This is a genomic window from Vreelandella hamiltonii, from assembly GCF_014651775.1.
In the GTDB taxonomy this organism is placed as follows: Bacteria; Pseudomonadota; Gammaproteobacteria; order Pseudomonadales; family Halomonadaceae; genus Vreelandella; species Vreelandella hamiltonii.
In genome coordinates this window covers 1-92931 of sequence record NZ_BMXN01000014.1, presented here as the reverse complement: position 1 = coordinate 92931, position 92931 = coordinate 1, and the positions used below count along the sequence as shown (strand labels likewise).

The following is a 92931-nucleotide window of genomic DNA, read 5'->3' as shown; positions in this document are numbered from 1 at the left end:
TCATCGTCAGGCACTTATATCGTAGAAAGCCCCGAGCACACCGTGTTCGGGGCTTTTTGCTGTGCGTTGCATATCTCAGGTGCTGAATACGCCGTATCGCTGATCAATGTATCGCTGATCAATGTATCGCTGATCAATGTATCGCAGATCAATGCACGATATTTGCTCAAAGCTGGCTGGCTTAACATAATTTATAACAACTCCTTACCCTTCTCATCTGGTGTACAACCCTGTGCTCTTTTAGGATATGACTGAACGATCTGGAGTTATGGCTCAGGAGGAGAACTACATGAATACGACGATCATCAAGAGGCTGGTGACTGCGCTTTTCATTGCGCTGATGGTAGGTGGTCTGGCGGCCTGTGATAATCAGGGCCCCGCCGAGGAGGCTGGCGAAAGCATTGATAACAGCATCGAAAGCGCCGGTGAAAGCCTGGAAGAGATGGGCGAGAGCATCGAAGAGTCTGCCGAAAACTAAATTTGAAAAACCAAATCTGAAAAACTAAGCAATGCATTACCCGCTATCCGAACATGACGGGTCAAGCATAAAAAAACAGCCGCTGAATCAGCGGCTGTTTTGCGTTGCAGCGGTCAATGACCAGCGTATCAGGCCCCCGGATTCTGCTCGATGCCTTGCAGGTACCAGGGAGCCTGGTCACGCATGGCGCGTGTGAGGTGCCAGGTTTCGTTGAACTCGGTCTGTTCGCCGTTCTCTTCCAGTAGGCCATGGAAGATGACCGTGGCTTCGGCAACGCCGTCGTACTCATTGATATCGCCAAGCTCGGCGAACAGGCGCACGACCTCCGTGCGGTTGTTGGCAGGCTCCTGCGCGCGCTCTTCGCGCAGCAGGTTGTAGAGCTCGGGGGTCACGTACTCCTGAATCTGGCTGAAGTCGTTATTGTCCCAGGCGCGCTGCAGCGTCATGAAGTGCTCCTTGGCGCCGCCGAGAAAGCGCTCTTTGTCGAACCAGTCAGGCGTGCTTTGCAGGCCGCTGGCTAAACTGCCGGGAGCCGCAGACGAAGAGAAGCTGGTGGGAGCGGGGGCAGCGTTATCATGCTGCTCGCGCTGGTAACCCGCTTGCGTGGCAGGACGACGTTGGCGCATGAAGGCGCGGAACGCAAAGATGGCGAGCGCCGCAACACCTACCATGACCAGCAGGTCCATCATGCGCAGCTCATCGAAGGCACCGCCAAAGAACAGCGCTGCCAGCAAGCCACCGGCCAGCAAGCCGCCCATCATGCCTCCCATACCGCCACGGCGTGCTGCGGCAGCGCCTGCCTGGCCCTGCTGGGCAGGCTGTGCCTGTTGCTGTGCGGGCGTGCTGGCAGGGCGGTCCGCCGAGCGAGACATGCTGCCCACGTTACCACCGCCGCCCATGCGTCGTGCTTCGGCATGCTCGATGGCAGCACTCATACCCATCACGCTGACCAGCAGCATGACAAAAAACTGTCGTAACATTGAGGTTTCTCCCTTCAGGATGCAGAAAACGGAAGGCGCTGGGAACCCAGCTCCCAATCCATAAGCGATGGCCAGTGTACCGTGTAACGTCCTGTCTGGGTTATGCTGACACTCACTATAAAGACAAAAGTAGGGTGAAAAAGTGCGTATTCAAAAGACAGATAGTCTGCTGCTGCTGATCGATTTCCAGGCCGGATTGCTGCCCGTCATCGAGGGTGGCGAGCTGGCCATTCGCGAAGCGGCCTGGCTGGCTGGAGTAGCCGAGATGCTGCAGGTGCCACGCTGGCTGACCGAACAGTACCCGGAGCGTTTAGGCGGCACGGAGGCGGGGCTGGTAAAGGCCGTGGGCACACATGAACGATGGCAAAAAACGCATTTCAGCGCCATGGAAGAGCCAGATTTTGCACAGGCCCTCAAAGCGCTGGGGCGACATCAAATCGTCGTGTGTGGCACGGAAGCCCATATTTGCGTACTGCAAAGTGTGTTGGGCCTGCGAGAGGCGGGCTACGAGGTGTTCTGGCTGAGCGAAGCAACGGCTAGCCGTCGCCGCGAAGAGGCGCAACTGGCCAAAGCGCGTGCCTGTGCGGCAGGCGCGGTGGCCGTCAGCGCCGACATGGTGGCGTATGAATGGCTGCACCGCTGTGATACCCCGCTTTTCAAGGAGGTGCACCAGCGATTCCTCAAACCGCGCTCACCTCAGCCGGTGACCTTTTTCTAGCGGTCCCGGTCGGCTTCCTTGCGTGTAAAGACCAGCGTATCGCCTTCCGATGCAGCCGAGTCGAAGCGATAACCTGCCACATCGAACGATGCCAGGGCATCGGGGTCGTTGATCTTTTGCTGGATGATCCACGCGCTCATCAAGCCACGGGCTTTCTTGGCATAGAAGCTGATGATCTTGAACGTACCGTTCTTTTCATCCTTGAACACTGGCGTAATGATGCGTGCATCCAGCTTCCGAGTGTCGATGGCCTTGAAGTATTCGTTCGAGGCCAGGTTGACCAGTACCCTGGAACCACTGTCTTCCATTGCCTGGTCGAGCGCGGGAGTCACTACAGGCTTCCAGTAGGCATAAAGGTCCTTGCCAGCATCGTTGGGCAGTTTGGTGCCCATTTCCAGACGGTAGGCCTGAATGAGATCCAGCGGGCGCAGCAAGCCGTAGAGACCTGAGAGGATACGCAGGTGCTGCTGCGCAAAGCGGTTGTCTGCCTCGCTGAAGGTCTCGGCCTGCAGGCCGGTATACACGTCCCCTTGAAATGCCTGAACGGCGGGCTTGGCGTTGTCGAGGGAGAAGGGGGGCTGCCATTCGGCAAAGCGCGCGGCATTGAGCCCGGCCAGCTTGTCGCTGATGCCCATCAAATCGCTCAGCTGTTGCGGTGAATAACCACGCAAGATATCGATCAGCGGCTGGCCATGCTCCAAGAAATCAGGCTGTGTCACCTGGTCGGTAGTGGATGGCGTTTCGAAATCCAGCGTTTTGGCCGGGGAAATGACGCTCAGCATGGCGGGCTCCTTTTGCCGTGACCAAGGTTAGGCCACTGCCCCACGTTAACGTGCGGGCAGTGACGAGAAATCGTGCAGCTATTATATCAAGCCTTGGGGTGTGCCAAGGCTATCGGGGTGATAGCGGCAGGGCTATCGGGCAGGGGCATCAGGGGCAGGGGTTTGGCATGCGGCGATGAATGTCATCGATGGCCGTGAGCACGTCCTCGTCCAGTTTGAGCCCTTCGCTGGCGAGGTTGCTTTCCAGCTGGTCCATGGTCGTCGCGCCGATGATGTTGCTGGTCAAGAAGCTGCGCGAGTTGACGAAGGCCAGCGCCATCTGCGCGGGGTCCAGGTCGTGCTCTCGGGCCAGGTCCACGTAAGCCTGTGTCGCCGCTTCCGCTTCGGGCGAGGTGTAGCGCTTGAAACGCTCATACAGCGTCAGGCGGCCCTTGGGAGGCTGGGCGCCGTTGAGGTATTTGCCTGACAGAACGCCAAAACCCAGCGGAGAATAGGCCAGCAGCCCGACATCTTCACGATGGGCGATTTCTGCCAGTCCGACCTCGAAGGAGCGGTTCAACAGGTTGTAGGGGTTCTGAATGGAGGCGACCCGGGGCAGGCCCAACTGCTCCGACAGATGCAGCATGCGCATGACGCCCCAGGGGGTCTCGTTGGAGAGACCTACGGCGCGAATTTTGCCTGCATCGACGAGTTCCTTCAGTGCCGACAGTGTTTCTTCGAGCGATGTGGTCTCTTCTTGGGCATCGTGCACATAGCCGAGCTTGCCAAAAAAGTTGGTGCTGCGCTCGGGCCAGTGCAGTTGATAAAGATCCACGTAGTCGGTCTGGAGCCGCTCGAGACTGGTGTCGATGGCCTGATGAAGGTGCTCCCGGCTCATCTTGGGCCCGCCGCGAATATGATCCAGGCCCGGGCCGGCTGCCTTGGTGGCGATGATCACGTCATCACGGGCGCCGCGCGCCTGCAGCCAGGTGCCAATGTAGCGTTCGGTGAGCCCCTGCGTCTCTGCCTTGGGGGGAACCGGATACATTTCCGCCGTGTCGATGAAGTTGATGCCAAACGCAACGGCGCGATCCAACTGTTCGTGAGCTTCGGCTTCGCTGTTTTGCTCGCCAAAGGTCATGGTGCCTAAACACAGACGACTGACGTCGATGCCCGTTCTACCCAAGGGGCGCGTTTGCATTGACTCTCTCCTTAATTGAGACGTGATGTGCTCGGGTGGCAAGGCGCTGAGAAGCGCCATATTCGACCACTGGCAGCCATGTTAACGAGGCGCTACAAAAGCAGCAAATCAATAGGGTTGAGTCGGCGCCAAGGCAAGCGTATGCTTGCCAGCCCATTGATCGGCCCAGCGCTGATTTATCGCGTGGTTAGCGGCTCCTGAACGGCGCTAGCCGAAGTTTTCCAAGCAAAAGAGGCAGGGTGGTTTGCCATGCCGCAAGTATCATCGCTGTTGACTCGGCTGGAGTTTCGCCTGGCCGAGCAGCTGTTTCACACGCGTTGGCTGTTGCCGCGCTCGCCGCGTACCCAACGGCTGACGATGCGTCTTTTCAAGCGTTGTGCGGAAGCGGGGCACCCCGATGCGCAGTCGCTGTACGGACACATGCTGTTTCACCGTAGCGTGTCGCCTCAGGATAAAGCGCGCGGGGCTCGCTATGTATTGGAAGCTGCCCAGGCGGGTGATGTAAAGTCGCAGTATCAGGTTGCGCATATCTACGAGCATGGCTGCGTGCAGTATCCGCGGCGCGAGGATTACGCGGTGACCTGGTATGCACGAGCGGCTCAAGCGGGCCATTATCTGGCGGCACAGCGTTTGGCACGTGCTTACAGCCGAGGTGAGCTAGGGCTGGTGGTGGACCAGGCTCAGGCAGCCTACTGGCTGCGCCTGGCTGAACAGCCTTTACTGGCAGGGCGCAGGGCTGCGGCGTGAGTGCGCTTGCAGCAGGTCGTTTGCCCGACGATAGACTGATGAGGAATGCAGTGTCCGAGACGCTACCAACAGTGCTGGATATTGAAGCGTCCGGATTTGGACGTGGCAGCTACCCGATCGAGGTTGGCATCGCGCGTGCCGACGGCAGCTGCTGCGCGTTTCTGATTCAGCCCCTCGAAGAGTGGACCCACTGGGATCCGAAGGCCGAACTGCTGCATGGTATTTCCCGTGATCGCTTGATCAAGGAGGGCTACCCGGTGCGCCAGGTGGCCCACTGGCTCAACGACGAGCTGCGCGGGCTTGGCAAGGCATACAGTGATAGCTGGGGCTACGACAATACCTGGCTGTCGCTGCTGTTCCATCATGCGGGCATGCTGCCTCGGTTTCGTCTGGAGGCGCTACGCATTCTGATGAGCGAAGAGCAGCAGGCAATCTGGAGTGCCACCAAGGAAGCCATCGTGGCCGAACGCAGTATCCATCGCCATCGGGCAGGCGAGGATGCGCGCCTGTTGCAACTGACGTATCAGCGCACCCTCGCCCAGCTGGTTCGCGCGTCCTGATTAGCGGAGCTGCGCTTCCAGCATGTCCAGCAAGTGAGCAGGCGTGGGCGCGTCCAGCAGCATGTCCCGCGTTGCCTGGGCCATGAATCCGTGGCCAACGGTGCCATCCAGGAAGGTCAGTAGCGGGGCATAGAAACCGTCGGTGTCCAGCAGGCCCATGGGCTTGTCATGGAGACCCAGATAGCCCCACGTCCATATCTCGAACAGCTCTTCAAACGTGCCAATGCCGCCGGGCAGGGCGATGAATGCATCGGCGTTGGCCGCCATGGTCGCCTTGCGTTCGTGCATGTTGGGTACGCGAATCAATTCGGTCAGCCCGAAGTGCGCCTGTTCGCGCTCCACCAGGTGGTCCGGCATGACGCCGATGACGTCACCGCCCGCAGCCAGGGCTGCATTGGCCAGCTCCCCCATCAGACCAACCCGTGCGCCACCATATACCAGGGTGTGGCCGCGCTGTGCCAGTGCGCTTCCCAGCGTATTCGCAGCGTGACGAAAGGCGGGGCTGCTGCCCTCGCGTGAACCGAGGTAGACACATATCCGTGACATGGTGACGAGTCCTTATCGTAAACGGGTAGGGGCGATATTTTGCTGCCGTATCAAGCCAGGCAGCGTTGCACGTCGTAATGCTCATCCATCCATTGGCCGATCACATTGTGGCCGCACAAGTGGTGTGCATACTGCGTGTGCAGGCAGCGTACCTGCTGCCAGTTGCTGATGCCGCCAACGCCACGCTCGGTGAGCACATCGGTATAGCCAAGCCGCGCGACTGCTTCCCGCTGGGCCTCGCTCATGAAATGCCAGCGTGCCGCCACGTAATCCTCATGGCTTTGTCGATAGGCGGCGAGAAACTCGGGTTCCTCCTGCAGGCGCTGCTCCAGCGACTTGATGACGCCCACGGCCTCGATACGCGAGATCTCGATCTTGAGCAGGTCCGAGCAGAGCCAGTACAGGGTAGGAAACGGTTTGTCGTCAACGATGGGGGCCATGCGCAACACGAGAGGGGTGCCATGCGCATCGGTGGCTGCAACGGCTTCGATACCGCGTGGGGCACGCCCGAGCTGCTGGGTGATAATCGCCAGTTGGCGTTCGTCGGGTGCTTGGTCGGTACGAATAACCATTGCTGAGGGGTCTCACTGTTGGTCGTCTTGGACGAATTTGGTCGAACGGCCTACGGCTCTGAAAAAGCAGCGGTTCAGCTGTTCCGGTGACGCCACGTAGCGCCATTTCTCTTCACAGTATTCCGCCGCACGGGCCATCAGGGCGTCGTAGAGCCGATTGAACGGGGCATCATAATCGTAGGGGTCTGCGCCAAACAAGCGGATGTGCGGGTAATCGGCAAAACGCTCCATGAAATAGCGCTCCAGGTCGGCCTCGACGGCGCGGTGCTGCGCCGTATTGTCGGGATCGATCCAGAGATTGTAGCGGATAGCCATAAGGACTCCTGATGCCCTGCCCTGGGTGGCCCAAGCGGATCAGGCTGTTGCGGGCTCGGCGACTAAATGGGTGGAAAGTGCCCGACGCAGCTCTCCTTCGAGGGGGACGGCACGCTTGGCATGATGGTCATAATGCACCATGACCGTGTGTCCCAGGTTCGTCAACGTTTCGCGCTGGCGTGCTTCCTGTGTCACGGTGAAGGAGCTGTTGCCCAGCCGAGTCAGGTAGGTACGTATTTCGATATCGTGGCCATAAAACAGTTCAGCACGATAATCGATTTCCATTCGGGCCATGATCAGCCGCCACTGGCGTGGGTTCAGGTCGGGGGTGAAAAGCTTGAACAGATCGTTGCGTGCCAGCTCGAACCAGGCGGGCAGGCGGGTATTGTTGATATGGCCCAGAGCGTCGGTGTCGTAAAAGGCAGGCTCGATGATACGTGTAAACATCGTTTTATCCTTGTTATGGAGGCGTCAAAACACCTTGTCAGCATTCACCCTAGCGAGCGCTTGGTCAAGCGCGACGTCGATGATACCAGGCAGTGAGCTGCATCCAGCCCAGCAGCCAGAGCGTCGCCACGGCAAACCCGGCCAGTGTGCCCCAGAAAAGCCCCAGCGTGTCATAGGTATAGGAAACGCACAGCGCATAGCACAGCAGTGAGCCCAAGCCCATGGGGTAGTGTTTGATGACCGTGGCCACCGGCGCATGGCCGTGATTCAAGTGCAGGATGAGCAAAAAAGGCAGCATGGTGACGGGGAAAGCCGCCAAGGTTCCCGCCCACTGAGGGGGCACCCAATGGGCAATCCGAGTGATGGTGAAGATGATGACGGTGGCCAGCGTGGCGCGTGCCAATAACGCTGACCAGGAAAACGCTCTGCCTGCCGAGCTTTTGACATCGGGCACCGTGCGAAATAGCCAGCTGAACAGCACGATGGCACACAGCGTGACCAGCGTACCAGTGACCCGCGTGAAGCTGAATTGTGCCAGCAGCGTACTGACGGCCAGCCAGGCAGCGAAACCGCCGAGTACGCCGCCGAGTACGCCCGGCATGCCGGGTCGGCGCCCCGCCACGATATAACCAGCCCCAAGGGCCATGGTGGCGGTAAAGCCCGCCAAGGTGTGAACGGCACTTTCGCTGGCAAAGGCGGGTGAGATTTCCAAACCGATGAAAAACAGCGCCAGTGCCGTGCCCAGCGGATAGCCCGAGAGCAGTCCAGCCACGCGTGGGCTGGCGCGAACGGCGACCGCCCCCAGCCCCAATACCATGCTGACTGACAACCCCAGTTTGGCCAGTTGCCAGGTGAGCGGAACTTCTATCATGCGGCGTTTTCCTTGCTTTATTATGTGATTTATTAGTGGTGTGACAAACGTACGAGGCTCCAGACCGTGACGCGGACGACCCCCTCAAAACAGCATGCGCTTTCACCGCCCCCCAAGCCGCCGTGCTGTGAGCTATGTCAGCGCGACACCGCATTGACCAAGCATCACCTGATCCCCCGCACGCTGCATGACAAGCCGCGTTACCAGAAGCGGCATAGCCGTGAAGAGCGGCTGACGGCGATCGTCTGGATCTGCCACCCCTGCCATAAGCATATCCATCGTCTCTATAGCGAGCGTGAATTGGCCGACCGCTTTGCCAGCCTGGAAGCGCTGCAGGCAGACCCGGAGATTCACGCCTTCGTGACGTGGCTGGCTACCAAACCTGCTGGTTTCAAGCCCAAATCGCCGGTGCGCAAGCGCCGCTGAGCCCGTTTTCAGCCAGAGCCTAAACCAGGCGCAGCCCCTGCTGGTCTTGCCAGGCCGCCTCCAGCGCTTGCTCGAGCGGCGCCTTGAGATGCTCGGGCAGTGCGGCATGGGCATCGTTCAGCGACAAGAAGTCACGGTTGCGCAGCCAGCAGTAGGCCCAGGCGCACGCCTCTTCTTCGCTTTGCGGCGCAGGGCGGGCAGGCATCTGGTTGAGCAGAAACACCGCCGTACGAGGCGCCCAGAGCGGTATTTCAGCGCTCTTCTCTAGGCTCCACTGCCGGAGTGTAGCGCCATTGGGGGTCGATTCCGGCGTGCCCAACTTCGCGACGCGAGCCGTTTCCGCCAGAATCAGCGCCAACTGGTCTCCATCGGCTCTGCCTAGCGACAGCCACTGATGCAGCAGCGCCGGGAGCCCCCTGCGCACCTTGGTATAAAAGTCATCTTGCGGCATGCTGCGTGACTACCTCGTAAACATAAGTGAGACCGATCATGGCATTCGATTTTGCCACGCCTGTTGAGCGACGCGCCCCTGCTGGAGGTTATGCATCCCAAAAATGGCACCGCTTTGGTGCCGACGTGTTGCCGCTGTGGGTGGCCGACATGGACTTTCGCTCGCCCCCTGCCGTGATAGACGCGCTGCGGGAACGGGTCGATCATGGCGTCTACGGGTACGGCGAAGTGCCCGCCAGTTTGCCCGATACTCTCTGCCAATGGAGCGCCCAGCACTATGGCTGGACGATTGAGCCGAGCTGGCAGCAGTGGCTGCCAGGCGTGGTGCCGGCGCTGCACTTTGCCGCCATGGCGCTGACCCAGCCAGGCGAAGGCATCTTGACGGTCGCCCCGATCTATCCCCCCTTCATGGCGGTGGCTGCCCGTACAGGGCGCGTGGCGCAGCAGGCGATGTTAGCCGAGCCCGCCGCCCCTGGCGAGCCCTGGACGCTGGATATTGCCGCGCTGGAAGCGGCCATTACCCCACAAACGCGGCTGCTGCTATGGTGCCATCCCCACAACCCAACGGGGCGCGTCTGGTCCACAGAGGAACTGACGGCCCTGGCAGCGTTGGTGGAGCGCCATGACCTGTGGGTGGTCTCGGATGAACTGCACTGTGACCTGCTATTGGGAGAGGGCGACAAGCATCGCCCGTTGGCGGCCAGGTTTCCCACCCTGGCCAAGCGCACCATCACGCTGTGGGCACCGTCCAAAACCTTCAACCTGGCCGGGTTGACCAGCGCCTGTGCCGTCATCGCCGATGCCGAACTGAGAGAGCGCTTTGCCACGGCCACCAAAGGGTTCTTGCCCGATGGCAATGTGCTGGGACTGGTGGCTGCCGAGGCTGCCTACCGTGACGGGGAGCCGTGGCGGCAGGCGTTGCTGGAGGTGCTACGCAGCCATCGGGCAACGCTGGAAGCACGCGTGGCCACGTGGCCCGGTGTCTCGCTGAGCGCGCCAGAGTCCACCTATCTGGCGTGGCTGGATATGCGTGAGGCGGGTCTGGAGGCGTCTCCCTCTCAGGTGCTGTTGGAGCAGGCAAGCGTCGCGTTGTCGGACGGTGCCGCGTTTGGCTGCCCGGGGTTCGTGCGGCTCAATTTTGGAACCACCGCTTCCCAGCTGGAAGCGGCGTTATCGCGGATGGATACGCTATTAAAAGCGTGATGCGCTGTGCCGACTGTGCAGCATCAATAAAGCAGGGCAAACAGCTTGCGGCGGTAGGTGACCGTCAACGGGTGGTCGGCTCCCAGCGCATCGAACACCTGCAGTAGCGTTTTGCGGGCCGCGTCGTCGTTATAGGCGCGGTCCTGCTTCATCAGCGCCAGCAGGGCTTCCAGGCCTGCGTCGTACTGGCCATCGGCCACCTGGCGCAGCGCCCGCTGGTATTGAGCTTCGCTATCCGTGCGCTCGCCCAGTGCAGCGATCTCTTCGGCAGGTAGCGCCTGTTCGCTGAACTCGATGCTGGCGCGCACGCCGCGCGCGGGCGCGGCATCGCGCTCTTCGGGGGGCAGATTGTCCAACACACTGCGCGCTTCTTCACCACGGCCTTCGGCGACCAGCGCTTTGGCCAAACCCACCTGATACGCGTAGTGCTCGGGATATTGGCCCATCAGCGTTTGGTAGATCTCCCGTGCGCCAGCGGCGTCGCCAGCCCCCAAGGCTTCCTCTGCCTGCTCTTCGGGGCTGAGCGGTGCGTCACCGGGAGCAGGGAAGTAGCGATTGAGCCACTCGCGGACTTCTTTCTCTGGCAACGCCCCCTGGAAGCTATCCACCAGGCCACCCTGGCTCACCAGTTTGACGTCTGGCACCGAACGCACGCCAAGCTGGCTGGCAATTTCCGGGTTGGCTTCCACGTCCAGCGTGGCCAGCAGAAACGCCCCGGCATACTCGACGGCCAGCTTCTCGAGCACCGGCATCAGGTTTTTGCACGGCTCGCACCAGGGAGCCCAGCAATCCAGGAGTACCGGTACCTGCATGGACGCTTCCAGCACCTGCTGAATATTGCCTGCGTTCAGTTCGATGATGACCTCTTCGCGAGTAACGGAGGGGCGCTCGCCCTGTGCAGCAGCACTCTGGCTGGTCGCGGGGTCGGCCGTCAAAGGGTTGCCGGTGCGTGGATCGATAATCGACATGGGTAAACTCTGCATCGCGTGAAAAAGGGATTACCCTTGGATATGCAGGCGTGAGGCGGAGGATTCAAGCAATGTGTTGGAAATAAAACGTTGGCTGCATAAGTGATGCGCACAAAAAAGCCGATCCTCTAAAGAATCGGCTTTTTCTATGTTTGGTAGCGGGGACCGGATTTGAACCGATGACCTTCGGGTTATGAGCCCGACGAGCTACCAGACTGCTCCACCCCGCATCAACGTGTGGCGTATTCTACGCATTTTTATCGCTAAGTCAACCCCTTCGATAAAACGCTTTTATGCTGGCGGTCATGGTCATCGTGCTGCAACATGGCCAGAGTATAGCTATGCTTTCAATAGGCATAATAAAAAGCATGCTGTCAGCAGGCCGTCTCTACATTCACGCGGCGTGCTGTAAGTGAAAAAAGCGTGAAGGCGCTTATTCAAAGTGGCTTGCGACGCCATAACAGTGCTTACAGTCCAAGCCATTTGTCATATCAGGGAGGTAGTCAATGGCCAATCAAGCCCCCGTCGCCTGGGTAACTGGTGGAACTGGTGGAATCGGAACGGCAATCTGCCGCGCGTTGGCAGATGCGGGTTATTTGGTAGTGGCGGGGTATCACAACCCTGACAAGGCCAAGACGTGGCTGGAAGCGCAGCAGGCCGATGGCTATGACAATATTGCATTGTCCGGTGTGGATTTGTCCGACCACAATGCCTGTGTCGAAGGTGCCCGCGAGATCCACGAAAAGCATGGGCCCATCAGTGTGCTGGTCAATTGTGCCGGTATCACTCGCGATGGCACCATGAAAAAGATGTCCTACGAACAGTGGTATCAAGTCATTGATACCAACCTCAATACGGTATTCAACACGTGTCGCAGCGTGATCGAGATGATGCTGGAGAATGGCTACGGCCGGATCATCAACATCTCTTCCATCAACGGACGTAAAGGCCAGTTTGGCCAGGTGAACTATGCGGCGGCCAAGGCCGGTATGCATGGTTTGACCATGTCGCTGGCGCAGGAAACGGCCACCAAGGGGATTACGGTCAATACCGTGTCGCCGGGCTATATCGCCACCGATATGATCATGAAGATCCCCGAGTCGGTGCGCGAGGCGATCCGCGAAACCATTCCGGTGAAGCGCTACGGCACACCTGAAGAGATTGGTCGCCTGGTGACGTTCCTGGCGGACAAGGAGTCAGGGTTCATTACCGGTGCCAATATCGACATCAACGGCGGTCAGTTCATGGGTTAAGCCCTGCTGCCAAGCGCGGCGCTTCACAAGAGCGACGTGGAAAACGGGAGGCCATGCGCCTCCCGTTTGCATGCGTGCCGAACGACGTGTTCGGTTAGCTCAAGGCTGAGGCGGTCTGGCCAGCCGCTGCAGCATGCGGTCGATTTCAGACGCTTCTTTTTGCCACAACGGGCTGGGTAACGGCCCCAGGGCGAGCAGTTCGGCCAAGACGTCATTCAGCTCATCGACGGGGCTGCGCGTTTGATGGATACCGCTGTTGAGCCGCTCGACCTGAATGGCCAGGCGCAGCGGCTCGTCACGTTGATTGACGGTTCCCAGCGCCAGCAACGAAAGATGCACCCTCAGGCGGGCCAGTGGCTCTTCCAGAGCGTTATCCTGCGCGGGCGTGCCGGCGGCAAGCAGTGCTTGTCGCGCCTGATTGCGCTGTTGATGAGCGTGTGCAAAGGTCTCGGGTAGCGGCCTGTCCTGCACGTCGGGCACCTCGACGTCAGCAGCAGGCCCGCCTTGCAACGCTTGCTGGTCGGCCTGCAGGTGTGCATGGACGAGTGGCATCAGCGCTTGCCATTGATGCACGGCCTCGGTCATGGCCAGCCGGTTCAGACGCTCGCGTTTGGCGCGCACGATGCCACCCAAACGGCGCTGCATGCCCTCGCTGCGCCGATGCCTGGGCAGGGGTTCCCACTGTTCGATACGAGAGAGATACTCCTCGAGGGTGCGGGTATCGCTGGCGCGGGTGGGCTGCCAGCTTTCCATTTCATCGATGATCTCCTGCAACTGGTCCAGGGACTGCTGTTGTCGCGTGGCTTGGGCCTGCTTGCGTGCTTCCCGCTGTGCAAACAGCTGGTCGCAGGCGCTGCGGAAGGCTTTCCAGAGGGCCTGTTCCTCACCTTTTGGCGCACGTCCCAGGGTTCGCCACTGCTGTTGCAGCTGTTTGGTGCGCGCAATGCGCGCTTCCAGCGGCTGGGCGTCATCGCTTTGCAGAGCATTGACCTGTTCGATCAGATCGCGCTTTTGGTTGGCAATCTGCTCCGCACGCTGATCGATCAAGGCCTGGAGGCGATGGCGAATGGCGCCAAATCGTCGGCCAATCGCTTCGCCATGCTCGCGTGGCACGGGGGAGTAGTGGCGCCACTGAAGACGTGCCTTGTCACGAATTTCTCGTAGCGCGTCCGGGTCGGCATCCTCGGCCGGCTGGGCCAACAGGGTTTCGAGCTGTTCGCAGAGCGCTTCACGGCCACGCAGATTGGCGTCGCGCTCGGCGTCGAGCTGAGCGCGCCAAGGGGCTAGGCGCTCGTGAATCCGGTCGGAGGCGTGGCGAAAGCGTGAGGATTGCTCGCGATTGGCGGCGGCATCTCCCAGCGCTTTCCACTCCTTGACCAGTTGACGGTGATGGCGGTCCAGTGCCGCTTCGGCCATGTGCTGGTCATCGGCCAGGGCCTCGATGCTGGCGCACAGCTGTTCACGTTTGGGGCCTGCCACGAAGCCGCGCCAGTCCCGCAGTTCGGCCAGTCGGGCGCCTAGCTGCTTGAGTCGGCGCTTGAGGGGCTGGGCCTCGTCGCCGGACAGCGCTTCTATCAGAGGCTTGAGACGCTGGTGCTGGCGGCTAGCGCTTTTGAACGAGCCGCGCTCCAGCAGATGCTCGAAGCTGTCCAGGTCGGCTGCCAGGGCCTCGAGCGAGGGCCCCGCGGGTGGTGAGGCGCTGGTCTTGGGCGTATGTGCCAGCTGTTTTTGCGCCTGGATCAGCAGGGCGGGAGGCGTCAAGGTGGCAGGCCAGTCGCACTGGGTCATCAGTGCGCGGAGCGCCGTGGTGTCATGCTGGACCACCGCTTGTTCCAGTGCACTGCGTACCGACAGCCAGCGCTGCCAGGCCTCCAGGCAGTGTTCGTATTGTTGCAGCACATGGAAATAGCGCTGCTGGGCAGTCTCGTGAGGGGCGTGTTGATCGGAGAGCGCTTGCCAACGCTGGTCCAGCAGCTGTCGCTGGGCGCGCAGGCTATCGATATCCTGAGCCGTCAGGTCGGTGCCGTGGGTCAGGCCTTCCAGCGTTTCTTCGAGCCCGCTCAACAGCTGATCGCGGGTGTTCTCTACTTCGGCTCTTCTTGCCAGGCTTTGCTGGCGTGCCTGCTCCTGTGCTTCATGGTCTTGCAGCGTTTTGCGGCAACCCAGTACGGCCTGCTGGAAGCGTTGCTCCTGTTCGGCAGTGGCCGGGTGATCCAACTGACGCCATTCCCGCTCGAGGTGGCGAAAGCGACCGCCATAGAGTGGTTCCCAGGGCGCGTGAGCGTGCTTTTCCATTTGCGTCAGGAGGTGTTCGCGTTGAGCCAACTGATCGGCCAGCCATTCGGCATCGTCGCGACGCTGGGTGAGCTTTTCCTTGGCCAGCCGCACCACTTGTCGGTCGCGCCGGGCTTCTTTCAACAAGCGCTTGAGGTTGTCTTCTCCGGTGATGCGCTCGGCTGCCTGCTGGCGAACGACCGCCACGCTGTTATGACAGGCGTGCTCCACCAGGGCCTGCTCATCGGTAATCCGCTCCAGGGCGGCCAGGCGCAGGCTCAGGTTGTCGCCTTGGCCAGCCAACGAGTTCAACACTCGTGGGTCGCTCAGCTCGGCCACCAGGGTTTGGCGCGTGGCGAGGTCGGTGCGGCCCTCGGCCCCGGCAAGTCGCTGGCAAAGCGCATTGAACCACGCCTCATTAGCGGCTTGCCCGGAGTAGCCTGCCATCAAGCCTTTCAGGTCATCCAGCGCCAGCAAAGCGGCCAGTGCGACGTCGGCGTTGTCGTCCCGGGCGAGCGTGACAAGCGCGGTGCGCTGCTCAGGATGCTGCGGGTCCAGCGTGTGAAGTGCCTTGAGACGCACCTCGGGATCGGGGTGTTGCCACCGAGGAGCGAACAGGCGTCGTAACAGTCCGTGCATGGATCATCCTGCCAAGAGGTGCGTAACATGAAAAAAATCAGCCATCGATGAGTAGGCGGTTGCAGTCATCGTCGCTGTCGCTTAGCTTTGCCCTATGGTTGTGAGTTTTCCAGTCAATCACAACCCAAGGCGCGAGATTGCGCTACCCTTATTTTACCTGAACAAGACATGGAGTTCGGCCATGAGCCTCAACGCCAACAGTGCCGACATAGCCTTCACCTTCAAAGGCGGCATGCTGCCGATGACCGTCATGGAGTTGACCAGTGCTGATCCGGAGCGCATCCGGCGTCAGTTGGCAGGCAAGTTGTCGCAATCACCCGCGTTCTTTCAGCATACACCGGTTGTGTTGAGTGTGGAAAAGCTCGATGAGCCGCACCTGGCGCTGGAGCGTATCTGTGCCGTATGTCGCGATCACAAGCTGTTGCCCGTGGCCGTACGCGGAGGCGCCGAGCCGATCCGCCAGTCTGCCTGGGCGCTGGGGCTGGGCTGGTTTGCCCCGGTAGAAGAGGGGCGTGCAAGGGCGTTGGAAAGCGTCGCGCCGCTGGCTGAACCAACCCAGGAAGATGAGGAAGAAGCGCTTCAGCCCACGCAAGTGCCGGGGGTTACGCGCCTCTACAGAGGGACGGTGCGCTCCGGGCAGCAGGTAAGCTCTGCCGCAGGCGACCTGATCGTGATTGGCGCGGTGAACGCAGGCGCCGAAGTATTGGCGGCAGGCAGTATTCATATTTACGGTGCCTTGCGAGGGCGTGCCCTGGCAGGTATTCATGGCAATACCGATGCCGGCATCTACTGCCGGGAACTGGAAGCCGAGCTGCTGTCTGTGGCGGGCAACTACAAGCGTCTGGAAGATATCGACTCTCAACTGCTGGGGCGGGCAGCTGAGGTGCATTTCATCGCGGAACAGCTGGATATCAAACCTTTGGACTGAGCCGAGTGGCTGAACCGCCGGGCAGAGGCTGATGTTTTCTGCCTAGCGACGCCGCCCTCGCGATCCGTTACAGTACCGCTTTTGACGACATTGATGTTCCCGTTAGGTGAATAGCGCCACGGCGCTCGCCATAAACGACTTCAAGAAGGAAGTGACTCTTGGCCAAAATTATTGTGGTGACCTCTGGTAAAGGGGGGGTCGGTAAAACTACCAGCGCTGCGGCGATTTCGACGGGCCTGGCACTGCGCGGAAAGAAAACCGTAGTGATCGATTTCGATGTGGGGCTGCGTAACCTGGACCTGATCATGGGGTGCGAGCGTCGCGTGGTCTACGATCTGGTCAACGTGATCCAGGGAGAGGCTGGTCTGAATCAGGCGTTGATTCGTGACAAGCGGGTAGAGAACCTGTTTATCCTCCCCGCGTCGCAAACCCGCGACAAGGATGCGCTGACTCAGGAAGGCGTGGAAAAGATCCTGGAGCAGTTGAAGGAAGACTTCGACTTCATCCTGTGTGATTCCCCGGCAGGTATCGAGCGTGGCGCCCAGTTGGCCATGTACTTTGCTGACGAAGCCATCGTGGTGACCAATCCCGAAGTGTCGTCGGTACGTGATTCGGATCGTATTCTGGGCCTGTTGGGCTCGAAAACCCAGCGTGCCGAGCAGGGGCTGGAGCCGGTCAAGGAGCACCTGTTGATCACCCGCTACAACCCGTCGCGTGTGACCTCGGGCGACATGCTCACGCTGGAAGACATTCGCGAGATTCTGGCCATCGACCTGTTGGGGTTGATTCCGGAATCCGAAGCGGTGCTGCGCGCTTCCAACCAGGGGGTGCCGGTGACCCACGATGCGGCCAGTGATGCTGGGCAAGCCTACACCGACACTGTGTCTCGGCTGCTGGGTGAAGAGATGCCGCTGCGTTTTCATGAGCTTCAGCGCAAGGGATTGCTGAGCCGGATGTTTGGGGGTAGTCGTCGATGAAACTGCTGGAATTCTTGAAGCGTGAGCGCAAGAAATCCGCCTCGGTGGCCAAGGAACGATTGCAAATCATCGTGGCGCATCAGCGTAGCCAGCGTGGTCAGCCAGACTACATGCCGCTGCTTGAGCGCGAACTGCTGGAAGTCATCCGCCGCTATGTGCACGTGGATGACGATGCCATTCAAATCTCCCTGGACAGTGAAGACAACTGTTCGGTACTGGAGCTGAACGTGACGTTGCCCAAGAGCTAGAGGCTGGGCGATGTAGCGGCGATAGGCGTCGTGGGTGTGCTAGTCTTGAGCTTTTGTTCCCACCCGACCCGCATGGGCGTTGCCTGTGGGTGGGGGATTTCGCTCAAGGGAGTATGCATTCATGGCGCCATCCCATGCCGCCCCGGCCAGTTTTCTATGGCACGACTACGAGACCTTCGGTGCTGACCCACGCCGTGATCGGCCTGCCCAGTTTGCGGCACTGCGCACCGACGCCGAGCTCAACGAAATCGGCGATCCCATCGAGCTCTACTGCAAGCCCGCCGACGACTACCTGCCGCATCCGGCAGCCTGTCTGATTACCGGCATCACGCCTCAGAAAGCCCGTCGCAAAGGGCTGCCGGAAGCCCAGTTTGCCCAGCAGGTACAGCGCGCCATGAGCGAGCCGGGCACCTGTGTCGCGGGTTACAACAGCCTGCGCTTCGACGATGAAGTCTCCCGCCACCTGTTTTATCGTAACCTGCTCGACCCCTATGCCCGTGAGTGGCAGAACGGCAATTCTCGCTGGGACCTGATCGACGTCGTACGGGCTTTTTACGCGCTGCGCCCGGAGGGTATCGAGTGGCCGCTACGTGACGATGGCGCACCCAGCTTCAAACTGGAGCATCTGACGGCGGCCAACGGCATTGCCCATGAAGGGGCCCACGATGCGGTGGCCGATGTGCGTGCCACCATTGCCCTGGCCAGATTGCTCAAGACGCGTAATCCCAAGCTGTTCGACTACTTGCTGGGCCTGCGCGGCAAACGGGCGGTGGCCCAGCAGCTGGATTTGCCGAATGCCAAGCCGCTGCTGCATATCTCGCGCCGCTACCCGGCCAGTCGTGGCTGTAGCGCCCTGGTCATGCCCTTGGCCGAGCATCCCACCAACCCCAACGGGGTGATCGTCTATGACCTGAGCGTGGCACCGGACGACCTGCTCTCATTGAGTGCCGAGCAGATTCGTGAGCGGGTGTTCGTCAGCCAGCAGGATCTTTCTGAAGGCGAGGCGCGTATTCCCCTCAAGGTGATTCACATCAACCGCTGCCCGGTGGTCTTTCCAGCCACGGTGCTCAAGGATATCGAGGGTGAGCACAAGGGAGAGTACGGGGCGATTGCTGCTCGGCTGGGCGTCGATATTGCGGCCTGCCGAGGGCACTGGAAAACCCTGCGCGCTGCCACCGGGGTGGCCCAGAAGGTCAGAGAGGTGTTTGATGCCAAGCATGACGCATCGCCCCAGGACCCTGACCTGATGCTGTACGCCGGCAGCTTTTTCTCGGCGGCAGACCGCCAGCAGATGGAAAGCGTGCTGGCCATGGAGCCGTGGGATCTGGTGGGCCAGCGCTTTGCCTTTCAGGACCCGCGTCTGGAAGAGATGCTGTTCCGTTTCCGCGCCCGTAGCTATCCGGAAACGCTGGAAGGCGATGAGCGTGAGCAGTGGGAAGCTTTTCGCTGGATGCGCATGAACGATCCGGCGTTATCCGGGTTTACCTTGAAAGCGTTTGCCCGAGAAATCGAACGGTACAATCAGCAGTCGCTGAGTGACCATGAGCGGCAGATACTGGAAGAGCTGGTGATGTACGTGGAGGCCATGATGCCCGCCCAGGCGTTCGACGCCTGAGCGGGGTGGAAGGCTAGCGCTCGTTGAAGGAGGCGCGTGCGTTTCGGTAGGCCGTGATGTCGCTGGGCGCGTCACCTGGGTCGAAGCGGATGTCCAGACGATGGCCGAGCAGCTCGGGCCACAGTGTCTGCAGCGCTTCCGGGGTAACGTCCAGAGCCAGCTCGGCCAGCCGCTCGCGGCGGTCAAAACGAATCTCTTCCAGCGCCGTGGCCTGCCAGTAGCGGTTGGCCATGCCCTGCAGGCTGGTGTCCCGCTGGCGCAGCCGGTCGTGCACGGCCTGACGGTGCGCGGCCAGCTCCTCATCGCTCAGCGCCTCGAGGCGCGCTTGCGCCTGGTGCAAGAAGTCATCCATACGCTCGGCGATCGTGGCGCTATCCACATCGGGCGACTGCACGATCAGCGCAACCCCCGGTGCTTCCAGTAGCGGCGAGTAGCCCGCATTGACGATATAGCCCAGCTGCTCTTCGGTACGCAGCTGCTGGTAGAACGGCGTATCCAGCCACTGTGCCAGGACGCTGAGTCGTGCCTGCTCTTCGAGGCTCTGATCTCGCCCTTGCAGGTAGCGGAGTACCAGCGACTCTTCACGGGTGCTGTGAGGCTGTAGCGTGGTGGATTCATCGGCCACCCGCAGCGGCTGCAGGGTGGGAATGTCGTCACGGCTCAGACGTGGCGTCAGGGCGCCGCGGATCAGACTGGCCTGCTCCCGTGCCTGGTCGGCGGTCAGGTTACCCACGGCCATGGCGTCGATGTACAGATTGCCCAGGAAGCGGCGCCGGAAGTTGTCTAGGTGCTGTTTCTCCAGGCGCTGGCTTGCTTCCAGCAGCTCGGCACTGGACCACTGCGGGGTCAGCAGGGCTTCGCCCAGCGCGCGGCTGGCCTGTCCGGTGAGCGATGCCTGCGGTGCATTACGCCACTCGCGTTGCAGCTGGTAGCGCACGCGCTCGAAGGCACTTGCCGAAATGTCGGCCTGCTGGAGCTGCGCAATGGCCTGCTCGATCAGCGGCGTTTGCCCATCCCGCCAACCCGAGAACGACAGCGTGATGCCGCGTGCATGGGGGTAGGCGCTGAAGGCTTGCCCTGCCAGCCAGGCGGGGTAGAGCGATTCGTTGAGGCTGTCGTTCAGCCAGCTGGCCAGCAGACGTGTCAGCACCGCTTCTTCGGCTGAGTAGCTGGCGCTGGGGTGCTGCAGGCTGACCCGCCATTCGACGCTGGGCGTGTTGAATCGGCTGTCCTGCATGTGCCAGGCGGCAAAGGTCTCCGTGTCGATGAGCGAGGAGGGGCGCTCGTCCTGGCCGGGTTGCAGCGTCAGGTCTTCGGCAATGAAGGGGTTGGGTTCTGCCAGCGCCAGGCCCTCCAGGGCCCGGCCCGGCTGGGCGGGCGTCTGCTCGCGCCACTGGGTGTTGAACCAGGGCGAGACCTGTTCGCTTTCGATATCCGGGGCGGAGTAGAAACGCAGCATGTTCTGAGGCGTCAGCGCATCCAGGTACTCCTGCTGGCGCTCGCTATCCATGCCATCCATACGATACGGCGCGTACTGCACGTCTTCCACGGGGTAGCGCGAAAGGCTCATGGCCAGGCGCGTGGCTTCCTGTTGGGGCGCGCCGTGCTGCTGGAAGCGGAAGGCTTGCTCGCTCAACCGCTGCTGTTCCTCATAGCGCCATTCGGCCAGGCCCTCTTCGCGGATCTGTTCGATGGCGGCAAAGAGGGTAGCCTCGATATCGTCCAGCCGCTCGGCCCCGGCGGGGGTCAGGCTGATGGAGACGGTGAACAGAGCGTCGTTGCCGTCACCGCGGCCCACGCCGGCCGACAGCCCATCGGCCAATCCTGCCTGGCGGAGCACGGCCAGTAAGCTGCCGTCGCTCTCGTCACCCAGAAGGTGAGACATGAGCTGGGTAGGCTTGGTGCGGTATTCGTCCGTGGGGTCTGGGATCGGAAAATAAAAGCGCAGCTGGCGGCGGTCCTGCAGTGACTGACGCTCGATATAGCGGGGGAGCGTGTCCGAATCCACCAGCGGTGCATCGATCACCGGCACGCTGAGACCGTGATCCGGGATCTCGGCAAAGCGCTCGACCACCAGGCTTTCCAGCTCGTCCAGCGGCTGGGGAGCGACCACGGCCAGGTTCATCACATTGGCATCGTAGTAGCGATGATAGAAGTCGATCACCCTTTCGCGCAGCGTGGCCTCGCCCTCTGGCGGGCTGGCCAGGGTGTCACGGCTGCCCACGGCAAAGCCGGTGGTGGCGTTCGCCGGGTTGAGCAACTGGTTCAGGACGTCGTTCTCGCGCCGCGATTCGTCACGTATGCGCGCCATGTACTCGGAGTGGACGATATTGCGTTCGCTCTCCAGCTGGTCGGCATTGAACAGCGGTGAGAGGAAGAATTCGCTGAAGCGGTCCAGGGCGCCGGGCAGTGCCGAGGGCGCGACATCGAAGAAGTAGTTGGTGTCCTGCTGGGCAGTGAAGGCGTTGTGGGAGCCCGCATTATCGGAAATGAAACGCTGGTAGGCATCCGACTGGGGGTAGGGTTCGGTGCCCAGAAACAGCATGTGTTCCAGGAAGTGCGCCAGCCCCTGCAGGTCTTCCGGGTCTTGTGCACTGCCGACCCGCACGTTCATGGAGGCCGCCGCCTTGTCGGCATTGGGATCGCTGACCAGCAGCGCCTGCAGGCCATTTTCCAGCGTCAGTACCCGGTAGTCACGCTCGTCGAAGGGGCTGACGGTGGGGGTCACGACGTCGGTAATAGGGCTCTCTTCGGCCCAGGCGCCGGGCAGAGCCCCCCAAAGTAGCCCTGTAGACAGGCCAAGGACGATGTGCCGCGCAGCAAGGCGCGGCGGGTAAGCAGGGATGAGTCGCAGCATTACAGCTCCTGTGGCACGGTCCAGCGCAGCATGGGCCCAACGGGATGCGCGCAGGAGGGTGACTGAAAGGCAGGGTTGTTCACATGCCTTGATACCGGAAAAGCGCCCAACAGTTCCAGAGGGGCCGGCATCAATAGCGGTGTCAGTTGGTCGGGGTCGGTGTTCGGGTCCAGCCATGTCGATACGTCTTCGGGGGCGATCACCACCGGCAGGCGATCGGTCAGCGGTGACAGGCAGGCATTGGCCGGCACGCTGATCAAGGCCGTCGAGTCGGTAAAGGTCGTCAAGGTGGTGTGGTAGCGGCACCAGAGGGCGCCCAGCAGAAGGGGCGCGCGCTGCACGTGGGTCACCAGATAAGGCTGCTTGTTGCGCGCCTGGGGCTTCCAGACATAAAAGCCGCTCACCGGGATCACGCAGCGCCGGGCGTTGAACGCCTCCTGAAACATGGCGCGTTTGCTCAGGGTTTCGGCCCTGGCACAGTGGGGGGCGTGGTCGAGCACTTTCAGCCAAGGGGGGGTAAGGCCCCAGAACAGCGGTGCCAGCGTCATGCGGCCCTGCGCCATGCGAATGGCAGAGACGGGCTGGCGCGGGGCCATGTTCGGCGACTCGATCAGCGGCGCCGCCGAGGCCAGCGCTGGCAATAGACGAGCGAGCGGTAAGCGCTGTACGTGTAGGCGTCCCGTCATGCGGTCTCCTCGAGTGCAACGCGGTCGCTTGACTGCCACTGGGCAAGGTCAAAACGGTGTAAGCGGTGTGAATACGTTAAATGTCGTGTTTTAGTGTCGAAAACAGTGTTCGATGTAAGGTATCCTATCGTAGTCCTTGCTCTCGCTAAAGCGCGATGAGGCAATCTTTCCTGTTTGCCGTTGACCCTAAGAGATCGCCATGGCCCGTCCCAGACAGCATGCGCCCGACGCCCTCCATACGCAGGTCATGCACGCTTGTGATGAGTGGTTGGCTCAGCAGCCAGTTCATGGCCTATCACTGCGTGCCCTGGCCCGAGAAGTGGGCTGTGCGCCCAGTACCCTGCTCAAGTTATATGGCAGCTTCAATAACCTGTTGCAGCATGTCAACGTTGAGACCCTGGCCCGGTTGCAGCAGACCATTACCGGCTTGGCGGCCGATGACCCTGAACCCTGGCTGCGTGCTCTGGCGCATGCCTATTGGCGCTTTGCCGAGCAGGATTGTTACCGCTGGCAGCTGTTGTTCGACTATCCGCTGGCCCAGGAGGGTGAGCTGGATCAGCGCCAAAGCGATCTCATCGAGGCGCTGTTTACCCAAGTGGAAACCTCACTGAAACAGTACCAACCCGCGCTGGACGACCTCGAAGCGCGCCGCCTGGGGCGCACGCTGTGGGGAAGTGTGCATGGCCTGGTGCAGTTGGGGTTGAATGAACGGCTTGGCTACTGGCAGGGGCAGCAGCTGAAGGTCGATGAGTTGCTGGACCAGTTGATGAGCACGGTTCTGGCCGGATTGCGGCACCGGGAGGCGGTGACGTGACAGGAGGGGTGAAGGCGCTTCGCCGCCTGCTACGTCGATTGATCTATCTCGCCATGCGTGGCTGCTATCGGCTGACGGTGCATGGGCAAGGGCATGTGCCGAAACAAGGCGCTGCGCTGGTGGTGTGCAACCATGTCAGTTTCATGGACGCTCTGGTGCTGGGAGGCGCCAGCCCCCGACCGCTGCGGTTCGTGATGGACCAGCCCATCTTCGAGTCCCGCTGGCTCAAGTGGTGGTTTCAACTGGTAGGTGCCATTCCCATCGAGTCGGAGCGCCATAGCCCCGGCGCGCTGCGGCGCACGCTGGACGAGGTCAGCAAGGCGCTGCGCGACGGCGACGTGGTCATGGTGTTTCCAGAAGGGCGCTTGACCCCCGATGGCGAGATTCACACCTTTCGCCGTGGGCTGGAGACCATTCTGGCTCGTGACAACGTGCCGGTGATCCCTGCCGGGCTGGCCGGGCTGTGGGGTTCGTGGACGTCACATCACGGCGGAAAAGCCTTGAAGAAGTGGCCGTCGCGGTTCAGGGCGCCGGTCAGCCTGCACTTTGGCCCGCCCATTGCCGTGCAAGAGGTGGAGGGAGTTGCCCTGCGGCGCTACCTGGAGACTCGGGTAAGAGCGCTCAAGGCAGCGGCCGATAGCGACATCGCGCACCGTTAGCCGCGTCAACGACGCGGCAGGCGGAGCTTCTGCCAACAGCGGGCGGAAGTGATCAGGTTGTCGCGAATCTCGAGAATTTCCATCCGCGTATTGCCTATCTGCAGGCAGGCCGGGCCGTCCGGGAAAGATTCCAGATGTTCGAGAATCAGCCCGTTGAGGGTTTTCGGACCGTCAGTGGGCAGTTGCCAGCCCAGCATCTTGTTGATCTCGCGGATATTGGCCGTGCCTTCTATGACGTGGCTGCCATCGTCCTGCTGATGAATCTCTTCGTCTTCGGACACGTCGGTGGTGAACTCGCCGACGATCTCTTCCAGAATGTCTTCCAGAGTGACCAGTCCTTCCACATCGCCATACTCGTCGACGACGATGCCGATGCGCCGTTTCTGTTTCTGGAAATTCAGCAGTTGGGTATGCAGCGGTGTCGACTCGGGAATGAAATAGGGCTCGCGTGCTTCCTGAACGATGGCGGCCTTGGTGACTTCATCGCGGGATAAAAAGCGCGCTGCGTTACGCAGGTGCAGCATGCCGATGATGTTGTTGATATCACCTTTATAGACTGGCAAGCGAGTATGCTGGCTGGTGCGGATCTGGGTCAGGATCTCTTCCAGGGAATCATCCAGATCGATACCCAGCACTTCATGCCGCGGCACCATGATGTCGTTCACCGTGACGTTTTCGAGATCCAGAATCGACAGCAGCATGGCCCGGTGGCGGTAAGGAATCAGGGTGCCTGCTTCATGCACCACGGTACGCAGCTCGTCGCGGGTCAGGCTGTCACCGCCGTTGTCGACGCTTTTCACGCCAACGAGCCTCAGCAGTCCATTGGAGACTACATTGACCAGCCATACCAGCGGGTAGAGCAGCTTGAGCAACGGCTCCAGGGCCATCGAAGTGGGGTAGGCGATGCGTTCGGGCTTGATGGCCGCGTAGGTCTTGGGCGTGACCTCGGCAAAGACCAGGATGGTGATGGTCAGCAATGCTGTCGAGATGGCCGGGCCCGTGACATCGCCAAAAAAGTGAATGGCGATGATGGTCGCGATGGATGCGGCTAGGTTGTTGACGAAGTTGTTGCCAATCAGGATGACGCCAATCAGGCGGTCGGGACGTGTCAGCAGGCGCATGACCCGTTTGGCACGGCGGTCGCCGCTGTTTGCCTGGTGGCTGAGTCGATAGCGGTTGATCGACATCATGCCCGTTTCGGAGCTGGAGAAGAAGGCAGACAGTAAAATCAGCAAGGCTAGCAGGCCGAACAGTAACCCCAGGGGGAAGTCGTCGCTCAAGTCGAATGTTCCTTTATGGCGTGTCAGGCTCGATTTGTAGAGTCATGCGGGTAGCGTGTCAAGGAGCGCTTAGCGATTCAGCAGGATTTCCAGCACGAACTTGCTGCCGAAATACGCCAGCAGCAGCAGGGCGCAGCCCCCGAGGGTCCAGCGCACCGCGCGCATGCCACGCCAGCCGAAACGGTAGCGGCCCACCAGCAGCGTCGTGAAGATGATCCAGGCCCCCAGCGACAGCACGGTCTTGTGGGCCAGGTGCTGGGCAAACAGGTTGTCCAGGAAGATCAGGCCGCTGGCGATGGATACCGTGAGCAGCAGAATGCCCGCCCACACCAGCTCGAACAGCACCCGCTCCATGGTGGTCAGCGGTGGCAGTGACTGCACGATGCCGCGAATGTGGTGATGGCGCAGGGCCTGATTTTGCAGCCCCACCAGTACCGCCTGCACGGCAGCGATGGCCAGCACGGCGAAGGCCAGGGCAGAGCTGACCGCGTGCAGCAGAATGCCGGGGGTCAAGCCGCTGTGGCTCCCCTGGCTGGGTAGCCAGGTGGCGACGATGAGCGCGATGCCCGCCAGCGGAAACAGCACGATACCGGCGTTCAAGACGGGCTTGAACAGGCTGGCCACCAGCACCACGTTGACCGCCACGGCCATCAATAGCGTGGCGCTGGTGGTGAAGCCCGGCAGCAGGCCAGGGGCGGCGCCCACCAGCTTGACCACCACGGGGATATGCAGCAGCAGGCCAAGGGTGCCCAGCAGGCGCACCATGCCCTGGCGTGGCGGCACGCGGCGAAACAGCGTCATGCCCTGCCAGATGGCAGCAGCAACATAGAGTACAAAGGCAATCGTGGCGAAAGGTAGCGCCTGCATGATGCTATCCGTGCGCCTGGCAGCGCGTCATGGGGTAAACGTGGCGACCGGCCAAACGTTTCTGCAAAACGCCGCAGGGCCCGGTCACTGCCGCTCCTTCCAGAGCGGTACTGCTACTATAACGAATCATGGCAGCGTCGCACAGTCATGGCTAGCCAACGCTCGCGGCCATGGAGACTCGCGGCGTGAGCGCGTATAATCGGCGCCACATTCGTCCGGTGAGGACTCCCGGCGACAGCGACGGAGGCAGAGGCCCCATGTTTCAGAATTTGAGCGAGCGTCTATCCCAGACGCTGAAGTCTATCAAGGGTCAGGCGCGCCTGACCGACGACAACATCAAAGACACGCTGCGAGAAGTGCGCAAGGCATTGCTCGAAGCCGACGTGGCGCTACCCGTGGTCAAGGCGTTCATCGAGCGGGTGCGTGAACGTGCGGTAGGCCAGGAAGTCTCCAAGAGCCTGTCGCCGGGTCAGCAGTTCGTCAAGATCGTCCAGCAGGAGCTGGAAGCCATCATGGGCGAGGCCAATGAAGGTCTCTCCCTGAAAGGCTCTCCTGCCGTGGTGCTGATGGCCGGTTTGCAGGGCGCGGGCAAGACCACCTCGGTGGCCAAGCTGGCCCGTTACCTGCGCGAGCGCGAAAAGAAGAAAGTGCTGGTGGTTTCGGCAGACGTCTATCGCCCTGCGGCCATCGACCAGCTGGAAACCCTGGCCAAAGAGGTGCAGGTCGACTTCTATCCATCGCGCTCCGACGAGAAGCCGGTCGATATCGCCACGGCAGCCATCAGGCATGCCAAGATCCAGTTCCATGACGTCGTACTGGTAGATACCGCTGGCCGCCTGGCCATCGACGACGCCATGATGGCCGAAATTCAGGCGCTGCATAAAGCCATTGCTCCCCAGGAAACGCTGTTCGTCGTCGACGCCATGACCGGCCAGGATGCGGTGAATACCGCCAAAGCCTTCCATGAAGCGCTGCCGCTGACAGGTGTCATTCTGACCAAGGCCGACGGTGACGCCCGTGGCGGTGCCGCGCTGTCGGTGCGCCACGTGACCGGCAAGCCGATCAAGTTCATGGGGGTGGGTGAAAAGGTCGATGCCCTGGAACCCTTCCATCCCGATCGAGTAGCCTCGCGCATTCTGGGCATGGGCGACATGCTGTCGCTGATCGAAGAAGCCGAGCGCACCGTCGACAAGGACAAGGCCGCGAAGCTGGCCAGCAAGGTCAAGAAAGGCGATGGCTTCGACCTGGAAGACTTCCGCGACCAGCTCCAGCAGCTCAAGAAAATGGGTGGCATGGGCGGCCTGTTGGGCAAGCTGCCGGGCATGGGTCAGATGGCAGAGATGGCCCAAGGCCCCGGGCCAGAAAAGGAGCTGGGCAAGCTGGAGGCGCTGATCAACTCCATGACGCCCAAAGAGCGCCGCAAGCCCGATATCATCAACGGTTCGCGCAAGCGCCGCATCGCGGCAGGTGCCGGACTTCAGGTGCCGGACCTGAACCGGCTGCTGAAGCAGCACAAGCAGATGCAGAAAATGATGAAGAAAGCCGGGCAGAAGGGCGGCATGCAGAAGATGATGCGTGGCATGTCTGGCCTGATGGGCGGTAAAGGCCCCGGCGGCCCAGGTGGCCCCGGCGGTATGGGAGGCATGGGCGGAATGGGTGGCCCGGGTGGTTTGCCCTGGCGCTGAGCCCGCCTGATGCTCCTTTGCAAGGTTGACGGCCTGTGAGTTTTCTGGCTGTCAGGCTTTCCAAGCAGGTCGCATTTGCGTAGAATGCGGCCTCTTCATGTTTGGGTGTTGCTGAAAAGTGCTCTGGCACTGGGCGATATTCCATGGATGAAGGTCCTGAAGGTGCCCTCTGCTGGGCCAGGCAAGCGCTTCGCAAGCCCTGGTGAGGCAGGAGCACCAAGAAAACAGTATGACGAGTGTTCTGATAGCGCATTGGCGCTATGCCCCACTCGCGTAACCTCAACCGAAGGATAGTTATCGTATGGTTACCATTCGTTTGGCACGTGGTGGCGCCAAGAAGCGTCCCTTTTATCACCTGACCGTGACCGACTCTCGCAACGCCCGTGACGGCCGTTTCATCGAGCGTATCGGTTTCTTCAACCCGGTTGCCCGTGGTCAGGAAGAGCGTCTGCGCGTTGATCTGGACCGTGTGACTCACTGGCAGAGCCAAGGCGCCCAGCTGTCTGGTCGTGTTGCCGAGCTGGTCAAGGAAGCACGCAAGCAGGCGTAAGCCTGAGCGTTGTGTGAGATATCGCCGTTCATCAATGCTGTTGTGGAGTGGTCGTCAATGACGCGTTTTGAAACCAGCCCGACTGACGACACGCACGTTGTGCTTGGTAAGCTGACCAGCCCTCACGGGATCAAAGGTTGGCTGAAGGTCTACTCCTATACCAATCCCATGGACAGCATTCTGGAATACCCTGAGTGGTGGGTGCGTCAAGGTAATACGTTGACCCCCATGCGCGTCGTTCAGGGCAGTCGGCAAGGCAAGGGACTGGTTGTGCAACTGAAAGGGGTCGATGACCGTACGGCGGCCGAAGCGCTGGCCCAGGCGGACATTCTGATGCCCAAGGACGCACTGCCCGAGCTTTCCGACGATGAGTATTACTGGCATGAGCTCGAGGGCCTCGCGGTCTTTACTCAGTCAGGCGAGCGGCTGGGACGGGTCAGCTACCTGTTCGAGACCGGCGCAAACGATGTCATGGTGGTACGTGGAGACGACGACGCAATCGACAAGCGAGAGCGATTGTTGCCTTTCCTGCCCGATGACGTGATCGTTGAGATCCACCTGGAAGAGGGCCGTATGGTCGTCGACTGGGACCCCGAGTTTTGATGAGCCAGAACGCTTTGACGGAACGAACGGAAACGGATGCGACGATGACTTCACCGGCACCCGTGGAAAGTGCGACAGACGCGCCCGCCATGTGGATTGGCGTGGTATCGCTGTTCCCTGACATGTTCGATGCGATTACCCAGCAGGGTGTGATCGGTCGAGCCGTCGAGAAGCAGCAGATTGCCCTGGAGTTCTGGAATCCACGCGACTACGCCACCGACCGCCATCGCAGTGTCGATGATCGCCCTTACGGGGGTGGCCCCGGCATGCTGATGAAGGTCGATACCCTCAGGGCTGCGATTGCCGATGCCCGCCAGCGCGCGGAGCAGGCAACCGGTTTGACGCCCACCGTGATCTACTTGTCGCCCCAGGGGCGCAAGCTCGATCAGCAGGGAGTTCAGGCGCTGGCCGCCGCAGGACCCCTGGTGGTGGTTGCCGGACGCTATGAAGGTATCGACGAGCGTGTGGTGGAGAGTGACATCGATGAAGAGTGGTCGATCGGTGATTATGTGCTCAGTGGCGGCGAACTGCCGGCCATGGTGCTGATCGACGCAGCGGCAAGGCTGATACCCGGTGTACTGGGTCATCAGGACTCCGCTATCGAGGACTCGTTTAACGACGGCCTGCTGGACTGCCCGCACTATACTCGCCCGGAAGTGATCGACGGGCGCAAAGTGCCGGACGTGCTGTTGAGCGGTAACCATGCCGCCATCAAGCGCTGGCGGTTGAAGCAGTCTCTGGGGCGTACCTGGCAGCGTCGACCCGACCTGCTGAGCGGACGTACCCTGGATGCCGAGCAGCAACGGCTGCTGGATGAGTTCATCGAGGAACACGCCTCGTCTGTCGTGTCGACAACGACACCTTAGAGGATGGCGGCGGTGCAGGGCGAAGGCGTTGGCCAACGCACCTGTGTCACCCATAACGACTCCCGCGTGGCTCGCTTCGAGCGCCGGGATCACGGTTTGCCCCTTCCACAACTGCGCGGCAAGCCACTACGTTATTTAGGAGCATGAAGATGAGCAGCAAGAACAAGGTGATCCAGGCGATCGAAGCCGAGCAAATGAGCAAAGAGATTCCTGCTTTTGCACCGGGCGACACCATCGTCGTTCAGGTTAAAGTAAAAGAAGGTACTCGCGAGCGTCTGCAGGCGTTTGAAGGTGTGGTCATCGGCAAGCGTAACCGTGGCCTGAACTCCGCTTTCACCGTGCGCAAGATTTCTCACGGTGTTGGCGTTGAGCGTACTTTCCAGACCTACAGCCCGCTGGTTGACTCCATCGAAGTCAAGCGTCGCGGTGACGTTCGTCAAGCCAAGCTTTACTACCTGCGTGAGCGTAGCGGTAAATCTGCACGTATCAAGGAAAAGCTGGTTTAATCGCCACGCTTTCACGGGCGCCTGGCGCTCGGATACGGAAAACCCCGTTACCGCTTTGCGGAGCGGGGTTTTTGTTTATCGTTCTACCGTGAGACCGTTTGCGTATGAGCATTATCGATGCCTATCTGGACGCCCTTTGGCTGGAACAGGGCGCCAGTGACCATACGCTAGCGGCCTACCGTCGAGACTTGACGGCCTGGCAGCAGTGGCTGGCGGAGGAGGGCGAGACGCTGTTGACGGCCTCGCCGGACCGCCTGGGCGTGTGGCTCGACCAGCGCCGTGAGCAGGGGTATCAGCTGCGCAGCAATGCGCGCCTGGTGTCGTCGCTGCGCAGCTTCTATCGCTGGGCGCGGCTGTACGGGCATATCGATGCCGACCCGTTGGCCCGCGTGGCGCTGCCACGGGTGCGCCCCAGCCTGCCCAACACGCTGGAAGAAGACGAAGTGGAGCGGCTGCTGCTGGCGCCGGACATCGAAACGCCGCTGGGCGTGCGTGACCGCGCCATGCTGGAGTTGCTGTACGCCTGTGGGTTGCGGGTTTCCGAGCTGGTGGGTTTGACCGGCGATGCGGTGAACCTGCGCCAAGGGGTGGTGCGGGTGCGAGGCAAGGGCGACAAGGATCGCCTGGTGCCCATGGGAGAAGAGGCTGCCGAGTGGCTGGAGCGCTACCTGCGCACGGCGCGACCTGCCTTGATGCAGGACCCGACGCGGCCTGCACTGTTTCCCGGTCGGGGTGACCGTGCCATGACCCGCCAGACCTTTTGGCACCGTATCAAGGCCCACTCCATCACGGCCGGTATCTCGAGGCCACTGTCGCCGCATACGCTGCGTCATGCGTTTGCCACCCACTTATTGAATCATGGTGCCAATTTACGTGTCGTACAGCTGCTGCTGGGTCATAGCGATCTATCGACCACGCAAATTTATACGCACGTCGCCCAGGCGCGCCTGGAGCAGCTGCATGCCGACCACCATCCAAGAGGTTGAGAAAAGAATGCGTCAACGTATGCCTGAATGTGTAGCGTCCCGTGCCCCCTGGTGGGTGCTGGCAATCAGCCTGCTGCCCTCGCTGGCCCTGGCGGACGCCACGGCCGACCGCCTGGCCGAAAGCCTGAGTGTCAATGGCCAGCCGATGCCGGTGGAGCAGGTCAGCGTCACGCCGATGGAGGGCATCTACCATGTGCGCCTGGAGAGCGGTGAGTCGTTCTACTCCAATGCTGATGGCAGCCACTTTCTGGTGGGGGATCTGTTTGAAAACGCCGATAATGGGCTGGTCAACCTGACCGAGCAGTCGCGCAATCAGCAGCGGGCGGAGGCGCTGGCCGCCATCCCCGAAGACGAACGTGTCATCTTTCGCGGCGTCGGTGAGCCCAAGGCAACGGTCATCGTGTTTACCGACCCTACCTGCCCCTACTGCGAGCGTCTTCACGAGACGATTCCAGAGCTCAACGAGCGCGGGATTGCGGTACACTATCTGGCCTTCCCGCGCGCGGGCATGAGCAGTGCCGCTGCGGAAACGCTTCAGCAGGTATGGTGCTCCGACAATCGCAGCGAAGCGATGAATCAGGCCAAGGAGCGGCTGGCCATTGGCGCCAGTGCGCGGTGCGACAACCCGGTGGCCGAGCAGTATGCGCTGGGCCAGGCGCTCGGGGTTCAAGGCACCCCTGCCATCGTGCTGCCCAGCGGCCAGATGGTGCCGGGTTTTGTGCCTGCCGAGCGGCTGGTGGCCATGTTAGGCTTGGAAGATGAATAACGTCACCCGAGTGACGAACATAGCGCTGAGACACTGAATCACGAGGCGGTGCCCAAGGGCACCCAACACGAAAGGGGAAGTATTTTGAAACCGGTAAGAGTAGGCATTTGTGGGCTAGGTACGGTCGGTGGTGGCACGTTCAACGTGCTGACGCGTAATGCGGACGATATCAGTCGCCGTGCGGGCCGTCCCATCGTCATCGAACAGGTCGCTCACCGCAGTATTCATGCTGACTGCGATATTACCGGCATCAACGCCACCACCGACGTGTTCGAAGTGGCCAACAACCCCAACGTGGACGTGCTCGTCGAGCTGATCGGTGGCTACGACATCGCCCGTGAGCTGGTGCTGACGGCCATTGCCAATGGCAAGCACGTAGTGACGGCCAACAAGGCGCTGATCGCGGTGCACGGCAACGAGATCTTCCGCGCGGCCCACGAAAAGGGCGTGATCGTGGCGTTCGAGGCGGCGGTGGCTGGCGGCATTCCCGTTATCAAGTCCCTGCGTGAGGGGCTGGGTGCCAACCGTATCGAGTGGGTGGCCGGTATCATCAACGGCACCGGCAACTTCATCCTGACCCACATGCGGGACGAGGGCCGTGCCTTTGAAGACGTGCTGGCCGAAGCCCAGGCGCTGGGCTACGCGGAAGCCGACCCCACCTTCGACGTGGAAGGCATCGATGCGGCGCACAAGCTGACCATTCTGGCCTCCATCGCCTATGGCGTGCCGCTGCAGTTTGAAAAAGCCTTTACCGAAGGCATCTCGCGGATCACCGCCGAAGACGTGGAGCAAGCCGACAACCTCGGTTATGTGATCAAGCACCTGGGCATCTCCAAGCGTACCGATCAAGGGCTGGAGCTGCGGGTGCATCCCACGCTGATTCCAAAAGAGCGTTTGCTGGCCAATGTCCACGGGGTGAAAAACGCCATCGCGGTCATGGGCGATGCCGTGGGCCCGACGCTCTATTACGGCGCCGGTGCCGGTGCCGAGCCGACGGCTTCGGCCGTGGTGGCCGACCTGCTGGACGTGGCGCGTGATATCGCCACCGACCATCACTATCGAGTGCCTTACCTGGCGTTCAGCGGCATCGACGAAGACGTCAGCCAGCTGCCGATCATGCCCATGGAAGAGATCACCACGGCCTACTACCTGCGCTTGCTGGCAGTGGACCGTCCTGGTGTGCTGGCGCGGGTGGCGACGATTCTCGCCGAGCAGGGCATCTCCATCGAAGCGCTGATCCAGAAAGAAGCCACCGAAGGCGAGCTGGTGCCGATCATTCTGCTGACCCACCGCACCAAAGAGCGCCAGATGAACGCAGCGATCCGCGAAATCGAGGCCATGGCCGATATCGCAGGCCCCGTCACCCGCATTCGTGTGGAAGCCCTGGACGAAGGAGAGTGAGCATGCGCTACGTCAGTACTCGCGGTCAGGCCCCCGCGCTCTCGTTCGAGGAAGTCGTGCTCACCGGCATGGCCAGCGACGGCGGCCTCTACGTGCCGGAAACCGTTCCGACCTTCAGCCGTGAAGAGCTGGCCAGCATGGCCGGGCTCTCTTATGCCGAGATCGCCTTCCGGGTCATGAAGCCCTTCGTCAACGGCGAGATCGACGACGAGACGTTCCATGGCCTGGTCACCGATGCCTACGCCACGTTCAACCACGACGCGGTGCTGCCGCTGAAGCAGCTCGACGCCAACCACTTCCTGCTGGAGCAGTTCCACGGCCCCACGCTGGCGTTCAAGGACGTGGCACTGCAACTGCTGGGGCGGCTGCTGGATCATTTTCTGAAAAAGCGTGACGAGCGTGCGGTGATCATGGGCGCCACGTCCGGGGATACCGGCTCGGCGGCCATCGAGGGCTGTCGCCACTGCGACAACCTGGATATCTTCATTCTGCACCCTCACAACCGCGTGTCGGAAGTGCAGCGTCGCCAGATGACCACGGTACTGGCAGACAACGTGTTCAACGTGGCCATCGAGGGCAACTTCGACGATGCCCAGGCCATGGTCAAGGCCAGCTTTGCCAACCAGGGCTTCCTGAACGGCACTCGGCTGGTGGCGGTGAATTCGATCAACTGGGCGCGCATCATGGCCCAGATCGTCTACTACGTGGCCGCCGGGGTAGCGCTGGGCGCACCGCAGCGGGAAGTGAGCTTCTGTGTGCCGTCGGCCAACTTCGGCAACGTCTTTGCGGGCTACATGGCCTACAAGATGGGGCTCCCGGTGAAGCAGTTCATCATTGCCACCAATGCCAACGACATTCTGCATCGTACCCTGGCGGCCAACGACTTCTCCAAAAAGGAGCTGGCTGCCACGCTGGCGCCTTCCATGGACATCGTCGTGTCGTCCAACTTCGAGCGCCTGTTGTTCGATGCCTACGAGCGTGATGGCGACGCCGTGGCCGCCCTGCTGGAGCGCTTCCAGCAGGAGCCCACGGCGCTGGCCGATGCGCCGCTGGCCAAGCTGCGGGAGAAATTCGCCAGCTACAGCGTGGATGACGCCACGATTCTGGAAGTCATTCGCGAAGCCCATCACCGCACGGGTGAGATTCTCGACCCCCACACCGCCACCGGTTATCGCGCGGCGGAGCGGGCGCGCCTGGATACCACCACGCCAATGATCACCCTGGCCACGGCCCACCCGGCGAAATTTGCCGAAGCCGTGGTCAAGGCGGGCTTCCAGGGCGTGCCGCTACCCACGCACATGAACGACCTGCTGGAGCGTGAAGAGCGCTACACCGTGTTGCCGGCGGAGCTGGGTGCGGTGCAGCAGTTCGTTGCCGACAACCGTCGCTGAGGTGGCATGACGACAGTGTCACCCCTCTCAGCCAGTCACCCTCGCCTCGAGCCTCGTCCCTTGGACGAGGCTGTTTACATGCGCGCCCAGGCGCAAGGGCTAAGCGAGCTGCAGGCACGCCTGTTGGCGTCGCGGCTGCCCGGCTACACCGGCGAGCTGACGCCGCTGGTGTCGCCCAGCCTGCGCTATCTGGTGCATCCTGAGAAGCTGGCCGATGGTCGGCGCGCCGCGGAACGTATCGCCCAGGCCGTCGCCGAAGGCGAATCCATCGGCATCCTGACCGATTACGATGTCGATGGCATCACCTCTCATGTGGTTATCCGGCGTACTCTGGTCGAGCTGTTTGGCGTGCCCGAGCATAAGCTGCACAGCCTGATTGGCCACCGTATTCACGATGGCTATGGCATCAGCCTGCCGCTGGTGGAGCGTACGCTCGGCTTGAAGCCGCTGCCCACGCTGGTGATCACCGCCGACTGTGGCAGCTCCGATGAGCCGCGTATCGCGCGCTTGAAAGCGGCGGGGATCGACGTGGTGGTCAGCGACCACCATGCGCTGCCCTTGGAAGGCCCGCCGCCCTCGGCCTACGCCTGCGTCAACCCCACCCGCAGCGACTGTCGCTATCCGGATAAAACCATCGCGGGCTGCATGGTGGCGTGGTTACTGATGTCACTGGCCCGTAGCGTGCTGGTGGAGTGGGGCGCGCTGCCGGATGCTACCCCCAAGCTTTCGCCCTGGCTCTCCTACGTGGCCCTGGGCACGGTGGCCGACTGCGTCTCGTTGGGGGGCAGCCCTGCCAACCGAGCGGTGGTCAGCCATGGGCTGACCCTGATCAACCGCATGGATGCGGCCTGCTGGCGCGCCATGGCCGCTCGGCTGGGAGCCGACAGCGTCCCGTTCAACGCCGAAACCCTGGCGTTTCAGATGGGCCCGCGCATCAATGCCCGCTCGCGGCTGGACGACCCTTATGCGGCGCTGCACTTCATGCTGGCCGAGAGCGACGGCGTCGCCAATCGGCAGTTGGAGGTGCTGGATCAGGATAATCAATCGCGCAAGGCCATCGAAGCCGACATGACCGAGGAAGCCAAGGCGCTGGCGGTCGCGGCTCTGGAGGCCAACGAGCCCGCTATCGTGGTGCTGCTGGAAGACGGCCACCCCGGCGTGCAAGGGATCGTCGCTTCTCGCCTGGTACAGGCCTATGGCCGTCCGGCGCTGATACTGACGCGGGCCGCTGCACCCAACATGCTGACCGGTTCTGGCCGCTCCATCGATGGCCTGCACCTGCGCGACGCGCTGCAAAGAACCTTCGAGCTGGCACCAGAGGCGCTGCCGCGCTTTGGTGGGCACAGCGGTGCCGCAGGGGTCGGTGTGCCCAGGGAGCAGTTGGCGGCCTTCAAAGCGGCCTTTCTGCAGGCCGTCGGCGAGCAACTGGGCAACATGCCGCTCTATCCTCGCCTATGGACCGATGGCGAGCTGTCGACGGCCCAGCTTAGCCTGGCCACGCTGGAAGAGATCGAGACCCTGGGCCCCTATGGCCGGGAGTTCGAGCCTCCGCTGTTCGAAGGGCGCTTCATCGTTGAGGCGCTGCGCCCGGTGGGAGCCGAAGGCTCGCATCTGATGATGGAGCTTTCCATGGGAGCGGTGACCAGCAAGGCGATCTGGTTTCGCGCCCTGACGCCAGGCGAGCTGCCTTCGTTTGGGGTGGGCGACACCTTGCACTGTGCCTACAAGCTCAACCGCAACCGCTGGCGCGGTCGCGAGGCACTGCAGTTGATGGTGGAGCACGCTAGCCCCGTTTGACGCGCTCCGCTATCCTCGCGTCCTTGGCCGATGATGCGGCCGCTCCAACAATCCTAAAAAGGACGCACCGATGCGCATGGAAGATCTTCCCAAGGACCCCCACAAGCCTTACGAGGACGTGATGGCGATGCTGCTGGGCACGCTGTTCGTGGCGCTGGGGGTCACCCTCTATACCCACGCGGTGCTGCTGACAGGCAGCACCGCCGGGATGGCGCTGCTGCTGAATTACCTGACCGGATGGGGGTTCGGCGTGTGGTTCTTTGCCATCAACCTGCCGTTTTACTATCTGGCAATCAAGCGCATGGGCTGGAGCTTTACGCTGCGTACCTTTGCCGCCATTGGCCTGGTCTCGCTATTTTCCGAGTTGACCCAGCGCTGGGTCAGCTTTGAAAGCGTCCCTTCGCTGTACGCCGCCGTGATGGGCGGCGCGCTGATGGGCATTGGCATGCTGATGCTGTTTCGCCACCGTACCAGCCTCGGCGGCATCAACATTCTGGCGCTCTACCTGCAAGACAAGCATGGCCTGCGGGCAGGCTTTGTGCAGCTGGGAATCGACGCCGTCATTTTGCTCATCGCCCTGACCCAGCTCCCGCTGGACCGAGTGGGTTACTCGGTGCTCGGCGCGCTGACGCTCAACCTGATCATTGCATTGAACCATAAGCCAGGACGTTACATCGGCGTGAGCTGATGTCTTGCTCAGCGTGGCGTGCTGCCCCAGAACCACCAGACGATGGCCGCGATCAGCGCAAGGCCTATCAGGTTCACCAGCAGGTTCATGATCGTGGCTCCTGTGGCGACAGGGCAGTGGGCGGGCGCCAGCGTCTCAAGCGGTTGGCGTTGCTCACCACGGTGATGGAGGAGAGCGACATGGCGGCTCCGGCAATCATGGGCGAGAGCAGCATGCCGGTGAACGGGTATAGCACTCCGGCGGCGACAGGAATGCACAGCACGTTGTAACCGAACGCGCCCACCAGGTTCTGCTTGATGTTGGTGAGCGTTGCTCGGCTGATGGCGATGGCGTCCGCGACCCCGTGCAGCGAGCCGCGCATCAAGGTGATTCCCGCACTTTCGATGGCGACATCGGTGCCTTGGCCGATGGCAAAGCCCACGTTGGCGCGCGCCAGAGCCGGGGCGTCGTTGATGCCATCGCCCACCATGCCAACGATCTCTCCCGCTTGCTGCAAGCGCTCGATTTCGGCGTGTTTGTCTTCCGGTAATAGCCCCGCACGGTACTCCTCGAGGCCCACTTCCCGGGCAACGGCAGCAGCCGCGTGGGAGTGGTCTCCTGTCAGCATGATGACGTTGACGCCTTCTTGCTGCAGTCGCGCGATGGCCGCTTTGGCATCGCTGCGCAGCGGGTCGCTGATGCCGAAGAGGGCGGTCAATTGGCCGTCCACCGCCAGATACACCAGCGTGCGTGCTTTGTGTTCCAGTGGGCCGGCAATGGCCTGTCCAGCCGTCAGATCGACGCCTTCGTTGACGAGCAGCAGTGCGTTACCCAGCAGCAGCGTTCGGCCATCCTCGGTATGCGCCTTGACTCCGCCCCCGGTCACGCTATCGAAGCCGCGAATCTCAGCAGCCTTGGCACCCGCTGCTTCGCCATAGGTGGTCAATGCTGCGGCGAGCGGGTGCTCCGAGCGGCGCTCTAGTGCCAGGACATAGCCGAGTGCGGTATTGGCATCGCCGTGCAGTATCTCGGCGTCTGTCACGCTGGGCTTGCCCTCGGTCAGCGTGCCGGTCTTGTCCACCACCAGGGTGGTGAGTTTGCTGGCGGTTTGCAGGGCCTCACCGTTTCTGACCAGCACTCCCTGTTCAGCGGCCTTGCCCACGCCGATCATGGTGGATATCGGTGTGGCCAGGCCCAGCGCGCAGGGGCAGGCGATGATCAGCACGGTAGTGGCGGTGACCAGCATGTGGATCACCCGAGGCTCGGCGCCCAGGTTGAACCAGGCCAGCGCAGTGAGCACGGCAATGATCATCACCGAGGGCACGAAGATACTCGAAATTCTGTCGGCCAGTTCGCCAATCGGCGGGCGCGAGTTCTGTGCGATGGCCACCTGCTCGGTGATCTGCCCCAGGCGTGTATCGGCCCCGACGCGGGTGGCCTGGTAGACCAGGCTGCCTTTGCCGTTCACGGTGCCGGCGCTGACGTCGTCTCCCATGCGCTTTTTGATGGGCAGCGGCTCACCGGTGAGCATGGACTCATCAATATGGCTCTCGCCTTCCAGCACCTTGCCATCCACCGGCAGGCGCTCGCCCGGGCGCACGCGGATATGCTCGCCTTGACGAACCGCGTCGATGTCGACTTCTTGCTCTTCACCATCGCGCACCACCCGCGCCGTGCGGCTTTGCAGATCCAGCAGGCGTTTCAAGGCGTTGCTGGTGCGACCGCGGGCTTTGAGCTCCAGCGCATTGCCCAACAGAATCAGGCCGATCACCATGGCAGAGGCTTCAAAATAGATGCCGTGCGCCACCTCAGGCAACCAGGGGGCAAAGACCACCACCACCATGGAGTAGAGCCAGGCGGTGCCGGTACCCATGGCCACCAAGGTGTCCATGTTGGCTTGATGATGCTTGAGGTTCTTCCATGCATTCAAAAAGAAGTGGCGGCCAGGAAAGACCAGGATGGCCAGGGTGAGCAGGCCAATCACCAGCCAGAACAAGCGCCCCATCCCCACCGGGTGCGGGTGATAGAAAAACATGCCGAGCATGAGCGGTAGAGCCAAGGCGAGCGAGTAGACGCTTCCCTTCAGGCGCGTTCGATAGAGCCGCGCTTCTTGTTCTGCGCGTGTCTCTTCGGCGGCGCGCATATCGACAATCGGTTCGGCGCTGTAGCCTGCGGCATCGACGGCGGCCATCAGCGTCGCTGCATCGACATGGCCAAATACTTGGGCGGTATGGGTCGCGAAATTGACGCTGGCCGTATCCACGCCTTGTACGCGTTCCAAGGCTTTCTGGACGCTTTTGACGCAGCTGGCGCAGGTCATGCCGGTGATGGCCAGGCGTATTCGCTGGCTGCCTTGATGGGAGCGTGGCGTGTCAGCCGTGTGGGCCGCTGCCGTCGAGTCGTTACCTTCGGCCTCGGTTTTGGTGTCGTCAACGGCAGGTGGGGCCAGCTCGCTGGGGGGGTAGCCTGCCTGAGCCAGGGCGTCATCCAGAGCCGTCATGCTCAGGGTGGTGGTGACCTCCAGGCGTTTGTCGGCTGGGAAGCCGGTTACCTCGGCAGTGGTGTCCTCGGCGAGAATCGCTTCCCGCATGCGCTTGACGCAGCCCTGGCAGTTCATGCCGGGTACGGTGCGGGTCAGCGTTGTTGGCGGTGCGGGGCGTTGGGGCATGCTGCCTCCTCGGGAAAACTTTCGATCAAGCGGCACAGGCTGTGGCCATCGGGGGTGCCGTCGGGCATGGCCTGCCAGCTCTCCAGCGCCTGCTCCATGCGGTGCGCCAGCGCTTCCAGCTCGGCAATGCGCGCCCTGATTTGCGGCAGGCGATGGGCCAGCAGGTCGCGTACCAGCGGGCAGGGCGAGTCGCCCTGGTCGGCATGGGCCAGAATGTCGCGTATTTCGGCCACGCTAAAGCCCAGTTTGCGGGCGCGCTGAATGAAGTGCAGGCGCTCCAGGTCCCCAGCCGTGTAGAGCTGATAGCCATTGTCTGGATGCCTGCTCGGCGTCAAGAGGCCTTCACGGGTGTAGTGACGCACCGTTTCCGCCGTGACGCCACCGCGTTTGGCCAGTTCACCGACTTTGATGGCGCTCACGAAGCCTCCTTTTTGACACCGCTTTCGAAAAAGATAGTGTAAAACCCTTGGGTAACCCATAGGTCAAGGGCCGCCCTTATCTCCATCGAAATGACTAAAACACTGATTTCAAACGGCCGTGCGACTAATGTATAAGTAAAAAACAAAATAAAACGCTCGTTTGCCCTTGAACCAAACCCTACATTGGGCGAAAACTTAGGTGTCAGAACAATGCGGATGGAACGCACCGTCCGACGGATCATCGGGAGAGAGGCCCACCATGAATAATAACTTCAACAAGCTGACCCTTGCGGCTGCCATCGCAGCGGTAGCCTTCACCGGCCAAGCGCAGGCGGGCGGATACCAGATCAATGAACAGAGCGTCAGTGGCCAGGGCTATGGCCATGCTGGGCGTAGCTCGAACGTCAATGACGCCACCATCGTGTTCGGTAACCCTGCGGGTATGTCGTTCCTGGACCGTGCCCAGGTGACGGCAGGCGGCACTTACCTGAACGTGAATACAGACATTCGTAACGTGGAAGCCAGCCGCACGCTGGACGCTGGCGTTGCGCTGGGCGGTGCACCTGCCGGGGTGCAGGTGCCGATTGGTGGCGTACCCGGTACCAACGACGGCGACATGGTGCCAGGCACCCTCATACCGTTTGCTTTCTATGCCCAGCCGGTCAATGACCGCCTGGCCTTCGGTTTTGGTGTGTATGCTCCCTTTGGCTCCAAAACCGACTATGAAGACAGCTTTCAGGGTCGCTACTTTGGCGACTACACCGAAGTCCGCGTAGTTAGTGCCCAGCCTACGGTCTCCTATCGCTTCAACGACCAGTGGTCGGTGGGGGCCGGCGTGACCTACAACCGCGTCGACGGTGAGCTGCGTCGTCAGCTTCCGTCTGGAGTAGGCTTCAATGCCGCCACCGATATCGACCCCCGCGTGGAAGGGGATGACGATGCCTGGGGTTACAACCTGGGGGTGATCTATCAACCCGTTCCCGAAACCACGTTCGGCCTCACCTACCGTTCCAAGGTGGATTACACGCTGGAAGGCAGCTTTGTGGCGCGGGATCCTGCGGGTAACGTAGTGCGCGCAGATGACAGTGCGACGCTGGATCTGACCACGCCTGAAACCATCAACTTCTCGCTGACTCAGCAGATGAGCGACCGCCTGAAGCTGATGTTTGGCACCTCGTGGGTACGCTGGAGCCGCTTCGATCAGATTCTGGTCCAGGGTGGGCAGGGCGACACCATTACTCGAGAGCAGCAGGATTACTCCAACGCCTGGGCGTTCGCGACCGGCGGCGAGTACCAGTTGACACCGCAGCTTGCCCTGCGTGCAGGCGTCACGCTCGACTTCACGCCCACCAGCGATGAGTTCCGCAGCGTACGTATCCCGTCAGATGACCGGCGCATTTTCTCGATTGGCGCAGGCTGGAGCCCCACGCCAGACCTGACGCTTGACTTCGCCTACTCCTACCTGACCGAGCGCGGCACCTTCGTCGAGCAAGAGCGGCGCGACCTGCTGGCCAGCGCACAAACCGGTGGCCAGCCCATTGGCGGGTTGAACTACTCGGCTGATTACAAGAACGAAGCCCATGGCTTTGGTGCTCAGCTGACCTATCGGTTCTGATGTGACGGCTCGCGCTTACTGATCGACTGACCCGGCTTCGGCCGGGTTTTTTTGCTTTCTCAGGATGGGTGCGATTGGCAGCGGGTTTGGTTACAATGCCTGCCAGAATGTCGCCGTTGGGGTGGCTGGCACCGTCTCGGGTGGCCAGGCCACCCCAACGGCGACTGTCTCTTTTGCGGCGCGAGGCGACCCCCGCGTCAGCGAGCTTTATTTACCGACCAAGATTAGGGCGATCCATGCTGGAAACCAACCCGATTCACAACCAGATCAAGGACCTGTCTGAGCGGACAGACGTTCTTAGGGGGTATCTTTGACTATGCCGAGCGTAAAGATCGGCTAGAAGAAGTTTCCCGCGAGCTCGAAGACCCCAACGTCTGGAACGATCCGGAATACGCCCAGAAACTGGGCAAGGAACGGGCCTCCCTGGAAGCCATCGTGGCCACCATCGACGAGCTGGAGCAGGGCCTGGCGGATAGCCGCGACCTGTTGGAGCTGGCCGAGATGGAAGAGGACGAGGCCACGGTCGAGGAAGTCCGCAAGGAGCTGTCCGGACTGCAAGATGCGTTGGAAAAACTCGAGTTTCGCCGCATGTTCTCGGGAGAAATGGACGAGAACAACGCTTATCTGGATATTCAGTCAGGATCGGGCGGCACCGAAGCTCAGGATTGGGCCAACATTCTGCTGCGCATGTACCTGCGTTGGGCCGAAAGCCACGGCTTCAAGACCGAGATCATCGAAATCTCTGCCGGGGAAGTCGCGGGCATCAAGTCGGCGTCGCTGCATATTCAGGGTGACCATGCCTTTGGCTGGCTGCGTACCGAAACCGGCGTCCATCGTCTGGTGCGCAAGAGCCCCTTCGACTCGGGTGGCCGTCGCCACACCTCGTTTGCCTCCGTCTTTCTGTCGCCAGAAATCGACGACAGCTTCGAGGTCGAGATCAACCCGTCGGACCTGCGCGTGGATACCTACCGCTCCAGCGGTGCGGGTGGCCAGCACGTCAACACCACCGACTCGGCGGTGCGGATCACCCACGAGCCCACCGGCATCGTGGTGGCCTGTCAAAACCAGCGTAGCCAGCATGCCAACCGCGACTTCGCCATGAAGCAGTTGAAAGCGAAGCTGTGGGAATTCGAAATGCAAAAGCGCAACGCTGCCAAGCAGGAAGCGGAAGACTCCAAGGCCGACATCGGCTGGGGTAGCCAGATTCGCTCTTACGTACTGGACGATCAGCGCATCAAGGATTTGCGCACCGGCGTTCAATCCAGCAACTGTGACAAGGTACTCGACGGCGATCTGGACCAGTTCATCGTCGCCAGCCTGAAGCAGGGTCTGTAATCTTTTTAGCGTGTGAATTTGAATAGGGTGCCCGATGGCCAACCAAGACGCGTCTTCTTTCGACAATGAAAATCACCTGATCGCCGAGCGCCGTGCCAAGCTCGCCGCCCGCCGTGAGCGGGCGGCAGAGCAGGGCAAGAGTGCCTTTCCAAACGACTTTCGCCGCGACAGCCTGACCGTAGAGCTACAGCAACTGCTGGGTGACAAGGACAAGGCCGAGCTGGAAGCGCTTGACCATCAGGCGTCGGTAGCGGGTCGTGTCATGCGCCAGCGTGGCCCCTTCATCGTGATTCAGGATGTGGCTGGCCAGATTCAGCTCTACGTGGACAAGAAAGGGCTGCCGGAAGACGTGCTGGAGGACATCAAGGGCTGGGACATCGGCGATATCGTCGCGGCCCGCGGCCCGGTGCACAAATCCGGCAAGGGCGACCTCTACGTCATGATGGTGGAAGCGCAGCTGCTCACCAAGAGCCTGCGCCCCCTGCCGGACAAGTTCCATGGCCTGACCGACCAGGAAGCGCGCTATCGTCAGCGTTACGTAGACCTGATCATGAACCCGCAGTCGCGCAAGGTATTCGAAACCCGTGCGGCGGTGATCAGCTCCATGCGGCGCTTCTTCGAAGCGCGCGGCTTCATGGAAGTGGAAACGCCCATGCTGCAGCCGATCCCCGGTGGAGCTGCGGCGCGCCCTTTCATTACTCACCACAATGCGCTGGACATCGACATGTACCTGCGCATCGCGCCCGAGCTGTACCTCAAGCGTCTGGTGGTCGGCGGTTTCGAGAAGGTCTTCGAAATCAACCGTAACTTCCGCAACGAAGGGCTCTCCACGCGCCACAACCCCGAGTTCACCATGGTGGAGTTCTACTGGGCCTACGCGGATTACCGCGACCTGCTGGACATGACCGAAGCCATGCTGCGCACGGCAGCCCAGGAAGTGCTGGGCACCACCACCCTTACCTACCAGGGGGCCAGCTACGACTTCGGCCAGCCCTTCAAGCGCCTGACCCTGCGCCAGGCGATTCTGGATCACGGCGACGGTATCACCGAGGCCGACCTGGCGACGCTGGACGCTGCTCGCGCGGCTGCCGAGAAGCTTGGTATCAAGGTGAAAGAGAGCTGGGGCCTGGGTAAGCTGCAGACCGAGATCTTCGAGGAAGTGGCCGAGCACAGGCTCGACCAGCCCACGTTCATTACCGAATACCCCGCCGAGGTGAGCCCCTTGGCGCGTCGCAACGACGCCGACCCGTTCGTCACCGACCGCTTCGAGTTCTTTGTCGGTGGGCGTGAAATCGCCAATGGTTTCTCGGAGCTGAACGACGCCGAAGACCAGGCGGAGCGTTTCCGTGAGCAGGCAGCCGAAAAAGACGCCGGGGACCTGGAAGCCATGTACTACGATGCCGACTACGTTCGCGCCCTGGAGTACGGTATGCCGCCCACGGCAGGCGAAGGCATCGGGATCGACCGGCTGGTGATGCTGTTTACCGACAGTCCCTCCATTCGAGACGTGTTGTTGTTCCCGGCGATGCGCCCCGAGGTTGATTAACGTTAAACGTCGCACGGGCGGACGAAAAGTTGGTAAGGGCGCGTTTTAGCGCCCATAATGGTCAACGTTTCGACGGCGAGGAGAATCCCATGAAACTGCTAAATCGCTCTGCCTTGAGCGTCAGGCCGACCCAGACCTTCGTGGACTGGATCAATGCGCTCGAACCCACCATGGGAGACGACGACCTGACCCTGGCCGACGTCGAGCGTGAAAGCACGGTGTATCTGATTCCCGAAATGGATACCCCGGAGGCGCTGGAGACGTTTGTCCGCGACCGGCACGTGGAGATTCTGGAAACCGAGCTGCGCGCCTGGGAAGAGGATGAGCGCCAGTGGCCCGAAAAACTCGACTGGGCACTGTTCGAGGATTTCCTGCGCGTCGAGCACAGCTATCTGGCCATCGACCTGGATGACGAGACGGCCCTCGAGATCTCTGACGTTGACGATGCCCTGCTGCTCGACAACGAACAAGATTAGCGTGCTATTATTTTTAGCGTGAGCGCACTGTGAAACCGGCTTCGGCCGGTTTCGCCGTTTCAGAGGGGGTTGTTCAGGAAGTGATGACCATGCGACTGTTCGAAACTCGCCCCGGTGACGACGGCCTGCCCGGGCCGGAGCGACGGCTGGCCGTGCTGGCCTTGGTGACCGGTACCTTGATGGCGGTCATGGATACCACCATGATCAACCTGGCGTTACCGACGATTGCCGCCGATCTGGATATCCCGGCGTCTCGGGCCGTCTGGATCACCAACCTGTTTCAAGTGGTATGCGCCGCCTTTTTGCTGGTGTTTGCCGGTATCAGCGAGCTGGTCACACGGCGGCGGCTGTACCTGTTCGGCATCGGCCTGTTCATGGCCGCCTCGCTGGGGGCGGCGTTATCCCGACAGTGGGAGTCATTGCTGGTGTTTCGCGCCTTGCAAGGGCTGGGCGCTGCCGCCACCCTCTCCATAGGGCCATCGCTCTATCGTGCCATCTTCCCGTCGCGGCTGTTGGGCAGCGCGCTCGGCTTGAGTGCGCTGGTGGTGGCCGGGGGCTACGCGGCTGGCCCGACCTTGAGTGGCGTCATCCTGTCGTTCGCCGATTGGCCGTGGCTGTTTGCGCTGAACGTGCCCCTGGGGCTCTGCTCGCTCTGGCTGGCGGGCCGGGCCTTGCCACGCGACATTCCCCGGCAGGGCGCCTTCGATACCCTGGGTGCGCTCTACTCCATGCTGATGCTGGCCAGCTTCTTCGTGGCCATGGACGCCGTCGGGCACGCTGCGCCCCTGTGGCAAAGCGGGGGCTGGGCACTGCTGGCCGTGCTGGCTTGCGGGCTGTTTATCCGCCGTCAGCGGCACGCCCCTTATCCGCTGCTGCCGCTGAGCGTCTTTGCCGAAAAGCGTTTTACCCTGGCCGTGTCGGCTTCTGGACTGGCGTTTATCGGCCAAGGGCTGACCTTCGTGGCGCTGTCGTTTTTCTATCAGGAGCAGATGGGCTTTTCACCGCTGGAAACGGCCTGGCTGTTCACCCCGTGGCCGCTGGCCATCATGCTGGTGGGGCCGCTGGCGGGCAGGTTGGCAGACCGTATCAACCCTAGCCTGCTGTCGAGCACGGGCCTGGTGCTGCTGATCATCGGGCTGGTGGCGCTGGCGCAGGTCGATGAAGGCACTGGCGTGGCGGGAAGTCTGTGGCGCACGGCGCTGTGCGGCATCGGTTTTGGCCTGTTTCAGCCGCCCAACAACCGCGAAATGATGGGCAGCCTGCCGCCGGAGCGTAGCGCCAATGTGTCAGGGGTCATGAGCACCATGCGCACGGTCGGGCAGTCTTTCGGGGTGGCCCTGGTGGGGGCTGCCCTGGCGCTAGGAGCGCCCGTTCAGCTGACCCTTTGGCTGGGGGCGGCCACCACGCTTCTGGCGCTGCTGGCCAGCCTGTCGCGTATTCGCGTGGCGCAGCAGGCGTTATTGGCGCGGCGGGCATCGTCGGCTGGCAAGTAAGGGCGTACAATGGTGGCGTTGCGGACAGAAGGAGAACGCCCCATGGCGATACAGACACAGATCGAGCAGAAGTTGGCGGCGCTGACCCCTGAGCTGCTCCAGGTCGAAAACGAAAGCCACATGCACAACGTGCCGGCCAACTCTGAAACGCATTTCAAGGTCACGCTAGTCAGCGACAGCTTCGAAGCCATGATGCCGGTGAAACGCCACCAGCAGATCTATGCGCTGCTGGCCGACGAGCTGTCGGGGCCGGTGCACGCCCTGGCGCTGCACCTCTACACGCCCACCGAGTGGCAGGCACGGGGCGGTGCGCGCCCCGATTCGCCCAACTGTCGTGGCGGCGAAAAGTGACACCGGAAGCCGCGCGAAGGCACTATCTGGAGGCCATGGGCATTACCGCCTGGGCCTCCCGCTATCAACTGCCCAACGCACTCCCCACGCAAGCCTGTGAATGGGAAGACGCCCCTGCCAAGGCGCCGCCGCGCGAGCGCCTGCACGCCCTGCTGGACGATGCTCCGCCCCCGCGCCCACGGCCCGCTGCGGCAGAGGCCAGCGCCCCCGCGCCTGCCAGTTCCCATGCCGCCCCCCAGGCGGTGCGCGCGCTGCTGGGCGGCCAACCTGTCGAAACGCCTGCGCCGCAAGCGTCAGACGATGCCGTATCCGAGACCCCCAAGGCAGTGGCCAAACCGCTGGAGTTCAGCCTGTCCTGCGTCTGTCTCGGTGGCCGCTGGCTCAGCCTGTGCGAAGGCGACATGTCGCCTTCCGAGCAGCAGCTGTTGGCCAATATGCTGCGTGCGGCGGGCCTTTTGAAAGGCGAGCTGCCTACGCTGGTCACTTTCAAATGGCCGCCGATGGCCACCGCATTTACCCCAGAGGACCCGTTGGAAGAAGCCCAGGAGGGTCTGGCTGCCTTCGTCTCCGGCGCGGCCAGCCGTCAGGGCTGGGCGTTGGAAAACGTGCTCTGGTGGGGTGCGAGCGATGCCGTCGAGGCATCGGCCATGGCGCAGGTGATGGCCCTGACCGATGGGCGTAGCCGCAGCTTGTCCTTGCCGGTATGGGAGGCGCCAGGGTTATCGACACTAATGCAGCAGGCCGGGACCAAACGTGCCCTGTGGCCACGGTTGGTGGCATTGGGGCAGCAGTGGAGCCGGCATGATCACTCGGCTTGACGGCCAGCACGCCGAAGGAGTGTGCTCGCTCGAAGCGCAGGCGCGCAGCGGAGCAAGTCGCGCTCAGTTGCTGGCAGCGCTGCAGGACGAGCAAGCCTGGGTGGCAGGGTATTGGCAAGAGAGCGTTCTGCTGGGCTATGCGCTGCTGGTCAGGCTGCCCTTCGATGCCGAGTTGCAGGCCATTGGCGTAAGCCCTGAGGCACAGGGGCAAGGAGTGGGGAGGCAGTTGCTGGACGCCTGCGTGGCCGTGGCCAGGCAGTGGTCATCCGAGCGGCTATTGCTGGAAGTGCGCGCTGGCAACCAGCGGGCCATAGCGCTTTATCGTCGGGCGGAGTTCGCACAGGATGGGTGCCGTAAAGGCTACTACCCGGCCGCTGAAGGGACGACCGGGCGAGAAGATGCGCTGCTGATGTCGCGGTCGTTGCCTTAAGAGGCGCTGCCCCCTTCGATACCGTCGAACTTGCTCAGGACACCTTGCAGGCGACGCTCCCACTCTTCGCGCTCCTGCTTCAGCTGGCTGTTTTCATTACGAAGCTCTTCGTTTTCCAACTTCATCATCTCCAACGCCTCGACGGTGTCGGTGACTTTCTGCTCCAACTGATTGAAAAGCTCCAGGCTCATGCCTACCTCCGGTGACGATCGGCAGGCAGCGGCCTGCCGACATGGGAATGAAGAACGATGTCGATGCGCCGAGCGTAACGCTGCGGCGAGTCGTCGGCAAGCGCTTTACGCAGGCCCGCGACGATAGAGTCGGGCAACGCTTTCACCCGCTCGGGTTTCTCTATGCAACTGCCAGTTGGCCGGGACTTCTGGGGTCAGCGTGTGCTCGGTTTCGAGATAGATCATGGCGTCGTCGGCCAGCCAGCCGCCTGCCTCCAGTTGGGCGCAGCAAGGTGCTGCCAGCCCTTGGTGGAAGGGGGGGTCGAGAAACACCAGCGCCATGGGGTCGCCGGGCTGGGCGAGAAATGCCTGCGCCTCCTGGGTCACCACGTGGCCCTTGAGGGTGCCCAGAGTGGCCAGATTGTCGCCGATGAGTGACGCCACCGCCGGGGTGCGCTCGACGAAGGTTACGGCAGCCGCCCCCCTGGAGAGCGCTTCGATACCCAGCGCACCGGTGCCTGCGAACAGGTCGAGGACGCGCTGGCCGTAAAGCGCCTGGCCCAGCCAGTTGAACAGGGTTTCACGCACTCGGTCCGGCGTGGGGCGCAGCCCAGGCTGGTCGAGTACTGGCAGCAAACGGCGGCGGTAGTCACCACCAATGATGCGCAATTTTCCCGGTGGCCGAGTCGTGCCACGGGATGCAGAAGCGCCGCGAGGCGTTGAGCGAGAGGAGCGTTGTCGTTTCATGACGCGGATTGTAGCGGGCAACTTATCCAAAGTCTTGGCCTGCGGTGGTAGGATAATCGCAATGTTCACCTATTCAGTCGGATGACCCTTATGTTCGGTTTTTTCAAACGCAAGAAAAAGCACGACTCCCAGCCGGAGCCGCAGGAAAGTCAGGATCCGTCGCTAGGCGCTGAGCCCCCCGTCAGCGAGCGTGACACACCGGCTCCCGCGGCGGAAGAGGCCGCGCCAGAGGTGCCGCGCGAAGACGAGCCCGCCAGCGCCAAGGCGCTGGATGAGCCGCTATCTCCGCCAGCCACCGAGGAAGAGGCGCCGCTGCCCCAAAACGAAGAGCAGGTGCACAGTGAGCTTGTGGAACATACTCTGCCAGAGCCAGANAGCCAGAGCCAGAGCCAGAGCCAGAGCCAGAGCCAGAGCCAGAGCCAGAGCCAGAGCCAGAGCCAGAGCCAGAGCCAGAGCCAGAGCCAGAGCCAGAGCCAGAGCCAGCGCCAGAGCCAGTCAAGCCTGCGTTGCAAGAGAAGCCGGTGGCCGAGCAGGGCGAGAAGAAGGGCTGGTTTGCACGCATCAAGTCGGGGCTGGGCAAGACCCGCGCCAACCTGACCGATGGCTTGGCCGATCTGTTTCTGGGCAAGAAGCATATCGATGACGAGCTGCTGGAAGACCTGGAAACCCAGCTGTTGATGGCCGATGTGGGCATCGAAGCCACCAGCGAGATCATCGAGCGCCTGGAAGCGAGGGTGTCCCGCAAGGAACTGAACAACCCGGAGGCGCTGTATCGCGGCTTGCAGGAAGAGCTGGCCGCGCTGCTGGGGCCGGTCTCCACGCCGCTGGATGTCCAGAGCGCCAATGGCGGGCCCTTCGTCATTCTGGTGGTGGGGGTCAATGGGGTGGGAAAAACCACCACCATCGGCAAGCTCACCCAGCGTTTTCAGCGCGAAGGCAAGAGCGTCATGCTGGCGGCGGGGGATACCTTCCGGGCGGCCGCTGTGGAGCAGTTGAAGGTCTGGGGCGAGCGCAACAGCGTTCCGGTGATTGCTCAGCACACCGGCGCGGACAGCGCATCGGTGATTTACGATGCGGTGGCGGCGGCCAAGGCCCGTGGGGTGGACGTGCTGATTGCCGATACGGCCGGGCGGCTGCATAACAAGAGCCACCTGATGGAAGAGCTCAAGAAGGTGCACCGTGTCATGCAGAAGCTGGATGACACCGCACCCCACGAGGTCATGCTGGTGCTGGATGCGGGCACGGGCCAGAACGCTATCTCCCAGGCCAGCACGTTCAATGAAGCGGTGCCGATCAGTGGCATCACGCTGACCAAGCTGGACGGTACCGCCAAGGGCGGCATCATCTTCGCGCTGGCCAAACAGCTGGAGACGCCCATCCGGTTCATTGGCGTGGGTGAAGGTCTGGACGACCTGCGCCCCTTCGATGCCCACGATTTCGTCAACGCACTGTTTGACCGCCAGGGAGACGATGGCCGCGCATGATTGCCTTCGAGCATGTGGGTAAGCGCTATGGAGGGCGCTTTGATGCGCTGGCGCACCTGAACTTCCGCGTGGCCAGAGGTGAAATGGTCTTTTTGACCGGCCACTCGGGGGCGGGCAAAAGTTCGCTGCTGCGGCTCATCATGCGTCTTGAAACTCCTAGCCGGGGCCGGGTGGTGGTGGCGGGGCACGATATTGCCCAGCTGCACCCCAGTCAGGTGCCGTTCTACCGCCGCCAGATTGGCGTGGTGTTTCAGGACCACCAGCTGCTGTTCGACCGCAGCGTGTTCCACAACGTGTCGCTGCCGCTGGAAATCCAGGGCGTCGAGCCACGAGAGGCCGCCCGGCGGGTGCGTGCCGCCCTCGACAAGGTAGGCCTCTTGCATCGCGAAAAAGCGCTGCCCATCGAACTTTCTGGTGGTGAGCAGCAGCGGGTGGGCATTGCGCGGGCTGTGGTCAACAAGCCAGCCTTGCTGCTGGCGGATGAGCCCACCGGTAACCTCGACCCACAGCTGTCGGCGGATATCATGGGGCTCTTCGAGGATTTCAATCGGATTGGCACGACCATCATGATCGCCAGCCACGACCTGGCATTGATTGCCCGGTTGCGTCACCGCATTCTGCGTTTGCAGGATGGTCGCCTGGTGGGTGACGAGGGAGCCTTATGAAGCGTTCGACACCTCGCCACCCTGCCACGCCGCGCCAAGGTGGCGCTGCCCCGCGAGCCAAACGCGCTGCACCCACCCCGCCTTCACCGAGCGAAGCGCCAGCACGCAAGGGGGCGCGTTCGCAGCAGACGCGTTTCAGCAGTCGCCTGCGTGCCTGGGGCAGGCACCATCGTGCCATGGCCATCGACAGCCTGTACCGCCTGGTGCGCCAGCCGCTGGGCAACCTGCTGACCATGCTGGCCATTGCGATTGCGCTGGTACTCCCGGCCGCGCTCTGGCTGACGCTGGACAGCGCTCGCCTGCTGAATACCGAGCTGGATGAAAGCGCGACGCTGACGGTCTACCTCGACGTTGCCGTGGACGAAGCGCAGGCGGCGCGCATAGAAGAGGCGGTCGTGGCAGATGAAGGCGTGGCGCAGACGCGCATGATCAGCCCGGAAGAGGGCATGGCCGAATTCCAGCAGTCGCTGGGTATCGATGACACTTTGGCGGGGCTGGATGACAACCCGTTGCCCACCAGCATCGTGATCGCACCGCAAAGCGTCGACCCCGATGCCATGGCGGAGCTGGCCCATCGGCTCGAAACCCTCACGGGAGTAGACGAAGTTCGTGTCGATCTGGCCTGGGTGGAGCGGCTGCGCCATTTGGCCGAGCTGGGGCGCCGGGTGGCGCTGGCGCTGGGCGTTCTGTTCGGCTTTGGCGTCTTGCTGGTGGTGGGCAACACCATACGCCTAGCGGTGGAAAGTCGTCGCCGCGAGATCGAGGTGGTGATGCTCATGGGGGCCACCCATGCCTTTGTCAGGCGGCCATTTCTCTACAGTGGTGCCTGGTACGGCATAGGGGGAGGCGTGATTGCGCTCGGATTGCTGGGGTTGGGAAATCACTGGCTATCGCTGCCAGTGGCGGCCCTGGCAGCCAGCTATGGCGCCAGCTTCACTTTGCCGCAGCTGGATGTGACGGGCTCTACAATTCTGCTATCTTGCAGTACACTATTGGGCTGGTTAGGAGCATGGCTGGCAGTGACCCGCCACCTTTCCAGTATCCGCCCGCGCTAGGTTCACAGCGCAGGACATCGGGCAGTCACGGTCATGTCATCTCAGGTTAATGGACCAGTGACAAGCTTGAAAGAGGTACTACCGCTGATGAACTGGCCTAGTGAACCTTGACGGTTGGCCAGGGTCTTATCAGTCAATTCCAGATGCGCTGGCCGAGTATTGCCTGCGCGTCGACCACGAAAGGTTTTAAGGGAGACCGTTTGCACATGAGCACTAGTCTTCTACCGGTGGGGCAGCTGTCACCAGGCAACGACCTGGGCGGCTACATTCAGGCGGTCAACGGCATTGCCGTATTGAGCGTCGAAGAAGAGCGTGAGCTGGCGTTTCGTCTTTATGACGAAGGCGACCTGGAAGCGGCGCGTCGTCTGGTGTTGTCGCATCTGCGCTTCGTTGTCCACATCGCTCGCAGTTATTCGGGGTACGGCCTGCCCCAGGCCGACCTGATCCAGGAAGGCAATGTTGGCCTGATGAAGGCCGTCAAGCGCTTCGATCCTAACCAGGGCGTGCGCCTCGTATCCTTTGCGGTGCATTGGATCAAGGCAGAAATCCACGAGTTCGTGCTGCGCAACTGGCGTATCGTCAAGATTGCCACCACCAAGGCACAGCGCAAACTGTTCTTCAATCTGCGCAGCGCCAAGAAGCGTCTGGCCTGGTTGAACAACGACGAAGTCAACGCCATCGCCAAGGACCTGGACGTCAAGCCGGAAATCGTGCGTGACATGGAAGGCCGTTTGTCGGCGTTCGACGCTGGCTACGACGCAGCGCCCGGCGATGACGACGAGAGCGCTTATCAGGCACCTGCCTACTTCCTCGACGACGCTTCGGCAGACCCGGCGACGCAGCTGGAAGATAGCGACTTCGAAGAGGATTCGACGCGCCGCCTTCAGCTGGCCTTGCAGGCACTGGATGACCGCTCTCGGGATATCCTCCAGCGCCGCTGGCTGACCGATGACAAAGCCACGTTACATGACCTGGCCGATGTCTACGGGGTGAGCGCCGAGCGTATTCGCCAGCTCGAAAAGAACGCCATGAAAAAGCTTCGTCAGAAAATGGGTGATACCGCTATCGCCGCATGATGAAGGTGGTCGGGTGGCGCTGCTGCCTGATGTCACTGTCCTGTGCTGAAAAGCCCATGCTGAAAAGCCCGAGCCCGAAAGGGGTCGGGCTTTTTGCTTGGTGCAGGTTGCCTGATACGGCAACGCCCGCGACTATTTCTGCACCTTTGCTGTTTTCCTGTCGGGTTTTCCTGCTAGATTCCCCTTTGGGCATCGGGCCCCGACGGCGGAGAGACAAGGATGGGCAAGGTTCATTTCATTGGTGGTGAAAAGGGTGGTGTAGGCAAGTCAATGACGGCGCGGGTATTGGCGCAATACTACATCGATCATCAGTGGCCCTTTCTGGGCTTTGACTGTGATGCCTCCCACGGGACGTTTTCACGCTTTTATCAGGACTACGCCTCTGCCGTCGTGGTGGGTGACGATGACAGCCTGGACGGCATGCTCTCTGCCGTGGAAGAGCACCCCGAGCGTGACCTGATCATCGACCTGGCGGCTCAGTCGGCGCAGCCGATCAACCGCTGGGTCGAGGAGACCGATGTCTTTGGTCTGCTCAGTGAGCTGGGCATGCAAGTGGTCTGGTGGCATGTGATGGACGATGGGGCAGATTCGGTGACACTGCTGGAGCAGGTGCTGAACCGCTATCAGGAGCAGCCGGTCAGTATCGTCGTGGTGCAGAACCTGGGACGCGGCGACAGCTTCGAGCGTTTCCAGCAGTCCAAGGTGTATCAGCAGGCCGTTGCACAAGAAGCCGCGTTGATCGAATTGCCACGGCTGCATACCAAGCTGACCCAAAAGATCGACTTCAACAACAGCAGCTTTTGGGCGGTGGCCAATGACCGCAGCCTGATGAACATCGCTGAACGCCAGCGCATGAAGGTGTGGTTGCGCAAGTCCTACGAGCAACTCGAGAAGCTGAAGTCGCAGCTTGAAACCATTGACAACGGCTAGCAAGCACGCTTGACGCGTGATAGACTACGCCATCCTCTCAGACAAGACCCGTGAACGGGCAGCGAAATGACTGCTCGTTACACTATTTGGCAGAATTGAAAGTGCTGCCAAATCAATCGGTTGTTGTGGAAAGATCCGTACGGAAATGTCGTGCCAAGGCAATTGCCAGCCGACAGACACATAGTTAATCCGTTGCCGTTGATGGGCAACCTTTATTCTCCAAGGAGATACCTGTGGCGAACAGCAAGCAAGCACGCAAGCGCGCCCGCCAGGCCGAGACTCGTCGCGTCCTGAAATCCAGCCAGCGCAGCATGGTCCGCACTTACATCAAGCGCGTGATCAAGGCGATCAACACTGGCGATCATGGCAAGGCCATGGAAGAGTTCAAGGTCATGCAGCCGGTCGTCGACCGCATTGCTGACAAGGACGTGCTTTCCAAGAAGAAAGCAGCGCGCCTGAAAAGCCGCTTGAACAAGCGCATCAAGGCTCTGGCGGCGTAAGCCGGCAGTCGCCCTAAAAAACCGGCTGCGGCCGGTTTTTTTGTGTCCAAACGTTGCCCGTGCTGCTTGAGTCCCCCCTTTTCTCAGTATGGAACCAGTGATGACTGCGAAGACACCGCCGCAAGCCAATATGTCGCCGCCGCGCCGAGGACTGATGCGCTCTGGACTGGTGGTGAGCGCCATGACCATGATCTCGCGGGTCATGGGGCTGGTGCGCGATGTGGTGGTTGCCACCTTCCTGGGGGCGGGCAACGGGTCCGACGCCTTCTTCGTGGCGTTCAAGATTCCCAATTTCATGCGCCGACTGTTCGCCGAAGGGGCCTTCAATCAGGCCTTCGTGCCGGTGTTGTCGGAGTACTCGACCCAGCGCAGCAAGCAGGAAATTCGTGAGCTGCTCAATGCGGTGGCGGGCAGCCTGACCGCCATCCTGGCGTTGATCACGGCGTTTGCCATGCTCGGTGCGCCCTGGCTGGTATGGCTGTTTGCGCCAGGCTTTGGGCGTGACCCCGACAAGCTGGCCATGACCGCCGACATGCTGCGCTTGACCTTTCCCTACCTGCTGCTGATTTCCTTGACGGCCTTTTCCGGCAGTGTTCTGAACACCTGGAACCGCTTTGCCGTTCCTGCGTTTACGCCAGTGTTGCTCAATCTTTCGTTGATCGGGGCGGCGCTGTTTTTAATGCCCCTGATGGAAGAGCCTGCCATGGCGCTGGCCTGGGGGGTGCTGATTGCCGGTGCTGCCCAGCTCGCCTTTCAGGTGCCGTTTTTGCTGCGCCTGGGGCTATTGCCAACGCCATGGCCCAACTTCGCCCATGATGGGGTCAAGCGTATTCTCAAGCTGATGGCCCCGGCGCTGTTTGGTGTATCGGTGTCGCAGATCAACCTGTTGCTGGACACGGTGTTGGCGTCGCTGCTGGTGGCCGGTAGCGTCTCCTGGCTCTATTACTCGGACCGTTTGGTGGAGCTGCCGCTGGGCGTGTTTGGGGTGGCGATTGGTACCATCATCCTGCCCGCACTTTCCAAGCGCCACGCAGAGCAGTCCAGCGAGCATTTCGCTGCCATGCTGGACTGGGCCATTCGCGTGGTGCTGTTGCTGGGCGTGCCGGCTGCGCTGGCGCTGGCGGTGCTGGCCGAGCCTTTCCTGATCACGCTGTTCCACTATGGGGCGATGACCGAGGTAGATATTCAGATGGCGGCCATGAGTCTGCGCGCCTATGCGTTCGGTCTGGTAGCCTTCATGCTGATCAAGGTGCTGGCCCCGGGCTTCTTTGCCCGCCAGGACACTAAAACCCCCGTGAAGGTCGGGATTGTCGCCATGGTCGCCAACATGCTGCTCAATTTGCTGCTGATCTGGCCGCTGGCGCACGCAGGGCTGGCGCTGGCCACGGCGCTGTCGGCGTTCCTGAACGCGGGGTTGCTGGGCTACCTGTTGTATCGTCAGGGCGTGCTGGTGTTTCAGCCCGGCTGGGGGCGTTACGCGGTGCAGCTGGGAGGGGGCAGCCTGCTGATGGGGGCGGCGCTCTATTTCGTGTCGCCCCACTGGCAGGTGTGGCTGGAGTTCGACATGTGGCAGCGGATTCGCTGGGTGTCCGGACTGGTGGTGCTTGGCGGTGGACTCTACTTCCTGTGGCTGACGGCGCTGGGGCTGCGCCCACGGCATTTCAGGATGAATAGCTAACGGCTGCGGCAGGGCGCTTTTGGCAGGGGCGTTGGGCAAGATGGCCCGATGGCAATCTTGACCTGCACCAGGCCAGCACGTTCGTTATAATCAAACGCTTTCAAGACGGCAGAGGTGCCATGCACGTCATTCGAGGTCTGCACAATCTGACACCCTCTCAGCGTGGCTGCGTGGCGACCATCGGTAATTTTGATGGCGTGCATCGCGGCCATCAGGCGATCCTGCAGCAGTGCCGAGAGCACGCGGCCCGCCTGGGAGTGCCCTTGACCGTGGTGGTCTTCGAACCGCAGCCACGGGAGTTCTTTGCGGGTGACCAGGCGCCGCCTCGGCTGACGCGGCTGCGGGAAAAAGTGCGCTTGCTGCGCGACCACGGCGCGGAACAGGTGCTTTGCCTGCCGTTCAACGACGCCTTGCGCAGCCTGACCGGCCGCCAGTTCATCGACCAAGTGTTGATCCAGGGGCTGAACGTCCGCCATCTGGTGGTGGGGGATGACTTCCGTTTTGGCTGTGATCGCCAGGGCGATTTCGAGCTGCTGGAAGCCGTGGGCAGTCACCATGGGTTTGGCGTCGAAAATACCCACACCTTCACGGTGGCAGGGGAGCGTGTGTCGAGTACCCGGGTGCGTACCTTGCTGGCCAGCGGCAATTTCGAGGTGGCGGCGCGCCTGCTGGGCAGGGCCTATTCGCTGCATGGCCGCGTGGTGCGCGATCAGCAGTTGGGGCGCACCATCGGTGTGCCAACGGCCAATTTACCGCTGCTGCCCCAGCCGCTGACGCTGCGCGGCGTGTTTGCCGTGGTGGCCGAGCTGCCGAACGGTGCTCGCCTGCCCGCCGTGGCCAACGTCGGTTTTCGGCCCACCGTGGGTGCTAAACGGCCCACCCTCGAAGTGCATCTGCTGGACTTTTCCGGCGACCTGTATGGTCAGCGGCTGACGGTTTACCCCTGTGCTCGGCTGCGCGGGGAAGTGAAGTTCGACGATTTCGACGCGCTGAAGGCGCAGATTCAACATGACCAGGCCAGGGCACGCCGCTATTTTGCGGCGGCTGAGGCTGGCGTAGCACTTACTCTTCCGCTGGCCTCGGCCCCGCTTGGGCGTGAGACCGCTTCTTCTGATTTCACTTCGGCGGATAACGACGCCGATGCTAACGACGGCTGACCGGAACTATGGATTACAAGCACACGCTAAACCTGCCAGAAACCGACTTTCCCATGCGCGGCATGCTGCCGAAGCAGGAGCCAGGGCGCGTTTCCCAGTGGCAGGACATGAACCTGTACCAGCGCCTGCGCGAAGCCCGTGCGGGGGCACCGCTGTTCGTCCTGCACGATGGCCCTCCCTATGCCAACGGCAGCATCCATATCGGTCACGCCGTCAACAAGATTCTCAAGGACATCATCGTCAAGTCCAAGAACCTGGCGGGCTTCGATGCACCCTACGTGCCCGGCTGGGACTGCCACGGCCTGCCCATCGAGCACAAGGTCGAGACCACCCATGGCAAGCACCTGGCGGCAGACAAGGCCCGTGAGCTGTGCCGTGAATACGCCGGTGCCCAGATCGAAACCCAGCTGGTGGATTTCGTGCGCCTGGGGATCATCGGGGACTGGGATCACCCCTACCGCTCCATGGATTACGCCAACGAGGCGGGCGAGATCCGCGCCCTGGCCGATATGGTCGAAGCGGGCTACGTTTTCAAAGGGCTGAAACCGGTGAACTGGTGCTTCGACTGCGGCTCGGCGCTGGCCGAAGCGGAAGTCGAGTACGCTGACAAGAAGTCCGATGCCATCGACGTGGCCTTCCCCGTGGAAGATGCCGACAAGCTGGCAGCGGCGTTCGGTCTGAGCGAGCTGGCCAAGCCTGCGGCGGTGGTCATCTGGACCACCACGCCTTGGACCATTCCCGCTAACCAGGCGCTGAACGTTCACCCCGACTTCACCTACGCGCTGGTGGATACCGGCGAGCGGTTGCTGCTGTTGGCCGAAGAGCTGATCGAGAGCTGCCTGGAGCGTTTTGGCTTGCAAGGTGAAGTGGTGGCGACGACTCAGGGCAAACACCTGGATCTGATCAATTTCCGCCATCCGTTCTACGAGCGTCTCTCGCCGGTCTATCTGGCGGACTATGTGGAGTCCGAGGTCGGCAGCACCGGTATCGTTCACTCGGCCCCCTCCTACGGGGTGGACGACTTCAACACCTGCCGCGCTTACGGCATGAGCTTTGACGACATGCTCAACCCGGTTCAGGGTAACGGTGTCTATATCGACGACCTGCCTTTCTTTGGCGGTCAGATGATCTGGAAAGCCAACCCGAACATCATCGACAAGCTGCGTGACGTGAACGCGCTGATGGCCCACACGCCGATCACGCACAGCTACATGCACTGCTGGCGCCACAAGACGCCGGTCATCTACCGTGCCACGGCCCAGTGGTTCGTCGGCATGGATATCAAAGGCAAGGATGGCAAGACCCTGCGCGAGCGGGCGCTGGCCGGTATCGAAGCCACCGAGTTCACCCCTGCCTGGGGGCAGGCGCGCCTGCACAGCATGATCGCCAATCGCCCGGACTGGTGTATCTCCCGTCAGCGTAACTGGGGCGTGCCGATTCCCTTCTTCCTGCACAAGCAAACCGGTGAGCTGCACCCGAACACCGTGGGGCTGATGGAAGAGGCCGCCAAGCGCGTGGAGCAAGAGGGCATCGAGGCGTGGTTCAAGCTGGAACCCTCCGAGCTGCTGGGCGCGGAAGCCGCCGACTACGAGAAAGTCACCGACACGCTGGACGTGTGGTTCGACTCGGGCACCACCCACCGCCACGTGCTGCGCGGCTCGCACCCCCATGGCCATGAGAGCGGCCCACGGGCGGACCTTTACCTGGAAGGCTCGGACCAGCACCGGGGTTGGTTCCACTCCTCGCTGCTGACCGGCGCGGCCATCGATGGGCATGCGCCTTACCGGCAGCTGCTGACCCACGGCTTCACCGTCGATGCCCAGGGGCGCAAGATGTCCAAGTCCATCGGTAACGTGGTGGCCCCGCAAAGCGTGATGGACAAGCTGGGGGCGGACATTCTGCGCTTGTGGGTCGCCTCGACGGACTACTCCGGCGAGATGGCCGTCTCCGACGAAATTCTCAAGCGTACGGCCGACGTTTATCGCCGTATTCGCAACACGGCCCGCTTCCTGCTGTCCAACCTGAGCGGTTTTGACCCTGCTCGGGATCAGGTGGCGTTCGGCGATATGCTGGCGCTGGACCAGTGGGTAGTGGACCGCGCGGCTCAGCTGCAGGGCCGTATCGAAAAAGCCTATGAAGAGTACCGCTTCCTGGATGTCTACCAGCAGGTACACGGCTTCTGCGCACGGGAGCTGGGTGGTTTCTACCTGGATGTCATCAAGGACCGCCAGTACACCACGCAAACCGACTCGCTGGCCCGTCGCAGTGCGCAAACTGCGCTGTATCACGTGGTGGAAGCGTTGAGCCGCTGGGTGGCCCCGATTTTGTCGTTCACCGCCGAAGAGATTTTCGAGCATATCCCCGGCCAGCGTGGCGACAGCGTGCTGCTGGAGACCTACTACACAGGCCTCTCCACGCTGGATGAGGGTGCCGAGATGGGTCGGGCGTTCTGGGAGCAGGTGCTGGAAGTGAAGCACTCGGTGAACAAGTGCCTGGAAGATGCCCGTAACGCCAAAGTGATCAAGGGCAGCCTGGCGGCGGAAGTCACGCTTTACGTGAACGACGAACTGCACACGGCGCTGGCCAAGCTGGGCGACGAGCTGCGTTTTGTGATGCTCACGAGTGAAGTGCATCTGGCGCCGCTGGCCGATGCGGCCGGTGCCGAAAGTACCGAGCTTGAGGGGTTGAAGGTAGCCGTCAACGCCAGTGAGCATGCCAAGTGCGAGCGCTGCTGGCACCACCGCGCCGATGTGGGCAGTTTTGCCGCCCATCCGGACCTGTGTGGCCGCTGTGTGAGCAACTTGCCCGAAGGCAGTGGAGAGATTCGTTACTATGCCTAACACCGTGAGCGGCACGGAAGCGTCGACCCACCAGCGTCCGCCCATGCGGCGGCCGCTGCGCTGGCTATGGCTGGCGGTGGCGGTGATCGTGCTGGATTTGCTGACCAAATATGCCGCCAGCCATTTTTTGAGTTATGCACAGCCGGTTGAAGTGCTGCCGTTTTTCAACCTGACCCTGCTGCACAATACCGGCGCGGCCTTCAGCTTCCTGGCTGACCATCCTGGCTGGCAGCGCTGGTTCTTTGCCACGGTGGCCATTGGCGCCAGCATAGGGCTGACCGTGTGGCTCTCCAGGGTGCGGGCAGACGAAAAGCTGCTGGCCATCGCGCTGCCGTTGATCATCGGTGGCGCGCTGGGCAACCTGTATGATCGGCTCATTCACGGCTATGTCGTGGACTTTCTCTCATTCCACGTGGCGGGCTGGTACTACCCGGCTTTCAACGTGGCCGATATTGGTATTACGCTGGGTGCCGTGGGGCTTATCTGGGAGTCGTTCATGGGCGATCGACGCCGTAAAAAAATGGCCTGAACGCCCCCGCGCCTACCTGTGAGGAACTATGGACTACCTAATTGACGATGGCATGGAAATCACCCTCCACTTCACGTTGAAGCTGGAGGACGGCACGGTGGTGGATTCCACCAAAGAGAAAGCGGCTGCCACGTTTCAATATGGCGATGGCAACTTGCCGCCGGGTTTCGAGCACCCCATCAAGGGCATGGCCGCCGGCCAGAGCGGGTCATTCCAGATTACCCCGGAGCATGCCTTCGGTCAGCATAATCCGCAGAATATCCAGACCTTGAAGCGAGCAGATTTTGGTGACGACGAGCCCGAGGTGGGCATGGTCATGTCGTTTGCCGACAAGGCGGGAACGGAACTGCCGGGCGTGGTCAAAACAGTAGAAGGTGACCGCGTGGAGGTTGATTTCAACCACCCGCTGGCAGGGCGCACGCTGACATTCGAGGTCGAAGTGCTCAACGTCACGCCGATCACCAAACACTAATTTCCCGAGCGATGCAGGTTGCATCAAGGCGCATTTATGCAGTCATCAGAGTCATCTCAGCCCATTCAGATCAAGCTGGCTAACCCGCGCGGATTCTGCGCCGGGGTCGACCGTGCGATCGATATCGTCAATCGCGCGCTGGATGTCTTCGGCCCGCCGATTTATGTGCGCCATGAAGTCGTGCACAACCGCTTCGTGGTGGAAACGCTGCGCGAGCGCGGGGCCGTCTTCGTCGAAGAACTCCATGAAGTGCCCGACGATGTGATCGTCATCTTCTCGGCCCACGGCGTTTCCCGAGCGGTTCAGCAGGATGCCGAACAGCGTGGCCTGAAAGTTTTCGATGCCACTTGCCCGCTGGTCACCAAGGTGCACATGGAAGTGCTGCGCTACGCCAAACGCGGCCAGGAGTGCATTCTCATCGGGCACGAAGGCCACCCCGAAGTCGAAGGCACCATGGGGCGCTACGACACTTCCCATGGGGGCAAGATCTATCTGGTGGAAGACGAACAGGACGTTGCCAATCTGGTCGTCAACGACCCTGCGGCGCTGGCGTTCGTCACCCAGACCACGCTCTCCATGGACGACACGGCCAAAGTGATCGACGCGCTGCGGGAGAAGTTTCCCGAGATCCAGGGGCCGCGCAAGGACGATATCTGCTACGCCACCCAAAACCGCCAGGATGCGGTGCGCGAGCTGGCAGCGGACAGCGATCTGGTGCTGGTCGTGGGCAGTCCCAACAGCTCGAATTCCAACCGCCTGCGGGAGCTTTCCGAGCGCATGGGGACCCCCGCCTATCTGATCGACAATGCCGAGCAGATCGAGGCTGCCTGGCTCGAAGGCGTCAAGCGTATTGGCGTCACTGCCGGTGCCAGCGCCCCGGAAGTGCTGGTGAAAGGGGTCATCGACCAATTGCAGGCACTGGGTGCAGAAGCACCTGTGGAACTGCAAGGTCGTGAGGAGAACATCACGTTCTCCATGCCCAAAGAGCTACGCGAGCGTGTGATCGTTAGTGAATAGTCACCAGTGAGATAGCGTTAACACCAGGTCTATTCTAGTGGGTGCAAAGCGTATCGGTTTGGGACATACTCGAAGTATGATTCAGTTGATACGGGAGCACCGCGCGTGCCAGATCGCTCTATCCCCCCTGTGGGCGGCAAGTTTCCTCCCCAGGGGTTCACCCTCATCGAACTGCTGATTGCCGTCGCGATCATCGGTATCGTCGTCGGTATCGCCTACCCCAGCTACAACCGTTATGTCGAGCGTTCTCTGCGTACCGATGCACATGCGGGTCTGCTTCAGGCCGCCTCCGAGATGGAGCGCTGCTATTCACGTCAATACTCCTACAATGACTGCGCCGTTACGGCCACCTCGCCCGATGGTAACTACGCCATTACGGTCGCCAATGGTGGTGACGAAGACGGTGGTTTCCTGCTGACGGCTTCCAGTGAGCGAGACGATGGCTGCGAAGAAGACTTGCAGTACAACGCCCGTGGCGAACGGCTGCCTGCTGCCTGCTGGTAAGCACCGGCAGCAAGGCGGCTTCTCCTTGGTCGAGGCACTCGTGGCGCTGGTGGTGCTGTCACTTGGCCTGATCAGTATTGCTGCCATGCAGCTGAAAGCCTTGCAGGCCGTGCAGCGCGGCTATCAGCAAACGCTGGTGAGCGTGGCGGCGCTGGATGCCCAGGAACGAGTCTGGGCGGCAACGCGTCATGCCGAGGGCTGTCAGGATATCCCGCTTGCCGAGATCGAGCGTGCCTGGCAAACGGCCTGGTTCGCTGCCTCAGGCGGGCCGCTTATCCGTCATGGCCAGGCCATTTACAGCACCATTGCTCGGCAAGGTTGCCTGTTCGAGGTGACGGTAAGGCTCGACAGTGCAGTGGACGACAGCCCTCAGTCGCTTGTCTATCCCTTTCAACTACCCCTTTAGGGAGTGTGGCGGCGCCTATGGAGAGGCAAAACGGCTTCACCCTGACCGAGATGATGGTGGCCATGGTCATGGGCGTCATCATCGTGATAGGGGCAGGGCAGCTCTTCTTGAGTACTCTGCACACATTTCGGCAGACTGAAAGCCTGGGGCGGCAGCAGGAGGCGCTGATTTTCTCCGTGACTCACATTACCACCACGCTTCAGCGCCGCGGAGCATACGATGATGCGGGGGAGCCGTACTACCGATTACAGTGCGTACCGTCAGCCAGTGAATGTCGCTGCACGCTACAGGATATGTCGCGTGCGCAGCCGCTGGTGAACTTCCAGGCTGCCGAGGGAGCCTCCTGTCCACGCGATGAACCCGTCGGCACCGCCGTTGATCAGGCGCCTGCCGTGTATCAAGTAGCATTGCCGTTGGGGCCCGGTGGTCAAGCAGTGACCTTTCATGTGGCTCATCGGGAAGCGCTGTTTCATCTGGATGAATAGCAGGGAGAGGGCTAGTGAATGGAAACGCAACGAGGCGCTGCGCTGGTCATTGTCATGGTGTTGCTGGCCAGTGCACTGGTCACGGCGATGATGGGCATGCAGTCCGCCTTGGTGGATAAGCGGCTCGCGGGCAATTTCCGTGCTTCCCTGCAGGCTCAAATGAACTCAGGGAGTGCGGCATCACACGCATTGTGGCGATTCGACGAGCTATCGTGGGAAGGCGCGCCGCAGATAGAGGCTTCCGCCACGGTGCGCTTCGAAGACTATCTTGATCATCCCCATGCCCAGCGCGTGTCCCAGGATTGCCCATCCCAGGGCTGCCTGTTCGTGCCGGTGGTGTTTCAAGGCGAATCATGGGTCATGGCGTTGGGGGCCGTGCTGTCTGAACGTGATGGCATCGTGGCCCAGAGTGAGCCCGTCTTCGTGCGGCGGGACACTCGAGCGGATGGACAGGCAGTCGTCGTTTGGAAATAGGCGTACAATAGCGTATCGTTTTTCACCTTTATTCAGTTGGATCCAGATCATGAGTCAGATAGCCAAAACCCGCGTGCTGACCGGGATTACCACGACGGGGACGCCTCACCTCGGCAATTACGTCGGGGCCATCAAGCCTGCCATCGAGGCAAGCCAGGACCCTAACGTGCAGTCGTTCTACTTCCTGGCCGACTTTCACGCCCTGATCAAGTGTCAGGATCCCAAGCGTGTTCAGGCGTCACGCATGGAGATCGCCGCTACCTGGCTGGCGTTGGGTCTGGATACCGATAACGCCATCTTCTATCGCCAGTCGGATATCAGCGAAATTCCCGAGCTGATGTGGATGCTGTCGTGCGTCTGTGCCAAGGGTCTGATGAACCGAGCCCATGCCTACAAGGCCGCCGTGGCCGAGAACGAAGAGGCTGGCGACCAGGATCCGGACAAGGGCATTACCATGGGGCTGTTTAGCTACCCGGTACTGATGGCCGCCGATATCCTGATGTTCAATGCCCATAAAGTGCCGGTCGGGCGCGACCAGATCCAGCATATCGAGATGGCACGTGATATCGCAGGGCGCTTCAACCATCTGTTCAAAGGGCAATACTTTGCTCAGCCGGAAGCCGTGGTCAACGAAAAGGCAGAGGTGCTGAAAGGCCTGGACGGTCGCAAGATGTCCAAAAGCTACAACAATACCATTCCGCTTTTTGTCAGCGAGAAAAAGCTGCAAAAGCTGGTGCGCAAGATCAAGACCAACTCTCTGGAACCTGGTGAGCCCAAAGACCCCGACACGTGTACGCTGTTCCAGATCTATGCCGCGTTTGCCAGCGATGCCGAAACCGCCACCATGCGTCAACAGTATGAAGAAGGTATTGGCTGGGGAGAGGCCAAGGATCAGGTCTTCGAATACCTCAATGCCCATCTCAGCGCGCCGCGTGAACGCTATAACGCCTTGATGGAAGACCCTGCCCATATCGAAGCCATATTGCAGAAAGGTGCTGAGCGTGCCCGTGCCGAGGCATCCATCACCATGGACAAGCTGCGTTCGGTGGTTGGGCTGGGGCGTTTTGTTTAAATATTCCTTTTGGGAATATGAACCTCTCAATAAAGAATTTCCAGCGTTTACGCCTCGCCGTTAGGCTTATAACTATTGTCCAACTTAGCCAAGCGCCTTGCTGTTGCAGGCGCTTTTGGCGTTGCTAAACAGGTGAATTATGGCGACTACCTCAATGGTGGCTCCGGTCTCGTACCGCGTGCCCCTTCTGGCCATGGCAGCGATTGTGCTGGGGGCGATCGTGATTGGCGTCATTTTTGGCGCCAATATCGGGCTGCTGATGATCGTGGGCGGCCTGCTGGGTATGGTGCTCTATCACGCAGCGTTTGGCTTTACGGCGGCCTGGCGGGTGTTCATTACCGAGCGTCGTGGGCGTGGCTTGCGGGCGCAAATGATCATGCTGGCGATTGCCGTAGTGCTGTTTTTTCCGGCGCTGGGGGCGGGGTCGCTGTTTGGTACGCCGGTGAGTGGCTTCGTCTCGCCGATCGGCATTTCGGTGTTGTTCGGTGCGTTTATCTTCGGTATCGGCATGCAGTTGGGCGGCGGCTGTGCCTCGGGCACGCTGTTTACCGCTGGCGGTGGTAATGCCCGTATGCTGATTACCCTGGTGTTCTTTATCGTGGGCTCGGTCATCGGGTCTGCGCATTTCACCTGGTGGCAAAGTTTGCCCGCCTTCCAGCCGGTGTCGTTGGTCAACGTGGCTGGCGTTGGGGGCGGTATCGGCATCAGCCTGGTGCTGTTTGCTGCCATCGCCGCCTTTACGGTGATCATGGAGAAGCGCCGTCATGGCCAGCTGGAACAGGTGCCTACGGTCGATAAGCCCGGTGTGGAGCGCTGGCTCACGGGCCCTTGGCCGCTGGTGGCGGGGGCCGTTGCCCTGGCGCTGCTCAACTTTGCCACCCTGGCATTGGCGGGTCGCCCCTGGGGCATTACCTCGGCCTTTGCGCTGTGGGGCGCCAAGGCGTATGAGCTGGTGGGCGGCGATGTGAGCCAGTGGGGTTATTGGCAAGCACCGGGTAACGCGGCCGCGCTGGAAGCCAGTGTATGGAGCGATATCACGACGGTCATGAACGTGGGTATCATGCTGGGGGCACTGGCTGCCGCCCATCTGGCCGGGCGTTTCGCACCGAACTTCCGTATTCCGCTGCGCTCGGTGCTGGCCGCTGTGATCGGTGGCCTGCTGCTGGGGTATGGTGCGCGCTTAGCGTTTGGTTGCAATATCGGCGCGTACTTCAGCGGCATTGCGTCGGGTAGCCTGCATGGCTGGGTCTGGATGGCGGCGGCCTTTGCGGGCAACCTGATTGGCGTGAAGTTGCGGCCGTTTTTCTTTGCTGGCGAAGAGGGGCGCCGTCCCACCGCCAAGAGCTGCTGATCGCTAGCGTTTTGGTTTGTTCGATAACACCTCGGCCATGGCCGGGGTGTTTTTTTATGGCCATTCTCGGCCCTGTTTCTACCTTTGTCGCACGACCATGTTACATTACGCACAAACGTCGCCAACGCCCAGCGTTGCTGCATTGCAACAGCAATTGACATAAAAAGAGAGTGCCTATGTCTACGAAGAGTAAACGCCCCCTGTACATTCCTTACGCCGGTCCTTCGCTGCTTGAAATGCCGCTATTGAACAAAGGCAGCGCGTTTACTCAAGAGGAGCGATTGGCGTTCAACCTGATCGGCCTGCTCCCGCAAAAAGTCGAAACCATCGACGACCAGCTCGAACGTGTCTATCGTCAGTACCAGCAGTGCCATAGTGACCTGGAGCGTCATATTCATCTGCGCGCCATTCAGGACGATAACGAAACGCTCTATTTCCGTCTGGTGTCCGAGCATCTGGAAGAGATGCTGCCGATCATCTACACCCCTACCGTGGGTCAGGCGTGCCAGGAGTTTTCCAATATCTATCGTAACCACCGGGGCTTGTTCATCAGCTATCCGGACCGCGAGCATATGGACGACATCCTGCGCAGTGCCACCAAGGACAACGTGAAAGTCATCGTGGTAACCGATGGCGAGCGTATTCTTGGCCTGGGTGACCAGGGCATCGGCGGCATGGGCATTCCTATCGGTAAGCTGGCGCTGTACACCGCCTGTGGCGGCATCAGCCCTGCCTACACGCTGCCGATCATGATCGACGTGGGCACCAATAACCAGGCGCTGCTGGATGACCCGATGTACATGGGATGGCGTCACGAGCGGGTCAGCCAGGAAGAGTACGATGCCTTCATGGCCGAGTTCATTTGCGCCGTGAAGCGCCGCTGGCCGAATGTACTGCTGCAGTTCGAGGATTTTGCCCAGGCCAACGCCGTGCCGTTGCTGGAGCGTTACCGCAACGAACTGTGCTGCTTCAACGACGACGTGCAGGGAACGGCCTCTGTAGTGGTGGGTACGCTGATGGCTGCCTGCCAGGCGCGGGGCGAAACCATTGCGCAGCAGCGAGTGGTGTTCGTGGGTGGTGGTTCGGCGGGGTGTGGCATCGCCGAGCAGGTAGTGGTCTCCATGGAGGCCGAAGGCTTGACCGAAGCAGAGGCGCGAGCGCGCATCTTCATCGTCGACCGGGATGGTTTGATGACCACCGACCAGACCTGGCAGCGGGATTTCCAGCGTCGTCTGGCCCATGATCCTGCGCTGGTAGCCAACTGGAACGGTCAGGGGCTGGAAGAGACCATTGCCCAGATCAAACCCACCATCCTGATTGGGGTCTGTGGCCAGCGGGGCATCTTTACCGAACAGGTCGTGCGTACCATGCATGCAGGCTGTGAACACCCGGTCATCATGCCGCTCTCCAACCCCACCTCCCAGGCAGAAGCCGTGCCTGAGGACGTGATTCGCTGGACCGACGGCCAGGCCTTGGTAGCCACGGGTAGCCCCTTTGCGCCGGTGGTCTACAACGGGCGGACCTACCCCATTGCCCAGTGCAACAACGCCTATATTTTCCCCGGTATTGGCCTGGGGGTGATTGCCGCCGACGCCCACCGCGTGACCGACGAGATGCTGATGAGCGCCTCGCGTGCCCTGGCCCGTGAAGCGCCGCTGGTCAAGGAAGGGCAGGGTGCGCTGCTGCCACCGCTGTCGCGCATTCGTGAAATCAGTAAGTCGATTGCTTTCGAAGTGGCTGCTCAGGCGCAGCAAAACGGCGTGGCGCTGAAAACCAGCGGCTCGGAACTGCGTGAGCGTATCGAAAAATCCTGCTGGTCGCCGGAGTATCGCTTCTACCGCCGTCGCGCTTTCTAAGGCGCGGTGCAAAAAAAAAGCCCCCACCGAGGTGGGGGCGATGCAAGCATTGGCGGTTTTTACCGTTAGGCTGCGCCGATCATTTTGCGCAGCACGTAGTGAAGGATACCACCGTGGCGGTAGTAAGCCAGCTCATTGGCGGTATCAATTCTGCATTTGGCATCAACGGTACGCTCCTGGTCGCCCTGTTTGATGACCACTTTGACCGTGCCGCCTGGGCTCAAGTCGCTTAATCCCGCAATCGAAATCTCTTCGTCACCGGTGAGCCCAAGGCTCTTGCGGCTCTCGCCTTCGGGGAACTGCAGCGGTACGACGCCCATGCCAATCAGGTTGGAACGGTGGATCCGTTCGTAGGATTCGGCAATCACCGCCCGTACGCCCAGCAGTCGGGTTCCCTTGGCTGCCCAGTCGCGGGAAGAGCCGGTGCCATACTCCTTGCCTGCCACCACCACCAGCGGCGTGCCTTCTTCCTTGTACTTCATGGCGGCGTCATAGATCGACATCTGCTCACCACTGGGCACATGGCGCGTTTCACCCCCGACCACGCCGTCCAGCATTTCGTTCTTGATCCGCACGTTGGCGAAGGTGCCGCGCATCATGACTTCATGGTTGCCTCGGCGTGAGCCGTAGGAGTTGAAGTCCACGGGTTTGACGCCATGCTCCTGCAGGTAGCGGCCAGCAGGGCTGTCGGGCTTGATGGAGCCTGCAGGGGAAATATGGTCGGTGGTGACGGAGTCACCCAGCATCGCCAGTACTCGAGCACTCTGGACATCTTCGATGGCATCGGGCTCGCGCTGCATGCCTTCGAAGAAGGGTGGGTGCTGAATGTAGGTGGAGGAGGGCCACTCGTAGACGTTGCTTTCCGGCACTTTGATCGACTGCCACGTCTCGTCGCCTTCGAAAACGGCGCCGTACTCCTTGCGGAACATCTCGGTGTTGACCTTCTGTACGGCGTTGGCGATATCCGCCTGCGAGGGCCAGATGTCTTTCAGGTACACTGGGTTGCCATCGCTGTCTTCCCCAAGCGGGTCGGTGGACAGGTTGCATTGAACGTTGCCCGCCAGTGCATAGGCCACCACCAGCGGCGGTGAAGCCAGCCAGTTGGTTTTGACCAGCGGATGCACGCGGCCTTCGAAGTTGCGGTTACCCGACAGCACGGAGGCAACGGCAAGGTCCCCCTGTTGAATGGCTTTTTCGATGGCGTCGGGCAGCGGACCGGAGTTGCCGATACAGGTGGTGCAGCCGTAGCCCACCAGGTTGAAGCCCAGCGCATCCAGGTCATCGTTCAGTTCGGCAGCGGCCAGGTAGTCGGTGACCACCTTGGAGCCAGGCGCCAGGGACGTCTTGACCCAGGGTTTGGTGGCCAGCCCCTTCTGACGCGCGTTACGTGCCAACAGGCCCGCCGCCATCATGACACTGGGGTTGGAGGTATTGGTGCAAGAAGTGATGGCCGCGATGACCACGGCGCCTGGGTCCAGGTTGAAATCCTGCTCACCCATCTTGACCGCTTGGCTATCGTTATGCTGAAACGAGCGTTCGAAGCTCCGGTCGATGCCCACGGCGGTCTGGCCGCCTTCCGAGGAAAGCTTGCCCGTTTCCGTAGAAGGGTAGGACTTGCCATCTTCCTCCATGACGCTGGCGAACGCCTTGGGCATGTTCTTGAGAGAGACGCGATCCTGCGGGCGTTTGGGGCCTGCCAGGCTGGCTTCCACGCTGCTCATGTCGAGGCTGAGGGTATCGGTGAAGATGGGCTCGTCACCGGGCTCACGCCAGAGCCCCTGGGCCTTGCTGTACGCTTCGACCAGCGCGACCAGCTCATCTTCACGGCCGGTCAGGCGCAGGTAATTGAGGGTTTCATCGTCCACCGGGAAGAAGCCGCAGGTGGCGCCATACTCGGGGGCCATGTTGGCAATGGTGGCGCGGTCGGCCAGCGGCAGGTCTTTCAGGCCATCTCCGTAGAACTCGACGAACTTGCCGACCACGCCCTTCTTGCGCAGCATCTCGGTGACCGTGAGAACCAGGTCGGTGGCCGTAATGCCTTCCTGCAGCTTGCCGGTCAGCTTGAAGCCGATAACCTCGGGAATCAGCATCGATACCGGCTGGCCCAGCATGGCCGCCTCGGCCTCGATGCCGCCTACCCCCCAGCCCAGTACGCCCAGGCCGTTGATCATGGTGGTGTGGGAGTCGGTGCCCACCAGCGTGTCCGGGTAGGCGAAGGTCTTGCCGTCTTCTTGTTTGGTCCAGACGGTGCGGCCCAGGTACTCCAGGTTGACCTGGTGGCAAATGCCGGTGCCGGGCGGCACGACACTGAAGTTGTCGAATGCTTTCTGGCCCCAGCGCAGGAACTCGTAACGCTCGCCGTTACGCTGCATTTCGATATCCACGTTCTCCTGAAAGGCCGTGGGGTTGCCAAACTTGTCGACCATGACCGAGTGGTCGATGATCAGATCGACCGGAGAGAGCGGGTTGATGCGGGCGGGGTCTTCGCCCAGGGACTCGACCGCTGCGCGCATAGAGGCGAGATCCACGACCCCCGGTACGCCGGTGAAGTCCTGCATCAGAACGCGGGCAGGGCGGTAACCGATTTCGCGGCTGGACTGCCCCTCGTTTTGCCAGTCGACCAGGGCTTGCATGTCGGCCTGTTCGACGCTCTCGTCGTCAGCGAAGCGCAGCTGGTTTTCGAGCAGAATCTTGAGCGTCTTGGGCAGCCGGTCGATGTTGCCCAGCGTTTCGGCTGCTTTGGGCAAGCTGTAGTAGTGATACTCCTGGCTTCCTGCCGTCAGGGTATGAAGCGTGCTGGGTATCTTGCTCATTCCATTCTCCTCTCGATCGCTTATGGGTATCGCAACGGTCACTGTGTTCCAGAATAACGCTGATCAACAGTATGGCTCATGTAGGGCACATGGGTGTGGCGGGGTCGCCTTTCAAGCCATCTTGGCCTAATAGCGTAGACCAACCCTTGTAATTGCTTGTACTCGACGCCATTTCAGGCAGACTCTTCTGCGAATGTCGGCCCTGCAACGAATGTCGACGACGAACTCTGCTCAATTGTCACAAAGGTGGTGTCATGGAAACGCGTCATGAACGTTTGATCATTCTAGGCTCTGGCCCGGCGGGGTACACGGCAGCGGTTTATGCCGCTCGGGCAAACCTGAAGCCGCTGCTGATTACCGGCATGCAGGCGGGTGGCCAGTTGACCACGACGACCGATGTGGACAACTGGCCCGGCGATGCCGAGGGCGTACAAGGGCCTGAGTTGATGGAACGCATGAAGCAGCATGCCGAACGTTTCAACACCGAAGTGCTGTTCGATCATATCCACGAGGTGAGCCTTGGCGAGAAGCCGTTCACCTTGAAGGGCGATAGCGGCGTCTATACCTGCGACGCCCTGATCGTGGCTACCGGTGCCAGCGCTCGCTATCTGGGGTTGCCGTCAGAGCAGCAGTTCATGGGCCAGGGGGTCTCTGCCTGTGCTACCTGCGACGGTTTCTTCTACCGCAATCAGGAAGTGATCGTGGTCGGCGGTGGCAACACGGCGGTCGAAGAAGCGCTCTACCTGTCGAACATTGCCTCCAAGGTCACGCTGGTCCATCGCCGCGATACGCTTCGTGCCGAAAAGATCCTGCAAGACAAGCTGTTCGAGAAGGCAGAGGCAGGCAAGATCGCCTTGGAATGGTTTTACGAGGTGGAAGAAGTGCTGGGCGACAACACCGGCGTCACCGGCGTGCGGGTGAAGTCGACGCAGGACGGCAGCACCAAGGAGATCCACGCGCCTGGGCTGTTCATCGCCATCGGCCACAGCCCCAATACGGGCATCTTCGAAGGCCAGCTGGAAATGAACGGTGGCTACATCAAGGTACAGTCCGGCAGCGAGGGTAACGCCACGGCCACCAGCGTGCCAGGCGTGTTTGCCTGTGGCGACGTCATGGACCATATCTATCGCCAGGCCATCACCTCGGCGGGCAGTGGCTGCATGGCAGCGCTGGATGCAGAGCGTTACCTGGACGGTATTGCCTGAGGCTGACCCGACTAGCAGGCGATAGGCGACGTATCGATACGCAGTCTGCCTAACTGGCTCAGCACCAGCCGCTTGCCCGTTTCGCCCGTCGCGCACACGTCGAAGCTGCCGTTATAGCCGCTGGCATGGCCGAGTGGCGTGTACGTCACTCGATGCCAGCCACGGCTATAGGTGGTGTAGGTGGCCAACTGGCCGGGAAAGGTGCGCAGCACCTGCGCTGGCTCGATGGTATCCGTGGCGCGTCCTTTCACCACCATCAAGGTGTCGTGCCAGCTCGCAGTGCAGGCAGTGTGTTGTGGGTTGGCTGGGCAGATGGTGACCGCCGTGCGCTGGGTAATGGCCGTATTGCGCGCCAAGGCAAACGCAGCCTGCAGCCGCGTCGTTTCACTGTTGAGCATGCTGTGGTGCCCCAAGGCTTGAAAACTTGGGGCCAGCCAGGCAGTCATGACGGCCATCAGCACCAGGGCCACCATCAGTTCTAGGAGCGTAAAGCCTCGCTGAACCGAGCCAGGCCGTGGGTGTGCAGCGGTATCGCATGTCATCATGAGACCCTCTGTGTACGGTCATGGGACTTATCCTAGAGGGCCTTGTGCTCTTTTTATGTAAGCCAAAACGGACAAAGCTTGTGAGCCATATCTTAATTATTGGCGGCGGTGTCATCGGCATGATGACCGCGCTCCAGCTGGCTGATGCAGGGCAGCAGGTCACGTTGGTGGAGCGCGGGCAGTGTGGCCAGGAGGCTTCCTGGGCGGGTGGGGGTATCGTCTCGCCGCTCTACCCCTGGCGTTACGGTGAGCCGGTGTCGCGGCTCTCGCGCTGGTCGGAAGGGGTGTACCCCACGCTGGCGCTGCGGCTGCTGGAAGAAACGGGCATCGACCCCGAGTATCGCCAGAAAGGCCTGCTTTACCTGAACGTGGAAGATGACGAGCAGGCGCTGGCGTGGGCTCGGCAAATGGGCAAGCCGCTCGAACGGGTCGAGGCAGAGGTCGTGCAGCAGAAAGAGCCCGCCGCGCTGGCCTCTGGCGGAAGCGCTCTGTGGATGCCGACGCTGGGCAGCATTCGTAACCCCCGCCTTGGCCAGGCGCTGCGGGCCCGGCTGGCGGCGATGCCGAGCGTCACGCTGGTCGAGCAGTGCCAGGTCACCGGCTTCCTCCAGCGTCAGGGCAAGGTCGTGGGGGTGGCCACGGGGTCGGGCGAGCTGCATGCCGAGCGAATAGTGGTATGTGGCGGAGCCTGGGCAGCCCAGCTACTGGAAGGCCTGGGTGTCCAGTTGCCCGTTCGGCCCGTGAAAGGGCAGATGATCGCTTATCAGACCCCGCCAGGGCTGGTGCAGCGGGTGGTGCTGAAAGATGGTCGCTATGTGATTCCGCGTAACGATGGTCTGCTGCTGGTGGGCTCGACGCTGGAAGAGGCCGGGTTCGATAAAACCACCGATCAGGACGCCCTGGCGTCGCTGCGCCAGAGTGCTGAAAACATCATTCCTGCACTGGCCAGGTACCCCGTGGCGTATCACTGGGCGGGGCTGCGTCCGGGCTCCCCGGACGGCATTCCGTTCATCGGCGCGCTGCCGGAATTTCCCAACGTGTTCGTCAATGCAGGGCACTACCGTAATGGTCTGGTACTGGCTCCCGCCTCGACGCATCTGCTGGTCGACCAGCTATTGGATCGTGAGCCGCTGATCGACCCAGCGCCTTACTTGCCGGTGGCGCTACGTCGGGGGTAGCGCATCAAGCATTACCGTCGTCGCGATCACGCTGTTCCTGCAGGAAACGGTCGCGGTGGGCGCTGCAGCAAAACCACTGCTCATGGTCACGCAGTGCCTCGCTTTCCGGCACGTGGACGTCGCACCAGCGGCAGCGCACCATCTGCCCGCCTTCATGGCGAGGAGCGGGGGGCTGCTGCTGGGAAAGGCGGTGCTGGCGATACATGCCGTAGAGTTTCAGGCCTGCATAAAACAGCACCGCAAAAATAATCAGCCGAATGATCAACAGGTTCATCCTCGATAACTCCCATACCGGGAAAAAGCGGGCAGTACGCCTGTAGCCGTATGGCCTTTGCCAGCAGGCGCACCTTGCGGGACAATGCCCCAAGTGCCATCGTATTCTGAAGATTCTCAAGAGATTTTGACGCCCATGCAAGACTTAACGCTGGTAATGGCCCAACTCGACCCGCTAGTGGGAGATATTCCCGGCAATGCCGCGCGCGCCATCGAGGCCGTGCGTGAGGCGAGGATCGAGCATGGGGCGGACATTGTGGTCTTTCCCGAGCTGTTTCTTTCCGGCTACCCGCCGGAAGATCTGCTGCTGAGGCCTTCCATGGAAGCGCGCCTGCGCGAAGCCCGCGCCAAAATGGCCGAGAAGGTGGCCCGAGACGTGCTGGTCATCATTGGTTATCCCGGCGTGCGTGAAGGCAAGTGCTACAACATGGCGGGCGTGCTGTACAACGGCCAGTGGGAAGCAGAGTACGCCAAGCAGGCGCTGCCCAACTACCAAGTGTTCGATGAGCAGCGCTACTTCACCCCCGGCACCCAGCCACTGGTTTACGAGCACAAGGGTGCCAAGCTGGGGCTGTTGATCTGTGAAGACTTGTGGGAAGGCTCGCCGGTCAAGGCGGCGCAGGCGGCCGGGGCGGAAGTATTGATCAGCCTGAATGCCTCACCCTACCACCAGGACAAGCCCACCGAGCGGCTGCGCCTTCTGGAGCAGCGGGCTCAGGACGTTCAGCGCCCCATTCTTTACGTCAACACCATTGGCGGCCAGGATGAGCTGGTGTTCGACGGCGGTTCTTGCTGTGTGGATGAGCAGGGCCAGCTCAAGGTGCTGGCCCCTTACTGGCAAGCCGGGCTGATGCCCGTTCAACTGCTGCAAACCAGCGCCGAGCGTTGGGAGCCCCAGGCCGGAGAGATCGAGCCGGAAGTCATGCCGGAAGAGAGCCTTTATTGCGCGCTGGTCACCGGGCTGCGTGACTACGTCAATAAAAGCGGCTTCAAAGGCGTGGTGCTGGGGCTTTCCGGCGGCATCGACTCCGCCTTGTCGCTGGCGATTGCGGTGGATGCGCTAGGGCCGCAGCGCGTTCAGGCGGTCATGATGCCTTACCACTACACCGCCGATATCTCCAAGCAGGATGCCGCCGAGCAGGCCAAACTGCTGGGGGTGCATTATGACGTGATGCCCATCGAGCCCATGGTAGAGGCCTTCATGGCGACCCTGGCGGATAGCTTTGCGGGCACCGAGCGTGACACCACCGAGGAGAACCTGCAGTCGCGCTGCCGAGGCGTGCTGCTGATGGCCATTTCCAACAAGAAGGGCCTGATGGTGCTGACCACCGGCAACAAGAGCGAAATGGCCGTGGGCTATGCCACGCTCTATGGCGACATGGTGGGCGGCTACAACGCCATCAAGGATGTCTACAAGACCTGGGTCTACCGCCTGGCACGTTGGCGTAACACCCAGTCGCCAGCCATTCCAGAGCGGGTCATCGAGCGTCCGCCCAGCGCAGAGCTGGCGCCCGACCAGCAGGATAGCGATTCCCTGCCGGATTACGATGTGCTGGACGCGATTCTGGTGCGCTACATCGAAGGGGACATGAGCGCCGAAGCCATCATTGCGGCGGGTTACGACGAGGACGATGTCTACAAGGTGGTGAAGCTGGTGGACCGCTGCGAGTACAAGCGTCGCCAGGCTCCGGTAGGTGTACGGGTCACGCCGCGTGGTTTCGGGCGTGACCGTCGTTACCCCATCGTCAATGGCTGGCAGCCGGGCGAGTAGCGCCTGCTGCCAGCCGCGACCAGCCCTAGGCCAGTACGGGAGGAGGTGCCAGGCAATGCTTGGCCATCTCCTCCGGTGCCACTGGCTTGCAGAAGTAGTAACCCTGATAGGCATGGCACTGGTGCGCGTTGAGATAGCGCCAGTGCTCGATGGTTTCCACACCTTCTGCAATCACATCAAGCCCCAGTGAACGCCCCATGGCAATGATGGTTTCGACGATGGCCATGTCGTCGGCGTCCTGATGCACATCGCGCACGAACGACTGGTCGATCTTTATCTGGTCCAGCGGCAGGCGCTTCAAGTACTGCAGCGAGGAGTATCCGGTACCGAAGTCATCCATGGCAAAGCTGATGCCCAGCGCCTTGAGCTGGTGCATGCGCTCGATGGTGTCCTCCACTTTGCTGATCACAGTGCTTTCGGTCAGTTCCAGCTTCAAACGATGGGCAGGGGCGCCACTGAGCTCCAGCGCGGTGGCGACTTCCTCCACGAAACCGGGTTGCTGAAACTGCTTGGCACTGACGTTCACCGCCAGCACCAGATGCCGGGTGTGCTCCGTGGCCTGCCAGGCCGCCAACTGCTCACAGGCTGCGTGCAGTACCCAACTGCCAATCGGCACGATCAGCCCGGTTTCCTCCGCCAGGGGGATGAACATGCCGGGGGAGACAAACCCTCGCTCCGGGTGCTGCCAGCGAATCAGCGTTTCGGCACCAATCGCCCGCCCTTGGTTATCTACCTGCATCTGATATACCAGCACGAACTCTTCCTGCTCGATGGCCAGGCGCAGGTCGCGCTCCAGCTCCGTGCGGCTTTCCAGCTGGGCTTGTACTTCGGGGTCATAAAAACGCAGGCCGTTCTGTCCGCCGCGCTTGGCCAGGTGTACCGCTGAGTTGGCGTACTGAAACAGGCTGTCGATGCTCTCTTCCAGCCCTTTGAACAATACCAGGCCCTGGCTGACGTTGAGGAACTGCTGACGGCCTTCCAGGCAGTAAGGCTGGGTCAGAGTGTGACTCACCTGCTGGGCAAAGAACTCGGCTTTTTCGGCCGCTTTCAGCTGGTCTTCATCCAAGCCGTCCACGATGATGGCAAATTCGTCTCCGCTGAGCCGGCCAATCGTGCAGCCTTGGGGCTGCAGCGTTTCCAGCCGCTTGGCCATCTGCTTGATCAACTCATCCCCGGCGCGGTGGCCAATGCCATCGTTGATGCGCTTGAACTCGTCCACGTCCACATAGATCAGGCTGCCGTAGGTGCCCGTGTGCGCATTGGTTTCGAGCGAGTGCTGAAGGTGTTCGCGCATCAAGCGCCAGTTGGGCAGCTCGGTAAGCGAATCGTAGTAGGCCAGTTGATGCACTTGCTGCTCGGCATGACGCCGCTGGTGCTCGGAGTCACGCAAGCTCAATAGCGAAGCGGCGATGCGCTGCAGGGTTCCGCTATGCTGCTGGCTGAGCCGCTCCACTGCCTGCATGTCCGGTAACTGATCCGAGCGCTTGGAAAGGGCGAGAATGGCATCGCCCACGATGACCAAGCGTTGATTGATCCGCCATGCCGCGATCATCGCCGCGCCCAGCAGTAGCGAGAACAGCCCAATGCCGGTCCAGAGAATGGAGTTGCGCTCGTGGGTCAGTGCCTGGTACGACTCGCCATGTCGATCACTGGCTCGCTGGGTCAGGGCTTCGAAAATCTGCTGAGAAAACAGGTTGAACGTCGTGAAGTACTGCTGGGCTTCACGTAGATAATAGCCAGCGTCTCCCTGATTCAAGGTGGCGGCTTCGTTCGCCATGTCCACAAAACGACGGTAATCGAAGAAGGCGCGCTGCAGAGTGTCCGCACTCTCGTGGCTGAGATCGTAGATCAGGGGTGAGGCCGCCAACTGGTCGATGCTCTGACCAATCCGGGAAAGCTCCAGATTGATGATGCCATACTCGGAATAACGCTGCATGGCACTCAGGTTGGTGTCGGTTGCCTGGCTGAGGACTTCGGTGACCCGCTGATGCAGGTCGCTCAACTGGCGGTCAAAGGTGGCCATTTGCACCAGCGTGTCCAAATCATTGGACTGCAGCTGATGGTTTTGCAGCGACTGCTCTTTCAACACCTGGGTGGCAAGCGCCAGCAGCAGCATGGCGGGTAACACCACCATCAGTACCGGTAGCAAGAACACCATAAACAGGCTTTGGGAAGGTTTCATGATAACCTCGAAGGGAAGGCAGTGGCCGTGATGCAGTGCATCACGGCCTGTCTAAATAGTTAACGGCAAAGCGCGCGTTTTATTTAGAAACTTTCCCACTCGGGCTCGGCCGAGGTCGTTTTCGAAGCGGGTAACGCCGGTGCCGTGGCGGCAGGGCGCTTCAGTTCTTGAGCCGGAGAGTGTTGCTGGCGGGAAGGCGTCGCGCCAGTGGCAGGCAGTTTGAACGCCCCCATGGCGTGGAGCAGCTGATGCGCGTTTTGGCGTAAGTTGTTGGCCGCCGTGGCGCTCTCATGAACCAGCGATGCGTTCTGTTGGGTCACCTGATCCATTTCGGTCACGGCTTGCCCGACTTCCTGCACGCCAGCACTCTGTTCAGCGCTGGCATGGCTGATTTCCTGCATGATGCTGGTCACCCGCTCAATGGCGTGGACGATGTCTTCGGTCGACTTGCTGGCCTCTTCTGCACGCTCGTTACCATGGTTGACGCGTTCGAGGTTGCTGCTGATCAAATCATTGATTTCCCGGGCAGCATCGGCGCTGCGCTGGGCGAGTTTGCGCACCTCTTCGGCAACCACGGCAAAGCCTCGGCCATGTTCACCGGCCCGTGCGGCTTCCACCGACGCATTCAAGGCCAGGATGTTGGTCTGGAAAGCAATCGAGTCGATGGTGGAGATGATGCCGGCAATTTCCTGAGAGCTCTTGTTCAGGTCGTTCATGATGGCCACGACATGGTGCACCGCTTCACCGCCCTGGGTCGCCGTCTTCGAGGCGCTGGCAGCCTCATGACTGGCTTGCTCAGAGTTGTCGGCGTTCTGCCTCACGGTGCTGTTGAGCTGCTCCATGGCAGACGCCGTTTCTGCCAGTGCACTGGCCTGCTCTTCGGTGCGGGACGCCAGGTCATTATTGCCTTCCGCGATCTGCTCGCTGTTGGAAGCGACCGCCTCGGCCGATGCGCGCACCTGCGTCACGATATCCTGGAGCTGCTTGGCCATGGCGACCTGGGAAGCCATGATGCTGCGTGTATCATTCTTCTTCACACGGCCTTTGGTCGCCAGCTCACCGCGCCCAATCGCTTCTGCAAATGCCTTGACTTCATAGGGTTCGGCGCCCAGCTCTCTGAGCAGCTGGCGTGACAGGAACACCGCAATCATGCTGCCAATCAACAGGGCAAACAGGGTCAGGCCCAGCATCTGCAATTGAAAACCTGAAGCCGTCGCGCGGGCATCCTCGGTGGTGACATTGTTGATCTGCTCTTGCAGGTCGATGAATTGATTGATGCGGCTCAACCACTCGCGGTAAGACGGGCCCGCTTGTTCGAGCATCAACGCCTGCGCCTGCTCGAACTGGTCAGCGTTCCTGGCATCGATCACTTGCTCCGACAGGGCCATGGTGGCAGTGGCCTGATCATTGATGCTGCTCAGCAGCGCCTGCTCTTGTGACGTGGCGGGGTACTGCTGGTTCAGGTCACGCATCTTGCTGATGGCAGTTTCGTAGAGGCCACGCAAACGGGTCAGCTCGTCTTGCAATGTGCCCAGGTTGCCGTTGCCTGCCGTGATGACCACGTCGCGCAACACGATCGCGCGATCATGCACACTGCCTCGCATGTCCACGGCGAATCGCTGCTTGGCTCCGTTGATATCGTTGATCTCGCTCAGGCTGCGGTCGATCTGGTTGACCTGATAGATACCGGCTGCTGTCAGCAGTACCAGCAATAGCAGGATCGTCGAGAAACCGGCGGTCAGTCGGGTGCTGATTTTCGTGCCGGCTAGGCGTTTATACAGGGATGGCATAAGGAAGCTCCTCAGGCGCCGTGCAGGCGCTTTATTATGTTCGGCGGGGCAATAATAGCGCCGCGTGAATATTTTGTACAATAATTGTATCGATATTGGTTTTTGAAAATCTAATCAAGTGCCTGTTAATTAAGCTTTTGTGACAAAAACAAAAAAACCACGCCAAAGCGTGGTTAGATAAGGTGCATCGATTGTATAGCTTTTAAAAAGGGGTGGCTAGCACCCCGCTTCAACGTTAGTTACGGCCGCCGTTGTATTTGGGCACGAAGCGGCTGCCTTGCAGTTGCTCGTGATCGGGCGCATTTTCACGCAGCACGGCCAGGACTTCGCTGGCGCGATCTTGCATGCCCATGCCTTGGTAACCTTCTACCATGGTGGCCAGAGCATCCCGCGTGGCGTTGGACTCCGGATAGTTTTCAACGACCCAGCGACCGCGCTCGATGGCCGCGAGGAAGGCGCCACGACGCAGGTAGTAGTCGGCGACATGCAGCTCATGGCGAGCCAGCAGCTCACGCAGGTAGACGATACGCTGCTGGGCATCTGGGGCGTATTGGCTTTGCGGATAGCGTTGAATCAGCTCGCGGAAGTCGTTGTAGGCATCCCGTGAGGCGCCCAGGTCGCGCTTGGAAATATCGATCAGGCGCAGGCGTTCCAGGCTGAAGCGCCCTGCTTGCCAAGCGGACAGCCCGCGCAGGTAATAGGCGTAATCCACTTGCGGGTGGTCAGGGTGCAGGCGAATGAACCGGCTGGCCGCCGCGCGGGCCTCTTCCCAGTTACTGTTTTCGTAGTAGGCGTAGATCAGTTCGAGCTGGGCCTGTTCGGCATGAGGGCCAAACGGGTAGCGGGTGTCCAGGGCTTCCAGGCGCTCGATGGCGATAGGGTAGCGATTGCTGTCGAGGGCCGTACGGGCCAGCTCATACAGCTCGCGCTCTTGAACACCGGCAAACTCGTCTTCGTCTTCCGGAGTGGTGTCATTGCTGGCACAGCCTGCTAACAGGGCAAGACTCAGGGCCAGGGCGCCAAAGCGGTTGGCAGCGGAAAAAACGCGCATCATCATCCTCGTTGCAAACAAGCCTCAATCACCGAAAAGCGACGATGGCCATAAGTAGAAATGGTAGAATAGGTCGCAGTCAGCCCACTATAAAACACCTGAGCGCAAAACGCAGGCTTGGCGACACTTTGCTGTAAGGGTTCAGCGGTGTCGTGTCATCCAGAAGTGGGCGTGTTTGTGTCATAAAGAGGTCATTCATGTCTCGAATTGTGGAAGCCACGCAGCGCGTCCCCGCCACCCTGGCGGGCGCACGCTTGGACCAAGCCGCCGCGGAGTTGTTCAGCGATTATTCCCGCGAGCGCTTGAAAGCGTGGATCAATGCGGGGGAACTCACGGTCGATGGGGCCCAGGCCAAGCCCAAGGCCAAGCTGCACGGCCACGAAGTGTTGGCGCTCCACGCCACCATCGAAGAAGACACTCGCTTTGCGCCCCAGGACATCGCTCTGGACATCGTTTATGAAGACGACGACGTCATGGTGGTCAACAAGCCTGCGGGGATGGTGGTACATCCTGCTGCAGGCAATCCCGATGGCACGCTGCTCAATGCGCTGCTGTTCCATCACCCTTCGCTGGCAGAAGTGCCCCGAGCGGGCATCGTCCATCGGCTGGACAAGGACACCACTGGCCTGATGATGGTGGCCAAGACCCTGCCCGCGCAAACGGCGCTGGTAGAGCAGCTTCAGGCGCGGACCGTGTCACGCCAGTACGATGCGGTCGTGCTCGGCAAGCCGGTGTCGGGCAGCACGATCGATGCCCCCATTGGTCGGCACCCGAAGGACCGCAAGCGCCAGGCCGTGACCGCCTCGGGCAAGCCTGCGGTGACGCATTTTCGTGTCGTCGAGCGGTTCCGCGCGCACACCCACGTGCGCTGCCAGTTGGAAACCGGGCGTACTCACCAGATACGCGTGCACATGTCTCATGCGCGTTTTCCGCTGGTGGGCGACCCGCTGTACAGCGGTCGCGCCAAGCTACCGCCGGGGGCAGCCGGGCCATTGAAGGAGATTCTGCGTGAATTTCCCCGTCAGGCGCTGCATGCGCGCCAGTTGAGCTTCGTCCACCCCGTCAGTGGAGAAACGCTGACCTTCAAGGCGGAGCTGCCTGACGATTTGCTGATGCTGCTGGATTATCTGCGTGAAGATAGCGAGACCATGCGATGAGCGATGCCATAGACCTGCGCCCCACGCTGCTGCGCCCTGATTGGACGGCGCCTGCCAACGTACAGGCCTTTGTGACCACCCGCGAGACAGGCCCCAGCCAGAACGACTTCGCGGCGTTCAATCCGGCGGCCCACGTGGGCGACAACGCCGACCACGTGGCGCTTTGTCGTCGGCTGCTGCACAAGGAAATCGGCGATAGCCGTCCGCTGCTGTGGCTCAATCAAACCCACGGGGCACGGGTGCAGCAGGAGTATCAGGAAGGCGCGCCGGAAGCCGATGCCTCGGTGGCCAGCAGCAGCGACTATGCCTGTGTGGTACTCACCGCCGACTGCCTGCCGGTGCTGTTCTGCAATCGGCAGGGCACCCAGGTGGCGGCGGCCCACGCCGGATGGCGCGGGCTCGCCGGTGGTGTGCTGGAAGCCACGGTGGCAGCGATGAACTGCGACCCCGAAGACATTCTGGTGTGGCTTGGCCCGGCGATCTCCAATGCCCAGTTCGAGGTGGGCCCGGAAGTATACGGCACCTTCGTGGCCATCCAGCCCGACACCGCAGAAGCCTTCGATCATAGCCCTTATCGCCTGGGCCATTACATGGCCGACCTGTACCGCCTGGCGCGTTTTCGCCTGGAGGCGTTGGGCATCCATCAGATCAGCGGTGGTCACTTCTGTACGGCCTGCGAGTCGCGCTTTTACTCTTATCGGCGGGATAACGGCAATACTGGCCGCATGGCAAGCGTGATCTGGATCAAGTGAGCCGTCGGTCAACGGCTGGTTAATATCGCACGCCTCTTGAAATGGCCATAACTGCCGCCATTTTACTTGTCAAGCTAATCGTCTTTAGCACGTTCAACGACAGGTTATCGGGATGCGCCGTGGGTCGAAACGCACGGCACCCCCCAGGAGGTACTCCATGCGATTCGATAAATTTACTGCCAAGTTGCAGGCCGCCATTGCCGAGGCTCAATCCCTCGCCGTGGGGCGTGGCCACAATCAACTCGACCCTGCCCATTTGCTGCTGGCGCTGCTCGACACGCGCGATACCGGCATCAAGGCGCTGATCGAAAAAGCCGAAGGCAGCAGTTCCCGGCTGCGCGACGGCTTGCAGCGCCAACTGGAAGACTTGCCCAAGGTCAGCCAGTTCGACGGCGAGGTCCAGCCTTCCCGGGAATTCGTCAAACTGATGAACCTGACCGACCGCGAAGCGCAAAAGCGCGGCGATCAGTTCATTGCCTCCGAGCTGGTGCTGCTGGCGGCGCTGGAAATGAACGGTGCCATCACCAAGCTGCTCAAAGAGGCCGGGCTGACGCGCAAAAGTCTCGAGGCGGCCATCGACAGCCTGCGTGGCGGCTCCCGCGTTGACGACCCCAATGCCGAAGATCAGCGTGAAGCGCTGAACAAATATACCCTCGATCTGACCCAGCGAGCGCTGGAAGGCAAACTCGACCCGGTGATCGGTCGTGACGACGAAATTCGTCGTACTATCCAGGTGTTGCAGCGCCGCACCAAGAACAACCCTGTACTGATCGGTGAGCCGGGCGTGGGCAAGACCGCCATCGTCGAAGGCCTGGCCCAGCGTATCGTCAATGGGGAAGTGCCCGAAGGCCTGAAGGAAAAGCGTGTGCTCTCGCTGGATATGGGGGCGTTGCTGGCGGGCGCGAAATTCCGTGGGGAATTCGAAGAGCGGCTGAAAGCCGTGCTCAAGGAACTCTCCCAGGAAGAAGGTCGGGTGATCCTTTTCATCGACGAGCTGCATACCATGGTGGGCGCAGGCAAGGCGGAAGGTGCCATGGACGCTGGCAATATGCTCAAACCGGCGTTGGCCCGAGGCGAGCTGCACTGTGTCGGGGCCACCACGCTGGATGAGTACCGTCAGTACATCGAAAAAGACGCGGCCCTGGAGCGGCGCTTCCAGAAAGTGCTGGTGGACGAGCCCTCGGAAGCGGATACCGTGGCCATTCTGCGCGGCCTGAAGGAGCGTTACGAAGTTCACCACGGTGTCGATATCACCGACTCGGCCATCATCGCGGCGGCCAAGCTCTCGACTCGTTATATCACCGACCGCCAGCTGCCGGACAAGGCCATCGACCTGATCGACGAGGCAGCATCGCGCATCCGTATGGAGCTGGACTCCAAGCCGGAGGAGATGGACCGTCTCGACCGCCGCCTGATCCAGCTCAAGATGGAGCGGGAGGCGCTCAAGAAAGAGACCGACGACGCCACGAAAAAGCGTCTGGAAGCCCTCAATCAGCACATCCATGAGCTGGAGCGCGAGTACGCCGACCTGGATGAGATCTGGAAGGCGGAAAAGGCCAGCATCCAGGGGGCAGCGCAGTTCAAGGCCGAGCTGGAGCAGGCGCGTATCGACCTCGAACAGGCGCGCCGCCAGGGGGATCTTGGGCGTATGTCGGAGCTGCAGTACGGCAAGATTCCCGCGCTGGAGAAAAAGATCAGCGAAGTGGGCGAGGGTGAAGCCGATACCACCAGCCATCAGCTGCTGCGCTCCAACGTGACGGAGGAGGAGATTGCCGAAGTCGTGTCCCGCTGGACCGGCATCCCGGTGTCCAAAATGCTCGAAGGCGAGCGTGACAAGCTGCTGCGCATGGAAGATGCCCTGCACGAGCGGGTCATCGGTCAGCACGAAGCCGTGGAAGCAGTGGCCAACGCGGTGCGGCGTTCCCGGGCGGGCCTCTCCGACCCCAACCGCCCCAACGGCTCGTTCCTGTTTCTGGGCCCCACCGGGGTGGGCAAGACCGAGCTGTGCAAGTCGCTGGCCAATTTCCTGTTCGATACCGAAGAGGCCATGGTGCGCATCGATATGTCCGAGTTCATGGAGAAGCACTCCGTGGCCCGTCTCATTGGCGCACCGCCTGGCTACGTCGGCTATGAAGAGGGCGGTTATCTGACCGAAGCGGTGCGCCGCAAGCCGTACTCGGTGCTGCTGCTGGATGAGGTGGAAAAAGCCCACCCGGATGTGTTCAACATCCTGCTCCAGGTGTTGGAAGATGGGCGCTTGACCGATGGTCAGGGGCGTACCGTTGACTTCCGCAATACGGTCATCGTCATGACCTCCAACCTGGGCTCGGACATCATCCAGCGCATGGGAGGCGATACCAGCAGTGACGACGGCAGCGACTACGAGTTGATGAAGCAGGCAGTCATGGAAGTAGTGGGCAATCACTTCCGCCCTGAGTTGATCAACCGTATCGATGAAGTGGTGGTGTTCCATGCCCTTGGCCAGGAGCAGATTCAAGCGATTGCCGGGATTCAACTGGAGCGCCTGAAGGCTCGCCTGGCAGAGCACGATCTGAGCCTGGAAATCAGTGACGACGCCATGGCGCAGTTGGCGGTGGTTGGCTTCGACCCCGTATTTGGCGCGCGGCCGCTGAAACGTGCCATCCAGAGCCGCATCGAAAACCCGCTGGCGCAGGATCTGCTGGCTGGCAAGTACGCCCCGGGCGATACCATTCGCATCAGCGCGGGTGAAGGCAAGCTGATCTTTGGCTGATCCCGGAAGGGCTTGCTGCGCAATCAAATAGGGCGAATGCCCCGTCAGTGACGCTGGCGGGGCATTTTTTTGCAGCGACTGCGACCTTTGTTGCGTTTGCTTGGATAGGTGGTTGACACGCCAAGGGCGCTAATGGAATCTTGTGGGTTCCTGATTTGCGGGCGCGGAACCAGCGGGCAATCCCTCATCACCGCGCGAAGGGTAGGCTCACGCCTCTACCCGCCGAAGGACTTCCGGGCTCGGGCTAACCGCCTGACCTGGCCAACGCCCCGACACGGCAAACCGCCGTGTAAGGGAGGCACGCGTCAAGCTCGCCACGTCCAGACAGGCCATGGTGACCAGCAACGCGTGCTCCCGATGAGAGTGCAGGCCCTAACCGGGCCATATTGCCAGGGTTTGGCATCAGGTGCCGGCATGGGCCGGCAGCGGCATACCGCCGCACTCGACCCCGCAGGATGTCCTGCGGATCGCACTCGAGACCTCCAGGGGAGAAACACAGTGGAACTGCTTTCCGGCGCAGACATGATCGCCCGCTTCTTGCAAGATGAGGGCGTAGAGTACATTTATGGTTATCCCGGTGGTGCGGCACTGCATATTTACGATGCGCTGTTCCGCCAGGACAAAGTGAAGCACATCCTCGTGCGTCACGAGCAAGCGGCCACCCACGCGGCTGACGGCTATGCCCGTGCCTCCGGCAAGCCCGGCGTGGTGCTGGTGACGTCCGGCCCCGGTGCGACCAACGCAGTCACGGGTATCGCGACTGCCTACATGGACTCCATTCCCATGGTCGTGCTGTGTGGTCAGGTCATGAGCCACCTGATTGGTGACGACGCCTTCCAGGAAACCGATATCGTCGGCGTGACCCGGCCCATCGTGAAGCACAGCTTCTCGATTCGTCACCCTTCTGACATTCCGGAAGTGCTGAAAAAGGCCTTCTACCTGGCCTCTACCGGCCGCCCCGGCCCTGTGGTCGTCGATATTCCCAAGGACATGACCGCGCCCACCGAGCGCTACGAGTACGTGTACCCGAAGAAGGTCAAACTGCGCTCCTACAATCCGGTGACCCGTGGGCATACCGGGCAAATCAAGAAAGCCGTCGAGATGATGCTGAAGGCCAAGCGCCCCGTGTTCTACACCGGCGGTGGTGTGGTTACCGGCAAGGCCAGCGAAGGCTTGACCGATCTGGTGAAGCAGCTTGGTTACCCGATCACCACCACGCTGATGGGCATTGGCGCTTACCCGCAAAGCGACCGCCAGTGCTTGGGTTGGTTGGGCATGCACGGCTCGTATGAGTCCAACATGGCCATGCACCACGCGGACCTGATCATTGCCATCGGCGCACGTTTCGACGACCGCGTGACCAACAACACGTCGAAATTCTGCCCCACGGCCAAGATCATCCATGTGGATGTCGATCCCAGCTCGGTCTCCAAGACCGTGCGTGCCGACGTGCCCATCGTCGGTCCAGCCGCCAGCGTCATCAACGAGATGATCAGCCTGGTGCAGGGGCACGAGATTGCCCACCCCGAAGCGTTGACCGACTGGTGGCAGAAGATCGACGGCTGGCGCGCCGAGCGGGAAGGCAAGCTCTATGAGCCCTCCAAGCCCGGCGAGGCGCTGAAGCCTCAGGAAGTCATCGAGGCACTGTGCCGCGTCACTCGGGGCGAAGCGTACGTCACCACCGACGTGGGCCAGCACCAGATGTTTGCCGCGCAGTACTACAAGTTCGACAAGCCCAACCGCCTGATTACCTCCGGTGGCCTGGGCACCATGGGCTTCGGCTTTCCGGCCGCCATGGGCATCAAGCAGAACTTCCCCGAAGACGACGTGGTATGTGTCACGGGGGAAGGCAGCTTCCAGATGATGATGCAGGAGCTTTCCACCTGTAAGCAGTACGGGGTGGGGGTCAAGATCGTCAACCTGAACAACGCGTCGCTGGGGATGGTGCGCCAGTGGCAGGACTTGAACTACAAGTCCCGCCATGCGCACTCCTACATGGAGTCGTTGCCCGACTTCCATATGCTGATCGAAGCTTACGGGTTTACCGCCATCACGGTCACTACCCTGGACGAGCTGGAGCCAGCGCTGGAGCGTGCCTTTGCCAACAAGCATGAGCTGGTATTCCTGGACGTGAAGGTCGACCCCTTTGAGCACGTTTACCCGATGCAAGTGCCGTTAGGCGCGATGCGTGACATGCTGCTGTCCAAAACGGAGCGTACCTGATGCGTCATATCATCTCGATTCTGATGGAAAACGAACCGGGTGCGCTGTCACGTGTAGTCGGGTTGTTCTCTCAGCGTAACTTCAACATCGAAACGCTGAACGTAGCACCGACGGAAGACCCGTCGCTGTCACGCTTGACGGTCACCACCATCGGTGACGACCGGGTGATCGAGCAGATCACCAAGCACCTCAACAAGCTGATCGACGTGGTGAAGCTGGTCGATCTGACCGAAGGTAACCACATCGAGCGGGAATTGATGCTGGTGAAGGTCAAGGCGCTGGGCGCTGCCCGTGATGAAGTGAAGCGTACCGTGGATATCTTCCGCGCCCAGGTCGTGGACGTGACACCGAGCCTCTACACCGTTCAGATCACCGGCGATGCCTCCAAACTGGATGCTTTCCTGCAGGCCATGGCGCCGGTGGGCATTCTGGAAGTGGCGCGCACGGGCGTCTCCGGCATTGCCCGCGGTGACAAGGTGCTGTCGCTCTGATCGCGCGTTAGTACCCACCCAAAACCGCCCTTCGCCGGGCGGTTTTTTTGTTTTTGAGTGGCGCCAGGCGGATGCCGCTAGCGAGGTGCCACCGTGGTCCAGAAAGCATCGATCATGGGATTCTGCAGCCGCCGGTTCAGCACGCACAGGCCGACATCGTAGTGGGGCAGCTCGGGCTTGACGTTGAGTACCTGCACACGCTCTGCCAGCGGGCTGTTGTCCAGCACGATACGCGGCACCACACCGACCCCAAACCCTAGCCCCACCATGCTGACGATGGCCTCATGTCCCGCCACCTGGGCATAGATGCGGGGCGCGATGCCCATGGCCTTGAACCAGGTATTGGCGTACTCCCGCGACAGGCCCGCCTCCGACAGAATCATGGGCACATGCCGCCACTGTTCGGCGGTCGAGCTTTCCGGATGGCTAGGCAGCCAGGCATGGGTTTCCGTCGGGGCGATGAACAACAGCGGCGAGCGGGTGAGCGACTTGAACGCCAGGGCGCTGGGAGGAATGCGAGGCCTGGGCGTAATGGCCATGTCATCGGCCCCTTCCAGTACGCGGTTCATGGCGTCTGCCGGGTCACCCGTATGCAGCTTGAGCTCGATGCCGGGGTGGCGTACCCGCACATCGCTCAACAGCTCATACAAAAAGCTGTAGCTGGCGGTGACCGAGCAGTAGATGCTGATTTCCCCGCTGAGCTGTGTCGCGCTGGTGGCCAGCGTGCGCTTTTGGGTTTCCCACTGCTCCAGCGTCTCCTTGGCGTAGCGCAGGAAGGCGATCCCTTGCGGGGTCAGCGTGACATGCCGGTTGTCGCGTTCGAACAGGCGGGTGCCCAGCTCGCTCTCCACCTGTTGAATCGAGCGGCTCAAGGTGGAAGGGCTGATATGGCACAGCTCGCTGGCGCGCCCGAAATGCAGCGTATCCGCCAGAGTGACCATGTGCTTGAGAAGACGAAAATCCATGGGGTCGATGCCCTGAGTGTGATTTCATTTTATGAAATAGTATGTTGCAAATATAGCGTTTTACGCAATGGTGCTGCTGGCGTAGAGTGACCTCAACGCCGAATCCCAGTGCTGCACTAGACGGCACGGGTGGCCATCAACGCTGACACATACACGATAACGATCTGATTCAACCGATTTCTGGAGTCTCGCCATGCACGTTTACTACGATAAAGATTGCGACCTTTCCCTCATTCAGGCCAAGAAAGTCACCATCGTCGGCTACGGTTCTCAGGGCCATGCCCACGCCAACAACCTGAAAGAGTCGGGTGTCGATGTCACCGTAGCGCTGCGCAAAGGCTCCTCGTCTGCGGCGAAAGCAGAAGCGGCAGGCCTGAAAGTCGCCAGCGTGCCGGAAGCGTGCAAGACCGCTGACGTCGTCATGATTCTGGCGCCGGACGAAAACCAGAAAGCCATCTACGAGCAGGAAGTCGAGCCGAATCTGAAAGAAGGCGCGACCCTGGCGTTTGCCCACGGTTTCAACATCCACTACAACCAGATCGAGCCGCGTAAAGACCTCGACGTGATCATGATCGCGCCGAAAGCACCGGGCCACACCGTGCGCTCCGAGTTCGTCAAGGGCGGCGGTATTCCCGACCTGATCGCGATCCACCAGGACGCCTCTGGCAACGCCAAAGAGCTGGCGCTCTCTTACGCTGCAGGCGTTGGCGGTGGCCGCAGCGGTATCATCGAGACGACCTTCAAGGATGAAACCGAAACGGACCTGTTCGGCGAGCAGGCGGTCCTTTGTGGTGGCGCGGTCGAGCTGGTGAAAGCCGGTTTCGAAACCCTCACCGAAGCAGGTTACGCACCGGAAATGGCCTACTTCGAGTGTCTGCACGAACTCAAGCTGATCGTCGACCTGATGTACGAAGGCGGCATTGCCAACATGAACTACTCCATCTCCAACAATGCGGAGTATGGCGAGTACGTGACCGGCCCTGAGGTGATCAACGACGAGTCTCGCGCTGCAATGCGCAATGCACTCAAGCGTATCCAGACCGGCGAGTACGCCAAGATGTTCATCCAGGAAGGCAACACCAACTATCCGTCCATGACCGCACGCCGTCGCCTGAATGCCGAGCACGAAATCGAGCAGGTGGGTGCCAAGCTGCGCGGCATGATGCCGTGGATTGCTGCCAACCAGCTGGTCGACAAGTCCAAAAACTGATCGACCACCGTCATGAAAACGCCCCGAAGCGCCTCTGCGTGCTTCGGGGCGTTTTGCATTCCGGCTGTCAGGACTGGTCGGCAAGGGTTCACCGTGTAGAATGAGAAGGGTTCACTTGTGAATGTGACTTCACTCTAAATGGATGACACTTATGACTCAGGATGCTCGCGACCCAGAGCAGGAATCGCTCCCTTCGTCCGCTGCAGGCGCGGACAGCGCGGCTACTCCTTCGTCGAAGGAAGAGGACATCGTGCGGAACGAGGATCTTGCCGCTGCTTTTCTTCGTGAAACCGAAGTCGTGGAGGAGGCCGTCGAAAACGGCAAGAAGATTCGCCGCAAGGGCATCTACCTGCTGCCCAACCTGTTTACGACGTCGGCACTGTTTTCTGGTTTCTTTGCCGTGGTGGCTGGTATCAATGGCGAGTTCACGTCGGCAGCGGTGGCCATCTTCATCGCCATGGTGCTGGATGGCCTGGATGGTCGCGTGGCGCGCATGACCAATACGCAAAGCGCTTTCGGGGCCGAGTACGACAGCCTATCGGACATGATCTCGTTCGGCATGGCGCCTGCCTTGGTCGCCTTTACCTGGATACTGCAAGATATCGGCAAGACCGGCTGGGTGGTGGCCTTTCTCTATGTGGCATGTGCTGCCCTGCGCCTGGCCCGCTTCAACGTACAGATCGGCAGCGTCGACAAAAAGTGGTTCATCGGCTTGCCCAGCCCTTCGGCTGCGGCGCTGGTCGCCGCCAGCGTGTGGACATTCCACAGCTTCGACGCCGATGCCTTCGGCTTCAAGCTGCTGATGCTGCTGGTGGTGGGCGCGGCGGGTATTCTCATGGTGAGCAATATCCGCTACTACAGCTTCAAGGACCTGGACTTCAAGAAGCCCGTGCCCTTCGTGGTGCTGCTGGCGGTGGTGCTTGGATTCGTGATGATCTCGGTACAGCCCTCGGTCATGTTGCTGTTGCTGTTTGGTGCCTACGTCTGCTCGGGGCCGGTGCTGGCCGTCATGCGCAAGGCCAAGCCCAAACACTGAGCTGAAATTATTTTACAAAAGCCCTTGCCAACCCGGCAGCGAATCCGTAAAGTACGCATCCGCTGCCGGGGACGCCAAGCGTTACCAGCGGTGAAGAAGGTTGAAAAACCTTCGGTTTGTCAGGAGGTTAGCGTCATCTGTTGGCTGGATTGATCGCTCGCTTCACTCGCTGAAAACAGCCCTTGACAAACACCACGGAATGCGTAGAATACGCCTTCCTCGCTGAGGCAACACGGTTCAGGTCACCGAGCCAGCCACAGCGAAATGATGACAGTAGTATCGCTCTTTAACAATTTGATCAGGTAATTCATGTGGGCGCTTGCCGATGAGGGTGAATCATCACCTAATATCAAGGCAAGC

The 92931-nt window shown here is 61.2% G+C and carries 87 protein-coding genes, 1 tRNA gene and 1 pseudogene; 62 read left to right on the top strand and 27 right to left on the bottom strand.

The features are described from left to right. Together IE091_RS18445 and IE091_RS12565 are read left to right on the top strand one after the other, a co-directional pair. A partial coding sequence (locus IE091_RS18445) for a hypothetical protein (RefSeq protein ID WP_229800826.1) occupies nucleotides 1-255 on the top strand: 255 nt, incomplete at its 5' end. A gap of 34 nt (nucleotides 256-289) precedes the next feature. After that, nucleotides 290-478, top strand: a complete 189-nt coding sequence (locus IE091_RS12565) for a hypothetical protein (protein WP_189463774.1) — start codon at nucleotides 290-292, stop codon at nucleotides 476-478. A gap of 128 nt (nucleotides 479-606) precedes the next feature. Here the strand turns inward: IE091_RS12565 and IE091_RS12560 are convergent, their stop codons facing one another. Beyond that, the gene (locus IE091_RS12560) at nucleotides 607-1458 is read right to left on the bottom strand and encodes a Tim44 domain-containing protein (protein WP_189463773.1); all 852 of its coding nucleotides are present in this window, start codon (nucleotides 1456-1458) and stop codon (nucleotides 607-609) included. Nucleotides 1459-1600: 142 nt separating this feature from the next. Here IE091_RS12560 and IE091_RS12555 point away from each other — a divergent pair, with 142 nt between their 5' ends. Continuing rightward, nucleotides 1601-2176: an isochorismatase family protein gene (locus IE091_RS12555; protein ID WP_144984764.1), complete on the top strand. Its 576-nt coding sequence runs from the start codon at nucleotides 1601-1603 to the stop codon at nucleotides 2174-2176. On the opposite strand, the gene yaaA is transcribed toward IE091_RS12555, so the two are convergent. Together yaaA and IE091_RS12545 are read right to left on the bottom strand one after the other, a co-directional pair. Beyond that, on the bottom strand, nucleotides 2173-2958 hold the full coding sequence (yaaA, locus tag IE091_RS12550) for a peroxide stress protein YaaA (RefSeq protein ID WP_189463772.1): 786 nt from the start codon (nucleotides 2956-2958) through the stop codon (nucleotides 2173-2175). The two genes, IE091_RS12555 and yaaA, sit on opposite strands and share 4 nt — an antisense overlap. A 148-nt stretch (nucleotides 2959-3106) precedes the next feature. Next, the gene (locus tag IE091_RS12545) at nucleotides 3107-4138 is read right to left on the bottom strand and encodes an NADP(H)-dependent aldo-keto reductase (RefSeq protein WP_144984761.1); all 1032 of its coding nucleotides are present in this window, start codon (nucleotides 4136-4138) and stop codon (nucleotides 3107-3109) included. Nucleotides 4139-4387: 249 nt separating this feature from the next. On the opposite strand from IE091_RS12545, the gene IE091_RS12540 reads away from it, so the two are divergent. Together IE091_RS12540 and IE091_RS12535 are read left to right on the top strand one after the other, a co-directional pair. Beyond that, complete coding sequence (locus IE091_RS12540) at nucleotides 4388-4885, top strand: tetratricopeptide repeat protein (protein WP_039183448.1); 498 nt, start codon at nucleotides 4388-4390, stop codon at nucleotides 4883-4885. A 50-nt stretch (nucleotides 4886-4935) separates the two neighbouring features. Beyond that, nucleotides 4936-5445, top strand: coding sequence for a hypothetical protein (locus IE091_RS12535; RefSeq protein WP_039183447.1), 510 nt, complete (start codon nucleotides 4936-4938; stop codon nucleotides 5443-5445). Here the strand turns inward: IE091_RS12535 and IE091_RS12530 are convergent, their stop codons facing one another. The 5 genes from IE091_RS12530 to IE091_RS12510 form a co-directional block, all read right to left on the bottom strand. Next, complete coding sequence (locus IE091_RS12530) at nucleotides 5446-5991, bottom strand: LOG family protein (RefSeq protein WP_039183446.1); 546 nt, start codon at nucleotides 5989-5991, stop codon at nucleotides 5446-5448. It lies immediately after the preceding gene. A 50-nt stretch (nucleotides 5992-6041) separates the two neighbouring features. Then, nucleotides 6042-6563 carry a DUF501 domain-containing protein gene (locus tag IE091_RS12525; protein ID WP_144984755.1) on the bottom strand — a complete coding sequence of 174 codons (522 nt, stop codon included), beginning with the start codon at nucleotides 6561-6563 and terminating at the stop codon, nucleotides 6042-6044. 12 nt (nucleotides 6564-6575) lie between these two features. Further along, nucleotides 6576-6878, bottom strand: a complete 303-nt coding sequence (locus tag IE091_RS12520; protein WP_016915962.1) for a hypothetical protein — start codon at nucleotides 6876-6878, stop codon at nucleotides 6576-6578. A 39-nt stretch (nucleotides 6879-6917) separates the two neighbouring features. Next, nucleotides 6918-7325 (bottom strand): acyl-CoA thioesterase, encoded by a 408-nt coding sequence (locus tag IE091_RS12515; protein ID WP_039183441.1) that lies wholly within the window; start codon nucleotides 7323-7325, stop codon nucleotides 6918-6920. 64 nt (nucleotides 7326-7389) lie between these two features. Further along, complete coding sequence (locus tag IE091_RS12510; RefSeq protein ID WP_096921557.1) at nucleotides 7390-8196, bottom strand: hypothetical protein; 807 nt, start codon at nucleotides 8194-8196, stop codon at nucleotides 7390-7392. 66 nt (nucleotides 8197-8262) lie between these two features. On the opposite strand from IE091_RS12510, the gene IE091_RS12505 reads away from it, so the two are divergent. After that, a complete protein-coding gene (locus IE091_RS12505) occupies nucleotides 8263-8622 on the top strand; it encodes a hypothetical protein (protein ID WP_039183435.1) in 360 nt (119 codons plus the stop codon). A 19-nt stretch (nucleotides 8623-8641) separates the two neighbouring features. On the opposite strand, the gene IE091_RS12500 is transcribed toward IE091_RS12505, so the two are convergent. Then, complete coding sequence (locus IE091_RS12500; RefSeq protein WP_189463771.1) at nucleotides 8642-9073, bottom strand: hypothetical protein; 432 nt, start codon at nucleotides 9071-9073, stop codon at nucleotides 8642-8644. A 38-nt stretch (nucleotides 9074-9111) separates the two neighbouring features. Between IE091_RS12500 and IE091_RS12495 the strand changes: the two genes are divergently transcribed. Continuing rightward, nucleotides 9112-10275, top strand: a complete 1164-nt coding sequence (locus IE091_RS12495) for a MalY/PatB family protein (RefSeq protein ID WP_189463770.1) — start codon at nucleotides 9112-9114, stop codon at nucleotides 10273-10275. Between the two features lie 23 nt (nucleotides 10276-10298). Here IE091_RS12495 and IE091_RS12490 read toward each other — a convergent pair whose 3' ends face one another. After that, nucleotides 10299-11243: a tetratricopeptide repeat protein gene (locus IE091_RS12490; protein ID WP_081193835.1), complete on the bottom strand. Its 945-nt coding sequence runs from the start codon at nucleotides 11241-11243 to the stop codon at nucleotides 10299-10301. Between the two features lie 153 nt (nucleotides 11244-11396). Beyond that, nucleotides 11397-11473, bottom strand: a tRNA-Met gene (locus IE091_RS12485). Nucleotides 11474-11749: 276 nt separating this feature from the next. On the opposite strand from IE091_RS12485, the gene phbB reads away from it, so the two are divergent. Then, entirely contained in the window at nucleotides 11750-12496 is a 747-nt protein-coding gene (gene phbB, locus IE091_RS12480; protein WP_039183428.1) for an acetoacetyl-CoA reductase, read from the top strand. Nucleotides 12497-12595: 99 nt separating this feature from the next. Here phbB and IE091_RS12475 read toward each other — a convergent pair whose 3' ends face one another. Next, complete coding sequence (locus IE091_RS12475) at nucleotides 12596-15409, bottom strand: DUF349 domain-containing protein (RefSeq protein ID WP_189463769.1); 2814 nt, start codon at nucleotides 15407-15409, stop codon at nucleotides 12596-12598. Between the two features lie 181 nt (nucleotides 15410-15590). On the opposite strand from IE091_RS12475, the gene minC reads away from it, so the two are divergent. The 4 genes from minC to sbcB all read left to right on the top strand — a co-directional run bounded on the left by minC (nucleotide 15591) and on the right by sbcB (nucleotide 19177). Continuing rightward, the gene (minC, locus tag IE091_RS12470; protein ID WP_039183424.1) at nucleotides 15591-16337 is read left to right on the top strand and encodes a septum site-determining protein MinC; all 747 of its coding nucleotides are present in this window, start codon (nucleotides 15591-15593) and stop codon (nucleotides 16335-16337) included. Between the two features lie 158 nt (nucleotides 16338-16495). Then, complete coding sequence (minD, locus tag IE091_RS12465; protein WP_144984735.1) at nucleotides 16496-17314, top strand: septum site-determining protein MinD; 819 nt, start codon at nucleotides 16496-16498, stop codon at nucleotides 17312-17314. Continuing rightward, complete coding sequence (gene minE, locus IE091_RS12460) at nucleotides 17311-17562, top strand: cell division topological specificity factor MinE (protein ID WP_016915987.1); 252 nt, start codon at nucleotides 17311-17313, stop codon at nucleotides 17560-17562. Before minD ends, minE begins: the two co-directional genes overlap by 4 nt. 121 nt (nucleotides 17563-17683) lie before the next feature. Beyond that, the gene (gene sbcB, locus IE091_RS12455) at nucleotides 17684-19177 is read left to right on the top strand and encodes an exodeoxyribonuclease I (protein ID WP_189463768.1); all 1494 of its coding nucleotides are present in this window, start codon (nucleotides 17684-17686) and stop codon (nucleotides 19175-19177) included. A gap of 13 nt (nucleotides 19178-19190) precedes the next feature. Here the strand turns inward: sbcB and IE091_RS12450 are convergent, their stop codons facing one another. After that, nucleotides 19191-22034, bottom strand: coding sequence for an insulinase family protein (locus tag IE091_RS12450; protein WP_189463767.1), 2844 nt, complete (start codon nucleotides 22032-22034; stop codon nucleotides 19191-19193). Next, nucleotides 22034-22720 carry an SOS response-associated peptidase gene (locus tag IE091_RS12445; protein ID WP_096921550.1) on the bottom strand — a complete coding sequence of 229 codons (687 nt, stop codon included), beginning with the start codon at nucleotides 22718-22720 and terminating at the stop codon, nucleotides 22034-22036. The genes IE091_RS12450 and IE091_RS12445 overlap by 1 nt, the downstream gene beginning before the upstream one ends. Before the next feature lie 199 nt (nucleotides 22721-22919). Between IE091_RS12445 and IE091_RS12440 the strand changes: the two genes are divergently transcribed. Both IE091_RS12440 and IE091_RS12435 read left to right on the top strand, forming a co-directional pair. After that, nucleotides 22920-23534: a TetR/AcrR family transcriptional regulator gene (locus tag IE091_RS12440; RefSeq protein WP_039183407.1), complete on the top strand. Its 615-nt coding sequence runs from the start codon at nucleotides 22920-22922 to the stop codon at nucleotides 23532-23534. Then, nucleotides 23531-24193, top strand: a complete 663-nt coding sequence (locus tag IE091_RS12435) for a 1-acyl-sn-glycerol-3-phosphate acyltransferase (RefSeq protein WP_039183404.1) — start codon at nucleotides 23531-23533, stop codon at nucleotides 24191-24193. The genes IE091_RS12440 and IE091_RS12435 overlap by 4 nt, the downstream gene beginning before the upstream one ends. A gap of 5 nt (nucleotides 24194-24198) precedes the next feature. Here IE091_RS12435 and IE091_RS12430 read toward each other — a convergent pair whose 3' ends face one another. Further along, nucleotides 24199-25473 carry an HlyC/CorC family transporter gene (locus IE091_RS12430; protein WP_039183401.1) on the bottom strand — a complete coding sequence of 425 codons (1275 nt, stop codon included), beginning with the start codon at nucleotides 25471-25473 and terminating at the stop codon, nucleotides 24199-24201. A gap of 69 nt (nucleotides 25474-25542) precedes the next feature. After that, complete coding sequence (locus IE091_RS12425; RefSeq protein ID WP_096921549.1) at nucleotides 25543-26340, bottom strand: cytochrome C assembly family protein; 798 nt, start codon at nucleotides 26338-26340, stop codon at nucleotides 25543-25545. A gap of 257 nt (nucleotides 26341-26597) precedes the next feature. Between IE091_RS12425 and ffh the strand changes: the two genes are divergently transcribed. The 11 genes from ffh to IE091_RS12370 all read left to right on the top strand — a co-directional run bounded on the left by ffh (nucleotide 26598) and on the right by IE091_RS12370 (nucleotide 37579). Further along, the gene (gene ffh, locus IE091_RS12420) at nucleotides 26598-28025 is read left to right on the top strand and encodes a signal recognition particle protein (RefSeq protein ID WP_189463766.1); all 1428 of its coding nucleotides are present in this window, start codon (nucleotides 26598-26600) and stop codon (nucleotides 28023-28025) included. Nucleotides 28026-28326: 301 nt separating this feature from the next. Continuing rightward, nucleotides 28327-28575: a 30S ribosomal protein S16 gene (gene rpsP / locus IE091_RS12415; RefSeq protein WP_009098555.1), complete on the top strand. Its 249-nt coding sequence runs from the start codon at nucleotides 28327-28329 to the stop codon at nucleotides 28573-28575. Nucleotides 28576-28632: 57 nt separating this feature from the next. Further along, complete coding sequence (gene rimM, locus IE091_RS12410) at nucleotides 28633-29178, top strand: ribosome maturation factor RimM (RefSeq protein WP_016915997.1); 546 nt, start codon at nucleotides 28633-28635, stop codon at nucleotides 29176-29178. Between the two features lie 89 nt (nucleotides 29179-29267). Further along, nucleotides 29268-30044 (top strand): tRNA (guanosine(37)-N1)-methyltransferase TrmD, encoded by a 777-nt coding sequence (gene trmD / locus IE091_RS12405; RefSeq protein ID WP_039183457.1) that lies wholly within the window; start codon nucleotides 29268-29270, stop codon nucleotides 30042-30044. Between the two features lie 149 nt (nucleotides 30045-30193). Then, nucleotides 30194-30550, top strand: a complete 357-nt coding sequence (gene rplS, locus IE091_RS12400) for a 50S ribosomal protein L19 (RefSeq protein WP_039183391.1) — start codon at nucleotides 30194-30196, stop codon at nucleotides 30548-30550. Between the two features lie 104 nt (nucleotides 30551-30654). Next, on the top strand, nucleotides 30655-31536 hold the full coding sequence (gene xerD / locus IE091_RS12395; RefSeq protein WP_189463765.1) for a site-specific tyrosine recombinase XerD: 882 nt from the start codon (nucleotides 30655-30657) through the stop codon (nucleotides 31534-31536). A 7-nt stretch (nucleotides 31537-31543) separates the two neighbouring features. Further along, a complete protein-coding gene (locus IE091_RS12390) occupies nucleotides 31544-32302 on the top strand; it encodes a DsbC family protein (protein ID WP_227407516.1) in 759 nt (252 codons plus the stop codon). Between the two features lie 84 nt (nucleotides 32303-32386). Next, nucleotides 32387-33703 carry a homoserine dehydrogenase gene (locus tag IE091_RS12385; protein ID WP_039183386.1) on the top strand — a complete coding sequence of 439 codons (1317 nt, stop codon included), beginning with the start codon at nucleotides 32387-32389 and terminating at the stop codon, nucleotides 33701-33703. A gap of 2 nt (nucleotides 33704-33705) precedes the next feature. Further along, nucleotides 33706-35094 (top strand): threonine synthase, encoded by a 1389-nt coding sequence (gene thrC / locus IE091_RS12380; protein WP_039183383.1) that lies wholly within the window; start codon nucleotides 33706-33708, stop codon nucleotides 35092-35094. A gap of 78 nt (nucleotides 35095-35172) precedes the next feature. Then, nucleotides 35173-36891 carry a single-stranded-DNA-specific exonuclease RecJ gene (locus IE091_RS12375; protein WP_422822529.1) on the top strand — a complete coding sequence of 573 codons (1719 nt, stop codon included), beginning with the start codon at nucleotides 35173-35175 and terminating at the stop codon, nucleotides 36889-36891. 70 nt (nucleotides 36892-36961) lie between these two features. Next, nucleotides 36962-37579: a YitT family protein gene (locus IE091_RS12370; protein WP_039183377.1), complete on the top strand. Its 618-nt coding sequence runs from the start codon at nucleotides 36962-36964 to the stop codon at nucleotides 37577-37579. 85 nt (nucleotides 37580-37664) lie between these two features. On the opposite strand, the gene IE091_RS12365 is transcribed toward IE091_RS12370, so the two are convergent. Together IE091_RS12365 and IE091_RS12360 are read right to left on the bottom strand one after the other, a co-directional pair. Further along, nucleotides 37665-40226 carry a heavy metal translocating P-type ATPase gene (locus IE091_RS12365; protein WP_189463764.1) on the bottom strand — a complete coding sequence of 854 codons (2562 nt, stop codon included), beginning with the start codon at nucleotides 40224-40226 and terminating at the stop codon, nucleotides 37665-37667. Then, nucleotides 40193-40636: a MerR family transcriptional regulator gene (locus IE091_RS12360; protein WP_189463776.1), complete on the bottom strand. Its 444-nt coding sequence runs from the start codon at nucleotides 40634-40636 to the stop codon at nucleotides 40193-40195. The genes IE091_RS12365 and IE091_RS12360 overlap by 34 nt, the downstream gene beginning before the upstream one ends. A gap of 268 nt (nucleotides 40637-40904) precedes the next feature. Between IE091_RS12360 and IE091_RS12355 the strand changes: the two genes are divergently transcribed. From IE091_RS12355 to rimI, 8 genes are all read left to right on the top strand, one after another. Then, nucleotides 40905-42260, top strand: a complete 1356-nt coding sequence (locus IE091_RS12355; protein ID WP_189463763.1) for an OmpP1/FadL family transporter — start codon at nucleotides 40905-40907, stop codon at nucleotides 42258-42260. Between the two features lie 236 nt (nucleotides 42261-42496). Then, nucleotides 42497-43595 (top strand): peptide chain release factor 2 gene (prfB, locus tag IE091_RS12350; RefSeq protein WP_139790145.1). Its coding sequence is split into 2 segments (ribosomal slippage): nucleotides 42497-42571 and nucleotides 42573-43595, totalling 1098 coding nucleotides; the frame shifts between segments, so codons are not numbered across the junction. 34 nt (nucleotides 43596-43629) lie between these two features. Then, nucleotides 43630-45141: a lysine--tRNA ligase gene (gene lysS / locus IE091_RS12345; RefSeq protein ID WP_039183369.1), complete on the top strand. Its 1512-nt coding sequence runs from the start codon at nucleotides 43630-43632 to the stop codon at nucleotides 45139-45141. 89 nt (nucleotides 45142-45230) lie between these two features. Further along, complete coding sequence (locus IE091_RS12340; protein WP_016916012.1) at nucleotides 45231-45617, top strand: hypothetical protein; 387 nt, start codon at nucleotides 45231-45233, stop codon at nucleotides 45615-45617. Between the two features lie 89 nt (nucleotides 45618-45706). Beyond that, nucleotides 45707-47110, top strand: coding sequence for an MFS transporter (locus IE091_RS12335; RefSeq protein ID WP_096923341.1), 1404 nt, complete (start codon nucleotides 45707-45709; stop codon nucleotides 47108-47110). 42 nt (nucleotides 47111-47152) lie between these two features. Then, entirely contained in the window at nucleotides 47153-47461 is a 309-nt protein-coding gene (locus IE091_RS12330; RefSeq protein WP_039183366.1) for a BolA family protein, read from the top strand. Continuing rightward, nucleotides 47458-48279 (top strand): hypothetical protein, encoded by an 822-nt coding sequence (locus tag IE091_RS12325; protein WP_229800825.1) that lies wholly within the window; start codon nucleotides 47458-47460, stop codon nucleotides 48277-48279. The genes IE091_RS12330 and IE091_RS12325 overlap by 4 nt, the downstream gene beginning before the upstream one ends. Continuing rightward, nucleotides 48263-48709, top strand: a complete 447-nt coding sequence (gene rimI, locus IE091_RS12320; protein WP_189463762.1) for a ribosomal protein S18-alanine N-acetyltransferase — start codon at nucleotides 48263-48265, stop codon at nucleotides 48707-48709. The genes IE091_RS12325 and rimI overlap by 17 nt, the downstream gene beginning before the upstream one ends. Here the strand turns inward: rimI and IE091_RS12315 are convergent. Together IE091_RS12315 and rsmD are read right to left on the bottom strand one after the other, a co-directional pair. Continuing rightward, nucleotides 48706-48900, bottom strand: coding sequence for a cell division protein ZapB (locus IE091_RS12315; RefSeq protein WP_016916017.1), 195 nt, complete (start codon nucleotides 48898-48900; stop codon nucleotides 48706-48708). The two genes, rimI and IE091_RS12315, sit on opposite strands and share 4 nt — an antisense overlap. 105 nt (nucleotides 48901-49005) lie before the next feature. Then, on the bottom strand, nucleotides 49006-49626 hold the full coding sequence (gene rsmD / locus IE091_RS12310; RefSeq protein ID WP_189463761.1) for a 16S rRNA (guanine(966)-N(2))-methyltransferase RsmD: 621 nt from the start codon (nucleotides 49624-49626) through the stop codon (nucleotides 49006-49008). A 90-nt stretch (nucleotides 49627-49716) separates the two neighbouring features. Here rsmD and ftsY point away from each other — a divergent pair. The 19 genes and pseudogenes from ftsY (at nucleotide 49717) to IE091_RS12215 (ending at nucleotide 69177) form a co-directional block, all read left to right on the top strand. Further along, nucleotides 49717-51110 (top strand): annotated as a pseudogene (ftsY, locus tag IE091_RS12305) (signal recognition particle-docking protein FtsY). Next, nucleotides 51107-51775 carry a cell division ATP-binding protein FtsE gene (ftsE, locus tag IE091_RS12300; protein ID WP_016916020.1) on the top strand — a complete coding sequence of 223 codons (669 nt, stop codon included), beginning with the start codon at nucleotides 51107-51109 and terminating at the stop codon, nucleotides 51773-51775. Before ftsY ends, ftsE begins: the two are co-directional and overlap by 4 nt. Beyond that, on the top strand, nucleotides 51772-52830 hold the full coding sequence (ftsX, locus tag IE091_RS12295) for a permease-like cell division protein FtsX (protein WP_039182312.1): 1059 nt from the start codon (nucleotides 51772-51774) through the stop codon (nucleotides 52828-52830). Before ftsE ends, ftsX begins: the two co-directional genes overlap by 4 nt. A gap of 206 nt (nucleotides 52831-53036) precedes the next feature. Next, the gene (gene rpoH, locus IE091_RS12290; RefSeq protein ID WP_039182315.1) at nucleotides 53037-53906 is read left to right on the top strand and encodes an RNA polymerase sigma factor RpoH; all 870 of its coding nucleotides are present in this window, start codon (nucleotides 53037-53039) and stop codon (nucleotides 53904-53906) included. A gap of 219 nt (nucleotides 53907-54125) precedes the next feature. Beyond that, nucleotides 54126-54836 carry a nucleotide-binding protein gene (locus IE091_RS12285; RefSeq protein WP_189463760.1) on the top strand — a complete coding sequence of 237 codons (711 nt, stop codon included), beginning with the start codon at nucleotides 54126-54128 and terminating at the stop codon, nucleotides 54834-54836. A gap of 233 nt (nucleotides 54837-55069) precedes the next feature. Continuing rightward, a complete protein-coding gene (gene rpsT / locus IE091_RS12280) occupies nucleotides 55070-55336 on the top strand; it encodes a 30S ribosomal protein S20 (RefSeq protein ID WP_016916025.1) in 267 nt (88 codons plus the stop codon). 100 nt (nucleotides 55337-55436) lie between these two features. Further along, nucleotides 55437-57014, top strand: coding sequence for a murein biosynthesis integral membrane protein MurJ (murJ, locus tag IE091_RS12275; protein WP_096921540.1), 1578 nt, complete (start codon nucleotides 55437-55439; stop codon nucleotides 57012-57014). A gap of 119 nt (nucleotides 57015-57133) precedes the next feature. Next, the gene (gene ribF, locus IE091_RS12270) at nucleotides 57134-58171 is read left to right on the top strand and encodes a bifunctional riboflavin kinase/FAD synthetase (protein WP_039182324.1); all 1038 of its coding nucleotides are present in this window, start codon (nucleotides 57134-57136) and stop codon (nucleotides 58169-58171) included. Nucleotides 58172-58179: 8 nt separating this feature from the next. Then, the gene (gene ileS, locus IE091_RS12265) at nucleotides 58180-61011 is read left to right on the top strand and encodes an isoleucine--tRNA ligase (RefSeq protein ID WP_189463759.1); all 2832 of its coding nucleotides are present in this window, start codon (nucleotides 58180-58182) and stop codon (nucleotides 61009-61011) included. Continuing rightward, entirely contained in the window at nucleotides 61004-61540 is a 537-nt protein-coding gene (gene lspA, locus IE091_RS12260) for a signal peptidase II (RefSeq protein ID WP_016916030.1), read from the top strand. Before ileS ends, lspA begins: the two co-directional genes overlap by 8 nt. A 28-nt stretch (nucleotides 61541-61568) precedes the next feature. Next, a complete protein-coding gene (gene fkpB / locus IE091_RS12255; RefSeq protein ID WP_081138848.1) occupies nucleotides 61569-62012 on the top strand; it encodes an FKBP-type peptidyl-prolyl cis-trans isomerase in 444 nt (147 codons plus the stop codon). 36 nt (nucleotides 62013-62048) lie between these two features. Continuing rightward, the gene (gene ispH / locus IE091_RS12250) at nucleotides 62049-63029 is read left to right on the top strand and encodes a 4-hydroxy-3-methylbut-2-enyl diphosphate reductase (protein WP_039182336.1); all 981 of its coding nucleotides are present in this window, start codon (nucleotides 62049-62051) and stop codon (nucleotides 63027-63029) included. A 105-nt stretch (nucleotides 63030-63134) separates the two neighbouring features. Further along, nucleotides 63135-63533: a type IV pilin protein gene (locus tag IE091_RS12245; protein ID WP_276307082.1), complete on the top strand. Its 399-nt coding sequence runs from the start codon at nucleotides 63135-63137 to the stop codon at nucleotides 63531-63533. Further along, complete coding sequence (locus tag IE091_RS12240) at nucleotides 63502-63939, top strand: type IV pilus modification PilV family protein (protein WP_240525256.1); 438 nt, start codon at nucleotides 63502-63504, stop codon at nucleotides 63937-63939. The genes IE091_RS12245 and IE091_RS12240 overlap by 32 nt, the downstream gene beginning before the upstream one ends. A 17-nt stretch (nucleotides 63940-63956) precedes the next feature. Continuing rightward, nucleotides 63957-64424, top strand: a complete 468-nt coding sequence (locus IE091_RS12235; protein ID WP_039182341.1) for a PilW family protein — start codon at nucleotides 63957-63959, stop codon at nucleotides 64422-64424. Between the two features lie 18 nt (nucleotides 64425-64442). After that, entirely contained in the window at nucleotides 64443-64898 is a 456-nt protein-coding gene (locus IE091_RS12230) for a hypothetical protein (RefSeq protein WP_096921538.1), read from the top strand. Between the two features lie 49 nt (nucleotides 64899-64947). Continuing rightward, nucleotides 64948-65970 (top strand): tryptophan--tRNA ligase, encoded by a 1023-nt coding sequence (locus IE091_RS12225; RefSeq protein WP_096921537.1) that lies wholly within the window; start codon nucleotides 64948-64950, stop codon nucleotides 65968-65970. Nucleotides 65971-66109: 139 nt separating this feature from the next. Further along, on the top strand, nucleotides 66110-67321 hold the full coding sequence (locus IE091_RS12220) for a YeeE/YedE family protein (RefSeq protein WP_096921536.1): 1212 nt from the start codon (nucleotides 66110-66112) through the stop codon (nucleotides 67319-67321). 176 nt (nucleotides 67322-67497) lie between these two features. Further along, nucleotides 67498-69177: an NAD-dependent malic enzyme gene (locus IE091_RS12215; RefSeq protein ID WP_039182397.1), complete on the top strand. Its 1680-nt coding sequence runs from the start codon at nucleotides 67498-67500 to the stop codon at nucleotides 69175-69177. A gap of 65 nt (nucleotides 69178-69242) precedes the next feature. On the opposite strand, the gene acnA is transcribed toward IE091_RS12215, so the two are convergent. Next, a complete protein-coding gene (acnA, locus tag IE091_RS12210) occupies nucleotides 69243-71990 on the bottom strand; it encodes an aconitate hydratase AcnA (protein WP_189463758.1) in 2748 nt (915 codons plus the stop codon). A gap of 254 nt (nucleotides 71991-72244) precedes the next feature. Between acnA and trxB the strand changes: the two genes are divergently transcribed. Next, on the top strand, nucleotides 72245-73195 hold the full coding sequence (gene trxB / locus IE091_RS12205) for a thioredoxin-disulfide reductase (RefSeq protein ID WP_039182403.1): 951 nt from the start codon (nucleotides 72245-72247) through the stop codon (nucleotides 73193-73195). A gap of 11 nt (nucleotides 73196-73206) precedes the next feature. On the opposite strand, the gene IE091_RS12200 is transcribed toward trxB, so the two are convergent. Continuing rightward, nucleotides 73207-73740: a GspH/FimT family pseudopilin gene (locus tag IE091_RS12200; RefSeq protein ID WP_189463757.1), complete on the bottom strand. Its 534-nt coding sequence runs from the start codon at nucleotides 73738-73740 to the stop codon at nucleotides 73207-73209. An 80-nt stretch (nucleotides 73741-73820) separates the two neighbouring features. Here IE091_RS12200 and thiO point away from each other — a divergent pair, with 80 nt between their 5' ends. Further along, complete coding sequence (gene thiO, locus IE091_RS12195; RefSeq protein ID WP_189463756.1) at nucleotides 73821-74918, top strand: glycine oxidase ThiO; 1098 nt, start codon at nucleotides 73821-73823, stop codon at nucleotides 74916-74918. 4 nt (nucleotides 74919-74922) lie between these two features. On the opposite strand, the gene IE091_RS12190 is transcribed toward thiO, so the two are convergent. Then, the gene (locus IE091_RS12190; protein ID WP_081138865.1) at nucleotides 74923-75192 is read right to left on the bottom strand and encodes a PP0621 family protein; all 270 of its coding nucleotides are present in this window, start codon (nucleotides 75190-75192) and stop codon (nucleotides 74923-74925) included. Nucleotides 75193-75327: 135 nt separating this feature from the next. On the opposite strand from IE091_RS12190, the gene IE091_RS12185 reads away from it, so the two are divergent. After that, nucleotides 75328-76962, top strand: a complete 1635-nt coding sequence (locus IE091_RS12185) for an NAD+ synthase (protein WP_189463755.1) — start codon at nucleotides 75328-75330, stop codon at nucleotides 76960-76962. Nucleotides 76963-76987: 25 nt separating this feature from the next. Here IE091_RS12185 and IE091_RS12180 read toward each other — a convergent pair whose 3' ends face one another. The 3 genes from IE091_RS12180 to IE091_RS12170 all read right to left on the bottom strand — a co-directional run bounded on the left by IE091_RS12180 (nucleotide 76988) and on the right by IE091_RS12170 (nucleotide 81985). Then, complete coding sequence (locus IE091_RS12180) at nucleotides 76988-79144, bottom strand: putative bifunctional diguanylate cyclase/phosphodiesterase (RefSeq protein WP_189463754.1); 2157 nt, start codon at nucleotides 79142-79144, stop codon at nucleotides 76988-76990. An 83-nt stretch (nucleotides 79145-79227) separates the two neighbouring features. Beyond that, the gene (locus tag IE091_RS12175) at nucleotides 79228-80934 is read right to left on the bottom strand and encodes a methyl-accepting chemotaxis protein (protein WP_189463753.1); all 1707 of its coding nucleotides are present in this window, start codon (nucleotides 80932-80934) and stop codon (nucleotides 79228-79230) included. Nucleotides 80935-81169: 235 nt separating this feature from the next. Further along, the gene (locus IE091_RS12170) at nucleotides 81170-81985 is read right to left on the bottom strand and encodes an outer membrane protein assembly factor BamD (protein WP_039182422.1); all 816 of its coding nucleotides are present in this window, start codon (nucleotides 81983-81985) and stop codon (nucleotides 81170-81172) included. 197 nt (nucleotides 81986-82182) lie between these two features. On the opposite strand from IE091_RS12170, the gene rluD reads away from it, so the two are divergent. The 5 genes from rluD to ilvN all read left to right on the top strand — a co-directional run bounded on the left by rluD (nucleotide 82183) and on the right by ilvN (nucleotide 89360). Next, nucleotides 82183-83142, top strand: a complete 960-nt coding sequence (rluD, locus tag IE091_RS12165; RefSeq protein ID WP_039182424.1) for a 23S rRNA pseudouridine(1911/1915/1917) synthase RluD — start codon at nucleotides 82183-82185, stop codon at nucleotides 83140-83142. Next, nucleotides 83139-83894, top strand: a complete 756-nt coding sequence (gene pgeF / locus IE091_RS12160) for a peptidoglycan editing factor PgeF (RefSeq protein WP_189463752.1) — start codon at nucleotides 83139-83141, stop codon at nucleotides 83892-83894. The genes rluD and pgeF overlap by 4 nt, the downstream gene beginning before the upstream one ends. Nucleotides 83895-84051: 157 nt before the next feature. After that, on the top strand, nucleotides 84052-86646 hold the full coding sequence (gene clpB, locus IE091_RS12155; protein WP_039182428.1) for an ATP-dependent chaperone ClpB: 2595 nt from the start codon (nucleotides 84052-84054) through the stop codon (nucleotides 86644-86646). A 498-nt stretch (nucleotides 86647-87144) separates the two neighbouring features. Further along, nucleotides 87145-88869 (top strand): acetolactate synthase 3 large subunit, encoded by a 1725-nt coding sequence (locus IE091_RS12150; RefSeq protein WP_189463751.1) that lies wholly within the window; start codon nucleotides 87145-87147, stop codon nucleotides 88867-88869. Next, nucleotides 88869-89360: an acetolactate synthase small subunit gene (gene ilvN / locus IE091_RS12145; protein ID WP_016916051.1), complete on the top strand. Its 492-nt coding sequence runs from the start codon at nucleotides 88869-88871 to the stop codon at nucleotides 89358-89360. The genes IE091_RS12150 and ilvN overlap by 1 nt, the downstream gene beginning before the upstream one ends. Before the next feature lie 77 nt (nucleotides 89361-89437). On the opposite strand, the gene ilvY is transcribed toward ilvN, so the two are convergent. Next, nucleotides 89438-90325, bottom strand: a complete 888-nt coding sequence (gene ilvY, locus IE091_RS12140; RefSeq protein WP_016916052.1) for an HTH-type transcriptional activator IlvY — start codon at nucleotides 90323-90325, stop codon at nucleotides 89438-89440. 193 nt (nucleotides 90326-90518) lie between these two features. On the opposite strand from ilvY, the gene ilvC reads away from it, so the two are divergent. Both ilvC and pssA read left to right on the top strand, forming a co-directional pair. Beyond that, entirely contained in the window at nucleotides 90519-91535 is a 1017-nt protein-coding gene (gene ilvC / locus IE091_RS12135) for a ketol-acid reductoisomerase (RefSeq protein ID WP_016916053.1), read from the top strand. A 151-nt stretch (nucleotides 91536-91686) separates the two neighbouring features. Further along, nucleotides 91687-92571 (top strand): CDP-diacylglycerol--serine O-phosphatidyltransferase, encoded by an 885-nt coding sequence (gene pssA / locus IE091_RS12130; protein WP_039182438.1) that lies wholly within the window; start codon nucleotides 91687-91689, stop codon nucleotides 92569-92571. Nucleotides 92572-92931: the final 360 nt, after the last annotated feature.

What these genes read in the sequence shown, in the direction of transcription:
- IE091_RS12565 (WP_189463774.1), top strand. Translation starts at nt 290, where the DNA reads ATGAATACGACGATCATCAAGAGGCTGGTGACTGCGCTTTTCATTGCG.
- IE091_RS12560 (WP_189463773.1), bottom strand. Translation starts at nt 1,458, where the DNA reads ATGTTACGACAGTTTTTTGTCATGCTGCTGGTCAGCGTGATGGGTATG.
- yaaA (WP_189463772.1), bottom strand. Translation starts at nt 2,958, where the DNA reads ATGCTGAGCGTCATTTCCCCGGCCAAAACGCTGGATTTCGAAACGCCA.
- IE091_RS12545 (WP_144984761.1), bottom strand. Translation starts at nt 4,138, where the DNA reads ATGCAAACGCGCCCCTTGGGTAGAACGGGCATCGACGTCAGTCGTCTG.
- IE091_RS12540 (WP_039183448.1), top strand. Translation starts at nt 4,388, where the DNA reads ATGCCGCAAGTATCATCGCTGTTGACTCGGCTGGAGTTTCGCCTGGCC.
- IE091_RS12530 (WP_039183446.1), bottom strand. Translation starts at nt 5,991, where the DNA reads ATGTCACGGATATGTGTCTACCTCGGTTCACGCGAGGGCAGCAGCCCC.
- IE091_RS12525 (WP_144984755.1), bottom strand. Translation starts at nt 6,563, where the DNA reads ATGGTTATTCGTACCGACCAAGCACCCGACGAACGCCAACTGGCGATT.
- IE091_RS12520 (WP_016915962.1), bottom strand. Translation starts at nt 6,878, where the DNA reads ATGGCTATCCGCTACAATCTCTGGATCGATCCCGACAATACGGCGCAG.
- IE091_RS12515 (WP_039183441.1), bottom strand. Translation starts at nt 7,325, where the DNA reads ATGTTTACACGTATCATCGAGCCTGCCTTTTACGACACCGACGCTCTG.
- IE091_RS12510 (WP_096921557.1), bottom strand. Translation starts at nt 8,196, where the DNA reads ATGATAGAAGTTCCGCTCACCTGGCAACTGGCCAAACTGGGGTTGTCA.
- IE091_RS12500 (WP_189463771.1), bottom strand. Translation starts at nt 9,073, where the DNA reads ATGCCGCAAGATGACTTTTATACCAAGGTGCGCAGGGGGCTCCCGGCG.
- IE091_RS12495 (WP_189463770.1), top strand. Translation starts at nt 9,112, where the DNA reads ATGGCATTCGATTTTGCCACGCCTGTTGAGCGACGCGCCCCTGCTGGA.
- IE091_RS12490 (WP_081193835.1), bottom strand. Translation starts at nt 11,243, where the DNA reads ATGTCGATTATCGATCCACGCACCGGCAACCCTTTGACGGCCGACCCC.
- phbB (WP_039183428.1), top strand. Translation starts at nt 11,750, where the DNA reads ATGGCCAATCAAGCCCCCGTCGCCTGGGTAACTGGTGGAACTGGTGGA.
- IE091_RS12475 (WP_189463769.1), bottom strand. Translation starts at nt 15,409, where the DNA reads ATGCACGGACTGTTACGACGCCTGTTCGCTCCTCGGTGGCAACACCCC.
- minC (WP_039183424.1), top strand. Translation starts at nt 15,591, where the DNA reads ATGAGCCTCAACGCCAACAGTGCCGACATAGCCTTCACCTTCAAAGGC.
- minE (WP_016915987.1), top strand. Translation starts at nt 17,311, where the DNA reads ATGAAACTGCTGGAATTCTTGAAGCGTGAGCGCAAGAAATCCGCCTCG.
- sbcB (WP_189463768.1), top strand. Translation starts at nt 17,684, where the DNA reads ATGGCGCCATCCCATGCCGCCCCGGCCAGTTTTCTATGGCACGACTAC.
- IE091_RS12450 (WP_189463767.1), bottom strand. Translation starts at nt 22,034, where the DNA reads ATGCTGCGACTCATCCCTGCTTACCCGCCGCGCCTTGCTGCGCGGCAC.
- IE091_RS12445 (WP_096921550.1), bottom strand. Translation starts at nt 22,720, where the DNA reads ATGACGGGACGCCTACACGTACAGCGCTTACCGCTCGCTCGTCTATTG.
- IE091_RS12440 (WP_039183407.1), top strand. Translation starts at nt 22,920, where the DNA reads ATGGCCCGTCCCAGACAGCATGCGCCCGACGCCCTCCATACGCAGGTC.
- IE091_RS12425 (WP_096921549.1), bottom strand. Translation starts at nt 26,340, where the DNA reads ATGCAGGCGCTACCTTTCGCCACGATTGCCTTTGTACTCTATGTTGCT.
- ffh (WP_189463766.1), top strand. Translation starts at nt 26,598, where the DNA reads ATGTTTCAGAATTTGAGCGAGCGTCTATCCCAGACGCTGAAGTCTATC.
- rpsP (WP_009098555.1), top strand. Translation starts at nt 28,327, where the DNA reads ATGGTTACCATTCGTTTGGCACGTGGTGGCGCCAAGAAGCGTCCCTTT.
- rimM (WP_016915997.1), top strand. Translation starts at nt 28,633, where the DNA reads ATGACGCGTTTTGAAACCAGCCCGACTGACGACACGCACGTTGTGCTT.
- trmD (WP_039183457.1), top strand. Translation starts at nt 29,268, where the DNA reads ATGTGGATTGGCGTGGTATCGCTGTTCCCTGACATGTTCGATGCGATT.
- rplS (WP_039183391.1), top strand. Translation starts at nt 30,194, where the DNA reads ATGAGCAGCAAGAACAAGGTGATCCAGGCGATCGAAGCCGAGCAAATG.
- xerD (WP_189463765.1), top strand. Translation starts at nt 30,655, where the DNA reads ATGAGCATTATCGATGCCTATCTGGACGCCCTTTGGCTGGAACAGGGC.
- IE091_RS12390 (WP_227407516.1), top strand. Translation starts at nt 31,544, where the DNA reads ATGCGTCAACGTATGCCTGAATGTGTAGCGTCCCGTGCCCCCTGGTGG.
- thrC (WP_039183383.1), top strand. Translation starts at nt 33,706, where the DNA reads ATGCGCTACGTCAGTACTCGCGGTCAGGCCCCCGCGCTCTCGTTCGAG.
- IE091_RS12375 (WP_422822529.1), top strand. Translation starts at nt 35,173, where the DNA reads ATGCGCGCCCAGGCGCAAGGGCTAAGCGAGCTGCAGGCACGCCTGTTG.
- IE091_RS12370 (WP_039183377.1), top strand. Translation starts at nt 36,962, where the DNA reads ATGCGCATGGAAGATCTTCCCAAGGACCCCCACAAGCCTTACGAGGAC.
- IE091_RS12365 (WP_189463764.1), bottom strand. Translation starts at nt 40,226, where the DNA reads ATGCCCCAACGCCCCGCACCGCCAACAACGCTGACCCGCACCGTACCC.
- IE091_RS12355 (WP_189463763.1), top strand. Translation starts at nt 40,905, where the DNA reads ATGAATAATAACTTCAACAAGCTGACCCTTGCGGCTGCCATCGCAGCG.
- lysS (WP_039183369.1), top strand. Translation starts at nt 43,630, where the DNA reads ATGGCCAACCAAGACGCGTCTTCTTTCGACAATGAAAATCACCTGATC.
- IE091_RS12340 (WP_016916012.1), top strand. Translation starts at nt 45,231, where the DNA reads ATGAAACTGCTAAATCGCTCTGCCTTGAGCGTCAGGCCGACCCAGACC.
- IE091_RS12335 (WP_096923341.1), top strand. Translation starts at nt 45,707, where the DNA reads ATGCGACTGTTCGAAACTCGCCCCGGTGACGACGGCCTGCCCGGGCCG.
- IE091_RS12330 (WP_039183366.1), top strand. Translation starts at nt 47,153, where the DNA reads ATGGCGATACAGACACAGATCGAGCAGAAGTTGGCGGCGCTGACCCCT.
- rimI (WP_189463762.1), top strand. Translation starts at nt 48,263, where the DNA reads ATGATCACTCGGCTTGACGGCCAGCACGCCGAAGGAGTGTGCTCGCTC.
- IE091_RS12315 (WP_016916017.1), bottom strand. Translation starts at nt 48,900, where the DNA reads ATGAGCCTGGAGCTTTTCAATCAGTTGGAGCAGAAAGTCACCGACACC.
- rsmD (WP_189463761.1), bottom strand. Translation starts at nt 49,626, where the DNA reads ATGAAACGACAACGCTCCTCTCGCTCAACGCCTCGCGGCGCTTCTGCA.
- ftsE (WP_016916020.1), top strand. Translation starts at nt 51,107, where the DNA reads ATGATTGCCTTCGAGCATGTGGGTAAGCGCTATGGAGGGCGCTTTGAT.
- ftsX (WP_039182312.1), top strand. Translation starts at nt 51,772, where the DNA reads ATGAAGCGTTCGACACCTCGCCACCCTGCCACGCCGCGCCAAGGTGGC.
- rpoH (WP_039182315.1), top strand. Translation starts at nt 53,037, where the DNA reads ATGAGCACTAGTCTTCTACCGGTGGGGCAGCTGTCACCAGGCAACGAC.
- IE091_RS12285 (WP_189463760.1), top strand. Translation starts at nt 54,126, where the DNA reads ATGGGCAAGGTTCATTTCATTGGTGGTGAAAAGGGTGGTGTAGGCAAG.
- murJ (WP_096921540.1), top strand. Translation starts at nt 55,437, where the DNA reads ATGACTGCGAAGACACCGCCGCAAGCCAATATGTCGCCGCCGCGCCGA.
- ribF (WP_039182324.1), top strand. Translation starts at nt 57,134, where the DNA reads ATGCACGTCATTCGAGGTCTGCACAATCTGACACCCTCTCAGCGTGGC.
- ileS (WP_189463759.1), top strand. Translation starts at nt 58,180, where the DNA reads ATGGATTACAAGCACACGCTAAACCTGCCAGAAACCGACTTTCCCATG.
- lspA (WP_016916030.1), top strand. Translation starts at nt 61,004, where the DNA reads ATGCCTAACACCGTGAGCGGCACGGAAGCGTCGACCCACCAGCGTCCG.
- fkpB (WP_081138848.1), top strand. Translation starts at nt 61,569, where the DNA reads ATGGACTACCTAATTGACGATGGCATGGAAATCACCCTCCACTTCACG.
- ispH (WP_039182336.1), top strand. Translation starts at nt 62,049, where the DNA reads ATGCAGTCATCAGAGTCATCTCAGCCCATTCAGATCAAGCTGGCTAAC.
- IE091_RS12235 (WP_039182341.1), top strand. Translation starts at nt 63,957, where the DNA reads ATGGAGAGGCAAAACGGCTTCACCCTGACCGAGATGATGGTGGCCATG.
- IE091_RS12230 (WP_096921538.1), top strand. Translation starts at nt 64,443, where the DNA reads ATGGAAACGCAACGAGGCGCTGCGCTGGTCATTGTCATGGTGTTGCTG.
- IE091_RS12225 (WP_096921537.1), top strand. Translation starts at nt 64,948, where the DNA reads ATGAGTCAGATAGCCAAAACCCGCGTGCTGACCGGGATTACCACGACG.
- IE091_RS12220 (WP_096921536.1), top strand. Translation starts at nt 66,110, where the DNA reads ATGGCGACTACCTCAATGGTGGCTCCGGTCTCGTACCGCGTGCCCCTT.
- IE091_RS12215 (WP_039182397.1), top strand. Translation starts at nt 67,498, where the DNA reads ATGTCTACGAAGAGTAAACGCCCCCTGTACATTCCTTACGCCGGTCCT.
- acnA (WP_189463758.1), bottom strand. Translation starts at nt 71,990, where the DNA reads ATGAGCAAGATACCCAGCACGCTTCATACCCTGACGGCAGGAAGCCAG.
- trxB (WP_039182403.1), top strand. Translation starts at nt 72,245, where the DNA reads ATGGAAACGCGTCATGAACGTTTGATCATTCTAGGCTCTGGCCCGGCG.
- IE091_RS12200 (WP_189463757.1), bottom strand. Translation starts at nt 73,740, where the DNA reads ATGATGACATGCGATACCGCTGCACACCCACGGCCTGGCTCGGTTCAG.
- IE091_RS12190 (WP_081138865.1), bottom strand. Translation starts at nt 75,192, where the DNA reads ATGAACCTGTTGATCATTCGGCTGATTATTTTTGCGGTGCTGTTTTAT.
- IE091_RS12185 (WP_189463755.1), top strand. Translation starts at nt 75,328, where the DNA reads ATGCAAGACTTAACGCTGGTAATGGCCCAACTCGACCCGCTAGTGGGA.
- IE091_RS12180 (WP_189463754.1), bottom strand. Translation starts at nt 79,144, where the DNA reads ATGAAACCTTCCCAAAGCCTGTTTATGGTGTTCTTGCTACCGGTACTG.
- IE091_RS12175 (WP_189463753.1), bottom strand. Translation starts at nt 80,934, where the DNA reads ATGCCATCCCTGTATAAACGCCTAGCCGGCACGAAAATCAGCACCCGA.
- IE091_RS12170 (WP_039182422.1), bottom strand. Translation starts at nt 81,985, where the DNA reads ATGCGCGTTTTTTCCGCTGCCAACCGCTTTGGCGCCCTGGCCCTGAGT.
- rluD (WP_039182424.1), top strand. Translation starts at nt 82,183, where the DNA reads ATGTCTCGAATTGTGGAAGCCACGCAGCGCGTCCCCGCCACCCTGGCG.
- pgeF (WP_189463752.1), top strand. Translation starts at nt 83,139, where the DNA reads ATGAGCGATGCCATAGACCTGCGCCCCACGCTGCTGCGCCCTGATTGG.
- clpB (WP_039182428.1), top strand. Translation starts at nt 84,052, where the DNA reads ATGCGATTCGATAAATTTACTGCCAAGTTGCAGGCCGCCATTGCCGAG.
- ilvN (WP_016916051.1), top strand. Translation starts at nt 88,869, where the DNA reads ATGCGTCATATCATCTCGATTCTGATGGAAAACGAACCGGGTGCGCTG.
- ilvY (WP_016916052.1), bottom strand. Translation starts at nt 90,325, where the DNA reads ATGGATTTTCGTCTTCTCAAGCACATGGTCACTCTGGCGGATACGCTG.
- ilvC (WP_016916053.1), top strand. Translation starts at nt 90,519, where the DNA reads ATGCACGTTTACTACGATAAAGATTGCGACCTTTCCCTCATTCAGGCC.
- pssA (WP_039182438.1), top strand. Translation starts at nt 91,687, where the DNA reads ATGACTCAGGATGCTCGCGACCCAGAGCAGGAATCGCTCCCTTCGTCC.